This is a genomic window from Actinosynnema sp. CA-299493, assembly GCF_050946825.1.
Classification (GTDB): domain Bacteria; phylum Actinomycetota; class Actinomycetes; order Mycobacteriales; family Pseudonocardiaceae; genus Actinosynnema.
The window spans coordinates 5,270,568-5,385,910 of the sequence record NZ_CP191993.1; the positions used below are offsets into that span (position 1 = coordinate 5,270,568).

Below are 115,343 nucleotides of genomic sequence, written 5' to 3' on the forward strand. Positions count from 1 at the left end.
GCAGCAGGCCTTCGGCCAACCAGGTGGTGGGTTCGTCCGGTCGGAACCCGGGAAGGAGCCCGGCCCAGTCGTCGCGGAGGTCGGCGGTGATCGGGTGGCGGGTGACGCGCGGGTGTGCGCCGAGGCTGTCCAGGACTTGTTGCTTGAAGGCCAGCACGGGGGCCTGGTCGAACTCGAAGACGACGGAGCCGGCTGGCCAGTCGAGGCGGAAGGCCCTGGTGTCCAGGCCGGCGCCGAGCAGCACGGCCTGGCGGTTGCCCGCGTCGAGCACGACGTCGTCCAGCATCCTGGTGCGCAGCCCGAAGTAGCGGGCGAGCCTGCCCCACAGGGGGTTCGCGTCGCCGTCCGGGACGTCGCGGGGGTGCACGGGCCAGTTCGCGGAGGCGGGCGAGGCTCGCACGAAGTGCTCGGCGTAGTCGTCGCGGGCCAGGGAGTCCGGGCGGTGGGTTTCGATCGCGCGGGCCGCGGCGACCATGAGGGCGGTCAGTGCGACGCCGTCACCGAGCACCGCTCGTCCTCCCGTCCGAGGGGGTCGCACCAGGTGTCGGGGTGGTCGTGGGTGGTGGTGCGGGCCCCGTACAGCTCGGCCATGAACCGCACGGTGTCCTCGTCGCGCTGCAGCAGGCTGGTGGTGCAGTCGACCAGCAGCGTGATGTGCAGGCCCTTCTGGAAGGCGGTGCGGGCGGTCGAGTCCACGCACACGTCCGCGTACACGCCGGCGAACACCAGGTGCCCGATGCCCCGCCGCAGCAGGTGTTGCTCGAAGCCGGCGGTCAGGAACGCGTCGAAGCACGCGTGCTTGGTGACCACGAGCTCGCCCGGCGCCGGGGTGACCTTGTGGAACTCCGCGCCCCAGGTGCCTTCGACGCAGGTCGGCGCCCGGCCGTTGCGCTCGTTGCGGCGGCGCCAGCTCGGGCCCTGGTGCCCGACGTCGCCGACGAAGCGGACGAACACCACCTCGGTGCCGCGGTCGCGCGCCAGGTCGACCGCGCGGGCGGCGTTGGTCGTCACCGCGTCCAGGCGTGCGGGGTCCTTGCGGTACCTGGCTGTCGCGACCGGTCCGGTGCAGAAGTCGTTCTGCAGGTCCACGACGACCAACGCCGTCCGGCTCACGAACCGGCCTCCAGCCTCACCGGTCGCCCGGCACCGCGGTGGGACAGCTCGGTGAGCAGCGCGTCGACCACGGCGGTGGTCGAGTGCTGCCCGCCGAGGTCCGGCGTGCGCACGCCGCGGGCGGTCACGGCGGCGAGCGCGCGTTCGGTCGACTCGATCGCGCCCGTGCCGCCGCAGTGCCGTTCGACGATGACCGCCGCGGCGCGCGCGGTGGCCACCGGGTTGACGGTGTCGCGGCCGGTCAGGTCGTCGGCGGAGCCGTGCACGGTCTGGTACTCCACCAGCCCGGCCAGGTCGGGGTGCAGGTGGACGTTCTCGGTGCAGCGGTTCTCCTGCCTGTCCGCGCCGTAGCGGTCCAGCAGGACGACGTGCATGATGTCGCCCCACTCGTTGCCGGCCACCACGACCGTCCGCCTGGGTAACCCGTGCTGGATCAGGTTCCGGTTCACGGTGTCGGGTTGGCTCAGCTCGATCCGCACGCCGTGCCGTTCGGCCGCGGCGCGCACCCAGTCCTCCAGGGCGCCGTCGAGCAGGTGGAACTTGTAGGCCATGACGATCCGGTCGGCGCCGCCGTCCGGCCACTGCCGCCGCCCTCGTGCCACGGCGTGGGCGATGACGGCGTCGGTGATCTCCTGGCTGAACTGCATCGTGCGGGTGACCACGCCGGGTGTGTGCCGGTTCTCGCCGGTGTAGAAGCCCTGCGCCTCGTCCCGGACGAGCAGCAGCGCCTCGTCGGGCGAGGACCCCGGCGCCGAGATCACGTCGACCTTCACCGCCCGCAGGCGCTGCCTGACCAGGTACAGCGACTGCGCGTTGACGGCCGTGCGGAACACCGCGGTGACGCCCCGCCGGGCCAAGGCCCGACAGAAACGCTCGTAGTGCCAGGCGTCGTCCCCCGTGAGCCGGCGCATGTCCGCGATCCCGCCGGTTTCGGCGCGTAACGAGTGGTAGGAGTGGTAGACCCGGGGCGAGCGGGTGATGACCGGCGTGACGCCGTGCAGCTGCCCCAGCCGGTCCACCACCCGCTCGAAGACCGCCGCGAGTTCGGGGCCCGTGCCCCGGCCCACGGCGAGTCCGACGTCCGTCGTCACCCGGCGACGCTCGACGCCAACCGGTCACCCGGGATGCCGGCCGCGTCCGGCCGGTAGAAGTCCTGGATGCTGCTCACCCAGGCCGACACGGAGATCTGATCGTCCCGGTCGGGCTCCAGGGCGTCGAACAGCGCGTCGATGCTCTGCCGTTCGAACCCGATCGCGGTCATCAGCGCGGTGAACACCCGCCGCTCGATCAGGCCGTCACCGTCCGGGTCACCCAACCGGGCCAACGACCGGGCGAACTCGTCGATCGTGGACTCGAACCGCTCGGGCGACAGCACGCTGTCCTCGAACTCCTCGCGGTTGATGCTGCCGTTGCGGTCGTCGTCCAGCTCCTCCGCCAGGGTCTTCCAGTAGCGGTGGAACGCCGCGGTCATCGCGCTCTTCGCCGCCGCGTCGGACTGCGGCGCCGCCTCGACCACCCGGCGGGCCATGACCTCGAAGTCGTGCGCCTCGATCTCGCCGGAACCGTTGGCGTCGAACAAGCTGAAGACGAGATCGACCCGGCTCAACGCCGCTTGAGGATGGTTCACGTTTCCTTCTCCTGTCGAAAATGACGACACGACACCGGATGGAATCGCGCCGTCGTCCCATCGCCTTGTCCGGCAACGGTGTTTTCCATGATGTCCGAGGAAGTGCCTGTCCGGTCGACGGATTCGTGTGTTCACTGGAAAGTGTGAACCAAGGTCACGCCGAATGGCGGTTGCCCGAACACCGGCAGCCGACGGGGACGACGGTGGCCCGGCGACCGCTCCCCGCCATCCACGGAATCGATACCTGGGGTCAGCACAAGTGATTTCCGCATTCCGACGGGGGTGCCGAGACTGTGAGACCAGTGATGCCGGTCACCGGGGACCGGCAACCAGATCCATCGGAGAGCCCAGTGTCGGACCCAGCCGCGCGTCCCGGGCAAGCCGTCGACAGACCCGTTGACGATCCCGCCGCCGTCCCCCTCGTCGGCGCGACCGCCGCCGATTCCGCGGCGGGCCGACCGGCGGGACGTCTCCAAGCGCTCGTCCTGTTGCTGTCGAGTTGCCTGTCGGTGCTCGGTGCGGTGCTGCTCGCGCCGGTGCTGCCGGCCATCCAGGTGGCGTTCGCGGGCACCGCGGGGGTCGCGGCGCTCGCGCCGATCGTGCTCACCGCGCCGGCGTTGATGATCGGTCTGACGGCGCCGGTAGCGGGTCGTCTCCTGGAGCGCGCGGGGCGCAAGCGCCTGTTGGTCGTGGCGCTGGTCGCGTACGGGTTCTTCGGCACCGCGCCGCTGTGGTTGCCGTCGCTGGAGTCGATCGTGGTCAGCCGGGTCCTGGTCGGCGTCACCGAGGCCGCGATCATGACGTGCTGCACCACCCTGCTGGCCGACTACTTCCACGGTCCGGAGCGGGAGCGCTACTTCGGGCTGCAAACCGTCTGCACGACCGTCGCGGCCACCGTGTTCTTCGCCTTGGGCGGCCTGTTGGGCGCGCAGGGGTGGCGGACCCCGTTCTGGCTGTACGCCGCGAGCCTGCCCTTGGCCGTGTTGGCGGCTCGACACCTGTGGGAACCCGCCGAGCGCCGGGCTTCACCGGGGACGGAGGTCGTGCTGCCGTGGCGGCGGCTGGCCGTCCCGATCGGGGTGACGCTGGCAGGCGGACTGGTCTTCTACACCCTGATCGTCGAGCTGTCCTACGTGCTGGACGGCATCGGTGTCGACTCCACCGCCGCCATCGGCCTGATCAGCGCGCTGGCTTCGCTGGCGACCGCGGCGGGCGCCTTCGTGTTCCCCCGGTTGGCTCCGCGCGGTCCGGCGACCACGGTCCCCCTGGCCTTCGCGCTGTCGGGGATCGGGCTGGGTGTCCTGGCCTTCGCGCCGAGCACGACCTGGGTCGTCGTGGGCGCCGTCGTGGCGGGTCTGGGCAACGGTCTGCTGCTGCCGGCGCTGGTCACCTGGGCGTTGGGACCGTTGACCTTCGCCCAGCGCGGTCGCGGCACCGGTGTGTGGACCGCAGCCCTGTTCATCGGCCAGTTCGCCTGCCCGCTCGTGGTCCTGGCGCTGTCGGGTGCTCTCGACGGGCTGTCCTCGGCCCTGGTGGTGATCGGTGTCGTCGCGGTGGTCCTCGGCGGCGTGACCAGGCTTCTGCGCACGGGCGTCCCAGCCGGCACTCCCTGACCGAACGACAACGCCGGAACGCGGGAGGAGAGCGGACGTGGTGGACGACGGCAGTCCCGCACCGCAGTCGGTGACCGGGAGGGCGTTGGCGCTGCTGGGCGCGTTCGACCCGACGCACCGGAGGCTGCGCATCACCGAACTGGCCCGACGGGCGCGGCTGCCGCCGTCGACCGCCCACCGGCTCGCCGCCGAGCTGGTGGCCTGGGGAGCGCTGCACCGCGACGACAGCCTGGGGTCGTGCTCGGTGGCCGTCGCCGTGCGCGGTGACGGCGGTGTCCCGGTCGGCGCGCTCGGCGTCGTCGTGCGCTCGGTGCGCGCCGATCCGTCGAGGGTGGTGCCGGGCTTGCGACCGACCAGGCGGCACCACAACAACGCGCTGCGCACGTGGGACTCCCTTCCCGTGCGCGTGCACCGGGCATGACATCGCAGTGCGGCTCGGACGGTTCGTGGCGTTGTCGTGCGGGACAAGGGCGCTCCGGTCGACGGGTGGAGCCGGGCCCGACGGCGTGGGCCCGGCTCGCACCGGCTACAGGGTGATCGTCCGGCGGACAGGCAGGTCGCGGGACGAGGTGCCCGCCGACAGGGTGTGGAGACCAGGGGGCAGGACCCACCGGTCGGCGGAGGCGTCCCACACCGACAACGCCCTCGCGGGTACCGCGATGCCCACGGTGCTCCGCTGACCGGCGGCGAGGTGCACCTTGCGGAAGCCGACGAGTCGGCGCACCTCGGCTCCGGCGGAGGACGGCAGGGCCGCGTAGAGCTGCACGGTCTGCCAGCCGGACCGGGTGCCGGTGTTGGTCAGGGTCACGCTGGTCGACAGCGTGCCGCCGGCCCAGGACGCGGTCAGCTCGCCCAGGGCGAAGGTCGTGTAGGACAGGCCGTGGCCGAACGGGAACAGCGGTTCCTGACCGGCGCGGTCGTAGTAGCGGTAGCCGACGTGGACGCCCTCGTCGAAGCGCACCACCCCGTTCACGCCGGGGTAGGTCGCCGGGGTCGTCGCCGGTCCCTGCGCCTCGGACGCGGGAAAGGTGACCGGCAACCGACCGGCGGGGTCGGTGTCGCCGAACAGCACGGCGGCCAGGGCGGTGCCCATGCCCCGTCCGCCGTACCAGGCCTGCACGACGGCGCGCACCGAGTCCAGCCACGGCATGGCGACCGGGCCGTCGGTGTTGAGCACGACCACCGTGTTCGGGTTGGCCGCGGCCACGGCGGCGATCAGCTCGTCCTGGTCGCCGGGCAGGGACAGCGTGTGGTGGTCCATGTCCTCGCCGGCGACGCGGTTGACCACGACGACGGCGGCGTCGGACCCCTTGGCCGCGGTGACGGCGGCGGGGATGAGCGAGTTCGGCTGCCACCCGAGCGTGAGGGCGCTCTGGCCGTGCTCGGCGGTGGCGTTGGTGTACTCGATGGTGATGCTCACCCGGCGACCGGCGGTGAGCCGCACGGCGCCCTGGAGCGGGTAGTCGAACGGGCCGAGGAAGAAGCGGCGCATGTGCCGCGTGCCGGAGACGACGGTCCTGCCGTCGATGACCAGCTTGGCGGTGCCGGAGGCGAGCAGGGAGAAGCGGTGCAGGCCGGTGGTGGTGGGGTTGAGGGTGCCGGTCCACCGCGCCGACCACACCGCGGGCAGCCCGGTCACGGGCGCCTGGCCGAAGTCGAGCGTGGGGGTGGTCCGGGTGGCGACCGGGGTGCCGGTCGGGGTGGCTCCGGCGTAGAAGGCGCCGGTCAGGCCGCCGGGCAGGGCGGTGGCGGGCACGACGGGCAGCGGTACGTCGCCGAGGCTTCCGGGTGAGGTGGTGACGGTGACTGCGGACCCGGCGCGGGCCCGGATGGCCTGCAACGGGGTGGTCCACGTGCCGGGGTCGACGTAGGTCGAGCCTGAGACACCGGTGATGGCTCCCGTGTCGGCCACGCCGATGACCGCCAGGGACTTCACCGATGGCGCCAGGGGCAGCACGCCCCGGTTGGCGAGCAGCACGGTGGAGTGCACGGCGAGGTCGTGGGCCAGTGCCTGGTGCGCGGGCGTGCTCACGACCGGCGCGGGCTGTGGCAGCGGGTTGTCGAACAGGCCGCAGGCGTACATCGTGGCCAGGATGCGGCGCGCGGCGTCGTCGATGCGCGCCGCGGGGACGGTGCGGGCCAGTTCGTCGGCGGTGACCTTGACGCCGCCGGGCCCGAGGCCGGCCAGGTCCGTGCCGGCCTTGGCGGCGGCGACCTGGTCGTCACCGGCCCAGAAGTCGGGCACGGTGTAGCCCTGCAAACCGATGAGCCGCTTGAGGTCGTCGAACAGCACCGGGTTCTGCGTCGCGTAGACGCCGTCGACCTTCGGGTAGGCGATCATGACCGAGGTCAGGGGGTTGGCCTCGATCGCGGTGCGGAACGGGGCGTGGTACACCTCGTGCAAGGCCCGTTCGGAGACCTTGACGTCCACCGTGAAGCGGTCGAGTTCCTGGGTGTAGGCGCCGAAGTGCTTCAGGGTGGCCACGACCTTGCCCTGTTGCAGCGCGGTGGTGGCCGCGGTGGCGAGTGCGCCCGACAGGTGCGGGTCTTCGCCGAAGCCCTCGGCTTGGCGGCCGAAGTGCCAGCTGCGGGTGATGTCGGCCGTGGGCGCGAACAGGTTGTTGAAACCCTTGCCGCGTCCTTCGGTGGCGATCGAGCTCGCCATGCGGCCGACGAGGGCGGGGTCGAAGGTGGCGGCTTGGGCGAGCGGTACGGGGAAGGCGGTGACCCCGGTCTCGCCGCGCAGGCCGGCCGAGGCGTCGGCCATGCTGAGCGCCGGGATGCCGAGGCCGGCCAAGGCGGCGAAGTCGCACCGGATCAGCGCGACCTTCTGCGCTGGGGTCATGCGCGCCAGCATCTGCTCGGCACGCGGGTCGGCGGCGGCACGGGCGCCGCGCCCGGGAGGCGCGGCGGTCGACGTGCCGGCGGTGACGGCGGTGGTGAGGGCGGTGAGGACAGTGGCTGATATGAAGCTACGGCGATCCATCTCAACCTTTCAGCGCGAGGAGGCGGTTACTTGGCGGCGTAGACCTTGTCGAGGGTGGTGAGGACGTCGTCGACGGACGTGCTGCCCGAGAACAGCTTCTGGATCTGGGTGAAGTGCTCCTGCTGGACCTTCGGGGTGGGCCAGTACTGGTCCATGAACGCCACCGTGGTGCCGTTGCGCAGGTGTTGGTCGAGCAGCGTCAGGGCCGGGTCGGCCTTGAACGAGGCGTTCGGGATGGCCGGCAGCGTGCCGCCCTTCTCGTTGTAGAGGTTCTGGCCCTTCTCCGAACCGAGCAGCTCGACGAACTTCCGGGCCAGGTCGGCGTTGCCGCTCTTGGCGTTGACGCCGTAGGCGGCGGACACCGCGCCGGGCATGCGGGTCTTGGCGGGGTCGTTGTCGGCGGGCAGGGGGAACATGCGGACGTCGGCGTCCGGCGCCTCCTTGCGCACCGAGGACAGGCTGCTGGCGACCTGGACGACACCGACGGCCTTGCCCTGGGCGACGTCCTTGAGCGAAGTCTCGTAGCTGGTGCCCAGCGGCTTGTCGCTGAAGCACCCGCGCTCGTTCATCTCCAGGTACTTCTCCAGCGCGGTCTTCCAGCCGGAGCCGGCGAACTTCTCCTTGCCCGCGGCCATGTCCTGGCCGAACGTCGGCTTGTCGGCGAACACTGTGGTGGCGGCCAGGGCGTAGGTGACCAGCTGGGTGACCCACGGGGTCTGGATGCCGAGGGCGAGCAGCACCTTGCCGCCGTCACGGGCCTTGCCGCACAGCGCGAGCAGCTCGTCCCAGGTCTTCGGCTCCTGCCCACCGATCTCGTCGAGCGCCTTCCGGGTGTAGATGACGCCGATGCCGCTGTAGTTGGCGGGCACGACGTAGGTCTTGCCGTCGACCTGCGTGACCGGCTTGGACGCCTCGGGGATGGCGGCGACGAAGGACGCGCCGCTGAGGTCGGCGAGGTAGCCGGCGGGCTGGAGGACCTGGAGGGCGCCGGGGTTGCCGTTGCCGGGCCAGACGGTGAACACGTCCGGGCCGGTGCCGGAGGACAACTGGGTGCGCAGCGTGCTCTGCAACTGGTCGGTGTCGGCGTAGGTGACGGTCACCTCGACACCGGGGTTCTCCTGCTCGAACGCCGCCACGACGGCGTCCACGGAGGCGCGGTCGGTGGCGTTGGCGGCGACCTTGAGCGAGTCGGGGTCGGATGCCGACGAGCCTGATCCGCAGGCGGACAGCAGCAGCGCGGTGGCGGTGATCGCGGCGCCCACGAGGGCGCGCTTGGACGAGGACATCGTTGTGCTCCGGGTGTGACGGTGGTTGGCGGTGTGCGGGGTGGTGGTGAAAGAGGCGGTCAGCCCTTCAGGCCACCGGCGAACCCCTGGATGACGCGTTTCTGCATCGCGAGGTAGACGAGCAGCACCGGGGCGATCCCGATGACGAGCCCGGCGAAGACCATCGGCCACTGGGAGACGTACTGGCCCACGAAGCCGAAGAGGGCGACCGGGACGGTCTGCTGCTCGGTGCCGCTGAGGTACAGCAGCGGGGTGAGGAAGTCGTTCCAGACGAAGATGGCGTTGAGGATGACGACCGTGCCGGTGATGGGTCGCATCAGCGGCAGCACCACGGAGAAGAAGGCCCGCAGCGGGCCGCAGCCGTCGATCAGCGCCGCTTCCTCGTAACCGGGGTCCAGGGCGCGCAGGAAACCGGTGTAGAGGAAGACCGAGAAGGGCATCTGCAGCCCGGTGTAGAACACGACCAGCGCCACCGGGTTGCCCAGCAGGCCGAGGTCGCGCATGGTCTGGTACAGCGGGATCAGGGCGAGCTGGAACGGCAGCAGCAGGCCCAGCATGAACAGCAGGAACACCGCCTTCGACCACGCGCGGGTGCCGCGGGCCAGCGGGTAGGCGGCCATCGCGGACAGGACCACGACCAGCACCACGCTGGACACCGTGATGAAGGTGCTGGTCAGCAGCGCGGCGCCGAGACCGGCCTGCTGCCAGGCGTCACCGTAGTTGGCCAGGGTCGGCGCCGACAGCGCCAGCGGGGAGCTCTGGTCGCCGGGCTGCCGCAGCGACAACGACACCAGCACGTAGATCGGGAAGGCGAACACCAGCGCGGCGGCGACCATCACGGCCTCCAGGCCGGCGGTGCGCCAGGTGTAGCGGTTCACAGGTTGCCCTCCTGCCGGTTGAGCCCGCGGTACTGCACCGCGCTGATCACCGCGACCAGCACGGTGAGCACGAGGGCGAGCGCGATGCTGTAGGCGAAGTCGTTGAACGCGAACGCTTGCCGGTAGATGACCGTCGACAGGGTGTCGGTCGCCCCGCCGGGCCCGCCCTGGGTCATCACCCACACCTGGTCGAACAGCTTCAGCCCGCCGATCACCGACAGCATCAGGTTGATCGTGGTGGCCGGTGCGAGCATCGGCCTGGTCACGTGCCAGAACCGCGTGAGCGGTCCGGCCCCGTCCAACGACGCGGCCTCGTTCACCTCCTGCGGGATGGACTGCAACCCGGCCAGGAAGATGACCATCGAGTAACCCGCGAACTGCCAGATGACGACCGCGACCACCGACCACAGCGCCAGGCCCTCGTCGCCCAGCCAGTCCTGCTGCCAGGACTTCAGGCCGACCGCGCCGAACAGGGCGTTGATCGCGCCTTCCGGTGCGTACAGGTACTTCCACAGGTACGCGGTGACCACCGGCGTGATGACCGCCGGGGCGAAGAAGAACACGCGCAGCACGTTGCGGCTCTTGATCCGCGCGTGCACCCCCAGCGCCAGCAGCAGACCGATCACGTTCTGCACCACGGTGATGCCCGCGGCGACCAGCAGGGTGTTCACCAGCGCCGAACGCGCCGCCTCGTCGCCCAGCAGGGCGCGGAAGTTGTCCAGGCCCACGAACTCCAGCGCCGGGCTGATCCCGTCCCAGTCGGTGAAGGCGTACCCGGCGCCTTGGACGCTGGGCGCCACGACCACGAAGGCGAAGAACGCCAGGCCGGGCGCGATGAACCACCAGGGAGCCGTCCTGACGCGACGGCGGGTGCGCCGTGCCGTCGCGGGGGCGGCGGGTGGTGGTCCGGTGCGCCGCCGCGGGCTGACCGCTGTTGCCATGACGGAAGTCCGTTCTCGTCCCCACGGAGTCGGGGATCATGATTGAAACGTTTTACAGAAGTCGCCGAACCGTAGGTGACTCAACGCACTACCGTCAAGCACTGGATCGATTGAAGCGTTACACATATTGTCGCGCCAGATGCTGCCGGACCTCAGGAGATCCCCACCGTGCGCGACCAGAGTCACGACGCCCCCGTCCGGGTGTCACCACCGACCGCCGAGCACCACCGCGAAGCGCTGGGCATCGGCGAGTCGACCCCGCGTCTGTCGTGGACGGTGGACGACCCGGCGGGAGGGTGGCGGCAGGCTTCCTACGAGATCGAGGTTTCCGGTCCCGACGGGGTGGTGCGCCGCACCGGCCGGGTCGGTTCCGCGCAGTCGCACCTGGTGCCGTGGCCGGTCGCGCCGTTGCGGTCCCGCGACCGCCGGACCGTCCGCGTGCGCGTGTGGGCCGAGGACGGGCGGAGCACGGCGTGGAGCGGGCCGACCGCGGTCGAGGCAGGTTTGCTGCGACCGCGGGACTGGTCGGCGCGCATGGTCTCCCCCGCCACCACGGCCTCCCGGCCACCGCTGCTGCGGACGGAGTTCACCGTGGCCGGGCCGGTGGCGCGAGCCCGCGCGTACGTCACCGCGCACGGCGTGCACGAGCTGCTGCTCAACGGCGAGCCGGTGGGTGACGACGTGCTGGCGCCGGGGTGGACCAGCTACCACTCCCGGCTGCGCTACCGGACCCACGACGTGACGGCGTCGGTGCGACCGGGGCGCAACGCGGTGGGCGTCGCGGTGGCCGACGGCTGGTACCGGGGCCGGTTGGGGTTCAACGGCGGCACCCGCGCGATCTACGGTGACCGGCTCGGCGCGCTGGTGCAGCTGGAGATCACCTGCGCCGACGGTTCCCGGCAGGTCGTGGGCAGCGACGACTCGTGGCGCGCGGGCACCGGCGGGCTGGTGTCCGCCGGGCTGTACGAGGGTGAGCACTTCGACGCCCGCGACGAGCCGGACGGGTGGTCGCGGGCGGGGTTCGACGACTCGGCGTGGGGTCGGGTCGAGGTGGTGGAGCGCGACCCGGCCACGCTCGTGGCGCCCACCGGTCCCCCGGTGCGGCGGACGGAGCTGGTGCCGCCCGTGTCGGTCGCGGCGAAGGGCGGCGGGCGCTTCCTGCTGGACTTCGGGCAGAACCTCGTCGGCCGGCTCCGGGTGCGGGTGCGCGGTGCGGCGGGGCGGGAGGTGGTGCTGCGGCACGCCGAGGTCCTGGAGGACGGCGAGCTGTGCGTCCGGCCGCTGCGTGCCGCCGTGTCCACCGACCGGTACGTGCCGCGCGGTGGCGGCGTCGAGGAGTGGGAGCCCCGGTTCACCTACCACGGCTTCCGCTACGCCGAGGTGTCCGGCTGGACCGGTGGGCTGGACCCGGCGGACGTGACCGCGGTGGTGTGCCACACCGACATGCGCCGCACCGGCTGGTTCGCCTGCTCGGACCCGGCGCTGGAGCGGCTGCACGAGAACGTGGTGTGGAGCATGCGCGGCAACTTCCTCGACGTGCCCACCGACTGCCCGCAGCGCGACGAGCGCCTGGGCTGGACCGGCGACCTCCAGGTGTTCGCGCCCACCGCGTCCTTCCTGCACGACTGCGCGGGCCTGCTGGTGTCCTGGCTGGCCGACCTCGCCGCCGACCAGCTGCCCGACGGCACGGTGCCGTTCTTCGTGCCCGCCATCCCGACGCTGCCGACCGGTGAGTGGACCCCGGCGTGGCCGGGCGCGGTCTGGGGGGACGCCGCCGTGCTCACCCCGTGGGTGCTGCACGAGCGGTTCGGCGACCGCGACGTGCTGCGGGCCCGGTACCCCGGCGCGCGAGCCTGGGTGGACCTGGTCGAGTCGCTGCTGGACGCCGACGGCGTCTGGCGCCGGGGTCGCCAGCTGGGCGACTGGTTGGACCCCGCCGCACCGCCGGAGGACCCCTGGGCCGCGCGCACCGACGCCCACCTGGTGGCGACCGCCTACGCGGCGCGGTCGGCACGGGTGCTGGCCGACACCGCCGCCGTGCTGGGCGAGACCACCGACGCCACCCGCTACCGCGCACTGCACGAGCGGGTGAGATCCGGGTTCGCCGACACCTACCTGGCCGCCGACGCGCCCGGAGCCGACACACCCACCGCGCTCGCGCTGGCCCTGCGCTTCGACCTCGTGCCCGACGACCTGCGCGAGCGGGTCGGGCGGCGGCTGGCCGAGCTGGTCCGAGCGGACGGGCACCACATCGGCACCGGCTTCGCGGGCACGCCGGTGGTCCTCGACGCGCTGGCCGGCTCCGATCACCTGGACGACGCCTACCTGCTGCTCGGGCAGCGGGAGTGCCCGTCCTGGCTGTACGCGGTGGAGATGGGCGCGACGACGATCTGGGAGCGCTGGGACAGCATGCTGCCCGACGGCGCCGTCAACCCCGGCGAGATGACCTCGTTCAACCACTACGCCCTGGGCTCGGTCGCCGACTGGCTGCACCGCACCGTCGCCGGGCTGTCGCCGGCCGCCCCCGGTTACGCGCGCATCCGCGTCGCGCCCAGGCCCGGGGGTGGGCTGACCACCGCCTCCGCCGAGCACGACACGCCCTACGGCCGGGCCCGGGTGGCCTGGTGGCGCGAGGGCGCCGAGCTGACCGTGGAGGCGGTGGTCCCGGCCAACACCACGGCCGTGATCGACCTGCCCGGGCGCGAGCCGACGCACGTCGGGCCGGGCACGCACCGCGTCACCGCGCCGTGCCGCCCGGCTCAAGAGGACCCCGGCGCGGGTACGATCCCGGTTCGCACAACCGCGGTGGAGGTCTGACGGTGTCGACGGTGGGCATCAAGCAGGTGGCCGAGACCGCCGGGGTCTCCACGGCCACCGTCTCCAACGTGCTCAACCGCCCCGACCGGGTCGCCGCCAGCACCCGCGCCCGCGTACTGAAGGTCATCGAGCAGCTCGGGTACCTGCCCAACGCCGCCGCCCGCACGATGGTCAGCGGCCGGACCAAGGCGGTCGGCCTGGTCGTGTTCGACGTGCGCAACCCGTTCCTCACCGACGTGGCGCGCGGCTGCGAGGACACCATGCTCGGCTTCGACAACGCCGTCATGCTGTGCAACAGCGACGTCTCGCCGGACAAGGAGCGCCGCTACCTCGACCTGATCACCGAGCAGCGGATGCAGGGCGTGCTGATCAACCCCGTGGCGCCCACCGCCGAGTGGCTGGCCGGGCTGCGGGCGCGCGGACTGCGCGTCGTGCTGCTGGACAACGTCGCCGACCTGCCCGACACGTGCTGCGTCGCGGTGGACGACGTCGTGGGAGCCGAGCAGGCCGTGACCCACCTGCTCGGGCGCGGGCACGCCGACATCGCGTTCGTCACCGGCCCGCTGACCATGCGCCAGTCCGCCGACCGGCGCGCGGGCTGCCTGCGCGCCCTGGACCGCGCCGGGAGGACCCACGACACCCTGCGCACCCTGGAGATGGCCGCGTTCACCGTCGAGCAGGGTCGGCGGGCCGCCGAGCGGCTGCTCGCGTCCCGGGACCGGCCCACCGCCGTGTTCTGCGCCAACGACCTGCTCGCGCTCGGCGTCATGCAGGTGGCGCTGCGCCGGGGGCTGGCCGTCCCCGACGACCTGGCCATCGTCGGCTACGACGACATCGACGCCGCCGAGACCGCCGCCGTGCCGCTGACGTCGGTGCACGTCGACGGCTACGAGCTGGGGCAGGCCGCGGCGCGGCTGCTGGCCGACGAGATCGCGCTCGGGGCCGAACACCGCCACGAACGCCGGGTGTTCGAGCCCAAGCTGGTGGAACGCGCGTCGTCCTGACGCGGTCACGGCCTGGTGCGGGGTCGGCGGCGGGCGCGCGGCAGCGGCCGGACCTCGGCTCCCGGGACCACGGTGGTGCTGATCCGGCCGATGCCCTCGACGGTGAGGGTGACGGTGTCACCGGGGCTCAGCGGGCGCTGCTCCGCTCCTCGGCCCCAGAGCTCGGCCAGGCAACCACCGTTGCCGCAGGTGCCGGACCCGAGCACGTCGCCGGGTCGCACCGCGGCGCCGCGTGAGGCGTAGGCGACCATTTCCTCGAACGTCCAGCTCATGTTCGACAGCAGGTCGGAGCCGACGACCTCGCCGTTGACCGCCGCGGTCAGCGCCAGCCGCAGCAGGCCGTCCTCGCGGTACGGCTCCAGCTCGTCCGGGGTGACCAGCCAGGGTCCGAGGGTGGTGGCGGTGTCCTTGCCCTTGCACGGGCCGAGACCGACGGCCATCTCGGCGGTCTGGAGGTCGCGGGCGGACCAGTCGTTGAAGATGGTGTAGCCGGCGATGTGGTCGCGGGCGTGCTCCGGGGTGAGGTCGCGGCCCCCGCGTCCGATGACGGCGGCGACCTCCAGCTCGAAGTCCAGGACCGCCGAGCCGGGTGGCACGGGCACGTCGTCGTGCGGGCCGATGACCGCGTAGGGGTTGCCGAAGTAGAACGTGGGCGCGGCGTACCACTGCTCGGGCACCCCGGCTCCCGCGCGCATGCCCTCGACGTGCTCCTCGAAGGTGACGAAGTCGCGCACGGTCGGCGGCTGGAGCGGGGCCAGCAGCCGCACGGCCGAGACGTGCGGCCCGGGCGGGAGGTCGAGCGCGGCGGCCCCGGCGGCGGGCAGCTCGTCGAGGACGTCGACCAGCGTGGCCGCGTCGACCGGGTGCAGCAGGTCGTCGTCGGCCAGGACGCCGACCCGCTGCCGTCCGTCGTGGTGGTAGGTGGCGAACCTCATGTCACACCGGCGGGGCGACGAAGCAGCCGCGGTCGGGGTCGTTGAACGACTCCTTGGCCACCAGCTCGTTCATCGGGTTGGCGGTGCCCCACTGGTCGCTGACCTCGGGTTGGGAGAGGTCGTAGACGTGCGGGTGCCAGGCGTCCTCGTCCAGCAGCTCCAGCTCGGTGGTGTACTCGACGGTGTTGCCGTGCGGGTCGAGGAAGTAGGAGAACGTGTTGTCGCCGGCGAGGTGGCGGCCCGGTCCCCAGACCTTGCGGACACCCGCGCGCAGCAGCCTGCCGGTGCCGCGCATGTACTCGTCCACGCCGCGCATCTCGAAGGAGATGTGGTGCAGCGCGGTGTGCGGGCCCTTGGCCAGGGCGAGGCTGTGGTGCTGGGGGTTGACGCGCATGAAGTGCATCAGCTCGCCCATGTGCGGTGAGGTGAGGGTGTCCGACAGGGCGAACGACAGGTGCCGCTCGTACCAGGCCCTGGTCCGGTTGAGGTCGGGCGAGTTGAGCACCACGTGCGAGAGCCGGACCGGGATGGCCTCCTTCTCCTCGATGCGGCGGTGCTGCCTGGTCTCGACGTCGGCGGAGACCTCGACGGTGCGGCCGTCGACGTCGAAGAACCGGAAGCCGTAGCCGCCGCCGAGCGTGCCCAGCTCGTCCGGGGTGCTGATGAGCGTGACGCCCGCGGCGATGAGCTGCTCGGCCAGCGCGTCCACGTCGGCCGGGGTGGCCGCGCCGAACGCGATGAGGTCCAAGCGCTTCTCCTCGGCCTTGCGCAGCCGCACCACGTACTGCTCGGGCGAGCCCTCGGCGGCCAGGAAGCTCAGGCCCGAGTCGTTCGCGACCTCGGTCAGGCCCCAGACGCCCGAGTAGAACTCGTGCTGCTTGTCGTAGTCGGGCACGGCGAGGTCGACGTGCCGCAGGTGGGTGAGCAATCGCCTGGTCACCGGGTCTCCTCCGAGTTGAGCAGGGCGGCGGCGTTGCCGCCGCGGACGGCGTGGAAGTCGGGGCCGGGCAGATCGGCGGCGCGCAGGGCGGCCACCGGGTCCTCGGCGCCCATGTCGAACGGGAAGTCGGAGCCCAGGAGCACGCGGTCCGGGCCCGCGACCCGGACCAGCTCGCGCAGCACGTGCGGGTCGTGGACCAGGGAGTCGAACCACAGCCGCCGCAGGTAGTGGCTCGGCGGGTGGGCACAGCCCCGTGCGTCGGGGCGCACGCGCCAGGCGTGGTCGGCGCGGCCGAGGTGGGTCGGCAGGTAGCCGCCGCCGTGCGCGGCGACGACCCGCAGGCCGGGGTGGCGGTCGAGCACGCCGGAGAAGATCAGGTGTGACAGGGCGACCGCGTTCTCGGTCGGCTGGCCGACGCTGTTGGACAGGTACCAGCGGTCCAAGCGCTCGTCCAGGGTGCAGCCGAAGGGGTGCAGGAACACGATCGCGCCGGTCTCGGCGGCCAACTCCCAGAACGGTTCGTAGGCCGGGTCGGACAGCTCGCGGCCGGGCGCGTGGCTGCCGACCTCCACCCCGGCCAGCCCTTCGCCCAACGCGTGGTCGAGGGCCTGCACCGCCAGGTCGGGGTGCTGGAGGGGCGCCAGGCCCAGGCCGCGCAGCCTGTCGGGTGCGTGGGCGCAGTGCTCGGCGGTCGCGGCGTTGGCCGTCTCCCACACCGCGCGGGCGAGGTCGGGACCTGCCCAGTAGTGGTAGTGCGACGGCGACGGGCTCACCAGTTGCACGTCCACGCCCGCGCCGTCCATCGCGGCCAGCCGCCGGGTCACGTCGGTCAGCAACCCCAGCCGGTCGCGGACCATCGCGCCGCTGACGGCCAGCGCGTCCGGCCCGTTGCGGCGGGCGTCCAGCTCGCGTGCGGCGACCAGACCGGGCTCGTCGGCGACGAGCCGGTCCACCTCGGGCAGCAGGACGTGCGCGTGCACGTCCACGGTCGGGGCGGTCACGGGCGTCGCGCCAGCATCGCCATCGTGCGGCCCATGAGGCCGGGCACGTCGGCGTCGCGCACGCCGTCGAGCAGCCACTGCCCGAGTTGGACGGAGGCGTCCACGACCTCGCGCACGCGCGGGTGGCGGCGGTCGCGGTACCCGGTGAGCAGCGCGTCGTCCCAGCTGTCCCCGGTGGACAGCAGCTCCGCGAGGACCAGGGCGTCCTCCAACGACATCGCCGCGCCCTGCGCCAGGGTGGGCGGGCACGCGTGGGCGGCGTCACCGACGAGCACCACCCGGCCCCGGTGCCACGGACCCTCGACCAGCAGCCGGTCGAACCAGGTGTAGTTGACCACCGCCGGGTCGGTCAGCGCCGCCTGGATCTCCGGCCACGGCCCGCCGTAGCCCTGGGCCAGGCGCCGCATCTCCTCGGCGAAGGTCGACGGGTCGATGGCGGTGCGGTCGCGGTTGCGCTCCACCAGGTAGGCGTAGGCGGTGTCCGGGCCGGTCGGGCAGCAGCCCGCGATGAAGCACGACCCGCCGTAGATCATCCGGGTGTGCGCCAGGCCGGTCGGGCGCGGCACGGGAGCCCGCCAGATCGCCATGCCGGTCGGGACCGGCCGGTCCTCGACGCCGATCAGCCGGCGGGTGGCGGAGTTGAGGCCGTCCGCGCCGACGACCAGGTCGTACCGCCCCGTCGTGCCGTCCGAGAAGGAGACCTTCCCGCTGTCCGGGTCCAGGGCGGTGGCGGTGACGCCGAGCCGGACCGACGCGCCGGACGCGCGCACCGCGTCGATGAGGACCTGCTGGAGCCGCGGCCGTTGCATGCCCACGGTGGCGGGCAGGTCGTCGCCACCGATCCGGGCGCCTCGGTGCACGGCCAGCACCTCGCCGGTCGGGGTGAGCAGGCCCAGCTCGTCGAACGGGAACCCCTCGCGCAGCACCTGGTCGATGACGCCGACCTCGCGCAGCACGTGCAAGGCGTTGCCCTGCAAGGTGATGCCGGATCCCGCGGCGGCGTTCCAGTCGGGCTTGGCCTCCACCAGGTCGACGGCGTGACCGGCGCGGCGCAGCAGGACGGTCAGGGCGTTGCCGGCGGTGCCACCGCCGAGGACGAGCACGGTCCGGGTCATCAAGGCTCCTCGGGTCACTTCACGGCGAACGGGTCACTTCACGGCTACCGGGTTCACCGGCGAGCCGACGGCCCCGGTGATCGGCAGCGGTGCGGCGGTCAGCCAGAACTCGTGCACGCCGTCGGCGGCGCAGTCCTCCGCCAGCGCCTCCAGGTCCCACATCTCCCCCACCAGCAGCCCGATGTGCGGGATGACGACCTGGTGCAGGGGCTGGAAGGCGTGCTCGAACTCGTTGGGCCGCACCTCGAAGCCCCACGTGTCGGTGGCGATGGCGGCGATCTCGGTGCGGTGCAGCCACCCGGCCGTGGTGAACGACAGGCCCGGCGCCGGTCCGCCCGCGTACTCGCCCCAGCCGTCGCGCTTCGCGCGGGCCAACTGCCCGGTGCGGACCAGGACGACGTCCCCGCGGCCCACGTCCACGCCGTGGACCTCGGCCGTGGTGGTGAGGTGGGTTTCGGTGATGGCGAAGCCGTCGGGCAGTTCGCCACCACCGATGACTCGCCCGACGTCGAGCAGCACGCCGCGACCGGCCACCCGGGCGGCCATGTGCTCGATGCCGGTGACCAGGTCGCCCTCGGACGTGACGGTGGTGGCGGCGTCACGTCCGTTCCACGCCTTGCCGTGGTCGAAGATGTGCCCGAGCCCGTCCCACTGGGTCGAGCACTGCAACGGCATCGCGATCACGTCGTCCGCGCCGCCGATGCCGTGCGGGAAGCCTTGGAGCCCCGCCGCCGCGTCGGTGCCGGTGTCGAGCATGGTGTGCACCGGGTTGGTGCGCCTGCGCCACCCCTTCTGCGGACCGTTCACGTCGAACCGCTGGGACAGCGAGAAGCTCACGCCCCGGCGGACCAGCGCGGCGCCTTCGCGGCGCTTGTCCTCGGTGAGGAAGTTCAGCGTGCCCAGCACGTCGTCATCGCCCCAACGGCCCCAGTTGGAGCACTTCTCGGCGGCTGCGGCGATGGCGCTCTCGGGATCGGCGCGGTTCACGCCCGTTCCTCCGCGACGCACCGGGTGCGCTGGACGCCCAAGCCGGTGATGGCGCTTTCCATGACGTCGCCGTCGCGCAGCAAGCGGCCGTGGTGCGCGCCGTTGCCCGCCGGGGAGCCGGTGAGCACGAGGTCGCCGGGCAGCAGGGTGGTGGTCTGGGACGCGTAGGACACCACCCGGGCGACGTCGAAGATCATGTCCTCGGTCGACTCGTCCTGCATCGTCTCGCCGTTGAGCTTGAGCGTCAGGCGCAGGTCCGACGGGTCGGCGACGAACTCGGCGGGCACCAGGTACGGGCCCAGCGGGGTGAAGCCGGGCGCGTTCTTCGCGCGCAGCCAGTCCGTGCCGATCTCCCGCATGTCCGGGCGGAACACCAGGTCGCGGGCGGTGAGGTCGTTGGCGATGGTGTAGCCGGCGACGTGCCGCAACGCCTCCTGCGGCGACACCCGGTGCGCGGCCGTGCCGATGACGGCGGTCAGCTCCAACTCCCAGTCCGGCTGCTCGCACCACGACGGCAGCACCACGTCGTCGTACGGGCCCGTGATCGCCGACGGCAGGCCGATGAACACGTACGGCTGGTCCTCGCGCGCGCGGCGGTCCATCAGCTCGGCGGCCCGCGCCCGCGCCTGCTCCTCGCTCTCGGCGGAGTCCGCCGGGCGGTGGGCGACGACGAGGTCGATCACGTGCTGCCGGTAGTTCGCACCGGACTGGAACACCTGGCGCGGCGCGACCGGGGCGTGCACCCGCAACCCGTCCAGCGCTCGCCACTCCAGCGCGCCGTCGCGTGCCACGCCGTGCAACGCGGGCAGCGCGTCGGCCCACCGGTCCAGCACGTCCAGCGTGGACCTCGGCCGCCACTCCAGGACCTGACCCAGGTCGACCACGCGACCGTCCACCACGAGGCCGGGGAACGACGGGCTCCCCGGTTCCGAGAAGGTGCCGAGCGCGAACCGGACCGGTTGCGGCGGTGTTGCCATGAGGTGTCCTCCCGTGTCGTGAGGACTACTGTGACCCGCGTCAAAGAATCACGGAAATGAATGTTCGTGATGCTTTGCATCCACACCGTGGATAGTGGAGGCGTCGGTGAACCTGTCCAACCTCGACCTGAACCTGGTGGTCGCGCTCCGGGCCCTGCTGGAGGAGCGCAACGTCACCAAGGCGGGACAGCGCATCGGCGTGACCCAGCCCGCGATGAGCGCGGCCCTGGCCCGCCTGCGCCGCCACTTCGACGACCCGCTGCTGTCCCGCACCGGGTCGCAGTACGAACTGACCCCGCTGGGCACGGTGCTGCGCGACCGCGCCGCGACCGCCTGCGACGTGCTGGAGCGGGTGTTCAGCAGCCAGGCCGACTTCGACCCGCGCACCGACGACCGCGAGTTCACGCTCATCACGTCCGACTACGGCGCGGCGGTGTTCGGCGTCGCCCTGGCCCGCGAGCTGCACGACGTCGCGCCCGACGTGCGCCTGACGTTCCGGCAGACCTCGCCGGCGCTCCTGGACAACCCGGGCACCCTGCTCAGCACCGTGGACGGGCTGCTGCTGCCGCACGGCGTCATCGACGGCTTCCCCGCCGTCGAGCTGTTCACCGACCGCTGGGTGTGCCTGGTCGCCGACGACAACCCCGACCTCGGCGGCGAGCTCACCCTCGACCACCTCGCCCGCCTGCCCTGGGCGGTGTACCAGCGCGCCTACGACGCCCCGGTCACCCGACAGCTCAGCATGCTCGGCATCAGCCCCCGCGTCGACGTGTCCGTGCCCTCGTTCCACCTGCTGCCCCCGCTGGTCGCCGGCACCCGGCGGGTGGCGCTGGCACAGCAACGCCTGGTCGAGCGCTTCCCCGCGCCGGGGGTGCGCGCCCTGCCCTGCCCCTTCCCCGCCGTGCCGGTGCAGGAAGCGCTGTGGTGGCACCCGGTGCACACCCAGGACGCCGGGCACATCTGGCTGCGCGAGGTGGCGGCGAAGGTGGGTCGACGCATCGCCGCCTTGTGACCCGTCACCCGACGGATCGCCCGAACAGGTGCCGCGCACGGTCTGCGACCAAGGGGTTGTTGCCCGGGGGACTTCGACTTGCCCGACCCGCGGATCATCCGCCCGGTCACCGCCACGGGCAGGGCCGCAGGTGTACCGCCGGCGGGACGTCCGCCGACTTCGGCACCACGCCAAGGCACTCGCGACCAGCGGTGGAACGGCGGCATCGGGCGGATCGCCACGAGCTGAGCCGCGTCGCGTTGGGTGTCGGTTGGGCGCGCGTTCCCTCTCCCGGAGGTCGGTGAGGGCCTTCGGGAGAGGGACTGGCGCGTCCGGTCAGCTGCCGTGGGTCCGCCGGCGTCCGGTGAGGAGCAGCACGGCGGCGCCGGCCGTGGTCAGCAGGACGGCGAGCAGCACGGCCGTGCCCACGCCGCCGACGCCGGTGGAGGCCAGACCCGTCGGTCTGGGTGCGGACGCCGCCGGCGAGGTGGTCGGGACCGGGCCGGTGGAGGTCGTGCCGGTGGAGGTCGTCGGGGTGGTGGTCGGGGGTGCGCAGGCGCCGTTGGCGGTGGGGTCGGTGTCGCCGACGGCAACGGTGAAGACGTCGCTGTCGGTGGCGGTGCGGCCGTCGGCGAGGGTGGCGACGACCTCGACGGTGATCCGGTAGGTGCCCTCCGCGCCGAAGCCCCAGTTGGCGTGGGCGTGGGTGCCGAGCGGGACGGTGGTGGTGTCGGGCAGGCCGTCGCCGGAGTCGACCAGCACGACGGGGGTGATTCCGGTGAGGAAGATGCCGAGGCGGCCGGGGCCGTCGACGGCGGTCACGCGGAGGTCGACGCCGCCGGCGACGTCCTGGGGGCTGAGGGACTCGGTGTTCCACCCGGCCCACACGATGCCGGGGATCTGGGTCTGCGGGATGAGCCAGACCGGTGCGCCCGGTGCGCCGAGGAACGAGTAGGCGGGGTCGGCGGGCACGGTGTTCCGGGCGGTGGGGACCAGGTGCAGCACCACGTCGGCCGGGTCGCGCCACACGGCCCGGTCGGGCCCGGCGGCGCCGTCCTTGACCTGGGTGGTCAAGGTGCCGTCGAGGATGCGCGGGGCGATGAGGTCCACGTGACCATCGTTGAGGACCACGCACGACGTGGGCGGCGCAGTGGTGGTCGTTGTGGCCGTCGTGGTGGCGGCGCTCGTGGTGGTCGTAGTCGTAGTCGTGGTGGTGGTCGTGGTGGTGGTCGTGGTGGTGGTCGTCGGGTCCGCTCCCGTGCCGGGCTTCACGGTCGTGGGGTCGACCGCGCCGACGGCGATGGCGTAGGCCGTGGTGTCGCGCAGCGCCCTCCCGTCGGAGGCGGTGGCCGTGACGGTGAAGGTCAGCCGGTAGACGCCCTCCGCGGTGAACGTCCAGTTGGCGTGGGCGTGGGTGCCCAGCACCAGCGGGTGCTGCTGCGGCAGCGGCAGGGCGGTGTCGAAGACGCGCGGCAGCGGCTCGCCGACCGGTCCGCTCTGGAACACGGTCAGCTTGCCGGGTGCGGCGCTGCCGGGCAGGTCGCCGCCGATCGCGTCCAGGGTCCAGCGCACCGAGTCCGGGTCGACCTGGTCGGCGGTCAGGGACTCGGTGTTCCACCCGGCCCACACCACGTCGGGGTCCTGGATCTCGGGGATGAGCCACAGGTCGCTGCCCACCGGGCCGAGGAAGGCGTACTCCGGGATGTCGGGCACCTGGATGCGCGACTCCGGCTTGACGTGGGTGACGACCTGTTCGGGGTCGCGGACCGTCGGCGGCGCGGTGTTGCCGTCGTTGAAGCGGATGTCCAGCTCACCGTCCACGACGACCGGCGCGAGCAGGTCCACGTGCCCCACGTCGACGACGGTCGCGGACTCCTGGGCGGAGGCCGGGACGAGGGGCAGCACGGCGAGGGCCGCGACCGCGAAGGCGGCGACCGCGGCTCTCGCGCGGGTCGGGGTGGTCACGGCTTCTCCTTGGCGGGACGGCGGCGGGCGAGCACGAGCGCGGCTGCGCCGGTCACGACCAGAACGAGCGCGAGGCCGGCGGTGGCGGGCAGGTCGGCAGGACCGGTGGAGGCCAGGCGGTTCGGCGGGCCGGTCCGCCGGTCGGCGTTCCCCGGCTGCTGGTGCTGCTGCGCCGGGGCGTTCCCGCCGTCACCGACGACGAAGGTGTAGGACTCGGTGTCGGTCAGGGCTCCGCCGTCGGCACGGGAGGCCGTGACGGTGAAGGTCAGGCGGTAGCGGCCGGGCTCGGCGAACGCCCAGTTGGCGTGCGCGTGGGTGCCCAGCGGGACGGAGAGGGTGTCCGGCAGGCCGTCGGCGCTGTTGAAGACGATCTCCGGCGCGCCGAACGAGCCGGTGGTGAACAGCCCGAAGGCGCCTGGGCCGTCGACCGCGGTCAACGCCCACGTCACCGGGCCCGACACCTCGGCCGGGCGCAGTTCCTCGGTGTTCCAGCCCGTCCACAACAGGTCCGCGCGCTGGGTCTGGGGCAGCAGGAAGACCTGCTCCCCGGCCCCGCCGAGGAACGACAGCGCCGGTTGCGCCGGGAGTTCGGCGCGCGCGGCGGCCGTGACCCGGAACTCGACGTCCGCGGGTTCGCGCCAGGTCGTGACACCGGTGGCCGTGCCGTCCTTGACCTGGACGTGCAGGCCGTCGGGCAGCAGGCGGAGGGCGACCGCGTCGACGTGGCCGCGGTCCAGGGCCACCCGACCGGTGGCCGTCGGCGGCTGCTGCGCGGCGGCCTCCACCCGCGGCTGCGGCGGTGCGGCGGCCATGGCGGGCGCCTGCGGGAGCACCTTCGGCTCGACGGCGACCTCCGGTCGGGTGATCTCCGGCCGGGTCGCCTCGGTGACGACCAGCCGGTAGTCGCGCTCGACGGCCAGCGGCCGGCCGTCGAGCGCGTGGGCCGCGGCTTCGAGGCGGAGCAGGTACTCGCCGGGAGCCGGCGCGTCGACGCTCAGCGTTCCGCTCGCGGCGACCGGGACCACGACCGGCTCGCCGTGCGGCACCTCCTCCGCGGAGGCGTCCACCGCAGGTCCCCCCGTGAAGGAGGTGCGCAGTTCGACCCGGTCCCCGAACACCGAGCCGGGTTCGATGGCGGTGGTGTCCCAGCGCAGTTCCACCCGTTCGGCCTCGGCGGTGACCGCCGGCGCGTCGGGTGGTCCGTCAAGCGCCAGTCGGTCGGCTTCCACGTCCAGCACGGCGTCCGCGACGGGCGCGTCGGGTTGGCTGGTCGGTCCGGGCTCGGCGATCGCGGCGGGTGCGGTCATCAGCAGTGCGGCGGCCACGCCGAGCAGCGCACCGGTCCTGGTGGGGGTCACGACTTCTCCTCGGCGAGAGCGGCGGGGACGGCGGTCCGACGGGTCCTGGTGAGCAGGCCGTGGCGCGGCGCGAACAGCCAGCACAGCAGGAAGATCGCGGTGAGGGTCAGCACGATCAGACCACCGGCGGCCAGGTCGAGCGCGTAGGACAGGTACAGGCCGAGCACGCTCCCGCCCGCGCCGATCAACGGCGCCAGCAGCATCATCACGCCGAGTCGGTCGGTGAGCAGGCGTGCCGCCGCGGCGGGCGTGACGAGCAGGGCGAGCACCAGGATGTTGCCCACCGCCTGCAACGAGATCACGATGGCCAGGGTCACCATCACGTGCAGCGCCACGTCCAGCCAGAACACCGGCAGGCCGACCGCGCGGGCCTGTTCCCGGTCCAGCGTCGCGGCCACGAAACGGCTGTTGAGCACCGCCGTGCACAGCAGCACCGCCGCGCCGATCACCGCGACCGACGCCACGTCGGAGTCGCTGATGCCCAGGATCGAGCCGAACAGGAACGACTCCAGCGAGCCGCCGTAACCGGGCGCGGTGCTGAGGATGACGATCCCCAGGCCGAAGGACGCGGCAAAGAAGATCCCGATGACCGAGTCCTCCTTGAGCCTGCGGTTCTGCGAGAAGACCGCGATCAGCAACGCGGTGATCACGCCCGCGACCGCACCGCCGAGCACCAGGTTGGCGCCCAGCACGAAGGCGACCGCGATGCCGGGGAAGACCGCGTGCGAGACGGCGTCGCCGATGAACGCCATGCCGCGCAGCACGACGTGACTGCCGATCACCCCGCAGACCAGGCCCGACATCAGCGCCACCAGCAGCGCGCGGCGCCAGAAGTCGTACTCCCACGGCGCGGTCAGGAACTCCGCGAACGCGGTCACCCGGTCACCCCCAGCGCCTTGAGCAGCTGCTCGGCCCGGTCCAGGCCGAAGGTGCGCAGCCAGATGTCGGTGTCGGCCAGCGCGGCCGGCTCGTCGTCGGCGACGACCGTGCGGTTGAGCAGGCACAGCCGCCCGCACAGCGTGGTCGCGGCGGCGAGGTCGTGGGTGGTCATGAGCACGGCGACGCCTTCGTCGCGCAGTTCGGTCAGCAACGTGCTCAGCAGCTCCTGGGTGGGCGCGTCGATGCCGGTGAACGGCTCGTCCAGCAGCAGCACCTGGGGCCGCAGGGCCAGCGCGCGGGCGACCAGGACGCGTTGCCGCTGGCCGCCGGACAGCTCGCCGACCGGCCTGGTCCTCAACCCCGCCATGCCGACGCGGCTCAAGGCGTCCGCGACGGCTTCGCGGTCCTGGGCGGTGCGGCGGCGCAGCAGGCCGGTCAGGTGCGTGCGACCGGTGGCGACCGTGCCCTCGACCGTGACGGGGAAGTCCCAGGCGAACTCGTGTCGCTGCGGCACGTACCCCAGCGAGCCCTGTGCCTGGCGCGGTGCGCGACCACCGACCACGACGGAGCCCTTGTGGACCGGGACCAGGCCGAGCGCGGTGCGCAGCAACGTGGTCTTGCCCGCGCCGTTCGGCCCGATCAGGCCGACCAGCTCCCCGCTGCGCAACCGGAAGTCCACGTCGGACAGCACTTCCCGGCCGCCCAGGTACACGGTCGCGCCGGTGATGTCCAGCACCGGGTCAGTCATCGGTCCCCCTCCTCGCACGGCGGGAGCGGACGACCAGCGCTGCCGCCGTCCCGACCACCAGCACGCCGCCCACCGCGATCCACGCCCAAGGAGGACCCCCGACAGGGGTATCAGCGGGGTGAGCCTCGGCTGTGCCGGACGGCGGGGCGCTCTGCCCGGTCGTGGCGAACGCCGTCGCCGGGTCGCCCGGACCGACGTGCACCCGCAACGTCGCGCGGTCCGCGCGGCCGTCTGCGGCGGCCATCTCGACGTCCAGCGCGTAGGCCCCGGGTGCGGTGAACACCCAGTTGCCGTGCACGTGGGTGCCGGTTTCGACGCCGGTCTCCTGCGGGTAGGGGCGATCACTGCCGAAGATGGTCTCCGGCGTGCCGAAGTTGCCGGTGAGGAACAGCTCGAAGCGGCCGGGGCCCTCGACGCCGTGCAGGCGCCAGTCCACCTCGCGGCCGGCGACCTCGGCGATGCCGGGGTCCTGGGTGTTCCACCCGGGCCACACCACTTCCTGGTCCTGGACCTGCGGCAGCACCCAGATGTCGGCGCCGGGGGCGCCGAGGAAGGCGTAGGCCGGGTCGTCGGGGACGGTGGTCCTGGCCGCGTCCGCGACCTGGAGCACCACGTCGGCGGGGTCGCGCCACACCGGCCCGTCAGCCGTGTCGTCACGGATCTGGAGGGTCCACTCGCCCTCGACCATGCGCGGACCGAGGTCGATGTGGCCGTCGGCGATGACGAGCGGAGGTTCGGCGTTCGCGGCCGGTTGGACGAGCAGGAGTGCCGCGGTGGTCGCGAGCAGGACCCGGATCAGGCGAGGCACCGGGCGATCTCCTCCGCGTTGTGGCGCATCATGTCCGCGTAGCTGCGGGCGTTGTCGTCGAAGGAGTCGCCGTAGAGCAGGCACACCTGGACGCCTTGGTCACGGGCGACCTGGGTGAGCACCGAGCCGCGCTGCGCCAGGTTGGGTTCCATGAACACGGCGGGCACTCCCAGGTTGCGGATGGTCTCGGTCAGCTTGCGCACGTCCTCGACGCTCGGTTCCTGCGCGGGGTTGGGCACCACGAACCCGGCCACGGTCATCTCGTAGGCGCTGGCGAAGTAGCCGAACCCGTCGTGCGTGGTGACGAGGTGGCGGCGGTTGCGGGGCACGGCCGCCACGGTGTCGCGGACCTGCTCGTCGAGCTCGTCGAGCCGGGTGAGGTAGTCGCGGGTGTTGCGGTCGTACTCCGCCGCGCCGTCCGGGTCCGCGGTGCGCAGCGTGTCGCGGATCAGCTCGGCGTAGGCGCGGCCGTTGCGCACGTCCTGCCACAGGTGCGGGTCGATCTCGCCGTGCACGTGCTTGCCCAGCACCGCCTGCGGCAACTGGTGCACCGAGGAGCCACCGGCGCCCAGGAACGCGAACCGCGCGTCGTCGGGGATCGTGGTGATCGCCTTGTTGGGCACCTCGATGACGGCCTCGGAAGCCGGCACGACCTCCTGGGTGGCGCCGCCGGCCCGGTCGTTGAACGTGTACAGCTCGCCGGTGTCCAGGTCCACGGTCACGTCCGTGTGCCCCTCGTTCAGCACGGTCTTCGCGATGCCGGTCGGGTCGACGCCCACCGCGAAGGTGAAGGTGCTCTCTCCCAGCGGCACCTCGTCACCTCCGTTGAGCAACGACGCGCGCATCGTCAGCCGGTAGGTGCCCGGTGCGGTGAACGCCCAGTTGAGGTGCGTGTGCGCGGCGGGCGGCAGCGTGGTCGAGTCCACATCGGACAAGCCGTCGCCGGAGTCGAAGTACACCACCGGCTTGCCCAGCGACTCGGTCAGGTACGCCACGAGCTCGCCCGGACCCTCCACCGCCGTCGCGGTCAGCCGCACCTCCGACGTGCGCGTGGCGCCGCGCTGCTTGCCGTCACCGCGCACGCGCAGCCCGAGCCAGAGCACGTCCAGGCCGACGTTCTCCACCAGCGGGATCACGTGCGCGCCGTAGGTCTCCGACGCTTCGGCCAGCGAGACGTTCGGCGTGCCCTCCCGGGCGTTGGCGTCGATGGCCTTGATGAGCCGCTGTTCCTCCAGCAGCAGGTGGTTGGTGAACGTCACGTCCGCCGCGGCGACCTTCTTCGCGTCGGCGGGTGTGGGCTCGTAGGAGTGCGGGTCACCGCCGGGTGGCACCAGCGAGTCCACTCGAACCCTGTCTCCCCCGACGTTGCGCACCAGGTCGGCGAGGATCTCGGTGGTGGCGACCACGGACAGGCCATCGCCGTCGTCTTGTCCCCCCGCCGAGGTGCACGCGGTCACGGTGAGCAGGACCGCGCACAAGGACGCGGCGGCCCGTGAGGGCGCACGCACTCGCATGTGTTCTCGAACCTCCAGACGCCCGTCACCCGACCGGTGGGGGCACCCGCGAACTTAATACCAACGACAACCGTTTTCAATACGCCATCCGGCCCTGTCGACAACGATTGCCATTTGCCACACTGGCCGCCCCGGCGCACCGACCCCGAAGTCGGACTCCCACACTCCGGGAAGCGCTCCGTGTGGCCGTATTGAAAACGATAATCGTGTGCAACACTCCGGGCACGGTCCTCCCGGGCCGGAACACCTGCACGATTGGAGTGCAACGACCTTGCGCACGACTGCACGCATCGCCCTGCTCGTGGCGGCGGTGACCGGCCTGTCCGGCCTCGTCGCCGCTCCCGCGACGGCCACCCCGGTCGCCACCGTCGACTCGGGCCACGTCGACGTCTTCGGCGTCGCCTTCGAGGACGGCACGTTCGACCTGCACGTCCACGACGAGACCAACGACGTCGAGTACGCGCCCTCCGAGGTCCTGCTGGTCGCCAAGTCCGCGGCGAAGACCACCGTGCCCGCCGATCCCGCCTACGCCTTCCTCGGCGCACCCGGCGCACCGGTCTGGGTGCTGCCCGAGATCGAGGACCCGAACCTGATCTGGCCCGGCATCGCCACGGAGGAGGTGGAACCCGGCGTCTTCGTCGACGGTTCACTGCGCCTGAAGGTGACGCGCGCCTACGGTCCCGGCGACTTCAGCATCTTCACCACCGACGCCGTCGGCGCGCCGAACGTGCTGGTCGACAGCGGCAACGGCCTGCCCGACCGCATCGACCTCTCGGCCGCCAACCACGTGCACGCCAACTGGGCGTTCGAGGCGGCCGGCTACTACCGCATCACCGTCCGCGCCGTCGGCACCCTCACCGCGACCAACGAGCGCGTCGTGTCCGCACCCACCACCTACACCTTCAAGGTGAACAAATGATCGCCCGCCTCTCCGCCGCCGCATTCGCCGCCGGACTCGCCCTGCTCACCACGGGAACCGCGCACGCGGCCGTGACCATCTCCGCCGGCCACGTCGACGTCATCGACGTCGACTGGACCGGCAGCGCGCTCACGCTCGACCTCCGCGACAGCACCGTGTCGCCCGCCGTCGACCGCGACCCGTCGACCGCGACGCTCAACGCCGTTCCGGCGAGCAAGTCCACCGTCCCCTCCGGCAGCGCCTACTCGTTCCTCGGCGCACCCGGATCGGCGTTCTGGGTCCTGCCGCAGAACTCGGTCAACGGGATCCTGTGGCCGGGCTTCGACACCAGTGGCGTCCCCACCGGCGTGCTGCTGAACAACTCGCTGACCGTGAAGCTCGTCTCGGTCACCGGGCCCGCCGACTTCAGCGTCTACACCACCGGCTTCGGCGGGGCCGTGACCGTGTGGTTCGACAGCGGCAACGGCCTGCCCGACAACCGCACCCTGGCGATCAACAGCCACGGCCACGCCAACTGGGCCTTCGAGGCGGCCGGCACCTACACCGCCGTCTTCGAGGTCACCGCCACCAAGGCGGCGGGCGGCGCGGTCACCACCGGGCAGAAGAGCTACACCTTCACCGTGCAGCCCTGACCTCCGCGGAGGTCTGATCCACCGGTCCGCGACCCTCACCGCCCAGTGGGGGTCGCGGGCCTCTTCAACGGCACGGTCCTCGTTCGCCTCCGCCGCCGGCGACCCGGCCGGCAGCCGGCCGGTGCCGGGCACGTCCCGGAACTCGCGGAGCACCGCGGTTGATCTTAAGTATCCCTAGTTTGACCCACCCGGATTGTTTACGGCGGGGTGGCGCTCGATGGTGGGCGTCGAGCGGCCGTCAACGATCGTCCCTGCCCGACGGGCGCTCCTCCGGCTGGTGTTCCCGCCGGTGACGCACAGTGGAGAAGCCCTTATGCGACAACGGAACACGAAGTCCGCCCCCCTGCGCGCGGCGATCAGAGCGGTCGTGCTGCTCGGGGTCGCCGCCACCGGCATCGTCACGGTGTCCGCCCCGGCGTCCGCCGAGAACGCGATCCTCGGCGCGGACGCGCCGGGCGCGGTCAAGGACCGCTACATCGTCAAGCTCAAGGACGTCCCCGCCGCCCTTCAGACGGCCTCGGCCGACAAGGCCCGCCGCTACGGCGGCGAGCTGCGCCACCGCCTCGACCTCGTCAACGGGTTCTCGGTCACCATGACCGAGCAGCGGGCGCGCAGGCTGGCCGCCGACCCCGAGGTCGCCTACGTCCAGCAGGCGCACCTGATGACGATCGCCGACACCCAGACCAACCCGCCGAACTGGGGCGACGACCGCATCGACCAACGCGACCTGCCGTTGAACAACGCCTACACCTACCCGACCAACGCGGGCCAGGGCGCGCACGTGTACGTGCTCGACACGGGCATCAACGCCGGTCACACCGACTTCACCGGCCGCACCTCGACCGGTTACGACTTCGTCGACGGCGACGCCAACCCCGGTGACTGCCACGGCCACGGCACCCACGTCGCCGGCACCGCCGCCGGCACCCGCTACGGCGTGGCCAAGAAGGCGACGGTCCACGCGGTGCGCGTGCTGGACTGCCAGGGCTCGGGCGCCAACGACGACATCATCGCGGGCATCAACTGGGTTCGCGACAACGCGGTCAAGCCCGCCGTGGTCAACTACAGCATCGGCTGCCGCCAGCGCTGCTCGGACCCGACGCTGGACAACGCGGTGAAGGCGCTGATCAACGGCGGCGTGCAGTTCGTCATGGCCGCGGGCAACTCCACCGACGACGCGTGCGGCTACAGCCCGCAGTACGTGACCGCGGGCGTGACGGTCGGCAACAGCACCAACTCCGACGCCCGGTCCAGCTCCAGCAACTACGGCTCCTGCCTCGACCTCTGGGCCCCCGGCACGAACATCGTCTCGGCGTCGCACACCAGCACCACCGGGACCGCGACGATGACCGGCACCTCGATGGCGTCCCCGCACGTGGCCGGCGCGATGGCGGTCTACCTGTCGCAGAACCCCTCCGCCACCCCGGCGCAGGCCCGCGACGCGCTGGTCACCAACGCCACCCCCGACAAGCTGACCGGCATCGGCTCGGGCTCCCCGAACCGCCTGCTCTACACCGGGTTCCTGACCGGCGACCCCGGTCCCGGCCCGGATCCGACGGACTGCGCGAACACCAACGCCGGCAACGTCACGATCAGCGACCTCACCACCGTCGAGAGCCCGATCAGCCTGTCCTGCTCCGGCGCCGCGTCGGCTGCGAGCACCGTCCAGCTCGACATCAAGCACACCTTCCGCGGTGACCTGGTGATCGACCTGATCGCCCCGGACGGCAGCGCGTACCGGCTCAAGAACTCCAGCAGCACCGACAGCGCCGACAACGTCACCGGCACCGCCACGGTGAACCTGTCCGGCGAATCCCGCAGCGGCACCTGGAAGCTGCGGGTGCGCGACGTCGCCGCCAACGATGTCGGCTACATCGATTCGTGGACACTGACCATCTGACCTCTGACCCTCAGAGACCCGCTGACCCGCTGACCCGCTGACCCGCGCCGGCGTCCCGGAACCCATCCGGGGCGCCGCGCGGCGGCGCGGGTGAGCGAGCGCCGAGTGGCGCGGCCGAGGTCCCACCGGGTCGTCAGGTGGCGGTCTCGACGTCCGGGCCGCCCTCGACGTAGATGCCCTCGGGTCCGGTCGGCGCCGTGCGGAAGGCATCGTGGGAACCGGGTCCCCAGATCCTCTCTTCCCAGGCCCTCAACGGGATTCCCACGAGTTCGCGAGGATCACCGTCGGGGACGTCGTCCTGAGCCAGCAGGACGTACGGCGCGCACGCCAGCGCGCACCCCACCTCGTCCTCGGCCGCGTAGACGGCTTTCGCGGCGATGTAGGCGAATCGCGTGGTCGACACGTGAGGTCGTCATGATCCTGCCCTTGTCGTCTCGACGGGGGGTTACTCCTCGGTGCGCCGGGTGGCCGCGATCGTGCTGGTGAACGCGGTGAGCCCGGTGGCGGTCGCCTGGGCGTGCGCGTCGAGCACGGCCAGGCCGTGGTCGAGGAACGGGAGGGCTTGCCGCGTCCAGTCCGCGTCCACCGCCTGGGCCATCGCGTCGTCGGTCAGCTCGCGGTAGGTCGCCGCGACGCCGTAGACCATCGCCCCGAGCAGGGTTTCCAGCACCAACTCCGGTGACAGGGGGTCGGGGCCGGTGTCGGTGCTCGGGAGCCACGGGTCGATCCGCGACCCCAGCGCCTCCCAGAACCCGGGGACGAGCCCGCCGATGCCCTCCCGGCCCGCCCACAGGCGGAACATCGCGTCCGGGTACGCCATCAGCGCCGAGTGGCCGATCATCCGCAGGTGCTCCGGCGACGGCCCGCTCGGGTCGTCGTAGAACTCGGTGCGCAGGCCCATGCCGACCTGGTGGTGCCAGCGGACCGCCCACAACGCCCGCCACCACAGCTCCCCCTGCTTGGCGGGTGGCGCGATCCACGTGGCGATGTTGCGGTAGTAGACCTTGATCCTCTCGTAGGCCCACCGGCCTTCCGCGGAGGCGGAGAAGCCCTTGCGCTTCTCCGGGTTCTTGTTGACCCGGTCGCCGAGCAGGTTGATGTCGAAGAAGTGGTGCCAGGTGGCGTCGACCGCGACCCGGCCGACCTCCTGCTGGTGGCCGTCGTAGGCGCCGACCGCGCCGAACGTCGTGGCGTCCAGGACGCCCTTCTCGTCGCGTTCGGCGGGACGGCTCCCGCTGCTCGACCAGGCGACGACCTCCGGCACCGTCCGCGGGCCGCTGCCGGCCGGGTACTCGTCGTGTTCGACGTTCCCGATCCGGAACTTCCGGCCGAGGTTCTTCGGGACGTAGCACTCGCCCTCGTGCGGGTGGTCCGGGAACGCCGTGATGATCCCGCTGCCGATGGACAGCAGCGGGTGCACCACGGACCCGCCCTCGAACGGGTAGTAGTGCGGCGAGATCACCTGCGGTATGTCGTCGGACTGGTCGTCGAGGGCGAACCTGATGCCGTCCTCGTGCCTGCGCTGCATCGTGTCGTGGCGGTCGCGTTCCTTCTCCGGCGGGCCGTACGGGTCGTCCGGGTCTTCCTCCGGGCGGTCCGGGCCGCGGTCGGCCCAGTTCCACTTGCGCATGCTCCGCACCCTGGGCAGCCGACCGCACAGCGCCCAGCCCATGTTCTCGTGATCTCCGGTGGCGAAGACCCCTCCGCCCGCCTCCATGAACTCCGAGATGGCGTGCACTTCGGGTTCGGGCAGCTCGGACGCGGTGCGGTCGACGCCGAACAGCCAGAGCTCGTCGTAGTCCGCGACGAGGTCCACGTCCTCGCGGTCGAACCTGAACCGCTCGACGTCGGCGCCGTTGGCGTACTTGCCGGTGCCGCGATGGGCCTTCGTCACCCTGAACTCGGCCTCGTCCGTGCCCTCCCGCAGCACCCGGACCAGCTCGTTGAGCGAGAACGGGAACCGGGGGTCGTAGCTGCCGCGGTCGTCGGTGACCATCAGGATCCGGATGACGACCCGGTCCAGCAGGACCGGGTTCGCGGCAACGGGTGCGAGCTCGTCGTCGGGCATCGCGTCGACCACCTCCAGTGCGCCTGCGGCACCACACCGCATCCACCCCGGCAGGGTGGCACGACCGGTCACCGCTCGCCGTTCCCGTTGCGCGGCAACGAGGTCGTCACACCTGGTCGTGTGACGGGCCGTGCACACCATCGGGTCGACCAGTGCCGCCGGACGCGCCGGACACCGGTCCGCGTGGCACGCTCGACCCACCACCGAAACCTCGTCGAGGAGCGTGCTTGCCATGACGACGGTCACCGATCCGGACCGCAGGACGGTCGTCGAGCTGATGTCCGCGGCCGACGACCAGGTCGACCTCGGCTGGCTCAAGTGCGCGTTGCAGAACGCGCTGATGGTGGAGCTGGCGACGATCCCGCCGTACTCGTGCGGCCTGTGGTCCATCATCACCCCGCCGCGCTACCGCGTCGTGCACCGGACCATCCGGGAGATCATCTTCGACGAGATGTCGCACCTGGGCCTGGTCGGCAACATGCTCTCGGCCATCGGCGGCGCCCCGGTGCTCACCTCGCCGCCGACCTACCCCGGTGGCCTGCCCGGTGGCGTGCGGCCGGAGCTGACCGTGGCGCTGTCGGGGTTGACCGAGGAGACCCTGGGCATGTACGCCGACATCGAGGCGCCCGAGCACCTCCAGATCCCGACCCAGGTGGAACCGGCGAAGGCCGAGCAGTACCCCTCGATCGGCGCGTTCTACCGCCGGATCAGCCTGACCTTCGAGCGGCTCTCCCCCGAACTGGGCCTCGGGCCGCAGATCGAGTTCGGCCTGTCGGCGAGGCACGGCACCGGCAACGACATCGTGGCGATGAAGAACCTCGACACCGTGCTGGACAGCCTGGACATCGTGATGGAGCAGGGCGAGGGCACCAACGCCACGCCCGGCAACCCCTACCCCGGCCACGAGGGCGAACTGGCCCACTACTACTCGTTCCGCGAGTTGCAGGTGGGTCGCAAGCTGATCCGCCGGGACGGCAAGTGGGTGTTCGAGGGGGACCCGATCGCGAGGCCGGAGGCCTACCCGGCGGCCGAGGTGCCCGCCGGCGGTTGGGCGCAGGACCCCGTGAACGACCCGACCGGGACGACGGTCGGCCAGTACCTCCAGTGGTTCAACGAGGCGTACAGCACGATGTTGGACCGGTTGCAGCGGGCGTGGGCCGAGCCGGACGCCGAGCAGCGGACCGCGCTGGTCGGGCGGGCGATCGTGGCCATGGGCGACCTGCGCGAGTACGCCCGCCTGATCATGCCGATCCCGTTGAAGAGCGGGGACGGCAACTACTGCCCCGAGTTCCGCTACACCACCCCCGAACGGGTCTCCGCCGACCGCGGTGCGTGAGGGTGACCACGGAAGGACGTGCACGGATGTCAGCCCAACGTGTCATCACGCGAGCCGTCGCGATGGCGGTCGCCGCGATCGCCGCGGTGTCGACGCTCCTCGTCCCGGCGGCGAGCGCCCGACCCGCCGACCGGCCGACGGCCCGCCAGGAGGTGGTCCCCCACGGCCTGTACCTGATCGGGGACCTGACCTCAGACCAGTTCCTCGCCGTCTGGTCGGACGCACCACGTGAGCGGGTCACCGTCCGGGAGCCCTCCGACTCGACCTTCGACCCCTTCGTGCTGTGGCGGGTCGAGTGCGAAGAACTCCTCGGCTGCACCTTCCGCAACGAGCGCACCGGCACCTACCTGGCGCTCACCGGCGTCCCGGTGGACGGCAAACCGGTCATCACCAAGGCCACCCCCTACCGGTGGCTGCTCACCGGAGCCAGGCGGCCGGACACGTTCTTCATCTCCCGCTTCGCGGGCAGCGATGAGTTCCGCGTCACCAGGTCCCCGGAGTTCATCGACCCGCCGATGGTGGACGTGACGCCGCCCGGCGGCCCGGAGCAGGAGTGGGAACTGACGCCCTGGTTGCCCGACGCGCGGTAGCACCGGAGCGGCGCGGACTGGCTCGCCGGCACTCGGCCGGGCAGGAGGTGCCCGTGCCGGTCAGGGTGGTGCGGGCGTGGCTGACGACAAGTGCCGGTGCGCACGCGGACGCGCGGTCGTCCGCGGCTGATCCGGGACCGGCGGCGGCGACTCCGGCGGCCCGGCGCCGACGTACGACGCGACCGCGTCCAGGGCTCCGGCCGGGGTGGGAACCCCGGCCGGAGCGGTCGCTCAGGACGTTCGGCGCGCGGTGAGCAGGAGCCGTCCGCTCCCGATTCCGCAGGGTTCGCCGCCCGGACCCCCGAACAGGCCGATGTCGGTGAAACCGCTGCCGGACAGCAGGTCGACGATCTGCGCCACCGTGTGCACGTGGTGGATCGCGGTCACGTCGAGCTGCTCCTCGCCGCGGGTGAACCGGTAGTGGCTGAACGCCCTGCTGCCGGCGACGTCGTACTCGCTGGTCGCGTGGACGGTGATGTCGCCGGTCCGCATGGTCCGCGGCTCGGTCCGGTAGCCGGGCAGGATGGACTCGGCCGCCGAGGCGAGGTCGACGACCAGGCCGCCACCGGGCCGGACGGCTCCGCCCAGCGCGGCGGCGAACTCCCGCAGGCCGTCGAGCTCCAGGTAGCCGAAGCTGTTGCCGAGGCAGACCACGGCGTCGAACCCGTTGCCCTGCGGGATCTCCCGCATGTCGGCCTGGACGAACTCGGCGTCGAGGCCGACCGCGGCGCGCCGGGCGTGCCCGATCGCTTCGGCGGACAAGTCGACACCGGTCACCCGGTGCCCGCGCCGGGCGAGCTCGACGCTGTGCCGCCCGCTGCCGCACGGCACGTCCAAGACCCGTGAGCGCGGCGCGAGGTCGAGGTGCCGCTCGACGAAGTCGATCTCTTCGACGGTGACTCCCGGGGGCACGGCGCGCCGCCAGAACTCGTTGGGCAGTTCGGTGAAGAAGTCCACGTACCAGGTGGACGAAGGTGTTCCGGACATGGGAAAGCTCCTCGCGGTGCATCGGCTTGATGAGGCGATGTCACCGGGCGACCCGGGCCGTCAGACGGCCTCGGTGCGGTGGCCCGGCGTGAGGCTCCGGGCGGCCATGGCTTCCTCCACGGTCAACGGTCCCCCCGACGCTAACAGCGCCGGACCGGATCGGCGAACGATTTCCCGGTGGTGGTCGCCTAGCGCGTCGCGCGATAGGTGCGGGCGAGGTGTTCTTGCAGCCGTGCGTGGCGGAACTGGTAGGCGGCGCCGGATTGGCGCAGCACGCCTCGCCGGTGGGCGTCGTCGAGGAAGGCCGCCACAGCCCAGGGCAGCCGGCCGGTCAACGGCAGCCACACCCGCGACAGGACGACCCACTGGCCCCAGGCGGTGGCGCTGAACGCGTAGCCGACACCGCACCCGAGACCGGCGACGAGGCCGATCATGACCCTGGCGGTGGTGTCCCACCGGACGTAGAGCCCGGTCCCGGCCAGGAGTGCCCCGGTGAGGTCGAAGGCAAGTCCGCTGCCGACGCCGATGACGAGCCCGAACACGGGCACGACCACGAGCACCCGGAAGACCGCGTTCGCCCGGCTCCGCGCCAGCAGGTCCGCAGGGCTGACCGCAGACCTGGTGTCGAGGGGTGTTTCGAGCCAGGCGGTGAGCGCCATCGCGATCCCGCCCCCGAGCGCGAACAGCGGTCCGAAGACAACCGCGTCCAACAGCACCAGGAACACCCAGTTGGCGAATCCGTGCTCCAAGCCGACCGAGCCGAGCGGGACCTTCCGCACCGCCGCGAACACGAGCCCGAACCCCAGCCCCAGCCCCAGCCCCAGCACGAGTCCCCGCCACAGCCTCGGCTTGATCCTGGCGTGGCCCGCTCCCGCGACCGGCGGTATCCGCACCCGCACCCGCGACGGCTCCAGCGCCGCGGGGAAGAACCTGCCCACCGCCCAGTTCACGAAGCCGAAGGTGCTTCCGACGAGGAGCCCGACCAGCGGGCCGGCGACGAGCGCGAGGACGATCCCCCGCATGGGCCCGCCCAGCACCTCGACCGCGATTCCGGCCGTGATCGCCTCGACGAGCCCGATGACCAGGCCGGACACGAGCGCGACCGCCAGCACCCTGCTTCGGCGGCGCACCGTCTCGCCCAGTTTCCACCACTCGAGGTCGGGTGTCCTGAGTTCGGTCAGGTGCCGGGCGAGGTAGCCCAACCACCGCTCGGCGTCCTCGGGCTCCCAGCGCCGGCGGCGCCCGTCGTGCGCCGGGCGCCGGTAGACGGCGAGGGTGTAGTCGGCCAGCAGGTGCGCCTCGACGGCCCCGGCGGAACCGAACCGGCTGGTGTCCAGCAGTTCGGACGGGTCACGGCCGGGCGAGGCGCCGAACGTGGCGCGGGCGAGGGAGGCCATCAGCGGCGTCACCAGCACCGCGGCGAGCGCGTCGCCCGCCTCGGTCCGGGGATCTGCTCGGAGTTCGTCCAGGACCGGGGCCCACCGGATCGAGTCCTCGCGCGTGGCGCGTGGCAGGTAGTCGACCAGGTCGCCGAGCGTCAGGTCGACCAGCTCGATCCCGAGCGCGCCGGACAGCGGCCCGGTCTTCCCCGACGCGGCGGCGTACTGCCCGGTGCGACTGGTGAGCACCAACGGCATGGCGGTCGCGTCGAGCTCTTCGAGCGCGGCGCGGTGCAGGCCGTCGGCGATCTCGTCGAACCCGTCCAGCACGGGCAGCACACGGCCCGTCTCGACCAGTGAGGCGGCGAGAGACTTCCCGTCAGGGCCGGTCGCGTCCAGGCCGGTGTAGTCGCGCGCCAGCCGATCGACCAGCCAGTCCTCCAGTTCGACCTCGGTCGGGTCCCACGACCCGAGGCTGAAGACGACGGGCACCGGATCGGTGTCGGCGCGCGCGCCCAGCAGGTCCAGCACGAACCGGAGCGCCAGCGCCGTCTTGCCCGATCCGGGACGGCCCAGCATCACCAACCTCCCGTAGCGGAGCCGGCGGTAGGCCTCGGCGACGTCGTCCTGCACGCCTGCCGTCGCCACCGGGTCGCCGGCCGTGCCCGGCTCGACGCCGCGGACATCGGCCGCGTGGTCCGTCAAGCCTTCCGGCGCCGAACGCCACCGGACCCGCAGCGCGGACGGGTCCCGCACCCGACGCCGCCCCTCCTCGCGCCGCCACTGGGCGCCGACCGCCTGGGCGAGCCGGTCGGCGGCCTCGGCCGGCAGGGCGGCCCGACCTCGTCGACCCGGCGCTTCCCGCGCCGCAGGCAGGTGGACGTGCAGGCCGTCGTGCACCACACCCACTTGGACCACCTGGTCCACCGTTGTCGCGGACAGCCTGTTGTGGAAGTCCTGCCCGCCACCGTCGGCGGCGTGCCCGGTCTCGCCCGGTCGGTCCGGGGCGGACATCGACACCGGCCGCACCTCCCTCACTCCCGGTCCGGGGAAACCTGGCTCCAGGGTCCGGCACGAACCGCCGGGCAGCCGGTCGATGACGGGGTGTTCACCCGGTCGCCGGACCGCTACCGGCGTTTCGAGGAGAGCCGAGCGGCCCCGGGCACTTCAGACGTGCCCGACCAGGCGGTCGCCCGCCCGGCGGCCTGCGGCGCGCACGAGTTCGACTGGTCCAACGGCCGGGCTCCTGCCGGGCACCTCGACCGGTGGTGCGACGACTCCGGGCACTTGGGGGTAGCTCACCGCCACCGGTTCGTCAGCGCTGGCTCACCACCTGGAGGTAGCTCACCAACCGCTCGGCCAGTTCCACCGGGTGGCTGGTCGCGACGCAGTGCGCGCCCGCCATCTCGTCCGCTTCCAGGCCGAGCCGCTCACGCGCCACGCGGCGCTGGAAGTCCGGCGGGAAGAACCGGTCGTCACGGCACAGCAGCACGCGGGTCGGCACGTCCGGCAGCGCGTCGAGCGGCCACGGTTCGTCGGACTCGGCGCTGACCTGCGGACGACCGCAGGCCAGGGCGAGGGCCGCCACGTCGGCCGGGACGCCGGTGTAGAACGTCTCGGCGTCGTCGAGGCCCTCGGGCGCCTCGAAGCCGGTGTTGGTCCACCAGTCGCCCGGCTTCTCCCCCGGCGCCGGGATCATCCCGGCGAGGAACACCAGCAGGCGCGCCGGCAGCCGCGCGCACACCAGGGGCGCGGTGAAGCCGCCGTAGGAGTGGCCGACCACCACCAGGTCCCGCCGGTCGCCCACGGCGTCGACCACCGTCCGGGTGAACTCGGCGAACCCGGCGGCCGGGTCCTCGATCGGCAGGTCCGGCGCGACCACGTCGTGGCCGCGCCGGCGCAGTTCCAGTTCGAGGAGCTCGAAGTCCCGATGGCTGCCGCCACCGCCGTGGACCAGTACGAAGGTGCTCATGCGGCACAGCGTGCCAAACGGGTACGACATCGATCAGGTGCAGGTGCGACCGCCCGGGTAGGTGTTGCCGCTCGCCTCGACCGAGTCGCCCACCGGCGCGAAGTGGTGCAGGCCCGCGTCTTCGCTGATCTTGCGCAGCGCGGCGAGCGGCAGCTTGGGCGCGGCGGCGCAGACCGAGGTGCAACTGCCGCCGCTGACCGGGTGGGCCTGGTGGTTGAAGTAGGACCAGTCACCGTTGCCCACCGGGATGCTCTGCGAGTTCAACGCCAGGAAGAACGGGGTGGTGGTGTAACGGTCGGTCCTGTTCCCACGAAGGGCTCCGTGCCACCAGGCACTACCGAGGGGAACCGCATGAAGATCCAAACCGGTTGGCCGCTGTACGCCCAGGAGCAGGACCGGCCGCAGCTGCTGGCCCTGATCACCACCGGGCACCAGGAGGTCGAGAAGGACACCAACCGGATGATCGAGCAGTACAAGATGTGGTCGACCGACCTGACCGACGAGGAGTTGGACAAGGTCATCACCGTGCTCGCGCGCGGCAACGTCTTCGCCCGGGACATCGCCAAGAACCTGCAGGTGGAACTCGACGGGCGGCCCGAGCTGGCCGAGCAGCGCCGGGTGGAGGCGCAGCTGCGCCGCGACGAGTTGGCCCGGACCGAGGCGCGCCTGCTCCAGCAGGGGCTGGACCACCTCGGCGGCGACGGCGACACCTGGGACGGTCGCCGGGACCGGATCACCGCCTGGTGGCACGAGGTGAAGGTCGCCGAGCGGGCCGAGACCTGGGCGTCGGCGTTCGCCGAGAACCGGATGACCGCCCGGCAGGTCAACAACGAGAGCGTCCTGGGCGGCGACTTCGAGATCCGCAACAACCACCACCGCCTCGACCGCGCCTGGGACCGGAAGATCACCCTCGACCGCACGTTGGAGGGGGTGCGCAAGCGGATCAACCCGGCGCACTTCAACCAGCCCGAGACGGGGCGCAACCGCAAGAACGAGCTGGGCCTGCACGACCTGAGCGCGTCGCTGTTGCACGGCACCCGCGACCCGCTGTCGATCTACGCCCAGCTCAAGCCGTACGCGAACGCCACCGTGGTGTTCATGCCGGCGCCCACCGAGCGCGACGCGCAGGTCTTCAACGCCATCCAGTCGCTCAGGACGGTGACCGAGGCCGATGCGCGGCTGATGCGGAAGATCCGCAACGAGTTCACCCGGCTGCGGCTGGCGCAGGCCACCGACATGCACACCTACCTGCTCAACGTCAACGACGTCCGCGACGATGAGCCGATGGTCCGCTACGGGCACTCCGGCCTCATCCGGCGGGCGGGCAAGAAGAACGAGGTGAGCGTGGACGCCATCGACATCGCCACCCGGCGGACGAACGCGCTGGAGCACCACGTCGTCCTCGCCCAGGACGGTGGCCAGGTGGTGAACGAGGTCGTGGTGGTCTACCGGAAGCACGAGTCGGCGCTGTTCCCGGTGTTCGCCGAGTGGAACAGGGCGATGTCCCGGTTCACCGTGCTGAACCGGGAGACCGGCGCGCCCACCAAGGCCTACATCACCAACGACGGCAAGTGGGTCGGCTGACCCTCGCCCCGGTCCCCTCCCGGTGATCCGACCGGCGGGCCGGACGGTCTGCGACCGAACTCCCACCTGATCCGGGGTTCGGCGGCTACGATGCGCACGAATGCAAGATCGTGACGGAGGGTGAGCATGGCGTCGGACGGGCACGAGGACGACTGGTTGGACCTGGCGGACGCCATCGACGTCTTGCGGGACCAGCTCTCCCAGGCGCAGCGCCGCGGCAAGGACTCCCCGTTGCGCTTCGTGCTCGGTGAGATCACCGCGGAGTTCGAGATCGAGCTCGTTCGGACCAAGGGCGGCGGCGGTGGCCTGAAGTTCGGGGTCGTGGAGGCCAACGCCCGCGGGGAGCGCACGAACCGGTCCACCCAGCGGCTGACCCTGCGCCTGAACCCGCAGCACCGCGACGGCGGGGACGTGGCAGTGGGCGACGACCAGGAGTAGTCCGCCCCGATGGAGCAGGACCAGGTCGTCAAGGTTCACGGCGCCCGCTTCGGCAGTGGTTACCTCATCGCGCCCAGGCTCGTGCTGACCTCGTCGCACCTGTTGGCGCCGGGCGCGGACGTCGCCGTCTCCGCACCGGCGTCGGCTGGTGGGCGTTTCGCCGCCGCGGTGCGGTGGGACGGCGGCGCCGCCCTGGACGCCGCTCTGGTGGAGATCACGGACGCGGGCTGGTCGCCGCCCAAGACCCTCCGCGGGCACCTCAGCCGCCGCGTGCAGCGGTGGGGCCGGTGCGTCACGGCCGGGAGCCCGGTGCCGGTCGCCGCCATGGGGTTCCCCCGACAGCAGCGGCAGGACGACGGCCGGGCCCCGGAGGAGCTGGCGGGGACGGTCAGGCCGCGCGGCTACGGCGTCCTGGAGGTCCTGGACGCGCACAGTCCCTTCGGGCAGGACGGGGGAACCGGCACGCCGTGGTCCGGGATGTCGGGTTCGGCCGTTTTCCTGGACGGCGCGGACCTGCTCCTCGGCGTGGTGAAGGAAGACCGCCGACCCCGCCACGGCGCCCGGCTGACGGCCGTTCCCGCCGAAGACCTGCTGGCCCGCGACGACTTCCGGGCGGTGGTCCGGGCGGCGACCGGCGTCGACCCCCGGCTCGAACCGGCGGAGCTCGCCGACCTGCTGGAACCGGCGCCGCCCACAGAGGTGCACTCGCCGGCCATGCTGCTGCGCGCGGACGCCGAGGTGGTGCCGTTCCACGGCAGGGACGAGCTGCTCGACGACCTGGAGCGGTGGTGCCTGGCGGACGGCCCACCGTCCGCCAGGGTCCTCACCGGCCCGGGTGGGCAGGGCAAGACCAGGCTGGCCCGGCAGCTGATGGCGCGGCTCCGCGAGCGCGGCTGGGTGACCGGCGCGGTGCGCGGCGAGCCGGGTGACGTGCGGGCGCTGCGCGCGGTCCAGCACCCGCTGCTCCTGGTCGTCGACTACGCCGAGTCCCGGCCCGAGCTGGTCAGGACGCTGTGGGGACAGACCAAGCGGGCCTCGCACCCCGTGCGCCTGCTGCCGTTGGCCCGCTCGCTCGGCACTTGGACGGCCAAGGCGACGGGCGACCTGCCCGAGGTCAAGCTGCACTCGCTCAGTCCCGAGCCCGAGGACCGCGACCGCGTGTTCCGGGCCGCGGCCCGGGGTTTCGCCCGCCGACTGGCGGACGGCGTCGGACGGCCCGACGTCGACTGGCCCGGTCTCGCCGACGCGCTCGCGGTCACCCGCCCCGCCGCGGCGGCGGAGACGGCGCTGACCGTCCAGATGGCGGCTCTGGTCGCCCTGCTGCGCCAGGCGCCGGGCGAGGATCGCCGGCCGCTGGAGGCCGAGCTCCTGGAGGAGCACGAGCGCGTCTACTGGTTGGACACCGCCGAGCGGCGGCGCATCGGCGAGATGGATCCGGGGCTGCTGGAACAAGCGGTGGCGACGGCCGTGCTGTGCCCCGCCGCCGACGAGGACGAGGCCTTCCGGACCATCGCGCGGGTGATGCCCCACGAGCCGACGTGGCTGGTCTGGGAGGTCGCCGGCTGGCTGCGCGACCTGTACCCGCCTGCCGAGGGCCACTACTGGGGCGGGCTCCAACCCGACCGCCTCGGGGAGTACCACGCCTCCCGCCAGGTCCTCCGCCACTCGGGGCTGCTGACGAGGCACTTCGCCGAGGCGCCGGACCACCAGCGGTCGCAGACGCTGACCGTGCTCGCCCGCGCGGCGGTGGCCCACGCCAACGAGCGGCGCGCGGACGACGCGCGCGAGGTCATCGGGCAGCTGCGCGCCGTGCTCCGCGCGGTTCCCGACCACGCCCCGCTGACCGCCGCCGTGCTGCGTGCGCACTCGGACACCTTGCCAGCTCAGTCCCACGTGCTGCGCGACTACGCGCTCGACGTGGCCCGTGAGCTGAGCGGGCTCTGCCGCGCGACCGGCGACGACCCGCCGGCGCTGCGCGACCGCGCCCGGGCGTCGCACAACCTGGCCGAGCGGCACCTCGCGGTCGGCGGCTGGACGGACGCGGTGACGGCGGCCGGCGAAGCGGCGGCGATCCGCGAACGGCTCTCGGGTGACGGCGACTCCCCGGCCTACCGCACGGAGTGGGCCGAGTCGCTGCTCGTGCTGTCGCGGGCGTTGCGCGCCACCGGGCGGTTGACCGAGTCGTACCGGACCGGCGAACGGGCCCTCGGCCTGTTCCGCGAGTTGGCGGCGGAGGGAGCGGAGGAGGCGGGGAAGCGCGAGCGCGGCCTGGTGCGCGCGCTCATCGGCCAGGCGGGGGTGGTCTGGCAGCTCGATCCCGGGACGATCGGCTTCGACCAGGTCGCCAGGTCCGACGAGTACACCGACGAGGCCGTCCGGCGGGCGCGCGACCTCGTGGAGCGCGATCCCGACCTGGACCCGTTGCTGCTCACCGACGCGTTGGAGCAGCGAGGCTCGAACTTCTGGCGCTTCCGGCAGCTCCCGACGGGTCTGTCGCCGAGCGAGGAGGCCGTGGCGACCGCTCGCCGGTTGGCGGGCGAGAACCAGGACGCCTACTCCGGTGACCTCGCGAACGCCCTGCTCGGCCTGGCGGTCGAGATCAGCACGGCCTCGCCCGGCGAGGGGATGGCGTTGGAGCAGGAGGCGATCGACCTGGTGCGCCCGCTGGCCGCCGACCTCCCCGAGGTCCACCTGGCGGTGCTGGGCACGCTCCTGCACAACCTGGCCTGGGACCGCTTCGACCGAGGTGAGCACGAGGCCGCGCGGGACGCCGTCGAAGAGGCCATCGAGCACCGGCGGAGGCTCTCGACCGACCCGAACGGGCTGGAAGTGCCCAGGCTGGCCAGTTCGACGTACACGCTCGCCTTCTTCGAGGCGGACGCGGGTGATCACCAGGCGGCGGTGGAGCACTTCACGGAGACCCTGGCCCTCTACTCGCGCGCGGAGGTCCCGCTCAGCGCGACCTACCTGAGGAGCCAGTCCGCCACCGCCCTCGCGCTCGCGCAGTCCTACGCGGCCCTGGGCCGCACGGCGGAGGCGCTCAAGGCCGTATCCCTGGGTGGCACCATCCGGCGCCGCCTCCACGAGTACGCCCCGAGCCTGTACTCGGAGGGGTACGCCGACGCGCTGCGCGATCTCGCCGACCTCTACCGCAGGCAGGGCCGGCGGATCCCGGAGCGCATCGTGCTGCGCCACGCCCTGCCGATCTACCGCCGGCTGGCCCGCGCCGACGCGGCGGGACGCGTGAAGTTGGCTTACTGCCTGCACGACCTCGGCATCAGCTACGCCGCGGCGTGGTCGACCGCGGACCGGGCGGTCACCGCGCTGAGGGAGGCCCACGACCTGCTCGACGGACTGCCGGACCGTGACGCGGCGGATGACGAGTACCTGGCCGCGATCTGCGCGGACCTGGCCCAGGCGTTGTTGAAGACCAGCCGCTTCGCCGACGCCGTGCGCGTCGCCGAACAGCGGGTGCGGCTCCTGCGCCACCTGTCCGCCACGACGTCGGACGGCCGGGAGTCGTCCCTCTACTTCGCACTCCTGCAGCTGGCCAGGGGGTTGACGATGGCGGGCGATCCGGACGCCGCCTGGCGCACCGCGCTCGACGCGGAGGAGATCGGCCTGGCGCTGGTCGACCGTCCCGACCGGACACCGGCCGAGGTCGCGCTCCTGCTCGGCTGGCTGGCGCGGACCTTGAGCCTGTGCGGCCGGCACGACGTGCGCCGGGCCGCGCGCGCCGTCGAGCCGGCGCGCAGGGCCGCCCGCCTCTACCGGCGCCTGGTGGATCAGGACCCCCGCGAGCACCAGCCGGACCTGCGGTGGGCCGTCGACACGCTCGTCACGGCCCTGACCCGGATCGGCCGGCACGCCGAGGCCGCGGACGTGCGGTTGAGAAGAGGAGCATGAGGCCATGACGCCAGCGCACCCCGACCAAGAGCGGGACGAGTCGGCCGAGGACATCCGGCGGGACGAGGAGAACGTGGGCCGCCCGGCGGAGCTGTTCTACCCGAACGTCGGTGAGTTCGTCACCGACCGGCTCGTCCACTTCATCCCCCGCCCGACGCCGGAGTCGGGGTTGGTGTGGTGCTCCAGCTGGTTCAGGCACGCCCAGGCGCTCTCCCGGCTGGACTCCGTGTGGCGGGCGTGGGAGAACCTGCGCTTCGACCCCGCGCTGGGCATGGCGAACTGGTGGACCCACTACGCGGATCCCAACATGCGTGCCCTGATGGACCCGGTGGCCGGGCCGTTCGCCCGCTGCGCCGACGGCCACCGGCCGCACGAGACGCTGCCGGTCGACCCGATCCCGGACCAGCTCTTCGACGACCAGCGGGACAAGTCGACCTGGCCGATCGCCGACGACCCGCTCGCCCTCGACTGACGGTGGGGCCGCGTCACGTTCGGACGCGGTGCGCGCGCCGGTGGGGTCACGACGTCGCCGGCGTGGCCCTTCGCGCGACGTCGTTGTACCCGTGGTTGGCACGGGCGACCCGAAGCGGGACGCCCGCCCGTACGTCGGCGAGCACCTCGGCCTCCACGTCCGCCACCCGCCTCACCGCGTCGACCACACCTGCCACGAGGTCGGCCGGCACGACGACGACACCGCTGCCGTCGGCCGTGACGAGGTCGCCGGGGTGCACGGTGATCCGGTCGTCCCCGGCGCCGATGGTCACCGGCTGCTGGGTGGCCACCATGCGCACGCGGTTCTTGCCGGATCGCATGAACGCGCCGCGCGCCCACACCGGGTAGCCGAGCGCGCGGATGCCGTCGACGTCGCGGCAGTAGCCGTCGATCACGGTGCCGACGACGCCCCTGGCCACCGCGACCTCGGCGAGGATGTCGCCCCACACCGTGCAGTGCGGGCCGCCGTTGGCGAGCACGACGATCGAACCCGGCGGCACGTCGTCGATGTAGTCCGCGGCGGCGGCGCGCTCGCCCTCCGCCACCGGCTCGAAGGCGACGGTGAACGCGGGACCGACGACCACGCCGGAGCCGGATTGCCGTACCGGGCCCCACAGCGCGCCCGACACGCCCACGACGTCCAGCGCGTCGCTGACCGCCGACGTGCCGAACGCCGCGAGCTCACCTCCGATGGCCGTCACGAGCCGCCGCCGATCACGTGGACAGCCAACTTCCGGCCCCCTTGGAAAATGTTGATCTTGGCGTGGCGGCTGGCCTTGGACCCGAAGCCCGCCACCCGACCGCCGAACAGGTACGTGTCCAAGCTGATCGGCATGACGTGCACCCGGTCCGAGCCGGCCTCCACCACGGGGTAGGTGGTGGGCGCCACCCGCCGCTGCACGAGGTGCCCCGCGCGCAGCCCGGCGGCGACGGCGTCGCGCCACACGTCCGGAGCGCAGTCGTGGCCGATGGTGACGCCGTCGCCCCGGATGTCGTAGGGCTGCTTGAGCACGTACTCGCGCGGGTCGGCGAGCAGCCGGTCGGCCAGCGGGTCGCCGCCGTCGTCGACGGCGACCGGGGTGAGCTTGCGCGACCACGGCAGCAGCTCGGCGACCAGTGCCCGTTCCCCGGCGGTGAGCAGATCGGCGAACCCGGGTTGCTGCACGAACGCCAGCGTCAGCTTGTTCTCCGCGACGTACCGCGCGCCGAACGGGTTCACGTGCACCATCGCGGTGTCCCGCACGGCGCGTTCCCAGCGGTCGACGAACGACGGGTCGGCGCGGTGCGCCAGCCAGGACACCGTGTTGACCTTGTTCCAGCACAGGTCGGCGGGCCGGCCGGCGAACCGCACCCGGTCGCCGGCCACCTCGATCGTGCGCGGGTCGGCGAGGAACGCGTCCACGCCGGCGGCGCGCAGGCACTGCACCAGCTCGACGCTCTCCACGTTCGGGGCGCCCGCGGGCTGGATGATCGCGATGTGCGACGGGTCGGCGCAGCGGCCCGCGTCCCGTCCGGCGGCGGCACGGGCAGCGGCCCGCAGCGCGTCGAGGAAGCGGTGCTCGCCGGTGTACGTCATCGCGGCCGGCGAACTCGACCGGATGCGCGCGACCACGTCGTTGATCCGCGCGGTGAACAGGGTGCCCGCCGGCGAGTCGGCGTTGTTCTCCAACACCCGCAGCCGTTCCGAACCCGCCTCCAGGTAGCCGTCGAGCCGGCACACCCACGGCGCGTCGCCCAGGGCGCGATCGGCGTCGACCAAGCGGTCGGCGGCCGGCCCGAGCCCGTAGAAGTCGCGCACGTCCTGCCGCGCCCGGTACAGGGCGACGACCTTGCCCAGCAGGGCGACGTAGCGGGTCAGCAGCGGCGCGAGCCGTTCGGCCCGCTCGGCGCGGACCAGCACGGGAACCGGTGAGAGCGGGAACTCCTTGTTCCGGAACACCGGTCCGGCGGCCACCGCGCGCTCGGTGGCCTCGCGGGTGTCCGCCGGTCGCGCCACGGCGGCGTGGGTGGCGAGCAGGGCGGCCGGCCAGTCGATCAGGCCGGTGACGCTCACGGCTGCTCGCCCGGCAGGCCGAGGTCGACCCCGGTCGGCACGACGGCGCCACGCGCCTGCGCGAAGTACGCGTCCACCAACGCCTTCGTGACCGGACTCGACGGCCAACCGGCCAGGGGAACGCCCGCGACCTCGCGCACCGGGCCGAACTCGATGCCCGTCCCGCACAGGAAGACCTCGTCGGCGGCGGTGAGCCGCTCCTCGCCGACCGCGTCCTCGACCGCGTCGAGGCCGAGCGAGGACGCGGTCGCCAGCACCCACGCCCGCGTGACACCGGGCAGGACGTGGTCGGAAAGTCGTGGTGTGACCACGCGTCCGCCCTCCACGAGGAACACCGTGGCCGTCGGCGCCTCGCTGATCAACCCGTCGGCGGTGCGCAGCACGCACGAGTCGTAACCGGCGCGCTTGGCCTGCGCGAGCGCGAGGCGCGGACCAGCGTACGCCGAGATGTTCTTGGCGGCGCTGGGGAACACCGCGTCCGAGGGGCGCTGCCAGGTGCTGATCCCCAGCCGGATGCCCTCGCCGTCGGCCAGCCAGCGCTTGCGGCCCGAGGGCGTGATCGTGACCGTCAACGCGGTCACGGCGGCCTCGTGGATGTCACCGCCGTTGACCGCGCTCGCCGCCACCCGGACGTAGCCGTCCGCGTCGATGCCCTGCGCGGTGACGAGTTCGTCGATGATCGCGGGCACGTCGGCCGCACACCCCTCGTCCAAGCCCATGAGGCGGCACGAGTTGCGCAGCCGGTCGAGGTGCGGTCGCGGCAGCCACGGCGCGACGCCACCGGAACCCTGCCGGTACAGCCGGATCCCTTCGAACACCGAAATGCCGTAGCGCATCGCGATGCTGCCCACCGGCAGGGTCGCCTCGTCGCGCGGCACGAGCCTGCCCCGGTGGTGGGCCAGCGGCCAGACCGCGGCGCCGTGGCCGTTGGCGGGCGCGGCCGTCACGCGGTGTGGCGGAACACCGGCTCCGCCGGGTCGTACGCCGTCCGCAGGATCATGTCGAAGTGGCGGTGCCGCAGTTCGAGCGCGTCGGCGAGCGCGGTGATCGCGCCCTGACGCAGCTCGGGGGTGTCGCAGTAGCGGCGAAGCAGCTCGCGCGCGGCGGCCGCGTGCTCGTCCTCCAGCTCGCTGACCGCGCCGTCGCCCGCGTCGGCCGAGGCGTGGTGCACGAAGAACTCGTACCCCTTCGCCGGCAGGCCGTAGACGTCGCGCATCACCGAGAGCATGCTCCTGCCGCTCTTGTCCACGATCGGGGGCTGGCCCTCCATCAGCAGCAGCACCGACGCGACGCCCCGGGTGAAGTGGGCCTCGGTGTTGCAGACCCGCACGTTGTGCTCGACCACCGCCGCGGTCTCCGGCACGACCGGCGCGTCGGCGAGTTCGCCGGCCGTGACGCCGACGGCCTCGCCGAAGTCGGCGAACGTGTCCAGGTGGCGGCCCGAGCCCGACAACTTCCCGGTCTCCTCCTCGTAGATGTTCTCCACCAGCAGGACCCGCAGCCGGTGGTCCTCGACCCGGGAGGCGATGCCCAGGATGTTGCGCGTCCAGAAGCTCTTGATCGGCCAGCGGTGCAGCACGAAGTCGTGCAGCAACCTCCGGGTCGCCTTGCCGGCGAGGATCGTCTGGTAGAGCTCGCTGGTCGTCTTCCTGCGCTCGCCGATCATCCGGTCGAGCTCGGCGACGAAGTCACTCATCGGCACCTCCGTTGTCGTCGAGGGGTTCGGCGGAGGGCAGCCCCCGGCCGGTCAGCGCCAGGATCGTCGCGTCGAGCCCGTCGGCCGCGACCATGTCGGAGAAGTGGGCCGCGCCGTCCAGGTTCACGTCGAGCAGGCCGCTGACCACGGTCCGCGAGCCGCCATCGGCGATCATCCGCAGCTGGGTGGCCAACGTGGTGCGGTCGGCGGCGATCGGGTCGAGCCGCAGCTCCGCGCCGTGCCGCACGATCAGGTGCGCGACGATGACCTCCAGCCGCAGGTTGCCGCCGCCCTTGCCGATGCCGGCGATCGAGGCGTCCACCGCGGTCGCGCCCGCCGCCATCGCGGTCGTCGTGTTGATGAACGCCAGCCCAAGGTTGTCGTGCGCGTGGAAGCCCACCGGGACGGGGCTCGCGTCGACCGCCGCGCCCACCCGTTCGGACACCGAGCCGGGATCGAGGCTGCCGTTGGAGTCGGCGAGGTAGACGATCCGCGCGCCGGCGTTCGCGCACGCCTTGACCGCCACGGCGATCCCCTCGGGATCGCGCTCGCTGATCCGCGTCAGGTTCATCGCCACGTCCAAGCCCACCGCGCGCGCCGCCGTCACGTACGGCTCGGCCGCCTCGACCGACCCGCCCGTGACGAGCACCCGCACCATGGAGACGCCCCGGTCGGGCAACTCGGCGAGGCGTTCGACCGGCACCTCGCCGGGGCGCACCATCACGGCGAGCTCCGGCCGCCCGGTCACGGTCGCGAGCGCGTCGAGGTAGGCGGGTGGACAACTGGCCGTCGGCCGCCCCGGATCGTGCCCGTGCCGCAGATAACCGATTTCCGCGTACGGAACACCGGCGGCCCCGACGGCGCGCACGATCGACGCGGCTTCGTGCGTGGTCCAGCCATGGCCGTTGAAATAGCCGCCATCACGCAAGGTCACATCGAGGAGAATGGGCGTTGAATTCACGTTCACCGCACCGCGCGGCTGCGCGAAAGAGCTTCCGCCAGGCAGAGCAAACCAACCGCCCCCTCGCGCCATTGCCCCGGTGGCCGACTTCAGCCTAACCGGGCGCACCGCACGTGGCAACCTTCGGTCCAGCACCCCGAAGGACTGACCCGATTGCCGTACCGGCCATTGCGCCGACGCATTGTCGCGAAATTCGGTGATTCCCTCTCCGGCCGCCGAAAACCCGCTGACCGGCGAATACCGGAGAGTCGACCACGCGGCGGTTCCGGTGTCCCGCGACCGTGATCGTGACCGGCGATTCCGACGAATGACTCCTGACCGGCGGTGGTCCGCTGTGCCAAGGTGGCGCGACACCTGTGATCCGATCAGAGGAGACACCTTGAGACCCAGCCGATTAACCCGGCGCGCACTCGCCGTGGCCGGTGCAGTCGCGATGATCGCGGCCATGACCCAACCGGCGATGGCCCAGCCGCAGGACACCGACTACACCGTGCTCGTGGAGGCAGGCGCGTCGACCCAGGCGGCACGGGCCGCCGTCCGCGCCGCCGGCGGGCGGGTCACCGCCGAGAACACCGCGGTCGGCACGCTGACCGTGACGGCGCCTGCCACGGGGTTCGTCCAGCGCGTCGCCGCCGCCGACGCGGTGTTCGGCGCGGCCCCGGTGCGGCCGATCGGGCAGGTTCCCGAGATCGCCCAGCGCCGGACCCGCGAGTGGCACGACGTCGAGAACGAGCACGTCGGCGCGACCACCACGAAGGCCGCGCCCCGTGCCACGGCGACCGGCCTCGACCCGCTCGACGACGCCCTGTGGGGCCTGCGCCTCGTGCGCTCCGACATCGCCCGCGTCCGGCAGGACGGTGACCAGCGGGTCTACGTCGGCGTGCTGGACACCGGCGTGGACGGCACGCACCCCGACATCGCGCCCAACTTCAACCGCGCGCTGTCCCGCAACTTCACCATCGACATCCCGAACGACTCCAACGGCGGCCTGCTGGACGGGCCGTGCGAGTTCCGCGGCTGCGTCGACCCCGCCGACCACGACGACGGCGGCCACGGCACGCACGTCGCGGGCACCATCGGCGCGGCGGCCAACGGCTTCGGCGTGTCCGGTGTCGCGCCGGACGTGTCGCTGGTCAACATCCGCGCCGGCCAGGACTCCGGCTTCTTCTTCCTCCAGCCGGTGGTGGACGCGCTGACCTACGGCGCCGACGTCGGCCTCGACGTGATCAACATGTCGTTCTTCATCGACCCCTGGTACATGAACTGCGCGGCCAACCCGGCCGACAGCCCCGAGGCGCAGATCGCCCAGCGGACCACGATCGCCGCCGTCCAGCGCGCGCTGAACTACGCGCACCGCAAGGGCGTGACGCTGATCGGCGCGGGCGGCAACAACCACGAGGACCTCGGCGCCCCCCGGACCGACGTGACCAGCCCGAACTACCCGCCGGGCACCACCTACCCGCGCCCGATCGACAACAGCACGTGCCTCAACCTGCCGACCGAGGGTGACCACGTCATCTCCGTGTCCGCGCTCGGGCCGTCGACGGTGAAGGCCGACTACTCCAACTACGGCACCGAGCAGACCGCCCTGTCCGCACCGGGCGGGTACCTCCGCGACGGCCTCGGCACCGACTGGTACCGCACGAACGAGAACCTGATCCGCTCGGCCTACCCGCGCAACGTGGGGCTGGCCGCGGGCACCATCGACGCCGACGGCAACATCACCCCGCAGGGCCTGGCGGCCGGTGTCGCCAAGTACTGCGACGCCACCGCGTGCGGCTTCTACCGCTACGCGCAGGGCACGTCGATGGCCGCACCGCACGCCTCGGGCGTGGCCGCACTGGTGGTCAGCCAGTTCGGCAAGCAGGACCGGACGCGCCCCGGCACGCTGACCATGTCGCCGGACAAGGTCGAGGCGGTGCTCTACGGCACCGCGACGCCGCGCGCGTGCCCCGAGCCGCGGACGGTGTCCTACGAGAACGTGGGCAGGCCGGCCGAGTTCACCGCGACCTGCGTGGGTGACACCGCGTTCAACGGCTTCTACGGCCACGGCATCGTGGACGCCTACGGCGCCGTGACGCGCGGCGGCGACTTCCTCTGACGTCGCCCCGACCACGGGCACGGGACAACCGGGCCCGTGGTCGCACCGCACGGCGCTTGACCCGCCTTGGCGCCGGTGGTGGCTTCAGCCAGCGAGGACCTGTGGTGACAAGGTCTTGAGCATGGCGTTGGCCCAGCGCATCTGCCGCAGCGTCTGCGGGTGGCACCGTTGGGCCAGGGTGAGCAGCTCGGTGTCCCGGACGGCCTGGGCGCCCTGCGCGAGCAGTTCCCAGTCCAGGGAGACCCCGGCGGCGGTCACGCGTTCGGAGGTGACTGGTGGGCGGTGTGCCGGGACCGGTGGCGGAAAGGCGGTTGCGGGACCTCGACCTGTCCTCGTCGGGCTCGGACGCCGCGCTGCGCGCCGCGCCCGTCGGAGGTGGCGACGAGACCGGGCGTGCGGACCCGTGGTGGGCCGGGATAGGTTCATCCCGGCGCTTCGAACGAGGGCCAAGGCGCGTCCGCGACGTACCGCGTTCGCGCACCGGGGTTCGCCGAGGGCGAGGACCGCGCCCCGCGTGGTCCGGCTGGATCGGGACCTCACCTGCGGCGACGAGGACGGGTGTTGGACGGGCAGCGGCGGGACCGGCTCGCGCGGATGGTCGCGGAGCACGTGGCCGCGCCGGGCATGCCCGGATTGGCCCGGGCGCTGTGCGCGGTCTGCGTCCGAACCCTGACCGGCGTCGAGGCCGCCGCGATGACGTTGCGCAGCGGTGGTCGTGCCCAGGAGTTGCTCGCGGCGAGCACCCCGTGGGCCGCCGCGCTGGAGGAGTTCCAGTACACCGTCGGCGAGGGTCCGGGTGTGGAGGCGTTCGACACCGGCGGACCGGTGCTCGTGGCGGACCTGAGCGCGCACCGCGGCAGGTGGCCGGGGTTCGCCGACCTCGGGGAGGTGCGCGGGCTGGCGGCGGTGTTCGCCTTCCCCTTGCAGATCGGCGGCATGCGGCTCGGCACGCTGACCCTCTACCGCCGCCGCCCGGGCGGTCTGCCGCCCGACGTGGTCACCGACGCCGCGCTGCTGGCCGACCTGGCGGTCCTGGGGCTGCTCGACCACAGCGGGACCACCGGTGGCGACGGGTTGCGCGTCGAGGTCTCCTACCAGGACGTCAACATCGCCACCGGAATGCTCTCCGCCCAGCTGCGCATCAGCCTGGAGGACGCGTTCGCCCGGCTGAGGGCGCACGCGTTCGCCACCGGCCGGTCGCTGTCCGAGGTCTCGCGTGACGTGCTGGCGCGTCGCCTGCCGCTGGACCAGCTCGCGGACTGACCCTCCACCGCGCGGACCGCGATCGGCGGGACGTATGCTGCCGGTGTGCCGGGCGTCCAGGACCAGATCGCCTCCGTGTTGAGCGAGATCACGGCGGAACTGGTCGACAGCCATGACGCCGACGCGGTCCTGCGCATGGTCACCGCCGCGTGCACCCGGCTGCTCGGAGCCGCCGCGACCGGTGTGATGCTGGTCGACCCGCGCGGCGGGATCAAGGTCGTGTCGGCCTCCGACGAGCACGCCCGGTTCGTCGAGCTGCTGCAGTCCCAGATCGACGAGGGCCCGTGCGTGGACTGCATCCGCGAGGGCGTCGTGGTCAACGCCGTCGACTTCGCCGACGAACCCGACCGCTGGCCCACGTTCATCCCCGCCGCGACGGCCGCCGGCTACCGGGCGCTGCACGCGATCCCCATGCGGCTGCACGGCCGCACCGTCGGCGGGCTGAACGTGCTCTACACCAGGATCGCGCCCTGGGAGCGGTGGCAGGGACAACTCGCCCGCACCCTCGCCGACCTGACCGTCCTCGGGCTGTCCCAGGAAGGCGACGCGCGACGCGTCGACCGGCTGGTCGAGCAGACGTTGACCGCCATGAACGACCGCGTGCGGCTCGCACACGCCATCGGCGTGGTCGCCGGAACCCTCGACCTCGACGCCGAACAGGCCGGCGCGCTGATCCACCGGCACGCCGCCGAGCGCGGCACACCGCTGCGCGACGTCACCAAGGCCCTGATCGAAGGCTCCCTCGCTCCGGCCGCCCTCGCTCCCCCGGCCTCCGAACGCCGGCAACCGAACCTTCCCGGCTGACGACCCCCGCACCTCCCGGGTCGACACGCCGCCCGATGCCGGAGGCCGCGCCGGTGACCAGCGCGACCTCGCCGGTGAACTCCGCCGGCGCGCCGCCGTGCAGCACCAGGTCCGGGTGAACCGACAGAAATCTCCCCCCAGGAGCATACGATGTTGCCCATGACGCGAGACGACGACGCGTTGGACAGCCTCGTGCGCAAGCGCATCCGCGCTCTGCGGGTCGCACAAGGCTTGTCGCTGGAGGATCTGGCCGCCCGCTCCCACCTGAGCCAGTCCTCGCTGAGCCGCATCGAGAGTGGTCAGCGCCGGCTGGCGCTGGACCAGCTCGTGACGCTGGCCCGAGCCCTGGACACGACCCTCGACCAGCTCGTCGAGAACGCCGCCGACGACGTCGTCATCAGCCCGATGGTCCACGGCGCGCACGGCCTGAGCTGGCCGATGAAGAGCGACCCGACGATGAGCGTCATGCGCAGGCGGCTGACCGAGCCGCCACCGGACAACCCCGCCCGGATGCGTGCCCACCCGGGCCGGGAATGGCTCGTCGTGCTGTCCGGCGCCGCGATCCTGGTGCTGGGCCACCGCCGCTTCCGCGTCGAGACCAACCAGGCCGCCGAGTTCCCGACGATGATGCCGCACGCGATCGGCGCCGAGGGCGGCCCCTGCGACATCATGTTCATCTTCGACCGCGACGCCCGGCGCGGGCATCGCGAGACCGACGGTCAGCCCGGGAACGGCGACGCGGAAGCCGGCTCATAGCCCCTCACGGTGCGGTGCGCGTTGCGCGCCCGGCAGCACACCGAGCCGTTGTCTTGCGCAATGCGCAAGAAGTTGTGCCAACCGCGCATTGTCCGCTTAACGTGACGGTATGCCGCAAACACACACCCACCACGAACACGACCACCACCAGAGCGGCGCCGAGGGCGGGCAGGCGGAAATCCTCGACCTGGACGCGGAGGTCCTCGCCGAGCACATCGCCGCCATCGTCGAGTGGCTGCCCCTGGAGAGCGACCCGCGTCGGATCGTGGACCTGGCCGCCGGCACGGGAGCGGGCACCTTCGCGCTCCTCGACCGCTTCCCCGAGGCGCACGTCATCGCCGTCGACGCCTCGCCCGAACACCTGCGACGCCTGCGGGAGAAGGCGCACGCCCGCGGTGTGGACGAGCACGTGCACGCGGTGTCGGCCGACCTCGACGACACCACCTGGCCCGACCTCGGCACGCCCGACCTCGTGTGGGCGTCGGCGTCCCTGCACCACCTGGCCGACCCCGACCACGCCCTGCGAGCCGTCCGCGACCTGCTCGCGCCCAACGGCCTGTTCGCCGTGGTCGAACTGGCCGGCCTCCCCCGCTTCCTGCCCGAGCACGCCCCCGCCGACCGGCCCGGCCTGGAGGACCGCCTCCACGCCGCGGCCGACCGCCTCCACGCCGAGCACCTGCCCCACCGCGGGGCCGACTGGGGAGCCCTGCTGACCGCCGCCGGGTTCGCCATCGCGGGCGAACTCGCCGTCGCCGTCGACATCGGGGGAGCCCGCGACCCGGCGATCGGCCGCTACGCCCTGGGCGTGTTGCAGCGCGTCCGCCGTGCCGTCGCCGGGGAGCTCTCAGCGGAAGACCTCATCGCGCTCGACCGGCTGCTCGACGCCGACAGCCCGCACGGCGTCCTGCGCCGTGACGACCTCGCGCTGCGCACCGAGCGCACCGCCTGGGCCGCCCGCCTACGTCCCTGAGGTGAAGGCGGCGATCACGCCGGGGACGAGCACGGCGTTCGCACTCGCCAACGCCGCCCGGGCGGCGGGCTCCGACGTTCCCGCCCGGTGGATCGAGACCCGGTTGTCGGCGATCCGCACGTCGCTGATCGCGCTCCACGGCAGGGCGCCCCCCGGCAGGTCGATGCCGCCCCGGGACACCGACAAGCCACCGATGTCGACCGTCTCACCCCGGCGGATCCGGTCGACCAGCCGGGCCACCAACCGCGGTTCGAGGTGGCGCTGCGACAGGCTCACCAGGAACGCCCACGCCTCGGGTGGTGGGGCGTCCTTGCCGTCGGTGACGAACTCCAGGTCGATCTTGTTCGCGAACGTCGCCGGGTACGCGCCGACCGAGAAGTACCAGGTGGTCTGCCGCGAGCCCAAGCCGAGGAAGCGCTTCGTCGAGACCTGGGAGGTGAGGTACCGGATCCACTCGACCCGGTCGAGCGCGATCGACCGGTCGCCGTAGGAGATCGCCCGGGCGTCGGCGTGCAACCGCCTCGACTCGATCTCGGTCTCGAAGCCCTCCCCCGGACCGTCCGCGGTGGCGAGGTAGTCGGTGAGCCAGGCGGGCACCCGGTCGCGCGGGTAGGCGGCCAGGTCGTTGCGGTAGTGCTCGGGGGCCAGCAGGTCTTCCGGCGGGAACGGCTGGTCGCCGTAGTCGTACTCCACGGTCGTCTCGCCGAGGTGCGTGACGCCCAGCAGCAGGCGCCACCACGGCCCGGCCGGCATCCGCGCCGCGACCTCGCGCTGCGCGCGTGCCAATGCCACCACGGCTTCCGGCGCCGCGACCACGTCTCCGGGCCGGTCGGTCCAGAACCGCACCCGGCCCACCTCGGCGGACGCGGTGACCGCGAACACCGCGCCCAACCGCCGCCACCCCGGCGGACCGGACAGCGCCAACTGCCGGACGATCGGCTCGATCGACCTCGACGCCTGCTCGGCGATCGCCTCCTCCGGCGGGGTGTCGACGATCGTGAAGCTCTGGATCTCGCCTTCCGCCTGGAGCCGCACGGCCGCCCACTCGACGTCGACCAGGTCGTTCGCGGCGCGCTCCTCGGCGGTGAACTCGTCCTCCGCCTGCCCCGGCGGGACCGAGCTCGACGTCTCCTCGATCCTCCCCGAGTCGCCCACCAGGAAGACCGACCGGCCCACCGGCAGGTCCAGGAACGCCATCGGGTCGCTCTCGTCCACCTCGACCGGCGCGTACACGCTCCACCCGGCCTCGAAGCGATCCGCGACCAACCCCTCGGTCGGGTAGTCCAGGCGGCGGGACCTGATCCACTCCACCGCCAACGCGATGGCGGCCCTCGCGTCCACGACGGCCGTGCCGCCGTCACCACGGTCGTCGCCGTCACGGTCGTCGCCGTCACGGTCGTCGTCGGCCACATCGGCGCGGTCGTGGAACGGGTGCTCCTCCGGGTCCTGCCCGGCGAACACCGTGCCGAACCAGTCGTTCTCGAAGGCCATGCCGAGGCGGTCGAGCACGCGCCGGTACGCGGCCGTGGCCGCCGCGTCGAGGTCGGTGGAGGCCGAGCCGCGCCGTTCGGCGTCGAGAGCGAGGCGTAGCAGGGCCTGGGCGTCCCGGTCGTCGGGTGACGAAGTCGCCAGCATCGCGTCCAGGAAGTCCTCGGCGGCGTCCTCGGCCGCGAGTCGGCGCAGGACCGCCAGGTCGGCGTCACCCAGTTCGGCGCGGCGCACCGCGACGAGCCGCGGGTACACCTCGGCGACACCGCAGGCGCGCCACGGGGACGCCTGCTGGACGTGGGCGGCGAGGGTGTCGGCCAAGCGGGTCGCGGCGTCGGTGTCGAGTTCGTCGAGGTAGTCGCACAGCGCCTCGCCCGGGACGAGCAGCCACCCCGCGGTGTCCACGTCAGGAAGGTTCGCCGGGTCGACCGGCGGCCAGGTCCGCCACACCGCGGTCGGGGACGACTCCGTGCCGCCTTCGTCGTCGTCCGGCTCCAGGAACTCCATGAAACGCCGGGCGGACCAGGAGTCCGGGTGTCGGGCGACCAGGTGACCCGCGCCGCCCAGCAGGCCGCCCAGCTCGCGCAGGCGGCCGGTCAGCCAGGCGGGGAAGTCGCGCTCGTGCAGCAAGGCCCGGGCGAAGGCGTCGACGGCCTGCCGGTCGTAGGCGGCGGCACGGCGGGGTTGGCGTGGCCGGGCGAACCGGCTGAAGTCCGGGCTGCTCTGCCCGGTGTAACCGCTTTCCCCGGTCGGCCGGCCCGCGCCGAACCAGAGGCAGGCCTCCTCGAACCGCGAGCGCGCGTCCTCCGCCGGTCCGCTCGCCGACACCTCCTCGACCTGCCCGCACCCGCCGACCAGGAACACCGACCGCCGCACCGGGCCGGGCGAGTCGTCCGCCGGGTCGGGGTCGGCGACCATCACCGGCGCGAAGACGCACCAACCACCCCGGAACTGCTCGGCCCGCAGGTCCTGCGTCGGGTAGTCCGATCCTTCGGACCGGATCCGCTCCGCCACCAGGGAGATCGCCCGCGCCGCGTCCATCGCCCGTCCTTCCGCGCTGCCGGCGGTTCCGTGGCAAACCGCACCGGAGTCGACCGTCGCCAACCTAGCGGATCGGAAAGTGCGCGTGCGCCGTGATGAAGCGGCAGTGGATGAGCCTTGCGGCACAGCGGATGCGCGCCGCATGCCGGCACGATGTCCGAACCGGCGCACGTCCTGGCACGTCCGGTCAGGTGGCGGCGCACGGACGCCCGCCCGTCCGCCCTCGCCGCCCGGGTGGACGGCACGTGGTGGGTGCTGCGGCTCGGCTCGGCTGACACCGAGGCCGACGATGCCGTCGACTTACCGGCCGGGAGCACGTCGGAGGCACTTCGCGCGTGTTGTCGAGTCGTTGCACGTACGTGTGCCGGTTCGGATTACACCACTCGTTCGGGGCGAAAGGGCGGCTACTGGGTGCCGTCGCGCGGGCACGGCCGATGGACGCGACTCTCCGAATCGGTGAACCAGCACGTGCGACCTGGTGGTGAAGGGCTGCACACGTCGATGGTGGTGGCGTCGTGATGTCCACGCTGACGAGTCACCGACCAGTGTCGCGTAACGCTGTCTCCTTCCCCGTGCCGGAGGTTGTCGATGGTCAAGGGTCGAAAGCTCAAGGTCATGCAGTTCAACATCTGGCTCGGCGGCAGCGAGGTCAAGGGCGGCCGGGCGGGTATCGCCGACACCGTCGCCGCCGTCGAGCCGGACGTGGTCACGCTCAGCGAGTCGAACCGCAAACGGGTGGCCGCTCTCCTGGGTGATCTCGCCGAGCGCGGGCTGACCTACTTCGACGACGAGAATCGGAAGGATCCAGCGGTGATCTCGCGATACCCGATCATCGAGCACACGTCGTTCCCGTTCTGGTCGAAGGCGGTCGTCTCGGTCGGTGGCACCGAGATCGCGACCTACTCCGGGCACTTGGAGTACCAGTACTACGTCACCTACCTGCCGCGCGGCTACGGCGGCGGCACACCGCCACCGCTGGAGACCTCCGAGTACGGTTGGAAGCAGATCCCGACCGGTCCCATCACCGATGCCGCCCTGATCATGCGGCTCAACAGGGCCTCGGGACGCACGAAGGTGACGAAGACCGTGCTCGCGGACGCCGCGAAGGAGCGGTCCAAGGGGCGGCTGACGCTGCTGGCCGGTGACTTCAACGAGCCCTCCCACCGGGACTGGGACGACCGGACCCGCTACCTGTTCGACCACAACGGCGCCAAAGTCGTCTGGTCGACGACCAAGGCGATCGAGGACGCCGGTTTCCGCGACAGCTACCGCGAGATCAACCCGGACCCCGTCCTCACGCCGGGCTTCACCTGGCCGAGCGACAACCCCGGTGCCCGCGTCAAGAAACTCACCTGGGCGCGGAAGTCCGACGAGCGCGACCGGATCGACTTCGTCTTCTACTACCCGGACAAGCGGCTCCGGCTCCTCGACAGCATCCTCGTCGGACCGCCCGGCGCCATCGTCCGCAACAAGCGCGTCCAAGAGTCGGGCAACGACAGGTTCTGCCGTCCCACCTGGACCTGGCCCACCGACCACAAAGTCGTCCTCAGCACCTTCCGGATCACCGCGCGCTGAGCGCCCGTACGGTTTCCTGGACTTCCGCGACGGGCTCGTCCTCCAAGGCCGGGACGTGTTCACCCGCGCGGTGGATGATCCCGACACGCTCGCCGACCTGCCCCTGTCCCGCCCGGACGAACCGGCGGGGCCGGGTTGGCACTGGTCCGACGACGACGCGTTCCGCGAGCACCTGCCCCGGCTGTCCTCGATGTTCCTGCCCTGAACCCCGACCCCGGCCGGGAGGAGCTAGTTCGCCTCCCCCGTCAACGCGAACGACCGCAGCCGCCGGGTGGCGCCGACCGTGCCCACCACGACGAACACCGACGCCATGACCACCGCGGTCGGCACCGACATCGTGGAGGAGATCAGCGGGGTGTCGCCGATCGCGTCCGCGATGGCCGTCGCGTGCTGGCGGATGCTGAACACGCGGGCGCCGTCGACGAACGACACCAGCAGGTTCTCCCACAGCACGATGTAGACGAGGCCGACCGCGACCGGCCGCTTGGTCATCACGCTCAGGGCGAGGAACAGGGCGCTGTAGGCCAACGCGCCCAGGGCCGTGCCGACGACCAGGCCGACCGCCAGCGGACCGGAGCCCGCGATCAGGGCCGCGACGGCCAGCGGCACGGCGGTGGCCACGGTGGTCACCAGCCAGGCCACCAGGAGCTTGGACAGGATGATCTCCGAGCGCGGCAGCGGCTTGGTGATCAGGTGGGTGATGGTGCCGTCGTCGATCTCCAGGCCGAGCGCGCTGCTGCCGATGATCAGCGCCGTCAGCGGCAGGAGGACCGCGAGCCCGAGGTTGGCGAAGACCAGCGGGCCCCAGTCGGACGGGGTCTCGCGCTCCTCGCTGGTGACGGCCAGCAGGGTCAGCCCGATCAGGATGATCGGCATGGGGAGCAGCAGCAGCACGCGCCTGCGGCCCAGGAGCGCCCTCGCGGTGAGGCGGATGATCGTCGGGTTCATGTGGTCACCAGGTAGGAGAAGACCTTCTCGAGGGACTCGTCCGAAGGCAGGATCGTGGTCAGCCGGACGTCCCGCGCCTTGGCGATCTTGGCCAGGGCCCGGGTGAAGGCGCCGTAGTCGCTGGTGTGCACCTGGAGACCCGCCTCGGCGATGCTCACCCCGGAGACCGACGGTTCGGCCATCAGCGCGGTCGCGAGGAGGCGGTCGTCGGAGGAGGCGATGGTGAACACGTGCGGGCGGGTGGTCATCAGCCGCCGGATGTGCCGGTAGTCCCCGGAGGCGGCGAGCCGGCCCGCGACGATCACCTGCACGGTGCCGGAGAGCTGCTCGACCTCCTCCAGGATGTGGGAGCTGAACACGATGGTCCGCCCGGCCCGGGCCATGCCGTCGAGCAGCTCCATCATGTGCATCCGCTGCCGGGGGTCCATGCCGTTGAACGGCTCGTCCAGCAGCAGCACGTCCGGGTCGTGCACCAGCGCCGCGGCGACCCGGCTCCGCTGGCGCATCCCCTTGGAGTAGCCGGAGATCCGGCGGTCCTGCGCGTCGCGCAGGTCCACGGTGTCCAGCGCGGCGCGGGCGGCGGCCTCCGGATCGGGGAGCTTGTGCAGCTTGGCGCTCGCCAGGACGAACTCCCAGGCGGTCAGGAAGCCGGGCACGCTCTCGCGCTCGGTCACCAGGCCGAGCTTGCGGTACAGGGCGGGGTTGGCCCACGCGGGCTCACCGCCGACCACGACCCGGCCCTGCGACGGCGCCAGCAGGCCCGCCATCAGGTGCAGCACGGTGGTCTTGCCCGCGCCGTTGGGTCCGAGGAGACCGGTCAGGCCGGGTCCGATCGACAAGGTCACGTCGTTGACCGCGACCACGTTGCCGTACCAGCGGGAGACGCCCGCGAGTTCGACGGTGTTCATGACTTCACCCCTCTGTACCGCCACACCGCGACCGTCGTGCCCAGTGCCGCCAGCGCGACCGCGACCAGGCCGTACACCGGCCCGAACGAACCGATCGAGACGAAGTCGACGTCCACTCCGAACAGCCACTGGTCCACGCCGTTGAGCAGGCTCGTCGGGTCGAGCAGCCCGGCGAGCGAGCCGGTCGGACCGGAGCCCAGCTCGCTCAGGACGGCCGAGATCGGGGCGGTGAGCAGGAAGACGCCGATGATCATGCCGCTGGCGAACACCCGGCGACCCGACAGCGACGCGATCGGCAGTCCGAGCGCCGACAGCAGCACGGCGTGGATGGCCGCGGCGAGGAGACCCACGAGCAGCCCGCCGAACTCCTCCAGCACCCCCGCGACACCGTCGTCGGTGCTGAAGGCCATGCCGATGAACATGATCAGCATGGGCGCGGCGAGCAGCAGGAACGTCGCGGTGGCCAGCGCGGCGACCTTGGTCAGCGCGTAGCCGGACCGGCTCAGCGGGCGGGACAGGTACAGCTGGAGCAGGTTCGTGCGCAGGTCCACCGACACCAGCTCGGGCGCGACCACGGCGACGAACACCGTCGCGGCGAAGGTGAAGGTGGAGGCGATGCCGACGTAGTCGAGCACCGGCTCGGGCAGCTGGCTGTTGATGATCACGATGATCAGGGAGGCGATGCCGGCCAGGCCGACGAGCCCGATCGGCAGCACCTTCGCCCACGGGCTGCGGCCGAGGCCGTAGGCGCTGCGGACGCTGTGGACGTACAGCGCGCGGGCCGAGTAGCCGGGGCCGAGCCTCGGTCCGGTGTAGCGCTGGTAGCCGATGTCGTGGATGACGCCTGGCTCAGACATGGGACACCTCCTCGGCCGGGCGGTCGCGGAACAGGTCGGCGACCTGGTGCCGCTGGCGTTCCAGCCGGTGCAGGCTGAGGTCGAGGTCCGCGACGGCGTCCCGGATGAGGTCGTACACCGCGCCGTCGTCCTCGCCGAGGCGGACGGTCAGCACGCGGTTGTCCCGGCGCACGTCCACGCCGCCGGTGCTGAGCGCGGCGGCCAGCCGCTCGGCGCCCTCGTCCACCTCGACGACGAGCAGGTCGTTGTGCTCCGTCATCGACGACAGCGTCGCCGAGCGCAGCAGGGTGCCCGCGTCGATGGCCACCAGCGACGTGCAGATCCGCTCGATCTCGCCGAGCAGGTGGGAGCAGACCACCACCGAGATGCCGAACTCGGTGCCGATGCGGTGCACCAGGTCGAGCATCGCCCGCCTGCCCGCCGGGTCGAGCCCGTTGGTGGGTTCGTCGAGCAGCAGCAGTTCGGGGTCGTGGACCAGCGCCTGGGCGAGCTTGACCCGCTGCTTCATGCCGGTCGAGTACCCGCCGATCCGGCGGTAGCGCTCCTCGTAGAGCCCCACGTGCCGCAACGTCTCCGACGCCCGCTCCCGTGCCGCCGCGGCGGGCAGGCCGCTGACCCGCGCCATGTGCGTGACGAACTCGGCGGCCACCATGTCCGGCGGCAGGCAGTCGTGCTCGGGCATGTAGCCGACCTTCGCCCGGACCTGCTCCCCGTCGGCGATCGGGTCGAGGCCGAGCACGCGGATCCGCCCGCTGGTGGGCGTGAGCAGCCCCAGCGCGAGCTTGATCAGCGTGGTCTTCCCCGCGCCGTTGACCCCGACCAGGCCGACGACACCCGCCTCGATGGCCAACGTCAGGTCCGCCAGGGCGGTCACCTTGCCGTCGTAGCGCATTCCCAGCGCGGTGGTCTCTATGAGTGGCACACGAGGACCTTACGGGCGTCGGCCACCCGCTACATCCGGCCGACCCCTGAGCCGGCGGCCTCCCGACCCTTAGGGGTGATCGGCGTGGTGCAGGTCCCGGAAGTCGAGGACCCGGTGGGCCACCGCGTCGAGGAGCGGGCGGTCGTGCGAGATGGCCAGCACGCCGATCCCCCGGGAGTCGACGGCGGCGCGCACCAGCTCCCAGACCTCGACCTGGCTGATCGGGTCGAGGCTGGCGGTGATCTCGTCGGCCACGAGGAAGCACGGGTTCGCCAGGAGCGCCCGCCCGAGGTTGACGCGCTGGGCCTCGCCGCCGCTGATCTCGTGGGGGAAGCGGTCCAGGAGCGCCGGCGGCGCCAACGCCGGGTCCAGCCCGTCGAGGACGTCGTCCGCGACGCCCGTTTCCGCCAGGCTCCGCCGGATCTTCCAGAGCGGGTCCAGCGCCGACGACGCGTGCTGCGAGACGAGTTGCACGGGATTCGCCGTTCCCGGTCCGGGACGCGGCGCCCGTCCGTCGGCGGAGACCTCGCCGCGGTGCGGGCGCAGGACCCCGGACAGCAGCCGGCCGAGGGTGCTCTTGCCCGCGCCGCTGGGGCCGTGGAGGCCGACGACCTCGCCCGGTCCGACCGACAGCGACACCCCTGCCACCACCCAGCGGGACTTCTTGGAGTAGCGGAACCACACGTCGTCGGCGCGCAGGGTCATGAGCCCTCCAGGAGGCGGAACCCGTTGCCGGGCAAGGCGTGCCACAGGGCCCGGGTGTAGGGGTGGGTCAGGTCGTCCGCGCGGAAGTCGGCGGGGCGCGCCTCGTCGACGGTGCGGCCGTGGCGGCAGATGACGACCCGGTCGGCCACTTCCAGGGCGGCGGCGAGGTCGTGGGTGATGAGGACGACGGCGCGGTCCTGGTCGGCGATGCGCCGCAGGTCCGCGAGGGCCGCGCGGACCGCCTCGGGCGGCAGGCCGGGGGTCGGTTCGTCGGCGATGACCAGCGCGGGATCACCCATCAGCGCCATGGCGGTCAGGACGCGCCTGACCTGGCCGCCGGACAACTGGTGCGGGTGCTGCCGGCGGACTTCCGGGCCCAGCCCGCGGGCGTCGAGCGCCGTGCGGGCGACGACGTCCGGGGACGAGCGCCCGGCGAGCTCCGCGGAGCGGCGGACCTGGCGGCCAACGGGGGTGACGGGGTCGAGGAACGTCACCGACTGGGGCAGCAGCGCGATGTCGCGGCCCGCCCGGTCGCGGCGCGCCGCCGGGTCGAGGACGGCGCCGTCGAAGCGCACCGTGCCGCTCTCGACGGCGTTGGGCGGCAACATGCCCAGCACGGCGTGGGCGAGCAGGCTCTTGCCCGCGCCGCTGGCGCCGACCAGGGCGACGAGCTCGCCCCGGTCGGTCGTGAGGTCCATGCCGGACAGCGCGGTGACGGTGCGGCGGCGCAGTCCCCGGTCGTACTGGGTGAACGAGACGGCCAGCGAGCGGATCTCCAGCAGCGGGGTCGCCGGTGCGGTGGTCACAGGTGGTGGCTCCTCGGGTTGACCAGTGACCGCAGGTTGTCGCCGATGCCGTCGACGACCTTGACCACCAGCAGCAGGCACAGGCCGGGCAGCACGGCGAGCCACCACGCGCCCGCGGAGAGGAAGCGCATGGACTCGGCCAGCAGGATGCCGGTCGAGGGCTCGGCGGGGTCGACGCCCAGGCCCAGGAACGACAGCGCCGCCTCGTGCAGGATGGCGTGCGGGAAAAGCAGGACCAGGCCGACCAGGAAGTGCCCCGTCAGGTGCCCGGCGACGTGCCTGCGGGCGACCCACCACCGGCCGCGCCCCAACTGGACCGCGACGGTCGCGTACTCGGAATTGACCACCTGCTTGGCCTGTCCCCGCAGCACCCGGGTCAGGTGCGGCCAGTGCGTCACCGCCACCGCGATGACCACCGCGTCCGTGCCGCCGCCGAGCGCGAAGGCGAGCAGGAGCAGCAGCACCAGGTGCGGCAACGCCGTGAACAGGTCCACCAGCCGGCCCACGACGGCGTCGACCTTCGGCCCGCCGACCGTGGCGGCGCAGGCCAGGACGAGGGCGATCACCGCGGAGATCGCGGCGGCGGTCGTGCCGACGACCAGGCTCATCCGCAGGCCGGACAGCACGCGGGCGAGCACGTCGCGGCCCAGCCAGTCGGTGCCGAACCAGTGCCCGGCCGAGGGTGCGCGGTTGCGCTCCCCCAATGAAGTCGTCCGCGCGGCGTCCTGAGCCCACGAACCGGCGACGAGAACGCCGAGCACCACCACCGCGGACACGCCCAGCAGGGCCAGGGTGCGGGTGCGGCGGTCGATCCTCGTCAACGCCGGCCGCACGACCGGGGTCATCGCTTCCTCCGCACGTCGACGAGCCGTGACCTCGGGTCGAGGACGGCGTGCACGCGGTCGCCGACGAGGTTGCCGGTGAACACCAGCACCGTGGTGAACAGCGCGATCCCCAGCAGCAGCGGCACGTCCTGCCCCAGCGCCGCCGTCGTGGTCGCCGCGCCCAGCCCCGGGTAGGAGAACACCTGCTCGGCCAGCACCGAGCCGCCGAACAGCTCCCCGATCGAGCCGAACTGGAGCAGCAGCGCGGGCGCGGCGGCGTTGCGCACCACCCGGTGCAGCACGAGCCCCGGGCCGCGTTCGCCCTGCGCCCGCGCGAAGGCCACGTGGTCCGACGCCAGCGCCTCCACCACGGCCTGCCGCGTGTGCAGCACCACGGGCGCGATCCCCACGACGCTCAACGTGAGCGCGGGCAGTGCCAGGTGCGCCAGCCGGTCGCCCAGCCCCACCTCGTCGGCGGGCACGCCGATCGGCACCGCGCAGCACACCGGCGCCCAGTTCAACGACACCGCGAACACGTACAGCAGCAGCAGACCGACCCAGAACGTCGGCGCGGACGCCAGCGCGTACGAGAACCAGGTGATCGCCCGATCGGCGAACCGCCCCCGGCGCGCGCCCGCGACGAGTCCCAGCACGAAGCCGACCAGGCCGGACAACAGCCACGCCAGCGCCATCAGCGCCAGGCTGGTCCGGAACTTGTCGCCGATCACCTCCAGCACCGGCCGGTTGAACGTCAGCGAGAACCCGAAGTCCCCGCCCAGCAGGTTGCCGAACCAGCTCAGGAACCGCTCGTGCGCCGGGGCGTCCAACCCCCACCGCTCGGCGATCAGCGCGCGCTGCTCCGCGCCCAGCGACGCGATGTCCGCGCCCACGTAGGCCGCCACCGGGTCCACCGGCGAGTTCACCACCAGGACGAACGACCCGACCGCGACGGCCGTCAGCAGGAGGATCAGGCGCGAGGCGTGTGCCGCGACCGCGACCACCACCGGACGTGACGTGCGTTCGGCGGTCAGCACGTCCACCTCCACCCCGTGATGCCCTGCGTGATCGGCCAGCCGTGCCCGTGCGGCTCGACCTGGAGCGGCCCGAGGTCCAGGCAGGCGTCGACGTAGTAGGTGTGGTCGAGGTTGACCAACCACGCCCACACCGCGTCGGCCCCCGGACCGAACTGCCTCTGCGCCGCCTTCCAGTGCGCGGTGGCCTGGTCGGGGTCGATCGCCGCCAGCGCCGCGTCCAGCTCGCCGTCCACCACCGGGCTCCGGTACAGGGCGGGGTTCCACAGCTCCACCCCCGCCCGCGCCGACGAGTACAGGTTGACCATCTCGGTCGCGTCGTGGCTGCCCCAGCCGAACAGCACCGGGTCCGCGTGCATGCGGGTGCGGATGACGTCCCAGCTCTCGCCCTTGGCGGTGACCTCGATGCCGACCGGCTCCAGCATGTCCGCCACGGCCAGCGCCAAGCCCTGCCGCACCGAGTCCCCCGCGGGGTACAGCAGCGGGAACTCCGCCCGGACGCCCCCGCGTTCGCGGACGCCGTCACCGTCGGCGTCGACCCAGCCCGCGGCCTCCAGCGCCCTCTTCGCCCCTTCCGGGTCGTTGTCCGTCACCGCGGCGGACGGCTCGTGCCAGGGCAGTCCGTCGACCGGGCCGGTGGCCGGGCGGCCGAAGCCGTTGAGCACACCGTCCACCAGCGCCCGCCGGTCCAGCGCCACGTTGACCGCCCGCCGCACCGCCTGGTCCGACGTCACGTCGTTCCCGATCGGCCGTCCCCCGGCGGTCCTGCGGCCCTCGTCGGGGAGGAAGGGGAACACGATGCCCCGGTTGTCGACGGACTCCACCCTCGTCAGCCTCGTGCCGGGGATCTCGCCGGTGGCCGGCGACGACGGCAGCGCGGCCAGGTCGACCTGCCCCGACCTCGCCGCGGCCAGGCTCGCGTCCTCGCCCGTGAAGACGAACACCACCCGCTCGAACGCGGGCTTCACGCCGTAGTAGGCGTCGTTGCGCCGCACGATCAGCTGCTGGCCCTCGTCCCACTGCTCGAGGACGAACGGCCCGGAGCCCACCGGCTTGCGCGCGTAGTCCGGCCCGTGCGCGTGCTCCGGCACGATCCCGAGCGACACCAACCGGTTCACGAACGTGCTCTGCGGCTTCGTCAGCCGCAGCTCCACGGTGTCCTCGTCCACGGCGACCGCCTCCCGCAGCACCGTCACGTCGGTCAACCCGCCACTCCTGGACGCCGCCGTGAACGTGTAGGCCACGTCGCGCGCGGTGACCGGGCTGCCGTCGCTGAACCTCGCGTCGGCCCGCACGTCGACCGTCCACACCAGACGGTCCGGGCTCACCTCGTACCGCGTGGCCAGGTCGTTGACGAGGTCCAGGTCCGCGTCGCGGGCCAGCAGCGTCGAGTGGAACAGCGGCGAGCCGTACCGGCCCCAGCCCAACGTCGGGTCGTAGCCCTCCGCGGACTCGCCGCCGATCGCCAGCCGCAGCTCGGTGGGCGTGCCACCGGACCCGCGGTGCGCTTCGGTCGAACACGACGCCAAGGCGATCCCCGCGACGACCGCAGCCGCCGCGCGGAACCGGGCAGACCTGCGCACGGCACTCCCCTCGATCATTATTGCCCAAGGTAGGCAACAAGCAGTAGCTGGCATTAAGTCACACCATGATCGGGACCGCCATCGGATGTGATCTCCACATCACCGCTCGCCCGGCGCCGCCGGCCGCGAAGCCACCGCCCGCGAAACCTGTTGGCGGACCACGACGACCGCTGCTAGGTTTCCGACGGCCGTGCGAGAGACCGAGGAGGTGGTACCCGTGGACGTTTCGACATGGGTGCTCCCCTCAGGGGTCACGGTCGGGCGGTAGGTCGCCCGGGAGCGCCGTTCGCGAGCACTCCCGAAAGGCACGACCATGCGATTCACCTCTGAACAGCGCTTCGACGACGGCGTCCTCGAACGCGAGTTCGTCCTCGACGGGATCCCCGGCATCCTGTGGACGCCGGTGTCCACGTCGGCGACCGCGTCCGCACCGGCGCCGCTGATCCTCGTCGGCCACCCCGGCGGACTGCCCGGGATGCGCCCCCGACTGACGGCCCGGGCCCGGCACGCCGCGACGGAGGGCTTCGCCGCGGCCACCATCGAGCTCCCCTGGGCCGGTGACCGGCCGCGTGACGCCGCCGCCGACCAGGCCCGCGCCGACCTGCGCCGGGCGTTGCGGGCCGGTGAGCCGGTCGACGACGACATCGTCGACCGGCTCGTCCTCCCGCTGGTCGACCAGGCCGTCCCGGAATGGCGGGCCGCCCTGGACGCCCTCCTCCCCCTGCCCGGGCTCGGCGGCCCGGTCGGGTACTCGGGAGGGGTGATCTCCATCGGCGTCCGGCTGGCGGTGGTCGAGCCGCGCGTCTCGGCCGCCCTCCTGTTCGCGGGCAGCTTCGTGCCCCGCGCCATCGTCGAGGAGGCCCGGCGGGTCACCATCCCGTTGCAGGTCCTGCTTCAGTGGGACGACGAGGGCAACGACCGGCAGGCGGCCCTGGACCTGTTCGACGCCTTCGGCTCCGCGGAGAAGACGCTGCACGCCAACATGGGCGGGCACACCGGTGTCCCGCGGTTCGAGGGTGACGACGCGAACCGGTTCTTCGCCCGGCACCTGAGGTGAGCGTGGTCCGGGTCACCTGACCGCGCCGGTGCGCGGACACCTGTCCTCCCTGCTCCCGTGCACGACCGATAACATCCGACTTTCGTCGAATCCCGGATGGAGTGGCCCGTGTCGGAGGAACTTCGGCGTGCGCTGGAGGCGGAGCTGGCCGGGCAGAAGGCGGCGGCGCTCGCACCCGTCGTCGAACGGCTGTCCGCCCGCTACCGCGAAGGTGGCGCGGCGAACGAGCCGATCCTGCGCACCCGCGCCGACGCGAGCGCGTACGCCGCGTACCGCATGCCGGCGACGTACGCCGTGCTGCGCCACGTCCTCGGCGAAGCCGCCGCCCAGCGCCCGGACCTCGCGCCGCGCACGCTGCTCGACGTGGGCGGCGGCACGGGCGCGGCGCTGTGGGCGGCGGTCGAGACCTGGCCGGGACTGACCTCGTTGACGGTGTTCGAGCAGGCCGAGGAGGCTTCGCGGCTCGGGTCCAGGCTCGTCGCGGGCGCGACGAGCCCCGCGCTGCGGTCCGCGCGGTGGGTCCGGGGCGTGCTGGGACCGACGACCGCCCTGCCCGGAGCGGAGGTCGCCACCCTGTCCTACGTGCTCGGCGAGCTGCCGGAAGCGCTGCGCGACGAGGTGGTCGACGCGATGGTCGAAGCCGCGGACACCGTGGTCGTCGTGGAGCCGGGCACGCCGGCCGGGTACCGGCGGGTCCTCGCGGCGCGGGACCGGCTGATCGACGCGGGCCGGTCGGTCGCGGCGCCGTGCCCGCACGAGGCCGCGTGCCCGATCGCCGGGTCCGACTGGTGCCACTTCTCCGCCCGGGTGGCGCGGACGTCGTTGCACCGGCAGGTCAAGGCGGCGACCCTGGGCCACGAGGACGAGAAGTTCGCCTACGTCGTCGCCACCCGCGTGCCGGGTCCGCACGCCGGGAACCGGGTCCTGCGCCACCCGTTGCGCCGCAAGGGGATGGTCCAACTGCGGCTGTGCGCGGGGGACGGCACGATCCAGGACCGCGTGGTGAGCAAGCGCGACCCCGACGCCTACCGCGCCGCGCGCGACGTCGAGTGGGGCGATCCCTGGCTGTGACGGCGGGGTCGGCCCTACGAGGTCGCCCGCCGCGAGGCCAACGGCTCCCGCGGCGGGCGACCATCCACATGCGACACCGAGGCCTAGCGACCGGACAGGCGCCAGGTCTGGTTGCGCGGGGTGCTCTGGCCGGTGGGGTTGCAGGTCCACTGGTGCACCACCGCGCCGGGCGTCGTGGAGATGCTGTTGACGTCGACGCACTTGCCGCTGTGCCGGGCCGCGAGCTGGTAGTCGTCGGGATCGCTGCCGGAGTAGGTGACCTTGCGCAGGGTGAACTGCTGGTTGGCACCGCTGTTGCACGCCCACTGGATGACCGCGGCGCCGTCCGCGGTGGACGCGCCGTTGACGTCCAGGCACTTGCCCGACTGCTGGTTGGCGACCGTGTAGGTGTCGGCGAGCCCCGCCACCGGGCTGAAGTTCCACCGCTGCTCGTCACCGGCGCCGCAGGCGAGCTGCTGCTGCTGGGTGCCGTCGGCCGTGCTGCGGTTGGGGTTGGTCAGGCACTGCTGCGAGTGCTGGGCGACCGCGGTGGACTGGAAGGAGCCGCCGCCGGTGTCCGAGGGCGGCAGGAGCGTGATGGTGAACGACTCGTCGACGTTGGAGTGCGGCAGGTTCACGGTGGTCGCGTTGGCGGACAGGGTCACGACCGTGTTCAGGACGGTCACCGGACCTTGGACCGCTCCACCGTTGTTGTACGGGATGCGTTCGGCGAGCACCCGGACCTGGTTGTTCACCACGAGGCCCTCGGTGGCGTCGAGGCGTTGCAGCCGGACCCCGATGTTGCCCGTCGTGCGACCGCCACCGACCAGGACCTTGGCCTCGGCCGACGTCTTCGTGGCGAACGCGTCGTAGGACTGGCTGGGCGTGACGTTGACGACCTGCCCGGTCTGCGAGCCGTAGAAGCGGTAGACCCACCACTCGCCCTTGGGCTGGTGCACGCCCGCCGAGTTGCGGACCAGCAGGTTGCCGAGGTCGTTGTGCAGGTTCCCCGCGCTCGCCCAGTTGGCGCGCAGGCCGTCCGCGCCCGCCCGTTCCAGCCTGGCGATGTACCAGGAGCCGTCGCCGGGGTTCTGCTCGTTCGACGCGCCGTACTCGTTGATCTGGTACGGCCGCGGGTGCGGGATGCCCCGCGCGTCGAGGGTGGCGTTGGCCGTCGCCACGTTCGCGACCGGGTCGCCCGGCAGGGAGTGCCAGCTGACGATGTCGGGCACGGCGTTGTTGGCCCGCGCGAAGTCCAGGTACTGCGTCCACCACCCCGATGACGACGGGACGCACGCGCAGCTCGGGCCGACGATCGGCTGCGTCGGGAACTCGGCCCGGATGCGCTGGTAGGTGCGCCGCCACAACTCGAAGTACTGCGACTGCGGGCGGTTCCAGAACAGGGTGATGTTGGGTTCGTTCCACAGGTCCCACTGCACCGGCGCGCCCGTCGCCCGGACGTCGTTCACCAATCGGGTGAGGAAGGCGTCGTAGTCGCTCCAGTTGCCGTTGTCGCCGGGGAACCTGGAGATCGGGTAGCCGTCGGCGCCCCACAGGTCGTGGACCAGCAGCACGAACTCCCCACCCAGCGACCGGGTGCGCAGGAGCTGGGCGCGGGTGGCGTTCCACCGGCGGTCGTACTTGCCCGAAACCCAGCCGCCCGGACCGTCGAGCTGGGCGCCGCCGGCACGCATGTAGCGGAACTTCACGTCGCGGTAGAAGTTGTCCGCGGGGCCGGACGCGTTCTCGGTCATGCCGTAGATCCAGCCCGACGCCCGGTAGGTCGGCGAGGCGCCCGCCACGGAGAAGTCGACCGAGATGGACTCGTCCGCCGCCTGCGCCGGTGCGGTGAACGCGACGGCCGACGCGGCGACGGACGTGGCGACGCTGACGAGCGTGATCAGTCTCCTGAGGCTGACGCCCCTGGTTGTGGTGTTCACACCTGACTCCTCGGGCAGGGGAAGGGATCCCGGCACGACACCGGGTTGGTCGAGCGGCGCGGCGCCGGCCGGTCGCGCGGCGGATCGGCTCCGGGTGCGGCCCTACGGGACGTGCCACGCCTCGACCGGCGGAACACCGGGGCGGAGGAGCGGTGGGCGCGGCGCGGTCCGGCACGCGGACCGTGCGCCAGGCGCGACGGGGACAGTTCGCCGTTGAACCATGATGACTCCGAACGGGTCGGGCAACGCTGGTCGAACCGGTTCGATCGAGTCGTCAGCGTAGGCGCTGGAAGTGCTTCAAGGCAACAACTGTGCCTGTCGAATTGATTCGACTGCATCCCCTGCACTGTCCGGTTGGACCCGTGGCGCGGGTCGACTCGCCGGTCGTGTGGTCGGGTGCGCGCCACTGGGCTGACGTGCCGCGTCGGGCAGGCCGAATCCCGGACCGATGAAGGCGCCGGTGGTCGACGATGTCGCGCATGAACTCGTTGCAGGTGAGTCGTGCGGTGCCGGGACCTCCGCGGACGTCGCGTGTGCGGCGGTGGTCGGCGGTGGTCCTGCTGGTCGCCGCCATCGGACGGTGACGATGGCGCTCGGGCGTCGACGCGGTGAAGGTCGTACCGGCGGTCGTGGGCGGTGTCGGGGCGGCGGTGGCGTTGGCCGTCGCCTACCGGCGGCAACGCCTCAACGAGGTGGAGGCCTACCGCGAGGACGCCAAGGTGCTGCTCGACCGCTTCGGCAAGGCCGGCGGGCGCCCCGACCCCGCCGGTCTGCGATTACCGCCGCCGCAGGCCGCAGGGCAGGAGGGATGAAGGCGAGCACGGAGCCGGGGACGGCCGCCCGGAAGCGGCCGTCCCCGGAGGTCTTGCGTGGTGCGACCCCGAGGGTCAGCGGTTCGCCACCCGGCTGCCAGGGGTCGGCTGGACCCGCTCGAACCGCACTCGGTTCAGGTAGCCGGGCAGGTCGCTGAGCGCGTACAGCTCACCGCGCGCGTCGGTGGCGATCGCGGACGGTTGGGTGGGGAGGTTGCCGATCACGGCGGACTCGTAGCCGCCGTCGAGCTTGGGGCGCACGGCGAACACCCGGGTCGAGCAGTAGTCGGCCGCGACGTAGGTGCCCCACGCCTCCGGGGTCCGGGACCCCCGGTACACCACGCCGCCGGTCACCGAGCAGTTGTCGTTGTAGTGGTCGTACTCGTAGACCGGGTCGGTGTACCGCCCGCCCGACCGGCACTGCTGCGGGTCGAACACCGGGGTGCCCTCCCGGCAGGACCAGCCGAGGTTCGCGCCGCCCTGCCACGGGCGGATGTGGTTGATCTCCTCGACCAGGCCCTGGCCGACGTCGCCGATCCACAGCGAGCCGTCGACCGGGTCGATGGAGAACCGCCACGGGTTGCGCAGCCCGTAGAGCCAGATCTCCGGACGCGCGCCCGCCACGCGGACGAACGGGTTGTTGGAGGGCACGCAGTAGGGCTTGGGCCCGCAGGCGCGGTTGACGTCGATCCGCACGATCTTGCCGAGCAGGGTGCCGAGGTCCTGACCGGACTTGAACGGGTCGTACGCGCCGCCGCCGTCGCCAAGGGACCAGTAGAGGTAGCCGTCGCGACCGAACGCCACCTGTCCGCCGTTGTGGTTGCCGTACTCGGCGTGCTCCTGGGTGAGCAGCACCTGCAACCGCCCGGGAGCGCCGATGGGCACCCGCGCCAGGGTCAGCGCGCCGGCGGGCAGGCTCGTGTACGCCACGTAGAGCATCCCGGTCCGGGCGAAGTTCGGCGCGGGCGTGATGCCGAGCAGGCCGCGCTCGTTGTCCGACGGGTCGATCCGGTCGGTCAGGTCGAGGACCGGCTCGGCGGCCAGGCCGGTGTCGGGGTGGTAGGCACGGACGGTGCCCTCCTTCTCCGCGATCAGCATCCGGCCGTCCGGCAGCCCGGTGATCGCGATCGGACGCCGCAGACCGGTCGCCACCTGTTCGGACGCCACGGTCAGCTCGGCGACCGGCACCGCGCGGGTGTGGGGTGCGTCGGCCGAGGCGACGCCGCCCGCCGACAACGGGGGCAGCAGGAACGCGGACAGGGCCAGGATGAGCAAGCCGGCCAGCAGGGTGACCGGGCGACAACGCCGTCGCAACATGGTTCGGCTCCTCTAGCAGGGTGAGAGACGCATTCTGGGAGCGCTCCCAACCTACCGCGACTTCGCGATGGCGGCCACCCCCGATCCGGCCGGGGAGACGATCACCGGCAGCCTTCCGGCGAAAGCGCGCCACAATAACCGCGGCTGAATTGCGCGAATTTTCGGGACGACCCGGTTCCGGCCCGTTCGGAATCCCGCACCCCGACCAAGAACTCCCGGTCCCACCGAGCGGCGACGGATGGCGCACGCCACGAATCCGCCACTCGGACCACGGCGTCGACGCCCGACCGCGACCGAATCGCGTGGTGTGCAAACTACACCCGCTCCCGAGCACTTCGCCGCGAGTACCGCGCGATTAACCCGAAAACACCTGTCAAACCCTCGGACAGGGCCCTCCGTTCGAACCGCCCGCACTCACCCGAATGACCGCGCCAACACCTTTCCCGAATCGTTTGGAATAGCTTCGACGGGTCTTGTCGGTGTCCGAACAACCTGCTTAGGGTCGCACTGCCGAGCCCCACTCCGAACCGAATGAGGAGGAAGCCATGGACTTGACTTTCGACGTCGAGGACCTGGTCCTGGATGAATTGGCCGTGACCACCATCGCCGACGCGAGGTACCAGGACGGCGACCCCGCGGTCGCGACCGTGTCCTGCTCGTGCTGCGCCGAGACGAGCCCGTACATCGCCAAGAAGTAGTCCCGGTCCGGTGAGCCGACGTGGTCGCCACAACGGACCGCGCGTGGCGGCACGTCGGTGTTCCACGTCGGGGGCGTCGGTTCCGACGCCCCCGATCCCCCACCCGCGGAGGAAGCGCGCATGGCCGGTGTGATCACCACCGAGTTGGCGCCGTACGCGTTGGTCCGCGTGGCGGCGTTGCCCCACCCCGGGCCACCGTCCGGCGCGGCGGGTTTCCGGGCGGCGATGGCCGCCGCGGTCGCGGCGCGGTCCCGCATCCGGGAGCTCGCGCCGAACGTGGCCGACGCGTTGCACGACAGCGCCGGCGACCACCCGGCCGAGTTCCACCGCCGGGTCGTGCTGCCCCTGCGGCGCGACGTGCACAACGACCGCTCGCCCCGGCCCGCGCTGCTGGCCGAGCTGGGCACGCTGCCCGAGCGCGTCCCGCTCGTGAGGGGTTGGCTCGACGAACGCGCCGCGCTCGACGCCGCCACCGAGGCGGTGCTGGACGCGTGGCCGCACGCGCTGGCCGCCGAACGCGCCGTGCTGGCCGAGGTGTGCCGGGCCGAGCCGGTGCGGCTGGCCGGGGTGTCGACCGGCGCGGACCTGCTGCACGGCTTGACCCGCACGGCGGCAGGTGGCGGCACGCCCGACCGCAAGACCCGCAAGGCCGAGGCGACGGTGCTGCGGTACGCGTTGCGCGCCACGTCCAAGACCAGTCCCCTGTCCTGGTACACCCACGTCGGCTGGGGCACCTGGGGTGACGGGCCTTGGCCGGCGGCACGACCGGTGGCGCACACCGAGGTGAACCGGATGCTGCTGACCCGGCTGCTCGCCGCGTTCCGCGACCGGCCGCACCGACTCGCGCCCGGCCTGCGCGAGCACGACGGCCACGTGGTGTTCCGCCGCGACACCCCGGTCGTCCCGGGGCCCGACGCCCCGCCGTCACGGGTCGACTTCACGCGCGAGGAGGAGGTGGACGTGGCGGCCACGGGGCCGCTGCGGTTCCTGGTGGCGGCGGTGCGGGACGCCGGGCCTGACGGCGTCGTGCCCGCCGACCTGGCCGGGGCACTGGCCGCCAGGCTGTCCACGCCCGACGCGGGCGCCGCCGCCCGTGCCTACGTCGAGCGGATGCTCGACATCGCCCTGCTGGTGCCCGTGGAGCCGGTGCACCCGCAGGACCCGGACGCGCCGGCGGCGGTCGCCGCGTGGCTGCGCGAGCGGGGCGCGCACGAGGTGGCCGATCGACTGACGCGGCTGGTGACGGCCACCGCCGCGTTCGCCACCGCGGACCCACCCGCGCGGGCCGTCGCCACCGCGGCACTCGACGCGGGCTGGCGCGAACTCGGCGAACGGGTCGGCGTCGACCTGTCCGGGATCGCGCCGGTGAGGGAGGACGTCCTCCTGCCGGAGCCGGTCCCGGTGCCCGCCACCGGGACCGGCGCGCTGACCCTGCTCACCCCGCTGCTGGTCCTGTTCGACCAGTACGTGCTGTTGCGCAGGCTGGTGCGCAACCGGTTCGTCGCGGCGGTCGGCCCCGGCGGCACCGCCTCCCTGGCGGAGTGCGCGGTCTTCCTGTCGGGCGTCTCGCCGGACGACGTGAACAGCGCCGAGTCCGGGCACGATCCCGAGGTCGTCGCGCTGATGGAGTCCCGCGCGAAGATCGCGGCGGCGGCGCGTGCGGACGGCGTGCTGACGGACGACCTGGTGCACGAGGCCGCCGCCCACGTGCCGGAGTGGTTGCGCCGCCCCGGTTCGTACGCGTTCTTCGGCCAGCCGACGCGGGACGGGCGGCTGGTGGTCAACCACGTCTACCCCGGCTTCGGCAAGTTCACGAGCCGGTTCCTGCGGCGGTTGCCCGGCGCGGCGGACGCGGTGGCCGCGCGGTTGCGGCGAGCCCTCGGGGAGCGGTTCACCCAGTTCCGGCCGCTGCGCGGGTTCAACGCCAACCTGCACCCGCTGCTGGCCGCCCGCGAGATCGGCGAGGACGCCCGGTGGGCCGACCTGCCCGCCGACGAGCTCCAGGTCCGGCACGACCCGCGGACCGACGAGGTCAGGGTGGTGCACCGGGGCGAGCCGCTGGACGTGGTGTACCTCGGGTTCCTGTTGCCGTTGGTGCTGCCCGACCGGTACATCCCGCTGCACGCTGACCTGGCGTGCGGCTGGATCGCCCTGGAGGCGCTGCGGTCGAGGGAGGTCGACGGCGACGTCGTGCTGCGCGGAGGGCTGCGCTACCGCGACGTGGTGCTCGCCCGCCGCACGTGGGACTTCCCCGTGCTCCCGGAGTTGGGCGCGGACGAGGCGGTCGCGCCCGCGGTGGCACGGTTGCGCGCCCGGCACGGGCTGCCGGAGCACGTGTTCGTGGACGCCCACGCCACGTCCCGGTCCGCCGACCACCTGGCACGCGGACTCATCCGGGCCAAGCCGCAGTACGTCGACTTCGGCAACGCCCTGCACCTGCGCTGCCTGCCCCGGCTGCTGTCCCGGTTCCCCGGCGGTGTCGAGCTGACCGAGGCGTTGCCCGTGCCGGGTGCGCAGTCCCCCGGCGGTCGGGTGCTCGAAGTGGTCGCGGAGACGTACTGGGGTGTCTCGTGACGGACGAGCGGGTGGACGGGGAACTGCTGCGGCTGCGCCCACTCGTCCACGCCGGCCCGACGGACGACGGCCTGCACGTGCGGGGACGGGCGACCGCCTTCACCGTCGGTGGCGGCAAGGGCCTGTGGACGATCTGGCAGAAGCTGGTCGGACCGTTGACCACGGGCGTGCCGCCGGAGCGGTTGACCGTGCCGGAGCAGGCGCCGCCGGCCGTGGCGGCGGCCCTGGGGATGATCATCGATCAGCTGCGCGAGCACGACCTGCTGGTCCGGGTGCCCGCCTCCTGGGACGTCGACGGTCCGCCCGAGCACGTCGCGCGGTGGCTGGAATCGGTGGCGGAACGGCCCGCGCGGGCGTGGGACTCGTTGCGCGAGAGCACGGTGACCGTCATCGGGTCCGGCGCCGTGGCGGAGGCCGCGCGCCGGGCATTGGCCGCCATCCTGCCGGCGGTCGCGCCGGTCGAGCCGGGGCCGGGACTGCTGCTGGTGTGCGGCGCGCACGCGGTCGCCGCCGGGTGTGCCGCGGACGTGGGGTTCGTGGTCGCGCCCGGTGCGCGCGGTGACGTGCCGGCCGACGCCGAGGCCGTCGCCCACCGCCTCGACGGGGCGGCGGGTGAGCCGCCGGCGGTGCTGGCGGCGCTGGTCGGCTCGGCCGCCGCGCACCGGTTGGTGTGCGCGGTCGCGGGGCTGCCCGATCCCGCGCAGGTGTCCGACGCGCCCGCACCGCGTCCGGTGCACCACCCGGTGTTCGTCGCCCGGGTGGACCCGCTGCGGGCGGACTACCACCCGTGGTTGTCGGCGGTGCGCCCCGCGCCGCCCGCCGGGCAGACCGTCGACGTGCTGGGTGACGCCGAACTCGGGCCGGTGCCCGCACCGGAGACCGGTGACCTGCCCCAGGTCCCGGTGAAGCTGGCCGCCTCGGGCGGTGTCGTCGGGTACGGCGTCACCGAGCAGTCCGCCCGGCTGGACGCCGTCCTCCGCGCCGCGCGTCGGCTGGCGCCCGGCAACGCCGTGGTGGGCGCGGATGCCGTCCACGCGCTCGGTCTCGCGCTGCGCACCGCCGCCCGGGCCCTGCCGGGCACCCCGGTCGACCCGGACGAGTGGCAGACCGACCCGACCGCGCGGCGGTGGTGGAAGGCGGTGGTGGTGCGGTTCGCGCTGTCCGCCGAGCTGGCGGTGGACCGGCTCGGCGACGGCGTGGTGCGCGCGGTCGTGCGCTCGGGTGACGCGGTCGTGCGCTCGGGTGACGCGGGTGGCGAGGAATTGTCCTGGGCGATCGAAGCGACCGCCGCCGACGCCGTGGCGTTCGCCGCGATGGCCGCAGCGGGCCGCGCTCAGGTAGGCCGGTGGGAGCACGCGGTGCGTTCCGGTGGTTCGAAGCCGGTCGTGCAAACCGGCGGGTCGGAGCCGGTCGTGCTCTCCGGCGCGTTCCCGGTGGAGGAGCCGTACGCGGCAGGTGTGCCCTGGACCGGTCGGGGTTGGCACTGGCCGCACGGGTTGCGCGAGGTGGAAGGCGCGTTGCAGCGTCGGTTGGCGGAGTTGTCGGGCGGCGTGGAGGTCGAGCCGGTGGTATTGGGTCCGGTCCTGCGCTCGGCCGGTGTGGTGGCGTTCGCGGTGCCGGGGGTGGGCCGGTGAACGTGGTGTCGTTGACCGCCTACACGATCGGCGACGTGCGGCGCGTCGGCGCGGACGGCACGGCGGTGTTGCCGATCCGGTACGACGGCACGGTGACGTTGCTGGGTCCGGTCGTCGGAGGTGGGCCTGGGGTGTGCCTCGGCTGCGCGGAGGACATCCGGCTGGCCGCGCAGAGCGCCACCGTGCCGCGCCGTGACGAGGGAATGCGGTTGGGTGGCGTGCCCTCCCCCGTGCACGGCCCGTTGGTGGACGCGTTGACCGATCTCGTGCTGGCCGATCCGGACGCCTACCGGGACCGCGTGCTGGCCGTCCGCACGGATGTGGGCGCGGTGACCGAGCACCTGGTGCGGCCCCGCCCCGGGGGCTGCCCGGTGTGCGGGCCGCTGCCCGAGGACACCGCCGCGACCGCGGTCGTGGCCCGCGGACCGGCGCCCGTGTCGCCGGGCGCGCTGCGCGGCGCGAACCCGCTCACCGGCGGCGACGCGGTGCGCGCCGCGGTGGTCGACCGGCGGCACGGGCCGGTGGACCAGGTGACCCGCGTCGGCGACCTGCCACTGCCGGCGGTGAGCGCGCGGATCGTGAGCGACGACGGGCGGCAGACGGGGCTCGGTCGGACGGCCACGTTCGGCGAGTCCGAGCGGGTGGCGTTGTTCGAGGCGGTGGAACGGCTCGCCGGGATGCGTCCCCGGCGCACCTCGACCGTGCTGGAGGCGTCGTTCGCCGACCTGGGTCCGGCACGGGCGGTCGACCCGACCCGCCTCGGCCTGCCGGACTTCCCGTCGCCGCGGTGCACGCCCTACACCCCGGAGGTCCGCACGCGCTGGGTGCACGGGTGGTCGTACTCGCGCGGCGCCACCGTGGCGGTGCCCGAGCACGTCGTCTACTGGGGCGGCACACCCGGACCGCGGTTCGTCAACGAGACGTCCAACGGGTGCGGCACCGGCAACAGCCTCACCGAGGCGGTGCTGTACGGGCTGTTCGAGGTCGCCGAGCGGGACGCGTTCCTGATGGCCTGGTACCAGCGGACGCCGTTGCGCGAAGTGGTGGTGCGCGACGAACTCGCGCTGCACCTGTCCGACCGGCTCGACCAGCTGGACTACCGGCTGGAGTGCTACGACGCGACCAACGACCTGGCCGTGCCCGCCGTGCTGGCGCTGGCCCGCTACGTCGGTGACGGACCGGCGCCGCGGGCGTTCTTCGCGGCGGGCGCCGGTGTGGACCCGGACGTCGCGGTGCGGTCCGCGGTGGTGGAGGTGGCGGTGGACGTCGAGTCGGCCGCCAGGCGCGCGCGTGCCGAACCGGAGGAGCACGACCGGGAACGGCTGCTGCGGCTGCTGCGCGAGCCGGAGCTGATCCGCACGATGGAGGACCACGTGGCGGTCAACGGCCTGCCCGAGGCCGCCGACCGCCACGACTTCCTCCGACCGGGCGACCCGGTGGCGCCGCCCGCGCCCGACGTGCCCCGGCACGACCTGGACGCGTTGCTGGAGCACTACGTGACCGCGTGGGCCGCGCTGGACCTGGAGGTGATCGCGGTGGACCTGACCGATCCGGTGGTGCGGGACCGCCTCGGCCTGCACACGGCGAAGGTTGTCGTGCCGGGCACCCTGCCGATGACGTTCGGCGAGCGCGACCGCAGGACCCACGGCATACCGCGACTGCGCGCGACCGGCCCCCTGCTGCCCCACCCGTTCCCGTGACGGCCGCCGACGCGCACCGGCACGGGCCCGGCCGCGCGATCACGTCGGGCCCGGAGCCCGCGCCACAGCCGCCCCCGGCGGGACCGCGGATCGCGTTGACCGACCTGCCGGGCCGGTTCGGAGCGGCGTTGGGCCACCGGCTTCACCTACGACCTCACCCCGCTGGAGGACCGACCGTGACGTGGACCGGTCGGGACGTCCGGAGACCGCTCGGGTGCGAGGGTGAAGAACCGGCGCTGCCACAGCGCCATGAGCTCGGCGCGCACCTCGTCGGTCAACTCCCCCGCCAGCGCCGCGATCGTGGACTTGCCGTCCACGGCGGCCAACAGGCCGAACACGGCCGGTGACACGGTCGCCGAAGGACCGAACGAGTAGCCCAGGTAGACCTCGCCGCTCACCTCGTCGCCGGGCTGCCAGTCCTGGCGCAGCCGGGTGTCCGGGCGGAACGCCGGCACCAGGTCGTCCAGCGCCCGGATCACCGGTTCCCGTCGTCGGACCAGGAAGTCCTCGACCACCAGGACGTCGATCTCGGTGGTGAGGTAGCTGGTGATGGCGTCGTGGATCGTTTGCACGATGGGTTCGGCGTTGTTGTTGAACGAGGTGTTGAGCAGCACGGGGGTGCCGGTGAGTTCGCCGAATCGGGTGATCAGGTCGTGGAACCGCGCGTTGGCCCCGGGGGTGACGACCTGGACTCGCGCGGTGCCGTCGACGTGCGTCACGGCGCCCAGTTCGGTTCGCCGGTCTTCCCGGACGTGCACCACGAAGGACATGAAGCCGTGGTCGGCTTCGGTGTCGGTGAGGTCGAAGTAGGTGGCGGCGGCTTCCGGTGTGACGGCGGGGGCGAAGGGGCGGAAACCTTCCCGTTTCTTGACCATGGCGTTGATGCGGTCCCGGTTGTCGACCGGGCGTGCGTCGGCGAGGATGCTGCGGTTGCCCAGGGCGCGTGGTCCGAACTCCGAGCGTCCGTGTGCCCAGCCGACCACCGCGCCGTCCGCGAGCAGCCGGGCCGTCGCGCCGACGACATCCGCGGGCCGCTCGATGTCCACTACCCCGCTCCACCGCGCCAACTGCCGCTCCACCTCGTCCGGTGTGCCCAGGTCCGGGCCGAGGCTCGCGCTGGTCAACCGCGCGACGCGGGTGTGGGGTGTGCCGAGGCGCTGGGCGGCCACGATCGCCGCGCCTTCCGCCGCGCCCGCGTCGTGCGAGGAGGGGTGGACGAAGACCTCGTCGAACAGGCCCGACCGCAGGATCACGCCGTTGAGGCTGCTGTTGTGCGCGACACCGCCGGTGAAGCACAACCTGGTCGCGCCGGTCTGCCGAGCCCAGTGCGCGAGCACGTGCATGGCCAGGATTTCCAGCGTCTCCTGGAGCCCGGCCGCGAAGTCCTTGTGCTCCTGCGTCACCGGTTCACCGGCGATCCGGGTGAGGAACCCGATCGCGTGGAACGGCGCCACGGTCGGGTTGATGTCCGGCAGACCGGGGGTGAGTTCGTAGTCGCCGTCGGGGAGCAGGGTGTAGAGGCTGCGGAACTGCTCGCGGTAGGTCGCCGGATCGCCGTACGGCGCCAGCCCCATCACCTTGTACTCGTCGCCGAAACCGTAGCCGACGTGCCCGATCGCGTTCTGGTAGAGCAGGCCCAGCGAGGGCGGGACCGGGTAGGACCGGAGTTCGCGCATCCCACCGGCCCCGGCGGCGAAGATCGTGGTGGAGACGTCCTCGCCGCGGCCGTCCATGACGACCACCAGCGCGTCCGCCATGCCCGACCGGGCGAACGACGACCACGCGTGCGCGAGGTGGTGCCGCGCGAACACCACCCGGTCCGGGGCGATGTCCCAGTCGAACCGGGTGCGCAGCCGTTCCCGGAGGAGGTCGAGGCCGGTGGTGCCCGGCACCACGGGCGCCGCCACCTGGAAGGTCCGCAGGCCCAGGTCCAGGAGGTCCTGGTCGAAGTAGTAGCCGACGCCGTCGATGTCCCCCGGTCGGACGCCGGCCAGTTCGAGGCAGGCGCGCACGGCCTCGGTCGGGAACCTGTTCGTCTTCTTGATCCGGTTGAACCGCTCCTCCTCGACCGCCGCGACGAGCTCGCCATCGGCCACCAGGCAGGCGGCGGCGTCGTGCATGAAGCTCTGGTACAGCGCCGGTGACAGGTCGAAGTGTCCACTGATGCCCAACGTCAGCATGGCTGTTGCTCCACTCGTGAGGTCCGGCGCTGCCCGTCGTGAGGTCCGGTGCCACCCGCTCGGCGACTACCTCGACGAGCCAACGGTTCCAGCTCCGCCGGCGGCACGGCCAGCCGAAGGTTCGGGACCGCCCGGACGGCGCGCCGGCGCTCGCGGTCGGGCGGGGCATCCTCCGATCGGAGGATGGGGTGGGTCTACCGGGGCCGCGGTGATCCCGGTCCTCGTGGTCGATCCCGCGGACGGCGGGACCATTCGCGTCTGCGGCCTCGACCCGGGACGCGACACCGGCGGGCTGCGGCAGTTGCTCGGCGCGCAGCTCCAGGAGAGCGAACTGCCCGACAAGCTGGAGGTCCGCGAGGCGCTGGAGCTCTACAGCTCCTTCTACCGCGCGGCTACCCGACCCCGCCGGGCTGACGGCCCGCCGGACCCCGAAGCGTTCTGCCGATCGGTGGTGCTGGGGTCTCCGGTCCTGCTGCCATCCTTCAGGCAGTCCCGCACCGCGCACTCGGGCGTGGTCCCCGAGCGAGGAGGTCCACCGTGATCCGTCGTCTGCTGGTCGCCGTCGTGGTGGCACTCGGCGTCGTCGCCCTGGCGCCTGCCTCGGCCCAGGCCATCCCGGTGTGCAAGAGCGGCTACGCGTGCCTGTACCAGTGGTACGCCGACCCGGAGCACACCGAGTTCAACGGCTTCCGGTCCATCGACTGCGACGGCAGCGTCGTGACCTCCGGTGTGCAGCGCGGTTACCTGGTGTTCGGCCAGGCTCGCTGCAACCCCCTCGACTGAGTCCGTCCGAGGTCCGGTCGGCACTTCGCAGTCAGTGGCGACGGCATCGACGCCGCCGCGGTGCGGCTCAGTCCCGAGGGCCGAGCGCCTGTCCCGTGCAGTCGATCTCCGCCCACACGGTCTTGCCGTTCTCGCGGTGGTCGACGGCCCACCGCGCGCTGCAGTGCTCCACGAGCACCATCCCCCGTCCTCGGTCCGAGCCCAGTCGCGACCGACCTGGAGCCACGTCGCCGCTCCCGGCGTCGTCGACCTCGATCCGCACGACAGCGGGCTCCGACAACCTCCGCAGTCGCACCCGGCGAGGAGCCTCGCCGTGGTCGTAGGCGTTGGACACCAACTCGGTGACGACCAGCAGGCAGTCCTCGATCTCGTCACCGGTCAGACCGGACAGCACCTCACCCGTCCACCGGCGGATCCCGGCCAACGGCGGAACCTCGCCGGTGAGGTCCAGAGCCGATGGTCCGGCACCAGTCTCGCTCTCGTAGAGCATCACCACCCGCTCCACCCTCCTGCCGAATACGCCGAACCACATGAGGTGTACCCGCACGTCGCCGAACGAATCACCTCCACCGCCGACCCACCGCCGCCGAGCCTGATCAGGTGACCCAGGCCACGCACACCAACAGGGACCGCGGCCACGGGACGTGGCCGCGGTCCCTCTCGGCGCGGAACCGGTGTGGTGCGGGGTCAGGAGGCGGGCATCAGGACCTTGTCGATGACGAACACCGTGGCGTTGGCGGTCGGGATGTTGCCGCACAGCACCTTGGCGCCGTTGACCGTGACGTTGTCGCCGGAGCCTTCGACCTTGAGCGCACCGCCCTGCACGGTGGGCAGGTCCGCCGAGGACAGGATGCCGTCCTTGTCCATGCGCTGCGGCACGACGTGGTAGGTCAGGATGCCGGTCAGCTTGGCCTTGTCGGCGAGCACGGCGTTGAGCGTGTCCGCGCCGAGGGCGTCGAAGGCGGGGTCGTAGGGCGCGAAGACGGTGTACTTGGCGTCGGTCTTGTTGAGGGTGTCGACGAGGTCGGCGGCCTTCACGGCGGCCACGAGCTTGGTGAGCAGCGGGTTGTTGCTCGCGGCGGTGGCCACCGGGTCGTCGACCATGCCGTCGAGCGAGCCCTCGGTGTCCTTGGGCAGGTTGGCGCAGGCGGCGCCGAACACGTCACCGGTCTTCGTGACGCCGTCGCTCATCGCCTTGGCGGCGGTCGTGGTGGTCGTGGTCGTGGCGGCGGCCGGGGTGGTGGTGTCGGAGGCCGCTTGGTCGCCGCTGCCGCAGGCGGTCAGGGCGAGCAGGGCCGCGGTGACGACGCCGACCGCGGACGCGATCCGGGTGCTGCGCATGAGAGGTCACTCCTTTGAGGACGGTTGCCGGGACGGTTCTTCCCGGCTTGTCACGGGTGGTTCGGCGCCGGTGGGGCGTCGGATTGGTCGGTCCGGGAAAAAGATCGGGAGTTCTCCCGCCGCGCGGTGTTCGGGCTGGTCACGGTCGGGCGGTGAACACGATCGTGTGCCAGCCCGCGGCGCCGTCCGGGATCGGTTCGGCCCGTTCGCGGGTCTGGGTGTAGCCGGTGCGGTCGGTGGCCCGGACTTCCAGCGTGTGGGAACCGGCGGGGAGGTCCAGCTCGGCGCGCCACATCCGCCAGGTGTCCACGTTGACCTCCCGGCTCAGGGTCGCGGTCTGCCAGGGGCCGCCGTCGACGCGGACCTCGACCCCGTCGACACCCCGGTGCTGCGCCCAGGCCACCCCGGCGGCGGTGAACTTCCCGGCGGGCACCTGCTCGAAGGCCTTGGGCCGGTCCACGCGGGACATGGTCTTGATCGGGGCACGTCGCGCCCAGTCGCGCTTGACCCAGTACGCGTCGAAGTCGGCGAAGGTGGTGAGTTCGGCGTCGACCAGCCACTTGGTCGCCGAGACGAACCCGTACAGCCCGGGCACGACCATCCGCACGGGGAAGCCGTGCTCGGCGGGGAGCGGTTCGCCGTTCATGCCGATGGCCAGCAGCGCGCCGCTGTCGGGTGCCATGATGTCCTCGACGGGTGTGCCGCAGGTCCAGCCGTCGACGCTGCGGGTCGCGAGCTGGTCCGAGCCGGGCCGGACCCCCGCCTCGACGAGGATGTCGCGCAGGGACACGCCGATGAAGTCGGTGGTGGAGATGTACGGCCCGCCGACTTCGTTGGACACGCAGCAGAGGCTGATCGTCCGCTCCACCAGCGGCCTGTCCAGCAGGTCGTCGTAGGTGAGCACGAGTTCGCGGTCGACCATGCCGTGCACGCGCATCCGCCAGTCCTGCGCCCGCATCCTCGGCACCGACAACGCGGTGTCCACCCGGTAGAAGTCGGCGTTGGGGGTGATGAAGGAGGGTGTCCCGGATGCGGCGAAGTCCGCACCCTCCGGGATCGGCGGCGCTGCCACGTCGGGGGTGAGCCGGATGGCGCGACGGGAGGCCTCCACGTCGACGCGACCGCCGATGAACTGGCCGGCGGCGGCGGTCGCGCCCGCCGCGGCGGCGACGGCCGTGGAGGTGATCAGGAAGCGGCGGCGTCCCAGGCCGGGAACCGACCAGTCCAGCGCACGCGTGCCGGTGCCGGTGCCGTTCACAGTGTCCTCGACGGTCGACGGCACGTCCGACGGGGCACGGCGGGCGAGCCGGTGCAGCCACCGGAAGACCAGGACGCCGACGACCAGGCTGGTCACCGGCGCGAGCACGGCGGCCGGCCCCAGCGTGGGGCGGGCTAGCACCGCCGCGATGCCCACGACGCCGAGCGCGGCGGCCAGGACCGTTCCCGGTAGCGGGCTGCGGCGGGACAGCAGCCCGGCGACGACCGCCGCGGCAGCGATGGCCAAGGCCATGCCCGTCAGCAGGACGAGCTTGTCGTCCTCGCCGAACGTGCGGATCGCGAAGTCCTTCACCGGGTGCGGGGTCAGGTCGATGGCGGTGTTGCCCACGGCCAGGAACGGTGACGCGAACGGGTCGACGAGCGCGGCGACGAGGTGCCCGGCGGCCAGCGCCGCGCCCACCGCGACGACGCCCGCCGCGGCCGCCGCCCACAGCGGCAGCCGCGGTGCCCCGGGATCGGTCCTCTGCCTGCGTGTGGTTGCGTTCACACCAGTTGTTCGCAGCGGACGGCCCGGCGGATTGCCCTTCGCGACCGGTATTTCAGACCAGCGGCAGGACCACCACGGTCGGGGTGGTGGGGTGAGCCGACCCACCACGCGGTTCCACGGTCAAGCCCACTGCCTCCCGGCCGGTGAAGCCACCCGCCAGCAGGGGTTCGGTCTGTCCGGCCGAGGACGCCAGCAGCCCGGCGGGACGCGGTCCGTCGGCGCCGATCAGCCACAGCTGGTACGTGCGGTCCTCGGGCAGTCGCGCCAAGCCCTGGCCGAGGAACAGCACCTGGCCCTTGGCGGACGACGCCACGACGGTGCCGGTGCCGCCGCCGGTCGCCTCACCTCGGACGAGCTTGGCGTCCGGTGCGGCCAGCAGGTCGGCCACCCGGCTGTTGTCGGCGTTGACCTGCGCCAAGGCCTGGAGGTCCTGCTCCAGGCGACGATTGGTGTCCGCTCCCTGGATGCCCAGCGTCACGGCGACCGCGATACCCGCGGCGGCGGCCAGCGTGGCAGTCCTGCGCAACCACACGACCCCGCTTGAGGCTCCGCGCGTCGGTTTCCCTCGGCGGAGCGGCTCCGTTCCGGTCCGGACGGTCCCGTCCACGTCGGTTTCCGGTGGCAGTTGGCGGGTGTCGGCGATGGCGCTCAACACCCGGTCGCGCAAGTGGCCCGGAGGCTCGACCGTGGCCACTCCCGCCAACAACGCGGTCGTCTCGAACAACTCCGCGGTCTCCTGCGCACAACCCGGACAACCCGCGACGTGCTCCTCGAAAGCACGCCGCTCGGCGTCGGAGACCGCGTCGAGCACATAGGCCCCGATCAACGTGTGCGCGTCCACGCGCGCGGTGCCACCGGTCACCGGGTCACCCCCAGACAGTCCCGCAGCCTGATCAGACCGTCACGCATCCTCGTCTTCACCGTGCCCAGCGGGATGCCGAGCACCGACGCCGTCTCGGGGTAGGTGTAGCCCCGGAAGTAACCCAACAGGATCGACTCCCGCTGCAACTCCGTCAACGACGACAGGCACCGCCGCACCTGCCGCTGCTCGACACGCGCCGCCACCTGCTCGCTCACCGCGTCGAACGGCGTCTCCACGTCACGCCGCGCCGCCAGGTCCTCCCGCCGCGACGCCGCCTGCGCCGACCGCACCCGATCCACCGCACGACGGTGCGCCACCGTCATCACCCACGCCAACGCACTACCCCGTTGCGGGTCGAACCGGGCGGCCGTGCGCCACACCTCCACCAACACCTCCTGCGCGACCTCCTCCGACTGCGCGTGATCACGCAACACCCGCACCACCAGACTCAGCACCCTGCCCGCCACCACGTCGTACAACCGCTCGAACGCCCGCTCGTCACCCCGCGCCACCAGGCACAACAACTCCTCCGCCGAAACACCGCCCGCCTCACCCACACCACCCACGTCACCGGCGGCGGCGGATACGGCCTGGAGCTTGCGCTCACGCCCTGCCATCGTGTCCCTTCCGTCGGATCGCCCTTCGATCCCCGGTGGTTCGCAGCCGACCGGCTCACGGGTCGACCAAGACCAGAAAAAGTGACGCACATCACATGGGTGCCCGCTCGGTCCCCGGAAACGCACGCGGGACCACTGCGAAGGCAGTGGTCCCGCGTCGGATCCACAGCCCTGCCGGCAGCTGCCGTCGGACTCCCGGAAGCCGGTGTCGGGGCCTGCCGTGCGGTTGACGACGGTCGGCACGCAGTTGGCCTGGTCGAGCCGGAAGCTGTAGGACAGCGTCCAATTCCCGGAGGGGAAAACACCGGCGGCGGAACCGCCGGCGTCGCGCTCAGGTCGCGGGGAGGATCTCGACGTGCCCGTCGGTTCCGTTCACCCGGATCCGCTGCCCGTCCTGGATCACGCGCGTGGCGCGCTCCACCCCGACCACGGCCGGCAGGCCGTACTCCCGGGCGATCACCGCGCCGTGCGTCATCAGGCCGCCGACTTCCGTCACCAGGCCCGCGATCGCGACGAACAGGGGCGACCAACTGGGATCCGTGTGCGCCGTGACCAGGATGTCGCCCGGTTCGACGTCGGCCTCCGCCATGTCCAGGATGACCCGGGCCCGGCCCTCCACGGTCCCGGCGGAGACGGCCAGGCCGACCAGCGCGCCGGCGGGCAGGTCCTCGCGCCGGTACGCGCCGTTGAGGGTCTCGCCGTCCGAGGTGAGCACCCGTGGCGGCGTGAGCGCTTCGTACGACCGGAACGCGTCCTTGCGCCGGCTGACGAGCCCGTCGTCGACCCGGTTCGCGCGCACGACTTCGCGGAGCTCCTCGAACCTCAGGAAGAAGATGTCTTCCTTCTCCCGCAGCACGCCGGCCAGCACCAGGCGCTCGGCCTCGGCCAGCAGCGCCCGCTTGTACACGAAGTAGCGGCTGATCATGCCGTACTTCGGGTACTCCCGGTACCCGGCGAACGTGCGGACGAGATCGATCTTCCGCTTGGTCTCCTCGGCCTTGCGCTCGCCGTCCGGCAGCGCCCGCAAGCGCTCCAGCACCTCCTGCTCCTTCTGCCACGTCTCCTGCCGCCCCTGTTCGAAGCGCCGCCCGCCGGCGCCCGGTTCGAGGTTCTTCACGGTGGACAGGAGCAGGGGCAGGAGCATGACGGGCCGTTCGCTCCAGCGCGGCCTGGTGATGTCGATCTCGCCGACGCAGCGCATGCCGTACTTGTCCAGGTAGGCCACGATCGCGTCGCGCGCTGCCCGACCGCCGTCGAGCTCGACCAGCCGGTCGAGGAAGTCCTCGTCCGCCGCGTCCACCGCGTCGCGCAGGAAGGCGACGACCTCCGGGTGCGGGCGGATCGCGTCCGCGACGTCGAGGAGCGCCAGCCCCATCTCCGAGGTGACGTTGTGGGGGACGGACTGCGAGAGCGCGTCGGCCGCGTCCTTCTCGCCCAACCACTCGTGCAGCCGCTCGTTGAGCCACCACGTCGCCTGCATCGCCGCCATGATCGGCTGGATGCCGCGCGGGTCGAACAGGAGCCGCCTCAGCTCCTGGACGTCCGCCTGGATGAAGTCGAGCAGCTCCGCGCCGGACTTGCCCCGGATGTCGCGCGCCACCGCGGCGACGGACGCCTCACCGCGCTCGACCAGCTCGGTGACGAGAGCCGGATCGGCCTCGATCATGACCGGCTCGGCGCCGGGGATCGACTGGGCGGGACCACCGCCGTCCGGGAGCGACGGGATGAAGCCGTCCCGGTCGAGGACGGTCCGCAGCGCGTCGTCGATCAGCGGGTCGGACTTGCCGATGACCGTCAGCAGGCCGACGCGGCCGGTCGGCGACGCCAGCACCGGGGTGACGTCGACGAACAACCTCCCACCGGCTTCGGCCATGGGCCGCGGGGTCGTCATCTGCCACACGGAGAGCCCGAGGGGTTTCATGGCGTCGGTCATCATCTGCTGGTGGCCGACGGACACGTAGACGTGGTTCTCGTCGTCACCGGTCTCGGGGACGGGGAACAGCGTCGTGATCGGCCGGCTCTGGACGACCTGGAAGCCGTCGTCGACCAGGCACCACTCGATGTCCTGGGGACGGCCGAAGTGCGCTTCGATCCGCCTGCCGAGCCGCACGAGGCGCACGACCTGCTCGTCCGTCAGCGCCGGCCGCTCCTGCTCCTCGGGTTCGATCGCCTCTTCCCGCGTCCCGCCGTCCGGCGAGGCGTGGATCGCGAGTTTCTTGGCGGCGACCGCCTTGGCCACGACCTCGTCGTCCCGCACCTGGTAGGAGTCCGCGTTCACCAGGCCGGAGACCAGGGCCTCGCCGAGGCCGAAGGTGGCCTCCACGGCGGCGACCTCGCGGTTGGACGTGATGGGATCGGCTGTGAACAGCACCCCGGACGCGTGCGGGAAGACCATCCGCTGCACGACCACGGCCATGCGGACCTCGCGGTGGTCGAAGCCGTTGCGCAGCCGGTAGGTCACGGCCCGCTCGGTGAAGAGCGAGGCCCAGCACCGGCTGACGTGCCGGAGGACCGCCGCCGGTCCCACGACGTTCAGGTACGTGTCCTGCTGGCCCGCGAAGGAGGCGCCCGGCAGGTCCTCCGCCGTCGCGCTCGACCGGACGGCGCAGGCGACTCCCTCACCGAGCCGGGCCAGCGCGTCGGTGATCGCCGCCGCCACGTCGTCGGGGACGGCGATCCCTTCGAGGATCCGCCGGACCTCCGCGCTCCGGGCGCGGATCGCCTCCCGGTCCTCCGGGTCGAGCCGCGACAGCCGGTCCAGCGGATCCCCGATCGACGGCGCGTCCGCCACGATCCGCCGGAAGGCGTCCGTCGTCACGCAGAACCCGGGCGGCACGCGGATGCCCTCGATCCGCGAGAGCTCACCCAGGTGCGCGCCCTTGCCGCCCACGAGGGCGACCTGCTCCTGGTCGGCCTCTGCCAGGTCGAGCACGTAGCCGCCCGTCCGCGAACCTTCCGCCATACCCGTCAAGCTTTGCTCGCTCCTCGTTCGCGCCGGCAGTTCCCGGTCTTGCCCACCTGTTGTCACAGCGTTCTACCGAAACCTTGTTTTCGCAGGTTGTGGGGGTTCGGCCGGAGATTCTGCGGCATGACCGGGGTCTTGCCGCAAGCCCCCCGATGCGCTATATGTTGAAGTGGGAGGAAGTGCGCGATTCATTCCATCGCCTTTTCCCGGGATAACGAGCCCGGTCCCGCCGATCCCGTTATCCGCCGGCGCCGCCCGTCGCGGCCGGCGCGGTCAACGGCAGGTGGACGCGGAAGCGGGTGTCGCCCGGCTCGGACTCCACCCGGATGTCGCCGTGGTGGCGGTCGACCACGATCCGCCACGAGATGTCCAGGCCCAGCCCCGTGCCCTCACCCACCGCCTTGGTGGTGAAGAACGGCTCGAAGATGCGCCTCTTCACCCCGTCCGGGATGCCCGAGCCGGTGTCTCCGACCTCCACCACCACGTCCTCGCCGGCGCGGTACGTGCGCACGGTCAGCGTGCCGTCGCCCGCCATGGCGGCCACCGCGTTGTCGACCAGGTTCGTCCACACCTGGTTGAGCTCGGCCGGGTACGCGGGCAGCGGCGGCAGGGAGCGGTCGTAGTCCTTGACCACGCGCACGCCGTCGCCGAGCTTGCCGCCGAGCATCACGAGCGTGGAGTCGAGCAGCTCGTGCACGTCGACCACCTGGAACGGCGCCCGGTCGACCTGCGAGTACTGCTTGGCCGCGCCCACCAGCGCGGACACCCTGGTGGTGGCGTCCTCGATCTCGTTCATCAACGTCTCGGTCTCCACCGTGTAGGCCAGCCAGCGCACGGCGGCCTCGGTGGCGGTCTGCGGGCACAGCGCCGCCGCCCGGTCCAGCCACTCGACGTCCAGCCCGCCCGCGACCAGCACCGGCGCCAGGTCCCAGCCACCCGACACGCCGTGCGCGTCCAGCCAGTCGGCGACCTCGTCCTCCAGGTCGGCTGCCTCCATCGGACCGAGCTTCGGCGCCTTCGCCACCTGCTCGACCGCGCTCTCCTGCAGCTCCACCAGCACCGGCAGGGTGGCCGGGTCGATCGAGCCGCTCGCCAGCAGCGCCAGCTTGTGCCGCATCCCGGCGACCCGTTCGCGCAACGCGCCGGTGGCCCGCACCGCGGCCGCGGCCGGGTTGTTCAGCTCGTGCGTCAGCCCGGCCGACAGCGAACCGAGCGCGAGCAGCCGTTCCCGCTGGCTGACGATCCGCTCGGTGTTGCGCATGCCGAAGAACAAGCCCTCCAGCAGGTGCATGGCCATCGGGAACCACGAGCGGAACATCGCGCCGAAGTCGTGCGCGGGCAGCTGGTAGAGCCGCAGGTCGGTCACCGCGTCGGCGGTCATCTGGTAGACCGTCTTCGCCTCCACGTCGGAGCCCAGGTACGCCTGGGTGGCCCCGAAGTACGCGCCGCGGTGGTCGGTGCGGTTGGTCTCCACGCGGTGGCCGCCGATGACGCGGCTGAGCGCCACCGTGCCGTCCAGCAGCACGAAGAAGCACGTCGCCGCCTGTCCCTCGCGCAGCACCTGGGAGCCCGCCGGGTGCGTCTCCACCTGGCCGTGCGCGACGAGCCACGCCAGCTGCTCCTCCGACAGGTGCTCGAACAGGAACAGGCCGCGCAGGTCGTCGACCGTCAGGTTCTCCATCACGACCTCTCCAGGTAGCGGTGGACCAGCGACACGGCCATCGCGCCGTCGCCGACCGCCGACGCGACCCGCTTCACCGAGTCCGCGCGCACGTCGCCGGCGACGAACACGCCCGGCAGGCTGGTCTCCAGGTGGTAGGGCGGCCGGTCCAGGTCCCAGCCCGCGGGCGGGCGGCCGGCGGTGACCAGGTCCGGTCCGGCGAGCACGAACCCGCGCTCGTCACGGGCCAGTGTGCCCGCGAGCCAGTCGGTGTGCGGCGCGGCGCCGATGAACGCGAACAGCCACGACGCGGGCACGGTCGTCGCCTCGCCGGTCTTGGTGTGCCGCAGCGTCACCGTCTCCAGGTGCTTCTCCCCCGTGCCGCCGACCACCTCGGTGCACGTGCGCACCTCGACGTTGTCGATCCGGGCGAGCTGTTCGACCAGGTAGTGCGACATGGACCGGGCCAACGAGTCGCCGCGCACGACCAGCACCACGCGGCGGGCGTGCGCGGCGAAGTAGAGCGCCGCCTGGCCCGCCGAGTTCGCGCCGCCGACGAGGTAGACGTCCTGGCCCGCGCAGCTCGGCCCCTCGGTGGTGGCCGCGCCGTAGAACACGCCCCGGCCGGTCAGCGCGCCGAGCCCGGGCGCGTCCAGCACCCGGTAGGACACGCCGGTGGCGAGGATGACGGTGTGCGCGGCCAGCTCGGTGCCGTCGTCCAGCCGGACCACGCGGGCCGCGCCGCGCGCCTCCAGACCGACCACGTCGCACGCGGTCAGCACCTCGACGTCGAACTTCAGCGCCTGCCGGCGGGCGCGGTCGGTGAGCTGCTCGCCGGACACGCCGTCGGGGAAGCCGAGGTAGTTCTCGATCCGGCTGCTGGTGCCCGCTTGACCGCCGGTGGCGCGCCGCTCGACCAGCACCGTGCGCAGCCCTTCCGAGCCGCCGTAGACGGCCGCGCCCAACCCGGCGGGACCGCCGCCGACCACGATCAGGTCGTAGAAGCCGGTGGACGGCCGCGTGGACAGGCCGACCCGGGCGGCCAGTTCGGCGTCCGACGGCTCGACCAGCGTCCCCCCGTCCGCGGTGATCACCACGGGCAGCCGCGCGCCGTCCTCGCCGCACGCGGTGAGCAGCCGCCCGGCTTCGGTGTCGCCGTCGTCGAGCGCGTGCCAGCGGAACGGGACGGAGTTGCGGGCCAGGAAGTCGCGCACCTCGTAGGACCGCGACGACCACCGGTGCCCGATCACCCGGACCTGCCCGGCCGGGCGCCGGTCGGCCGCCCGCCACGCGCCGAGCAGGTCGTCCAGCACCGGGTACAGCTTCTCCTCCGGCGGGTCCCACGGTTTGAGCAGGTAGTGGTCGAGGTCGACGACGTTGATCGCGCGGATCGCCGCGTCGGTGTCGGCGTACGCGGTCAGCAGCACCCGCTTGGCGGCGGGGAAGAGGTCCATCGCGGCTTCCAGGAACTCGATGCCGCTCATCCCGGGCATCCGGTAGTCGGCCAGCAGCACGGCCACCTCCTCCCCGCGCAGCTTGATCTCGCGCACCGCGTCGAGCGCCTGCGCCCCGGACTCGGCCCGCACGATCCGGTAGTCCTGGCCGTACTTGCGGCGCAGGTCGCGCGCCACGGACCGGGACACGCCCGGGTCGTCGTCCACGGTGAGGATCGAGGGCCTCGCGACCTGAGGAGTCGTCATGTCCACATTGTCGTGCCCGCCGGAACGGCGGTCCCATCGCGGTTACCCTCTGCTGGTGCTCGGCACCGTGCGGTTCGGGGTCCTGGGGCCGTTGCGGGTGGAGCGGGCCGGCGAGCCGCCGGCGCTGGGCGGGCCGAGGCAGCGCGACCTGCTGACGCTGCTGGTGCTGCGCGCCAACCGGGTCGTCAGCGCCGAGTGGCTGGTCGACGCGCTGTGGGACGGTCGGCCGCCGTCCGGCGCGCAGGTCACCCTGCGCTCCTACGTGGCGGTGCTGCGCCGTGCGCTGGAACCGGAGCGGGGACGCCGCGCGCCCGCCGAGCTGTTACGCGGTCACACCGGCGGCTACGAGCTGAGCGTGCCACCGGACGCCGTGGACGCCGTCCGCTTCACCGCGCTCGTCGGGCACGGCGCGCACGCACTGGCCGGCGGCGAGTGGCAGGCCGCCGAGCACCACTACGCCGGCGCGCTCGCCCTCTGGCGCGGCGGGGTGGCCACCGACCTCGCCGCGGTCCGACCGGACGCGGCCCGCCTCGCGGAGGCGCACGCCGAGGCCGGCGAAGGCCGTTTCACCGCCGCCGTCGCCGCCGGCCGGCACCAGGCCGTGCTGCCCGACCTGCGCCAGTTCGTGGCCGCCCACCCGGAGCGGGAGAACGCCCGTGCGCAGCTGATGCTCGCGCTCTACCGGGCGGGCCGGCAGACCGACGCGCTGGCGGTCTACGACGAGGGCCGCCGGCTGCTGGCCGACGAGCACGGGGTGGAGCCGGGCGAAGCCCTGCGCGACCTGCACCGCCGGGTCCTGTCCCACGCCGTGCCACCGGTGGGCGGGAACACGGGGGCTCCTACCCGCACCCGCGACCCCGGCCGCCCCTCAGACACCCGTCCCCCTGGCCGCACCGCCGGCACACCCGAACCCGGCCACACGGGCGCACCGCACGCCGCCCTGGTCGGCCGCACGACCGGCACCCGCGACCCTGGCCGCACCGCCGGCGCGCCCGAACCCGGCCACACGGACTCCCCGCACACCACCCTCGTCGGCCGCACGGCCGAGCTCACCCTCCTCACCGACCTCCTGGCGGCGTCGGGTCGGGACGGGGGCCGGTTCGCGGCGATCGTCGGCGAGGCGGGCATCGGCAAGACCACCCTGGCCGACGCCCTCGCCCGCCGGGCCGCCGAGACCGGCATCCCGGTCGCCTGGGGACGCTGCCCCGACCTCGGTCAAGCACCGCCGTTCTGGCTCTGGACCCAGGTCGTGCGCACCCTCGTCCCGCTGGCGGGCGACGCGGGCGCGGACCCGGCCCTGGCGGGTTTCGGCGCCGGCCCGAGCACCGGCGCCGACATCGACCCCACCGCCCGTTTCCGCACGTACGACGCGGTCTCGGCACTCGTGCACGCCGCCGCCCTCGCCACCGGCCTCGTCCTCGTGCTGGACGACCTGCACGCCGCCGACGCCGACTCCCTGCTCCTGCTGCGCTACCTGGCCGGCACCGTGCGCACGTCCCGCGCGCTGGTCGTCGCGACCCTGCGCCCTTACGAGCACGACCCGGCCCTGGTCGCCGCGCTCGCCGACCTGGCCCGCAGCCCCGGCTGCCGACAGCTCAGACCGGCCGGCCTGGACGCCGACGCGGTCGCCGGCCTGGTCCGCGAGCACACCGGCGCGCCCGCGCCGGCCGACCTCGTGCTCGACCTCCTCACCCGCACCGGCGGCAACCCGTTCTTCATCACCGAGCTGCTCACCTCCGCCGAACCGACCGGCACACCGCCACCGAGCGTGCGCGACACCGTCCGCCGCCGGCTGCACGCCTTGGACGACCGCACCCGCGACTGGCTCGACGTGCTGAGCGTCGCCGGCCGGGACCTGGACGTCGACCTGCTCGAAGCCGCCACGGCGACCGAGGTCCGGCTCACCCCGCACGTCGCCCACCTGGTCACCGAGCCCGGCGCCGGCGTGGTGCGCTTCCGGCACCCGCTGTTCGCCGAGGCCGCCTACGCCGACCTCGCCCCGACCCGCCGGGCCGACCTGCACGCGCGGCTCGCGGACGCGGGATGGCACGCTCTCACCCCGGCCGAGCTGGCACACCACTACGGCCGGGCTCGCGGCCGGGAGGACGACCACCTGCGCTGGACCCTCGAAGCCGCCGACGACGCCACCCGCCGCCTCGCCTACGAGGACGCCCTGGCGCACCTCGACCGGGCCGCCGACCTGCTCACCGCGCCCGAACGGGAGCTGGCCGTGCACCTGCACCGCACGTCGTTGCTCCAGATCACCGTCGGCATCGGCAGCGACGCCGTCGACCTGGCCGCCGCCCGCGCCCGCGAACTGCTCGTCCGGGTCGATCCCGACACCGACGTGCGGCACGCCCTGTGGACGCTCGGCGAGCTGGCCTGCAACCGCGCCGAGTTCGCCATCGCCGCGGACCTCGCCGGCCGCCTCGCGTCCGACGAGGGCGTGATCGGCGCCGCGGGCCACTACCTGCTCGGCGTGGTCGGCTACTTCACCGGCCGCCTGGTGGAGGCCGACCGCCACCTCACCGCCGCCATCGACCGGTTGCGGGAGCTGGACCCCCGGGAGCTGGTCGGGCGGGCCGGTCGCACACCCACGCTCGCGACCTACGACTTCCGCGCCCTGGTGCGCTCCCTGCGCGGTGACGCGGAGGCGGCCCGGTCGGACCTCGCCGCCGCGCACGCCCTCGCCGAACGCGCCGACGACCCGTACGGGCGGGCCAACGCCACGCTGTTCGCCGCGTGGACCGCCGTGCAGGAGCACGACGCCGCCGCCGCGCTCGCCGCCGCCCGTCGCTGCCGCGAGATCGGCGCCCGTCAGCACATGCCGCACTTCGTCACGACCGGCGACTTCTACGCCGAGTGGGCCGCCGTGCGCGGCGGGGACGACAGCCGCCTCACCGCCATGCGTGCGGCCCGGGAGGGCGTCCACCGGCTCGGCCTGCGCGCGACCCGCACGATCAGCCTCGGCGCGATGGCGGACGCGTACCTGGTGACCGGGCGCCACGCCGACGCGGCGGCGTTGGCCGACGAGGGTCTCGCCATCGCCGAGGAGGTCGGCGAACGGGTCTTCGCCGCCGAGCTGCACCGCGTGCGCGGCCTGGCCACCGGCGACCGGGCCGACCTGGAGACCGGTGCGCGACTGGCCGAGGCGCAGGGCGCCGACCTGGTGCGAGCCCGCTTCCCACGCTGATCCAACAGAACTCCAACAGCTCTCCGGTGGCCTGTGATCCGACACCGGAGGAGGACACGTGGAGTTCGACGTCGTAGTGGTCGGTTGCGGACCGGTCGGGGCGGTCACCGCCAACCTGCTCGGAGCCAGGGGCGTGCGGACCCTGGTCGTCGAACGCGACACCGCGCCCCATGGGCAACCACGCGCCTTCTCCTGCGACGACGAGGCGTTGCGGGTCTACCAGCAGGCGGGTCTGCTGACCGAGGTCGCCGGCGACATGCACCAGCCGCGGCGGGCCGAGTACGTCAACGCCAAGGGCCGGGTGTTCGCCACCATCGCCCTGGACGAGGTCGACTTCGGCCTCGGCAGCCGTCCCCTGCACTTCTTCGACCAGCCGCGCCTCGAAGCGGCGCTGCGCGCGGGGCTGCGCCGGTTCCCGCACGTCACCCTGCGCACCGGTGTGGAGCTGACGCGGCTCACCCAGGACGACGAGGCCGCCACCGTCGTGCTGCGCGACCTCGACACCGACGAGGAGACCGAGGTGCGCGCGAAGTACGTGCTGGGGTGCGACGGCGCCCGCAGCACCACCCGGGTCGCGGCCGGGATCGCGCTCACCGGCACGTCCTACGCCGAACCGTGGCTGGCGGTCTCCGGCGACGTCGCTCCCGGCGGGGTGCGGGTCCCGGACACGACGTTCGTGTGCGACTGGCGGCGGCCCGCGTTCGTCTCGCCCGGCGCGTTCGACACCTACCGGCTGGAGTTCATGCTGCGCCCGGACGAGGCGCCGGCGGACATGACCAGCCCCGGGACGGTCGCCCGGCTCGCCGCGCCCTACGTCGACCCGGACCGCTTCACCGTCACGCGCGCGATCGTCTACACGTTCCACCACCTGGTCGCCGAGCGCTGGCGCGACCGGCGGGTGTTCCTGCTCGGCGACGCCGCCCACCAGATGCCGCCGTTCCTGGGCCAGGGCCTGTGCAGCGGGCTGCGTGACGCGGCCAACCTCACCTGGAAGCTCGCCCTGGCCCTGGGATCGGACACCTCCCGGTGGCCGCTGGACGGCTACGAGCCGCTGCTGGACAGCTACGAGGCCGAACGCCGCCCGCACACCGAGGCGATGGCCCGCACCAGCGTCCGGCTCGGCCGGGTGTTCCTGGTGCGCAACAGGGTCGCCGCCTTCCTGCGGGACGTGGTGCTGCGCGCCGTGCAGACCGTGCCGCGCGTGCGCCGCCTGGTGCGCCACTTCGAGTTCAAGCCGTTGCCCGCGCTGCCGGACGGGCGCGTCATGTTCCCCCAGCCCGAGGTCGTCGTCGGCGGGGTGCGGCGGCTGCTCGACGACGTGCTCGGCCCCGACTTCGCGGTCATCGGGCCGGGGGTGGACGGGCGCACGGCCCGGAACTGGTCAGGCCCACGCGCGCGGTTCCTCCGCGTGGTCGCCGAGGGCGAGGCCCGCACCGAGGACGACCTGGTGGACGTCACCGGCGAGCTGACCGCCTGGTTCGCCCGTCACCGCACCGACGTCGTCGTGCTGCGCCCGGACCGCTTCGTGCACGCCGATCAGGTCAGGAAGACCCAGTAGAAGTCCCAGGCGCCCTTGCTCGGCCAACAGGCGTAGTAGTCGACGCCCTCGGGGATCCGCGCGCCCTCGGCTTCGCACTCCTCCTCGGTCGCGAAGGTGGCCGTGTACTGCCAGTAGTCCATCGCCTCCGCGGGTGCGGCTCGAACGGGTGCGGGTGCGAGCGCGGGTGCGGCTTGGGCGGCACCCGCGCCGGCGCCGAGGAGCAGGAGGGTCGCCAGGAGCAGTGCGCGCATCGGTTCTCCCCTTCGCGGAAAACGCTTTCCACCGGCGGCACACCGATCACAGCACAGCTACCGCCCCCTGGCAACGCCCGCCTTGGGCGCGCCACCCCGGTTCACCCCAGGTCGGACCTAGTGGTCATCCGTCTCGTCCGCGAGGTCGACGTCGGCGAGGTCGTCCACACCGACCACGTCACCGCCGTTGAACACCACCACCAGACCCAGCTCGGTGAAGCCGGGCACGCGGCACTCGGCGAACCGGACCAGCCAGTCCCGGCCGGGGTGGAAGGTGAACTCCGGGTCGGCCACGGCGTCCGGCTCGTAGCCCGGGTGGTCGCGCAGGTGGTCGGCCACGGCCTCCCGGGCGGCGGCGAGCAGCCGTTCCCGGTCACCCAGGACCGAGCCGATGAACGGCAGGTCGAGGTCGTCGGTGGCGGCGGGTTCCTCCACCAGCACGCTCACCGACGTCCCGGCGGCGGTCGTGTTCCAGCACGCCACACCTTCGGGGGTGTGGTCCACCGGGGTCAGTTCGCCGAAACCGGGAATCGTGATCGTCACCGGGCGATCCTATGCGCCGCTCCCGGGTCCGACCGGAACCGGGCCACCGGGTGCGGCAGAACCGGTCGCCAGGTCCCTTGACTGCGGCACGGCGGTGAAGTTCTCTGTGGGAGAGCGCTCTCCGAGAGTTTGTCGACGATCCGCGGCCGGCGGCACACCGGCCGCGGGTCACCCCTGCCTGGAGTCGCCATGCCCGAAGCTCCCGCCCGGCGCCGCCGCCGGGTCCTGCCCCTGCTCGCCGTCCTCACCGCCCTCATCGCCGGGCAGCTCGTCGCCTCGGTCGAGGCGAGAGCCGCCGGAGTCCTGCTCTCCCAGGGCAAACCGACCACCGCCTCGTCCGCCGAGAACGCGGGCACCGCCGCCTCCGCCGCCACCGACGGCAACGCGGGCACCCGCTGGTCGAGCGCGTTCGCCGACCCGCAGTGGTTGAGCGTCGACCTGGGCGCGTCCGCGACGCTGGACCGCGTGGTGCTGACCTGGGAGGCCGCCTACGCGACCGCGTTCCAGCTCCAGACCTCGGCCGACGGCGTCACGTGGACCACGGTCCACACCGCCGTGAACGCCGCCGGTGGCACGCAGAGCATCCCGGTCACCGGCGCCGGCCGGCACGTGCGGCTGTTCGGCACGGCCCGCGCCACCGGCTACGGCTACTCGTTGTGGGAGTTCCAGGTCTACGGCACCACCGGTGGCACCACCACCGGTCGGCCGATCTCCGAGTACAAGCAGGTCGCGGCCTCGACGTGGGAGGGCGGCAACGCGCCCGCCGCCGCGCTGGACGGCCGCGCGAACACCCGGTGGTCCAGCCAGTTCGCCGACAACCAGTGGCTGCGGGTCGACTTCGGCGGCGTCGCCGCGGTCAACCAGGTGGTGCTGAACTGGGAGGGCGCGTACGCGAAGGGGTACCGGCTCGAACTGTCGAACGACGCGGTGAACTGGACGCAGGTCTACGCGACCACCACCGGCGCGGGCGGCACGGAACGGCTCACCGTCGGCGGCACGGGCCGTTACCTGCGGTTGTTCGCCACCACGCGCGCCACCGGCTACGGCGTCTCGCTCTGGGAGTTCCAGGTCTTCGGCACCGTGGACACCTCGGCGGCCACCCCGACGCTGCTGTCGCCGCCGACCAAGGCGCCGGCGGTGACGGGCCGGTTCGCGCTGTCCGCGCCCGCCGACCAGGCGATGATCACGTCCACCCGGCGTCCGGCGTTCTCCTGGGCCGCCGTGCCGGGCGCGGTGCGCTACCAGGTCTGGCTCAACGTCAGCCGCACGGACTACGACTTCACCGCATCGGGCAACCTGATCGACCTCTACACCAAGGTCGCCGAACCCACGGGTACCAGTTACACACCGTCGTGGGACATCGCGGACCGGTGGACGTACAAGTGGTTCGTGGTCGCGGTGGACGGCTCGGGCTCCACCAGCGCGTCGAACATCCGCACGTTCAGCGTGTACGTGCCGACGGTGACCTCGGTGGACGACGGCGTGCGGGTGGTGAACGGCAGCCGTGACCTGAACAAGAACGGCGCGATCGAGCCGTACGAGGACTGGCGGCAGCCCGTGGAGACGCGGGTGAACGACCTGCTCGGTCGGATGACGATCGAGGAGAAGGCGTACCAGCTGTTCTACAACGCGCAGCAGTTCCCCCGTTCGGGGTGGCACTTCGGTCCGGCGGAGGCGCAGGACCTGCACGCCGCGTTGCTGGGGTCGAGCGGCACGCGGCTCGGCATCCCGTTCGTGTCGGCGGGCGACACCATCGCCGGGTACAAGACGACGTACCCGTTGCAGAGCGCGTTGGCGGCGGCGCGGAACTACCCGTTGGACTACAAGCTCGGCGACATGCAGCGGCGCGAGCAGCTGGAGGTCGGCGCGCGCGGTGTGCTGGGGCCGTTGGCCGAGGTGGGCACGAAGGTGCTGTACCCGCGCATCCAGGAGGGCAACGGTGAGAGTTCCGAGGTCGCGGCGGCGCAGGTCCGGGCGCTGGTGGCCGGGTTGCAGGGCGGGCCGGAGCTGAACCCGGCATCCGTGCTGGCGACCGTGAAGCACTGGCCGGGCGAGGGCGCGGGCGGCGAGGCGTTGATCGTGTACGACGCCGTGACGATCAAGTACCACGTGGCGCCGTTCCGGGCGGCGATGGAGGCGGGCGCGGTCAACATCATGCCGGGTTACGCCGGCAGTTCCCTGCTCGACCCCGGCGGTCCGGGCGCGGGCGACAGCGCGAAGATCCTCGCGTACCTGCGGCAGAACCTCGGGTACACCGGGCTGATCACGACCGACTGGCTGCCGTCGGGCTCGTGGGTGGGCGCGGCGAACGCCGGTTCCGACGTGATGGGCGGCGCGGACCCGGGTGCGGCCGGGTTCACCATCGGCGGGTTCACCTCGGCGGTGCCGGCGGCGCGGATCGACGACGCGGTGCGGCGGGTGCTGCGGCTGAAGTTCAAGCTCGGGATCTTCGAGAACCCGTACGGCGACCCGGTGAACGGGCCGTACCGGTTCCACAAGCCGGAGTACGCGGCGTTGGCGAACCAGGCGTCGCGCGAGGCGATGACGTTGTTGAAGAACACCAACGGCGTGCTGCCGGTGCGGCTGAACCGGGGTGACAACATCGTGGTGGCCGGTCCGCGTGCCGACGACACGGCCGCGTGCTGCATCTGGACCAGCTACTTCCACCAGGAGTACGGCTCGCAGACCATGCTGGAGGCGATCCGCGCGCGTGCCGCGCAGGCGGGGGTGAACGTCCACAAGGACACCGGGCCGTCACCGAAGCTGGCGATCGTCGCGGTGGGCGAGACCTCGTACACCCACGCGACGAGCTGGCCGAAGGAGCAGCCCTACCTGCCGCCGGACCAGTTGGCGCTGATCCAGGACTTCCAGCGCCAGGGCATCCCCGTCGTGGTCGCCCTGGTCCTCCCCCGGCCCTACGTGATCACCGAGTGGCACAACCTGGCGAGCGCGATCGTCGTGACCTACCGCGGCGGTGAGGAGATGGGTCCGGCCCTGGCCTCCCTCCTCTTCGGCGACTACACGCCGACCGGCAAGCTCCCGTGGCAGCTCCCCCGTGCCCTGACCGACGTCCTCCGCCCCGGCGGCACCGACACCCCGGCCGACGCCACCGAGCACTGGGACCTCCCGTACGACCTGGGCGCCACGGCCGCCGAACGTGCCGACATCCGCGCCCGCATCGACTCGGGCGCCCCGCTCCCCTCCACCTACGGCAACCCCCTCTACCCCTTCGCCTCCGGCCAATCCACCTTCTGACCCCCGCGAGAGTCCTACGTCCAGGTCGCGAGAGTCCTACGTTCGGAACACCCGAGTTCAACGCTCAGCACAAGATCAACCGTGCTGAGCGTTGAACTCGGGGTGCCTGAACGTAGGACACGCGCGTTCTGAACGTAGGACTCTCGCGTTGTGAACGTAGGACTCTCGGGGTGGGAGGCGGTCAACGGTCAAGACGGTCGCCCGGCCGGCGGCGGCGGACTGCTGCCCGGCACGACCAACCCGCTCTGGTACGCCGCCGCGATGGCCTGGGCGCGGTCGCGCAGCCCGAGCTTCATCAGGATGCGCCCCAGGTGGGTCTTCACCGTCGCCTCCCCCACCACGAGGTGCGCGGCGATCTCCGGGTTCGACAACCCGTGCGCCACGAGCACCATCACCTCCCGCTCCCGCACCGTCAGCTCGCGCATCTCCGCCGACGTCGGCAGCTGGTGGCGCGGCCGGGCGGCGAACTCCCGGATCAGTCCTTTCGCGACGGTCGGGTCCAGCCACGCCTCGCCGGACGCCACCGTGCGCACCGCGTCGACCAGCTCGCGCGGCACCGCGTCCTTGAGCAGGAACCCGGTCGCACCGGCCCGCAACGCCGCGTACACCGCCTCGTCCACGTGGTACGTCGTCAAGATGATGATCTTGGTGGCGTGGTCGCCGCCCGCCGGGTCCGCCGCGATGATCCGCCGCGTGGCCTCGACCCCGTCCACGCCGGGCATCCGCACGTCCATCAGCACCACGTCCGGGTGCAGCTCCGCGACCCGCGCCACCGCGCCCGCGCCCTCGTCCGCCTCGGCCACCACCTCGATGTCCGGCTCGGCGTCGAGCAGCATCGCCAACCCCGCCCGCACCAACGGCTGGTCGTCCACCAGCATCACCCGGATCACCGGCGTTCCCGCACGGGCTCGCTCGCCACCGGACCGGCGACCGGCAGCACGGCCGTCACCCGGAACCCGCCGGCCCACACCGGCTCGGCCGTCAACCGCCCGCCCACGATCGCCAGCCGCTCCACCAGCCCGGCCAGGCCGTGGTTCGTGGACAGCGCCCGCTCCGGCCGCCTGCCCCGACCGTCGTCGGTGACCTCCACGGTCAGCTCGTCCGCATCCCACCTCAGCCGCACGTCCACCTCCGCGCCGGGCCCGACGTGCTTGGTCACGTTGGTCAACGCCTCCTGCACCACCCGGTACGCGGCGAGGTCGACGCTGGCCGCCAACCGGCGCGGCTCGCCGTCCACCCTCGTGTGCACCCGCACCCCGGCCGCCGCGATGGTGCCGACCAGGTGCTCGACGTCGGCCAGCCCCGGCTGCGGCCGGCCGGTCACCCCGTCGCCCGACCCGTCGTCGTCGCTCAGCCGCAACGCCGTCAGCATCCGCCGCAGCTCGCCCATCGCCTGCTCGCCCGCCTCCTCGATGTGGCCGAGCGCGTGCCCGACCCGCACCGGGTCGCTGTCGAGCACCCGCCGCGCGCCCGCCGCCTGCAACACCATCACGGTCACCGAGTGCGCCACGATGTCGTGCAGTTCGCGCGCGATGCGGGTGCGCTCGCCCAGCACCGCCTCGTGCGCCTCCACCCGGCGGCGGAACTCCAGGTCCTCGGCGTGCTGCCGGCTCAGCCGCGCCGACCGCCCGCCGGTCCACACGCAGCCGTACACGAGCAGGTAGAACACCAGCGTGGCGTAGGTGGCGACCAGCCGCGCCTCGGGTGGTCGGGACGCGGCCTGCCACAGCCCGGCCAGCACGGCGAGCACCGAGCACGCGAGCAGCGCGCCGGCCGACACCTTCAGCTGCCCGTGCAGCGCGACGGCGAACAGCGCCAGGGCGGGGATCGCGGTGGGCTGGAACTCCAGCTCGCTCATCGGCGTGACGAGCACCGCCCACACCCAGACGACCGCGAACGCCGACACCGGGTGCCTGCGCCGCGCCAGCAGCGCCGTGAAGGCGACCGCGACCAGGGCGACGAACAACCACAGCCCCGCGCCCTCGGGCGTGCCGCTGCTGACGTCCGAGAACAGGAAGACGTCGACCAGGGTGGCCGAGGCCGCCAGGGCGACGTCGACCGCCGTGGCGCGGGACAACCGCGGTGGCCGTCCCCCGCGGTCCATCAGACGGATTCCGTCGGACGCGTCGGGAGGTCGCTGCCCGCCGCGGGCGCCACGCCCGGTGCGGCCGGGCGCACGTTGGAACCGGACACTGTTCCTCCCCTTGGCGCGTTGTCCCGTGTTCGGCGCGCACGCATTTCCACGCGCCGAGAACAATGAGACCACCCCCTCTCCGACATATCGTCCACCCTGCGTCTGAGCTTGACGATCCCCCTCCGGGCTTACCTCGATCGGGCGACGCAGCACGGGAAAGCGGACATCGCGAATCCACCCGGGGACCGACGTGAAAGCGCACCCCGTTTCCGCATGATTGCCGGTGAAACCAGCAGCCGAACCGGATCAACGGAGTCGCGAGTGTCCACGGAGCCAGTTCCCCGCAGCCACACCAGGGCGTTGTCCGAATGGGAGACGGCGCACTGGAAATCACTGCCCGCCGCCCAGCAGCCGTCGTGGTCGGACCGCCGCGCCCGGTCGTCCCGGGCGAGGCTGGCGCGGATGGCCGGCCTGGTGACGCCCACCGAGGTGGCGGCGCTGCGCGCCGAGCTGGCCGAGGTGGCGGCCGGTCGGCGGCTCGTCGTGCAGGCCGGCGACTGCGCCGAGCCGTTCGCCGAGTGCGGTCCGCGCCACGTGACGCCCAAGGCGTCGCTGGTGGACCGGCTGGCCAGGGCCCTCGGCGGCGACGGGCGGCCCGCGGTGCGGGTCGGCCGGATGGCCGGGCAGTTCGCCAAGCCGCGCTCGCGGCCGACCGAGGTGGTCGACGGGGTGGAGCTGCCGGTGTACCGGGGCGACCTGGTCAACGCGCCGCAGGCGAACGGGTGGGCCCGGCGGGCGGACCCGGCCAGGCTCGTCGCCGGCTACCACGCGGCGCGGTCGGCGACGGAGCTGCTGCGGTGGCACCACCCGGCGCTGTGGACGAGCCACGAGGCGCTGGTGCTCGACTACGAGCTGCCGTTGGTGCGCCGGGACGACCGGGGCGTGCCGCTGCTCACCTCGACGCACTGGCCGTGGATCGGCGACCGCACCCGCGACGTCGACGGCGCGCACGTGCGGCTGCTGGCGTCGGTGGCGAACCCGGTGGCCTGCAAGGTCGGTCCCGGCATGCGGCCCGACGAGCTGCGGGCGCTGTGCGAGCGGCTCGACCCGGAGCGCGAACCGGGTCGGCTGACGCTGATCGCCCGCATGGGCGCGGACGCCGCACCCGGGCTGCTGCCGCCGCTGGTGCGCGCGGTCCGCGCGGCCGGCCACCCGGTGATCTGGCTGTGCGACCCGTTGCACGGCAACACGGTCACCGGTCCCGGTGGCCGCAAGGCACGACTGGTCGACACGGTCGTCCGCGAGGTCGCGGCGTTCCGGGCGATCACGCACGCCGCCGGCGGGGTGGCCGGCGGCCTGCACCTGGAGACCACGCCGGACCAGGTCGAGGAGTGCGGTTGGGACGACTTCCCGACCGGCTCGTACGAGAGCCTCTGCGACCCCCGGCTCAATCCCGGACAGGCGCTCGCCGTGGTCGCGGCGTGGCGTTCGGTCCGACTCTGAGGGGAGAAACCATTGCGTGGCAATGTCATCGTGACGACGCCGTGCACGTTCCGGTCGGCGGAGGGCTTCGCCGACCTGGCGGGCGACACCGTGTTGGGGGCCGTCCGGCACTCGACCGGTGGCGGCCCACCGCGGTGGGAGCACGGCCTGCCGGTCCTCCCGCTGCACATGGTGCGGCCGGGTGAGCCCGAGATCGTGGAGGTCTGGCACACCGGGGGTGGTGTGGTCCGGACCGGCGAGCACAAGGGGCTGATCTACGCGCACGACGGCGAGGTGTTGTTCTGCGCGGGGTGGATCGGGCCGTCGGCGGACTGCGAGGAGGCGACGCGGCAGGCGTACGTGGCCGCGTTCGAAGTGGTCGAGGAGCTGGGCTACCCGAACGTGTACCGCATGTGGAACATGCTCGACGGCATCACCGGGCGCAGCGCGCGCGGGACCGAGGTGTACCGGGACTTCTGCGTCGGCCGGGGCAAGGCGTTCGACCAGTTCGGCCACGCCATGCCGGCGTCGACCGGCATCGGCTCGCTGGGCGACGGCGTCGCGTTCTACTTCCTGGCGCACCGGTCGCACGCGGCCGTGCACCTGGAGAACCCGTTGCAGGTGCCCGCGCACGAGTACCCGGAGCAGTACGGGCCGAGGCCGCCGAGCTTCGCCCGGGCGACGTACCTCAAGCCGGAGCGGGGTCGGGGCTCGCTGTACGTGTCGGGCACCGCGAGCATCCTCGACCACGCCACCGTGTCGCCCGGCGACGTGGCGCGCCAGGTCCAGGTGACGCTGGCCAACATCGCCGCGCTCATCGGCGCGGACAACCTCACCGGGCACGGGATCGAGGGCGGTCACCGCCTCGATGACCTGCGCGCGATCAAGGTCTACGTCAAGCGCCCCGAGGACGTGCCGATCGTGACGCGGCTGTGCCGCGACGAATTCTCCCGGCGCGCGGACATCGCGGTGTTCACCGTCGACGTCTGCCGCCCGGACCTGCTGGTCGAGATCGAAGGGATGACACCGTGAGCCGAGAGGGAGCACCCATGCCGAACACGTCGGTCCTGGCCGAGCCGGAGGCCGTCCACGTCCTGGTGGTGACCGACGGGACGGCGAGCTTCGACCGGGCCGACTTCGGCCTGGCCACGCTCGTGGACGTGCTGTCGACACCGCCCGGGCCGTGGGTCCGGTTCGAGGTGACGCGGGCGCACCGCGAGGAGAACCTGCCCGCCCTGTCCGCGGACCTCCCGGGCTTCCGGTTCGACGGGCACGACCTGGGCCGCTACGACCAGATCTGGTTGTTCGGCGTGGCCCGCGCGCCCCGGCCGCCGCTGGAGCAGACCGAGCTGCGGGCGTTGGCCGAGTTCATGGACGGCGGCGGCGGCGTGTTCGCCACCGGCGACCACGAGGACCTGGGCGTGTCCCTGTGCGGCGACCTGCCGCGCGTGCGGAGCATGCGCAAGTGGCACTGGCCGGACCCCGGCCCCCGCGGCGAGCCGGTCGCGCCGTCGATCGACGGGCCCGACCGCAACGACACGCTGTCGGAGGGCCACGACCCGCTGTTCCAGCTCAACGACCAGTCCGACGACATCCCGCAGACCATCACGCCGCGGATGTACGCGACGTCGGACTCGCCGAAGTGGGCGCACCAGGGCTACCCGCACCCGCTGCTGTCCGGGCCGCGCGGCACGATCCGCGTGCTGCCGGACCACCCGCACGAGGGCGAGTGCTCCGTGCCGGACGACCTCACCAGGTCGTTCACCTTCGACGGGTACGAGACGACCGAGTACCCGGCCGGGCTCGCGCCGGAGGTCGTGGCGTGGTCCACGCTCAAGGCGCGGGCCGCGGACCGCGACCCGCGCAAGGGACGGCTGGACGCGAGCACGTTCGGCGCGATCGGCGCCTACGACGGGCACCGGGTCGGCGTGGGCCGGGTGGCGGTCGACGCCACGTGGCACCACTTCTTCAACGTCAACCTGGTCGGCGATCCGACCGTGCCGAACGACCCGGTCAAGAGCGTCGGGTTCGCCGCCTCGGCGGCGGGTCGGGCCGCGTACGAGGAGATCAAGGCCTACTTCCGCAACATCGCGGTGTGGCTGTCCCGCCCGGCCACCCAGGAAGCCATGTGGTGGCGCGCGGTGTGGGCGACGCGCTGGCACCACCAGGTGGCGATGGACCTGCGGCCGGCGCTGATGGGCACACCGGAGGCCCTGGACCTGGCGGAGCTGCTGCGGATCGGCGTGGACGCCCGCCAGGTGCTCACGGCCACCGTCACCCGGGCGGACGCGTTGCAGTGGGCCGGCCGGTACGGGGTGGGCGCGGTCGACGCGGGCCTGTGGGAGGCGGTCCGGCCGCAGCTGGACCCGTGGCAGCCGCGATCGGGTGACGAGGAGGCGGGGCACCTGCCGAACCTGGTGATGTCGCTGCTGCCGGAGCTGGTGCTGGACGCGGTGCTCGGCGCGGTCGTGTACGCGGTGGCCGCGGCGTTCCCGGAACCGACCGGGGAAGCCCGCGACCGGGCGGCGGGCGTCGAGTGGGCGCTGACGGTGCGCCCGTACCTGGACCGGGCGCTGGACGTGGTCGCCGAGCAGGTCCAGCGGACGGACACGCGGTTGCGGTCGCTGGGCGACACGCTCACGACCGCCCGCCGGTCCGGCGACTGATCCGAACCACCGGTCCGGCGACTGATCCGAACACTGGTCCGGACCACGACGAGGGGGGAATGACGGATGACCGAGGAGCTGACCGGTGCGCCGAAGACCGACCACGCGCCGCCCGCGCGCACGACGTTGCTCGACACGGCGTCACGGGCGGTGGACGGCCTGCTCGACCGGAGCGTTCCGCTGCTGCGGATCGCCTTGGGCGTGGTGTTCGTGTGGTTCGGGGCGCTGAAGGTCGCGGGCGCCTCGCCGGTGCGCGACCTGGTCGCCGACACCGTGCCGTTCCTGCCCGCGTCCTGGTTCGTGCCGGTCGTCGGCGTGGTCGAGGTGCTGGCCGGGCTGGCGCTGGTCGTGGCGGTCCAGGTGCGGCTGGTCGCGGCGCTGATCTCGCTGCACCTGCTCGGCACGTTCCTCGTGCTGGTGGTGCAGCCGGCGCTGGCGTTCCGCGACGGCAACCCGCTGCTGCTCAGCGTCACCGGTGAGTTCGTGCTGAAGAACCTGGTGCTGCTGGCCGCCGCGCTCGTGGTCGCACGGCACCACCGCCGACGGCGCTGAGACGCCGTCCCGCCCGCCGGTCGGTCAGCTCTGAGGGGTGCTGACCGGCCGGCGGCGGTCGTGCGCGGCCCTCAGGACACCGTCGGGCTCGCCGCGTCCGTCGCCCTGGTGTAGGTCAGGCAGTTGGCGGCGTGGTCGCCCTGTCCGGGCCCGACGCGCACGCCGGACGCGGTGCACTCCAGCTCGGCGTTGTGGACGCAGTCGGTGCGCGAGCACGCGCCGACCTGCGCGACGACCTTCGGCAGGCCGCCCTTCCGGGCCAAGGGGATGAACGTTCCGCAGTCGGCCGCGCCGTTCGCACCGCTCACGGTGATCGCGAAAGCGTGACAACCGTCGTGGTTGTACGAACAACCCGTGACGGTGCACGAGCTGACGGCCGGCATTTCCGTGGTGGTCATGACCGCTCCTTCGAGGCCGTACTTCTCCTGACCGAGGACGTTGCCACCAACCATCCCTCCCCGCAACACGAAATCATTGAGGGGAGCCTAACCTAAATGCTCGCGCACCTATTCGAAACGGCGTGGGGAAATGCGTTTCCGATAGTCCGCGTCACGGCGTGACCGCGATGTTCGTCAGGCCGTTCAGCGCCCGCGTCACGGTGTTCGACGCGTGCACCGCGTTCGGCGTGCCGGCGCACTTCGACGTGGAGGTGATCCGGATCGCGTACTGGCCGACGCCGCCGAGGTCGGAGCGGTTGTCCCGCCACGCGTTGCCGCACCCGTTGGGGAACGACGGCGTGGTCACCGGGTTGTGCGTCTCGTAGCCGTTGGCGAACACGCCCGGCGCGGCGAACGTGCCGGTGTTGCCCTCGATCGTGTAACCGATGCCCTTCACGTCGACCCACGAGTCGGCCGAGTTCTGGCCCGAGATCCCGGCGCCGTCGAACGCGTTGCCCCGGATCACGCCGTCGAACGTGCCTTCCTTGACGTCCACGTGCTCGGCCGTGACGCCCGGCCCGATGCGATTGCCCAGCACCCGCACCCGGTCGCTGCGGTCCACGCCGCCGGAATTGCCGTGGCAGGACCAGTTCGAATTGGCCGACCCGAGGTAAACCGCCTCGCCGTAACCCGGCTGCGCCAGTCCCGTGTGGCTGATCGCGGAATCCCGCAGCACGCCGTCCGCCGACGACCGCCGGAAGTGCACGCCTTCCTCGTCCACGTGGTGCACGTGCACGCGGTCGATCACGGTGTGGTGCGAGTTGTCGACGACGATGCCCTTCTTCGACTCCCGCACGGTGAACCCGGCCAGGTTCCAGTGCGGCGCGTCGTGCAGCCACAGCCCGTAGCCGGGATCCCAGCCCGGCGTCGGCGTCGGGCAGTCCGGCGCGGACCCCGACGGGCCGTCGTTGACCAGCACCGCGTCCGCCGGACCGGTGAGCGTGACCGGAGCGGCGGCCGTGCCCGGCCGGGTGATCGCGAACGAACCCCGGTACACGCCGGCGGCCATCCGGATGGTCTGCCCCGGCACGGCGGCGGCCAGCGCCGCCTGGAGCTGCGCCGCCGTGGACACCTCCACGGCGGACCCCGGACCGGCGCCGGTCGTGGCGACGACCTCGGCGCTCGCGCCGGACACGTTGCCCGCCGCGTCACGCGCCCGCACCGCGAACGCGTACGCGGTGCCCGGCAGCAGGCCGTCGACCGTCACCGCGGCGGACGTCGCCGACGCGACCACGGTCGTGCCGCGCAGCACCTCGTAGTCGACGACACCCACGTCGTCGCTCGACGCGCCCCACGCCAACGACACCGAACCCGCCGTCACACCCGTCACCCGCGGACTCCCGGGAACGGTGGGGGCAGACGTGTCCGGGGCCGGACCACCGCCGTCGCACGGCGCGCCGGCCACCGTGCAGCCGATCGGCAGGCCGAGGCCGGACACGGTGAACCCGAAGCTCGCCGTGCCGCCGGGAGGGACGCGGCCGTTGAACGCCGCGTTGGCGAACCGGTGGCGCTGCCCTTCCCGCGTGAGCACGGAGTTCCACGCGTTGGTCACCGACGACCCCGGCGGCAGGTCGAACTCCACCACCCAGCCGGAGCTCTCCACGTCGCCGGCGTTGGCCAGCACCACCTGCCCGCCGTACCCCGTGCTCCACACCGACGACCGGCTGAACGCGGCGGACAGCTCCGCCCCGACCGCCCGCGCCGGGCCGACGAGCACTCCGACCAGGCAGGCGAGCGCGACGCCCACCGCCATCAGGCGCTTACCCATGCGACAGCTCTCCTCGGTCTCCGGCGGCGGCCGTGAGTCGACCTCTGGCTACCACGTCGGCGGCGGGTAGTCGAGACCTCCACCCCACCGGCGCAGTCGGGACCGGTCACCTCTCACCGCGCCGGCTCGTCCACCGGGTAGACGACCGGGAGGGGACCGATGCGCGACGACCTGGCGGACCGATTCGAGGCGCACCGCGGGCACCTGCGCGCGGTCGCCCACCGGATGCTGGGCTCGCTGCCCGAAGCCGAGGACGCCGTCCAGGAGACCTGGTTGCGGCTGGGCCGGGTCGACGCCGACGGGATCGACAACCTCGCCGCCTGGCTGCGCACCGTCGTCTCCCGCGTGTGCCTGGACGTGCTCCGCCACCGCCGCTCCCGCCGCGAGGACGTCGTCGACCAGGTGCCCGACCTCCCCTCCGACGACGACCCCGAGACCGAGGCGGTGCTGGCCGACTCGATCGGCCGGGCGCTGCTCGTCGTCCTCGACGCGCTCGGGCCCGCCGAACGCGTCGCGTTCGTCCTGCACGACACGTTCGCCGTGCCGTTCGAGCGGATCGCGCCGATCGTCGGCCGCAGCACGGCCACCACCAAGAAGCTCGCCAGCCGCGCCCGGCACAAGGTCCGCGGCGCCACCGCGCTCCCCGGAGCCGAGATCACCCGCCACCGGCACGTCGTGGACGCCTTCCTCACCGCCGCGCGCGCCGGCGACTTCGACGCGCTGCTCGCCGTGCTCGACCCCGACGTCGTCCGCCGCGCCGACCCCGCCGTCCGGCCACCCGGCGCGGCGGCCGAGATCCGCGGCGCGCACGCCGTCGCCGCCGAGACCGTCGTCCTCACCGCCAACGCGCGCCACGCCGAACCGGCCCTCGTGGACGGACGCGTCGGCA

96 protein-coding genes and 1 pseudogene (2 of these 97 cut by a window edge) are annotated in these 115,343 nt (G+C 72.7%); 38 read left to right on the top strand and 59 right to left on the bottom strand.

Features of this window, described 5'->3' with window-relative positions; all coding sequences use genetic code 11:
- The 4 genes in view from ACQPYE_RS21940 to ACQPYE_RS21955 are tightly spaced (each overlapping or abutting the next) and all read right to left on the bottom strand, a layout consistent with a single transcriptional unit that may run on beyond the window.
- Window positions 1-508, bottom strand: the 5' portion of a protein-coding gene (locus tag ACQPYE_RS21940; RefSeq protein ID WP_498713989.1) for an SAM-dependent methyltransferase. It extends 341 nt beyond the left edge of the window; the window shows 508 of its 849 coding nt (coding positions 1-508); its start codon is at window positions 506-508; its stop codon lies beyond the left edge, outside the window.
- Entirely contained in the window at window positions 484-1,113 is a 630-nt protein-coding gene (locus ACQPYE_RS21945) for a cysteine hydrolase family protein (RefSeq protein ID WP_498713991.1), read from the bottom strand. The genes ACQPYE_RS21940 and ACQPYE_RS21945 overlap by 25 nt, the downstream gene beginning before the upstream one ends.
- Window positions 1,110-2,204, bottom strand: coding sequence for an isocitrate/isopropylmalate family dehydrogenase (locus ACQPYE_RS21950; RefSeq protein WP_498713993.1), 1,095 nt, complete (start codon window positions 2,202-2,204; stop codon window positions 1,110-1,112). The genes ACQPYE_RS21945 and ACQPYE_RS21950 overlap by 4 nt, the downstream gene beginning before the upstream one ends.
- Entirely contained in the window at window positions 2,201-2,740 is a 540-nt protein-coding gene (locus ACQPYE_RS21955; RefSeq protein ID WP_498713995.1) for an EF-hand domain-containing protein, read from the bottom strand. The genes ACQPYE_RS21950 and ACQPYE_RS21955 overlap by 4 nt, the downstream gene beginning before the upstream one ends.
- Window positions 2,741-3,090: 350 nt before the next feature.
- On the opposite strand from ACQPYE_RS21955, the gene ACQPYE_RS21960 reads away from it, so the two are divergent.
- Together ACQPYE_RS21960 and ACQPYE_RS21965 are read left to right on the top strand one after the other, a co-directional pair.
- Window positions 3,091-4,353, top strand: coding sequence for an MFS transporter (locus tag ACQPYE_RS21960; protein ID WP_498713999.1), 1,263 nt, complete (start codon window positions 3,091-3,093; stop codon window positions 4,351-4,353).
- A 40-nt stretch (window positions 4,354-4,393) separates the two neighbouring features.
- A complete protein-coding gene (locus ACQPYE_RS21965; RefSeq protein WP_498714002.1) occupies window positions 4,394-4,774 on the top strand; it encodes a helix-turn-helix domain-containing protein in 381 nt (126 codons plus the stop codon).
- A 105-nt stretch (window positions 4,775-4,879) separates the two neighbouring features.
- Here ACQPYE_RS21965 and ACQPYE_RS21970 read toward each other — a convergent pair whose 3' ends face one another.
- From ACQPYE_RS21970 to ACQPYE_RS21985, 4 genes are read right to left on the bottom strand one after another with little or no spacing between them, the layout of a single operon-like run.
- Complete coding sequence (locus ACQPYE_RS21970; RefSeq protein ID WP_498714004.1) at window positions 4,880-7,339, bottom strand: glycoside hydrolase family 3 protein; 2,460 nt, start codon at window positions 7,337-7,339, stop codon at window positions 4,880-4,882.
- A gap of 26 nt (window positions 7,340-7,365) precedes the next feature.
- Window positions 7,366-8,625 carry an ABC transporter substrate-binding protein gene (locus ACQPYE_RS21975; RefSeq protein ID WP_498714006.1) on the bottom strand — a complete coding sequence of 420 codons (1,260 nt, stop codon included), beginning with the start codon at window positions 8,623-8,625 and terminating at the stop codon, window positions 7,366-7,368.
- Between the two features lie 59 nt (window positions 8,626-8,684).
- Complete coding sequence (locus ACQPYE_RS21980; protein ID WP_498714009.1) at window positions 8,685-9,503, bottom strand: carbohydrate ABC transporter permease; 819 nt, start codon at window positions 9,501-9,503, stop codon at window positions 8,685-8,687.
- Window positions 9,500-10,444, bottom strand: a complete 945-nt coding sequence (locus tag ACQPYE_RS21985; RefSeq protein ID WP_498714011.1) for a carbohydrate ABC transporter permease — start codon at window positions 10,442-10,444, stop codon at window positions 9,500-9,502. Before ACQPYE_RS21985 ends, ACQPYE_RS21980 begins: the two co-directional genes overlap by 4 nt.
- Before the next feature lie 168 nt (window positions 10,445-10,612).
- Here ACQPYE_RS21985 and ACQPYE_RS21990 point away from each other — a divergent pair, with 168 nt between their 5' ends.
- Window positions 10,613-13,261, top strand: coding sequence for a family 78 glycoside hydrolase catalytic domain (locus ACQPYE_RS21990; protein WP_498714013.1), 2,649 nt, complete (start codon window positions 10,613-10,615; stop codon window positions 13,259-13,261).
- A gap of 2 nt (window positions 13,262-13,263) precedes the next feature.
- Window positions 13,264-14,265 carry a LacI family DNA-binding transcriptional regulator gene (locus tag ACQPYE_RS21995; RefSeq protein WP_498714015.1) on the top strand — a complete coding sequence of 334 codons (1,002 nt, stop codon included), beginning with the start codon at window positions 13,264-13,266 and terminating at the stop codon, window positions 14,263-14,265.
- 5 nt (window positions 14,266-14,270) lie between these two features.
- Here ACQPYE_RS21995 and ACQPYE_RS22000 read toward each other — a convergent pair whose 3' ends face one another.
- The 6 genes from ACQPYE_RS22000 to ACQPYE_RS22025 are packed head-to-tail and all read right to left on the bottom strand — an operon-like array spanning window position 14,271 to window position 20,220.
- Window positions 14,271-15,200 (bottom strand): fumarylacetoacetate hydrolase family protein, encoded by a 930-nt coding sequence (locus ACQPYE_RS22000; protein WP_498714017.1) that lies wholly within the window; start codon window positions 15,198-15,200, stop codon window positions 14,271-14,273.
- 1 nt (window position 15,201) lies between these two features.
- Window positions 15,202-16,140: a VOC family protein gene (locus ACQPYE_RS22005; protein WP_498714019.1), complete on the bottom strand. Its 939-nt coding sequence runs from the start codon at window positions 16,138-16,140 to the stop codon at window positions 15,202-15,204.
- Window positions 16,137-17,141 carry an amidohydrolase family protein gene (locus ACQPYE_RS22010; RefSeq protein ID WP_498714021.1) on the bottom strand — a complete coding sequence of 335 codons (1,005 nt, stop codon included), beginning with the start codon at window positions 17,139-17,141 and terminating at the stop codon, window positions 16,137-16,139. The genes ACQPYE_RS22005 and ACQPYE_RS22010 overlap by 4 nt, the downstream gene beginning before the upstream one ends.
- Entirely contained in the window at window positions 17,138-18,256 is a 1,119-nt protein-coding gene (locus ACQPYE_RS22015; RefSeq protein WP_498714023.1) for an FAD-dependent oxidoreductase, read from the bottom strand. Before ACQPYE_RS22015 ends, ACQPYE_RS22010 begins: the two co-directional genes overlap by 4 nt.
- 33 nt (window positions 18,257-18,289) lie before the next feature.
- Window positions 18,290-19,243, bottom strand: coding sequence for a cyclase family protein (locus ACQPYE_RS22020; protein WP_498714025.1), 954 nt, complete (start codon window positions 19,241-19,243; stop codon window positions 18,290-18,292).
- Window positions 19,240-20,220: a fumarylacetoacetate hydrolase family protein gene (locus tag ACQPYE_RS22025; protein WP_498714027.1), complete on the bottom strand. Its 981-nt coding sequence runs from the start codon at window positions 20,218-20,220 to the stop codon at window positions 19,240-19,242. Before ACQPYE_RS22025 ends, ACQPYE_RS22020 begins: the two co-directional genes overlap by 4 nt.
- A 106-nt stretch (window positions 20,221-20,326) precedes the next feature.
- Here ACQPYE_RS22025 and ACQPYE_RS22030 point away from each other — a divergent pair, with 106 nt between their 5' ends.
- The gene (locus ACQPYE_RS22030) at window positions 20,327-21,232 is read left to right on the top strand and encodes a LysR family transcriptional regulator (RefSeq protein ID WP_498714028.1); all 906 of its coding nucleotides are present in this window, start codon (window positions 20,327-20,329) and stop codon (window positions 21,230-21,232) included.
- A gap of 315 nt (window positions 21,233-21,547) precedes the next feature.
- On the opposite strand, the gene ACQPYE_RS22035 is transcribed toward ACQPYE_RS22030, so the two are convergent.
- The 6 genes from ACQPYE_RS22035 to ACQPYE_RS22060 are packed head-to-tail and all read right to left on the bottom strand — an operon-like array spanning window position 21,548 to window position 28,483.
- Window positions 21,548-23,176, bottom strand: coding sequence for a choice-of-anchor M domain-containing protein (locus ACQPYE_RS22035; protein ID WP_498714030.1), 1,629 nt, complete (start codon window positions 23,174-23,176; stop codon window positions 21,548-21,550).
- Window positions 23,173-24,534, bottom strand: coding sequence for a choice-of-anchor M domain-containing protein (locus tag ACQPYE_RS22040; RefSeq protein WP_498714031.1), 1,362 nt, complete (start codon window positions 24,532-24,534; stop codon window positions 23,173-23,175). The genes ACQPYE_RS22035 and ACQPYE_RS22040 overlap by 4 nt, the downstream gene beginning before the upstream one ends.
- The gene (locus ACQPYE_RS22045; protein WP_498714032.1) at window positions 24,531-25,412 is read right to left on the bottom strand and encodes an anchored repeat-type ABC transporter permease subunit; all 882 of its coding nucleotides are present in this window, start codon (window positions 25,410-25,412) and stop codon (window positions 24,531-24,533) included. The genes ACQPYE_RS22040 and ACQPYE_RS22045 overlap by 4 nt, the downstream gene beginning before the upstream one ends.
- Window positions 25,409-26,161 carry an anchored repeat-type ABC transporter ATP-binding subunit gene (locus tag ACQPYE_RS22050; RefSeq protein WP_498714034.1) on the bottom strand — a complete coding sequence of 251 codons (753 nt, stop codon included), beginning with the start codon at window positions 26,159-26,161 and terminating at the stop codon, window positions 25,409-25,411. Before ACQPYE_RS22050 ends, ACQPYE_RS22045 begins: the two co-directional genes overlap by 4 nt.
- Entirely contained in the window at window positions 26,154-26,969 is an 816-nt protein-coding gene (locus tag ACQPYE_RS22055) for a choice-of-anchor M domain-containing protein (RefSeq protein ID WP_498714036.1), read from the bottom strand. The genes ACQPYE_RS22050 and ACQPYE_RS22055 overlap by 8 nt, the downstream gene beginning before the upstream one ends.
- Entirely contained in the window at window positions 26,957-28,483 is a 1,527-nt protein-coding gene (locus ACQPYE_RS22060; RefSeq protein WP_498714038.1) for an anchored repeat ABC transporter, substrate-binding protein, read from the bottom strand. Before ACQPYE_RS22060 ends, ACQPYE_RS22055 begins: the two co-directional genes overlap by 13 nt.
- Before the next feature lie 271 nt (window positions 28,484-28,754).
- On the opposite strand from ACQPYE_RS22060, the gene ACQPYE_RS22065 reads away from it, so the two are divergent.
- The 3 genes from ACQPYE_RS22065 (at window position 28,755) to ACQPYE_RS22075 (ending at window position 31,934) form a co-directional block, all read left to right on the top strand.
- Window positions 28,755-29,402 carry a choice-of-anchor M domain-containing protein gene (locus tag ACQPYE_RS22065; protein ID WP_498714039.1) on the top strand — a complete coding sequence of 216 codons (648 nt, stop codon included), beginning with the start codon at window positions 28,755-28,757 and terminating at the stop codon, window positions 29,400-29,402.
- Window positions 29,399-30,034: a choice-of-anchor M domain-containing protein gene (locus tag ACQPYE_RS22070; RefSeq protein WP_498714041.1), complete on the top strand. Its 636-nt coding sequence runs from the start codon at window positions 29,399-29,401 to the stop codon at window positions 30,032-30,034. The genes ACQPYE_RS22065 and ACQPYE_RS22070 overlap by 4 nt, the downstream gene beginning before the upstream one ends.
- A 313-nt stretch (window positions 30,035-30,347) precedes the next feature.
- Window positions 30,348-31,934, top strand: coding sequence for a S8 family serine peptidase (locus ACQPYE_RS22075; RefSeq protein WP_498714043.1), 1,587 nt, complete (start codon window positions 30,348-30,350; stop codon window positions 31,932-31,934).
- A 133-nt stretch (window positions 31,935-32,067) separates the two neighbouring features.
- On the opposite strand, the gene ACQPYE_RS22080 is transcribed toward ACQPYE_RS22075, so the two are convergent.
- Entirely contained in the window at window positions 32,068-32,337 is a 270-nt protein-coding gene (locus tag ACQPYE_RS22080; protein WP_498714045.1) for a histidine decarboxylase, pyruvoyl type, read from the bottom strand.
- 42 nt (window positions 32,338-32,379) lie between these two features.
- Window positions 32,380-34,002 carry a hypothetical protein gene (locus ACQPYE_RS22085; RefSeq protein WP_498714047.1) on the bottom strand — a complete coding sequence of 541 codons (1,623 nt, stop codon included), beginning with the start codon at window positions 34,000-34,002 and terminating at the stop codon, window positions 32,380-32,382.
- A gap of 232 nt (window positions 34,003-34,234) precedes the next feature.
- On the opposite strand from ACQPYE_RS22085, the gene ACQPYE_RS22090 reads away from it, so the two are divergent.
- Together ACQPYE_RS22090 and ACQPYE_RS22095 are read left to right on the top strand one after the other, a co-directional pair.
- Window positions 34,235-35,338, top strand: coding sequence for a ferritin-like domain-containing protein (locus ACQPYE_RS22090; protein ID WP_498714049.1), 1,104 nt, complete (start codon window positions 34,235-34,237; stop codon window positions 35,336-35,338).
- 26 nt (window positions 35,339-35,364) lie between these two features.
- Window positions 35,365-35,928, top strand: a complete 564-nt coding sequence (locus ACQPYE_RS22095) for a ricin-type beta-trefoil lectin domain protein (protein WP_498714050.1) — start codon at window positions 35,365-35,367, stop codon at window positions 35,926-35,928.
- A 231-nt stretch (window positions 35,929-36,159) separates the two neighbouring features.
- Here ACQPYE_RS22095 and ACQPYE_RS22100 read toward each other — a convergent pair whose 3' ends face one another.
- The 4 genes from ACQPYE_RS22100 to ACQPYE_RS22115 form a co-directional block, all read right to left on the bottom strand.
- Window positions 36,160-36,915 (bottom strand): class I SAM-dependent methyltransferase, encoded by a 756-nt coding sequence (locus tag ACQPYE_RS22100; RefSeq protein WP_498714053.1) that lies wholly within the window; start codon window positions 36,913-36,915, stop codon window positions 36,160-36,162.
- Window positions 36,916-37,103: 188 nt separating this feature from the next.
- Window positions 37,104-39,308, bottom strand: coding sequence for an NACHT domain-containing protein (locus tag ACQPYE_RS22105; protein WP_498722962.1), 2,205 nt, complete (start codon window positions 39,306-39,308; stop codon window positions 37,104-37,106).
- A 301-nt stretch (window positions 39,309-39,609) separates the two neighbouring features.
- Window positions 39,610-40,266, bottom strand: a complete 657-nt coding sequence (locus tag ACQPYE_RS22110; protein WP_498714055.1) for an alpha/beta fold hydrolase — start codon at window positions 40,264-40,266, stop codon at window positions 39,610-39,612.
- A gap of 33 nt (window positions 40,267-40,299) precedes the next feature.
- Window positions 40,300-40,530 carry a hypothetical protein gene (locus ACQPYE_RS22115; protein WP_498714057.1) on the bottom strand — a complete coding sequence of 77 codons (231 nt, stop codon included), beginning with the start codon at window positions 40,528-40,530 and terminating at the stop codon, window positions 40,300-40,302.
- A gap of 87 nt (window positions 40,531-40,617) precedes the next feature.
- Here ACQPYE_RS22115 and ACQPYE_RS22120 point away from each other — a divergent pair, with 87 nt between their 5' ends.
- The 4 genes from ACQPYE_RS22120 (at window position 40,618) to ACQPYE_RS22135 (ending at window position 46,666) form a co-directional block, all read left to right on the top strand.
- On the top strand, window positions 40,618-41,850 hold the full coding sequence (locus ACQPYE_RS22120; protein WP_498714059.1) for a hypothetical protein: 1,233 nt from the start codon (window positions 40,618-40,620) through the stop codon (window positions 41,848-41,850).
- A 126-nt stretch (window positions 41,851-41,976) separates the two neighbouring features.
- Window positions 41,977-42,288, top strand: coding sequence for a trypco2 family protein (locus tag ACQPYE_RS22125; protein ID WP_498722963.1), 312 nt, complete (start codon window positions 41,977-41,979; stop codon window positions 42,286-42,288).
- 9 nt (window positions 42,289-42,297) lie between these two features.
- Window positions 42,298-46,194: a tetratricopeptide repeat protein gene (locus ACQPYE_RS22130; protein WP_498714061.1), complete on the top strand. Its 3,897-nt coding sequence runs from the start codon at window positions 42,298-42,300 to the stop codon at window positions 46,192-46,194.
- A 4-nt stretch (window positions 46,195-46,198) separates the two neighbouring features.
- Window positions 46,199-46,666 carry a DUF4913 domain-containing protein gene (locus ACQPYE_RS22135; protein WP_498714063.1) on the top strand — a complete coding sequence of 156 codons (468 nt, stop codon included), beginning with the start codon at window positions 46,199-46,201 and terminating at the stop codon, window positions 46,664-46,666.
- Window positions 46,667-46,712: 46 nt separating this feature from the next.
- Here the strand turns inward: ACQPYE_RS22135 and ACQPYE_RS22140 are convergent, their stop codons facing one another.
- Genes ACQPYE_RS22140 through ACQPYE_RS22160 form a run of 5 tightly spaced genes read right to left on the bottom strand, consistent with a single transcriptional unit; the run spans window position 46,713 to window position 51,369 of the window.
- Window positions 46,713-47,387, bottom strand: a complete 675-nt coding sequence (locus ACQPYE_RS22140; protein WP_498714065.1) for an RraA family protein — start codon at window positions 47,385-47,387, stop codon at window positions 46,713-46,715.
- Window positions 47,384-48,739: a hypothetical protein gene (locus tag ACQPYE_RS22145; RefSeq protein WP_498714067.1), complete on the bottom strand. Its 1,356-nt coding sequence runs from the start codon at window positions 48,737-48,739 to the stop codon at window positions 47,384-47,386. The genes ACQPYE_RS22140 and ACQPYE_RS22145 overlap by 4 nt, the downstream gene beginning before the upstream one ends.
- Entirely contained in the window at window positions 48,736-49,686 is a 951-nt protein-coding gene (locus ACQPYE_RS22150) for an aminotransferase class IV (RefSeq protein ID WP_498714069.1), read from the bottom strand. Before ACQPYE_RS22150 ends, ACQPYE_RS22145 begins: the two co-directional genes overlap by 4 nt.
- Window positions 49,683-50,435 (bottom strand): iron-containing redox enzyme family protein, encoded by a 753-nt coding sequence (locus tag ACQPYE_RS22155; RefSeq protein WP_498714071.1) that lies wholly within the window; start codon window positions 50,433-50,435, stop codon window positions 49,683-49,685. The genes ACQPYE_RS22150 and ACQPYE_RS22155 overlap by 4 nt, the downstream gene beginning before the upstream one ends.
- Window positions 50,428-51,369, bottom strand: coding sequence for a hydroxymethylglutaryl-CoA lyase-like TIM-barrel protein (locus ACQPYE_RS22160; RefSeq protein ID WP_498714073.1), 942 nt, complete (start codon window positions 51,367-51,369; stop codon window positions 50,428-50,430). Before ACQPYE_RS22160 ends, ACQPYE_RS22155 begins: the two co-directional genes overlap by 8 nt.
- Window positions 51,370-51,841: 472 nt before the next feature.
- Between ACQPYE_RS22160 and ACQPYE_RS22165 the strand changes: the two genes are divergently transcribed.
- Window positions 51,842-53,497 (top strand): S8 family serine peptidase, encoded by a 1,656-nt coding sequence (locus ACQPYE_RS22165; protein WP_498714075.1) that lies wholly within the window; start codon window positions 51,842-51,844, stop codon window positions 53,495-53,497.
- Between the two features lie 84 nt (window positions 53,498-53,581).
- On the opposite strand, the gene ACQPYE_RS22170 is transcribed toward ACQPYE_RS22165, so the two are convergent.
- Window positions 53,582-53,755 (bottom strand): hypothetical protein, encoded by a 174-nt coding sequence (locus ACQPYE_RS22170; protein WP_498714077.1) that lies wholly within the window; start codon window positions 53,753-53,755, stop codon window positions 53,582-53,584.
- A 300-nt stretch (window positions 53,756-54,055) separates the two neighbouring features.
- Here ACQPYE_RS22170 and ACQPYE_RS22175 point away from each other — a divergent pair, with 300 nt between their 5' ends.
- From ACQPYE_RS22175 to ACQPYE_RS22190, 4 genes are all read left to right on the top strand, one after another.
- Window positions 54,056-54,760: a GAF and ANTAR domain-containing protein gene (locus ACQPYE_RS22175; RefSeq protein ID WP_498714079.1), complete on the top strand. Its 705-nt coding sequence runs from the start codon at window positions 54,056-54,058 to the stop codon at window positions 54,758-54,760.
- A gap of 45 nt (window positions 54,761-54,805) precedes the next feature.
- Entirely contained in the window at window positions 54,806-55,564 is a 759-nt protein-coding gene (locus ACQPYE_RS22180; protein WP_498714081.1) for a GAF and ANTAR domain-containing protein, read from the top strand.
- A 159-nt stretch (window positions 55,565-55,723) separates the two neighbouring features.
- On the top strand, window positions 55,724-56,320 hold the full coding sequence (locus ACQPYE_RS22185) for a helix-turn-helix domain-containing protein (RefSeq protein WP_498714083.1): 597 nt from the start codon (window positions 55,724-55,726) through the stop codon (window positions 56,318-56,320).
- Between the two features lie 109 nt (window positions 56,321-56,429).
- Complete coding sequence (locus ACQPYE_RS22190) at window positions 56,430-57,290, top strand: class I SAM-dependent methyltransferase (RefSeq protein ID WP_498714085.1); 861 nt, start codon at window positions 56,430-56,432, stop codon at window positions 57,288-57,290.
- Here ACQPYE_RS22190 and ACQPYE_RS22195 read toward each other — a convergent pair.
- A complete protein-coding gene (locus tag ACQPYE_RS22195) occupies window positions 57,279-59,819 on the bottom strand; it encodes a hypothetical protein (RefSeq protein WP_498714087.1) in 2,541 nt (846 codons plus the stop codon). The genes ACQPYE_RS22190 and ACQPYE_RS22195 overlap by 12 nt on opposite strands.
- 588 nt (window positions 59,820-60,407) lie before the next feature.
- On the opposite strand from ACQPYE_RS22195, the gene ACQPYE_RS22200 reads away from it, so the two are divergent.
- Together ACQPYE_RS22200 and ACQPYE_RS22205 are read left to right on the top strand one after the other, a co-directional pair.
- Window positions 60,408-61,394, top strand: coding sequence for an endonuclease/exonuclease/phosphatase family protein (locus ACQPYE_RS22200; protein ID WP_498714089.1), 987 nt, complete (start codon window positions 60,408-60,410; stop codon window positions 61,392-61,394).
- Window positions 61,395-61,410: 16 nt separating this feature from the next.
- Window positions 61,411-61,599 carry a DUF4240 domain-containing protein gene (locus tag ACQPYE_RS22205; RefSeq protein ID WP_498722964.1) on the top strand — a complete coding sequence of 63 codons (189 nt, stop codon included), beginning with the start codon at window positions 61,411-61,413 and terminating at the stop codon, window positions 61,597-61,599.
- A 23-nt stretch (window positions 61,600-61,622) separates the two neighbouring features.
- Here ACQPYE_RS22205 and ACQPYE_RS22210 read toward each other — a convergent pair whose 3' ends face one another.
- From ACQPYE_RS22210 to ACQPYE_RS22250, 9 genes are all read right to left on the bottom strand, one after another.
- Window positions 61,623-62,342, bottom strand: a complete 720-nt coding sequence (locus ACQPYE_RS22210; protein ID WP_498714090.1) for an ABC transporter permease — start codon at window positions 62,340-62,342, stop codon at window positions 61,623-61,625.
- On the bottom strand, window positions 62,339-63,250 hold the full coding sequence (locus ACQPYE_RS22215) for an ABC transporter ATP-binding protein (RefSeq protein ID WP_498714092.1): 912 nt from the start codon (window positions 63,248-63,250) through the stop codon (window positions 62,339-62,341). The genes ACQPYE_RS22210 and ACQPYE_RS22215 overlap by 4 nt, the downstream gene beginning before the upstream one ends.
- Entirely contained in the window at window positions 63,247-64,107 is an 861-nt protein-coding gene (locus tag ACQPYE_RS22220) for an ABC transporter permease (RefSeq protein WP_498714094.1), read from the bottom strand. The genes ACQPYE_RS22215 and ACQPYE_RS22220 overlap by 4 nt, the downstream gene beginning before the upstream one ends.
- A complete protein-coding gene (locus tag ACQPYE_RS22225) occupies window positions 64,100-65,029 on the bottom strand; it encodes an ABC transporter ATP-binding protein (protein WP_498714095.1) in 930 nt (309 codons plus the stop codon). The genes ACQPYE_RS22220 and ACQPYE_RS22225 overlap by 8 nt, the downstream gene beginning before the upstream one ends.
- A gap of 69 nt (window positions 65,030-65,098) precedes the next feature.
- Window positions 65,099-65,734 (bottom strand): ABC transporter ATP-binding protein, encoded by a 636-nt coding sequence (locus ACQPYE_RS22230; RefSeq protein WP_498714097.1) that lies wholly within the window; start codon window positions 65,732-65,734, stop codon window positions 65,099-65,101.
- Window positions 65,731-66,540: an ATP-binding cassette domain-containing protein gene (locus ACQPYE_RS22235; RefSeq protein WP_498714100.1), complete on the bottom strand. Its 810-nt coding sequence runs from the start codon at window positions 66,538-66,540 to the stop codon at window positions 65,731-65,733. Before ACQPYE_RS22235 ends, ACQPYE_RS22230 begins: the two co-directional genes overlap by 4 nt.
- Entirely contained in the window at window positions 66,537-67,385 is an 849-nt protein-coding gene (locus tag ACQPYE_RS22240; RefSeq protein ID WP_498714102.1) for an ABC transporter permease, read from the bottom strand. The genes ACQPYE_RS22235 and ACQPYE_RS22240 overlap by 4 nt, the downstream gene beginning before the upstream one ends.
- Window positions 67,382-68,398 (bottom strand): ABC transporter permease, encoded by a 1,017-nt coding sequence (locus ACQPYE_RS22245; protein WP_498714104.1) that lies wholly within the window; start codon window positions 68,396-68,398, stop codon window positions 67,382-67,384. The genes ACQPYE_RS22240 and ACQPYE_RS22245 overlap by 4 nt, the downstream gene beginning before the upstream one ends.
- Window positions 68,392-69,996: an ABC transporter substrate-binding protein gene (locus tag ACQPYE_RS22250; protein WP_498714106.1), complete on the bottom strand. Its 1,605-nt coding sequence runs from the start codon at window positions 69,994-69,996 to the stop codon at window positions 68,392-68,394. Before ACQPYE_RS22250 ends, ACQPYE_RS22245 begins: the two co-directional genes overlap by 7 nt.
- A gap of 295 nt (window positions 69,997-70,291) precedes the next feature.
- Between ACQPYE_RS22250 and ACQPYE_RS22255 the strand changes: the two genes are divergently transcribed.
- The gene (locus ACQPYE_RS22255; RefSeq protein WP_498714108.1) at window positions 70,292-71,035 is read left to right on the top strand and encodes an alpha/beta hydrolase; all 744 of its coding nucleotides are present in this window, start codon (window positions 70,292-70,294) and stop codon (window positions 71,033-71,035) included.
- Window positions 71,036-71,143: 108 nt separating this feature from the next.
- Entirely contained in the window at window positions 71,144-72,106 is a 963-nt protein-coding gene (locus tag ACQPYE_RS22260) for a small ribosomal subunit Rsm22 family protein (protein ID WP_498714110.1), read from the top strand.
- An 83-nt stretch (window positions 72,107-72,189) separates the two neighbouring features.
- Here ACQPYE_RS22260 and ACQPYE_RS22265 read toward each other — a convergent pair whose 3' ends face one another.
- Complete coding sequence (locus ACQPYE_RS22265; protein WP_498714112.1) at window positions 72,190-74,025, bottom strand: RICIN domain-containing protein; 1,836 nt, start codon at window positions 74,023-74,025, stop codon at window positions 72,190-72,192.
- Window positions 74,026-74,633: 608 nt separating this feature from the next.
- Here ACQPYE_RS22265 and ACQPYE_RS22270 point away from each other — a divergent pair.
- Window positions 74,634-74,837, top strand: a complete 204-nt coding sequence (locus ACQPYE_RS22270) for a hypothetical protein (RefSeq protein WP_498714114.1) — start codon at window positions 74,634-74,636, stop codon at window positions 74,835-74,837.
- Between the two features lie 75 nt (window positions 74,838-74,912).
- Here the strand turns inward: ACQPYE_RS22270 and ACQPYE_RS22275 are convergent, their stop codons facing one another.
- Window positions 74,913-76,154, bottom strand: a complete 1,242-nt coding sequence (locus ACQPYE_RS22275) for a PQQ-dependent sugar dehydrogenase (protein ID WP_498714116.1) — start codon at window positions 76,152-76,154, stop codon at window positions 74,913-74,915.
- Between the two features lie 545 nt (window positions 76,155-76,699).
- Here ACQPYE_RS22275 and ACQPYE_RS22280 point away from each other — a divergent pair.
- The 4 genes from ACQPYE_RS22280 (at window position 76,700) to ACQPYE_RS22295 (ending at window position 82,760) form a co-directional block, all read left to right on the top strand.
- The gene (locus ACQPYE_RS22280; protein ID WP_498714118.1) at window positions 76,700-76,852 is read left to right on the top strand and encodes a hypothetical protein; all 153 of its coding nucleotides are present in this window, start codon (window positions 76,700-76,702) and stop codon (window positions 76,850-76,852) included.
- Between the two features lie 120 nt (window positions 76,853-76,972).
- Entirely contained in the window at window positions 76,973-79,426 is a 2,454-nt protein-coding gene (locus ACQPYE_RS22285) for a lantibiotic dehydratase (protein WP_498714120.1), read from the top strand.
- The gene (locus ACQPYE_RS22290; protein WP_498714122.1) at window positions 79,423-81,060 is read left to right on the top strand and encodes a hypothetical protein; all 1,638 of its coding nucleotides are present in this window, start codon (window positions 79,423-79,425) and stop codon (window positions 81,058-81,060) included. The genes ACQPYE_RS22285 and ACQPYE_RS22290 overlap by 4 nt, the downstream gene beginning before the upstream one ends.
- The gene (locus ACQPYE_RS22295; protein ID WP_498714124.1) at window positions 81,057-82,760 is read left to right on the top strand and encodes a TOMM precursor leader peptide-binding protein; all 1,704 of its coding nucleotides are present in this window, start codon (window positions 81,057-81,059) and stop codon (window positions 82,758-82,760) included. The genes ACQPYE_RS22290 and ACQPYE_RS22295 overlap by 4 nt, the downstream gene beginning before the upstream one ends.
- 146 nt (window positions 82,761-82,906) lie before the next feature.
- On the opposite strand, the gene ACQPYE_RS22300 is transcribed toward ACQPYE_RS22295, so the two are convergent.
- Entirely contained in the window at window positions 82,907-84,940 is a 2,034-nt protein-coding gene (locus ACQPYE_RS22300) for a carbamoyltransferase family protein (protein ID WP_498714126.1), read from the bottom strand.
- Window positions 84,941-85,178: 238 nt separating this feature from the next.
- Here ACQPYE_RS22300 and ACQPYE_RS22305 point away from each other — a divergent pair.
- Both ACQPYE_RS22305 and ACQPYE_RS22310 read left to right on the top strand, forming a co-directional pair.
- Window positions 85,179-85,328: pseudogene (locus ACQPYE_RS22305) on the top strand (ABC transporter ATP-binding protein); the annotation flags it as partial.
- A gap of 149 nt (window positions 85,329-85,477) precedes the next feature.
- A complete protein-coding gene (locus ACQPYE_RS22310; protein ID WP_498714128.1) occupies window positions 85,478-85,723 on the top strand; it encodes a hypothetical protein in 246 nt (81 codons plus the stop codon).
- Between the two features lie 67 nt (window positions 85,724-85,790).
- On the opposite strand, the gene ACQPYE_RS22315 is transcribed toward ACQPYE_RS22310, so the two are convergent.
- From ACQPYE_RS22315 to ACQPYE_RS22350, 8 genes are all read right to left on the bottom strand, one after another.
- Entirely contained in the window at window positions 85,791-86,270 is a 480-nt protein-coding gene (locus ACQPYE_RS22315) for an ATP-binding protein (RefSeq protein ID WP_498714130.1), read from the bottom strand.
- A gap of 140 nt (window positions 86,271-86,410) precedes the next feature.
- Window positions 86,411-87,064: a fasciclin domain-containing protein gene (locus ACQPYE_RS22320; protein ID WP_498714131.1), complete on the bottom strand. Its 654-nt coding sequence runs from the start codon at window positions 87,062-87,064 to the stop codon at window positions 86,411-86,413.
- Window positions 87,065-87,203: 139 nt separating this feature from the next.
- Window positions 87,204-88,829 (bottom strand): molybdopterin-dependent oxidoreductase, encoded by a 1,626-nt coding sequence (locus ACQPYE_RS22325; protein WP_498714133.1) that lies wholly within the window; start codon window positions 88,827-88,829, stop codon window positions 87,204-87,206.
- A 52-nt stretch (window positions 88,830-88,881) separates the two neighbouring features.
- On the bottom strand, window positions 88,882-89,691 hold the full coding sequence (locus ACQPYE_RS22330) for an anti-sigma factor (protein ID WP_498714135.1): 810 nt from the start codon (window positions 89,689-89,691) through the stop codon (window positions 88,882-88,884).
- On the bottom strand, window positions 89,688-90,308 hold the full coding sequence (gene sigK, locus ACQPYE_RS22335) for an ECF RNA polymerase sigma factor SigK (protein WP_498714137.1): 621 nt from the start codon (window positions 90,306-90,308) through the stop codon (window positions 89,688-89,690). The genes ACQPYE_RS22330 and sigK overlap by 4 nt, the downstream gene beginning before the upstream one ends.
- A 331-nt stretch (window positions 90,309-90,639) precedes the next feature.
- Window positions 90,640-93,270, bottom strand: coding sequence for a rifamycin-inactivating phosphotransferase (gene rph, locus ACQPYE_RS22340; protein ID WP_498714140.1), 2,631 nt, complete (start codon window positions 93,268-93,270; stop codon window positions 90,640-90,642).
- 241 nt (window positions 93,271-93,511) lie between these two features.
- Window positions 93,512-94,954 (bottom strand): ATP-binding protein, encoded by a 1,443-nt coding sequence (locus tag ACQPYE_RS22345; protein ID WP_498714142.1) that lies wholly within the window; start codon window positions 94,952-94,954, stop codon window positions 93,512-93,514.
- Entirely contained in the window at window positions 94,954-96,633 is a 1,680-nt protein-coding gene (locus ACQPYE_RS22350; protein WP_498714144.1) for an NAD(P)/FAD-dependent oxidoreductase, read from the bottom strand. The genes ACQPYE_RS22345 and ACQPYE_RS22350 overlap by 1 nt, the downstream gene beginning before the upstream one ends.
- Before the next feature lie 55 nt (window positions 96,634-96,688).
- Between ACQPYE_RS22350 and ACQPYE_RS22355 the strand changes: the two genes are divergently transcribed.
- Window positions 96,689-99,826: an ATP-binding protein gene (locus ACQPYE_RS22355; protein WP_498714146.1), complete on the top strand. Its 3,138-nt coding sequence runs from the start codon at window positions 96,689-96,691 to the stop codon at window positions 99,824-99,826.
- Between the two features lie 58 nt (window positions 99,827-99,884).
- Window positions 99,885-101,384, top strand: coding sequence for a bifunctional 3-(3-hydroxy-phenyl)propionate/3-hydroxycinnamic acid hydroxylase (locus ACQPYE_RS22360; protein ID WP_498714147.1), 1,500 nt, complete (start codon window positions 99,885-99,887; stop codon window positions 101,382-101,384).
- Here the strand turns inward: ACQPYE_RS22360 and ACQPYE_RS22365 are convergent.
- Window positions 101,363-101,617: a hypothetical protein gene (locus ACQPYE_RS22365; protein ID WP_498714149.1), complete on the bottom strand. Its 255-nt coding sequence runs from the start codon at window positions 101,615-101,617 to the stop codon at window positions 101,363-101,365. The genes ACQPYE_RS22360 and ACQPYE_RS22365 overlap by 22 nt on opposite strands.
- Before the next feature lie 117 nt (window positions 101,618-101,734).
- A complete protein-coding gene (locus tag ACQPYE_RS22370) occupies window positions 101,735-102,160 on the bottom strand; it encodes a hypothetical protein (protein WP_498714150.1) in 426 nt (141 codons plus the stop codon).
- Window positions 102,161-102,349: 189 nt separating this feature from the next.
- On the opposite strand from ACQPYE_RS22370, the gene ACQPYE_RS22375 reads away from it, so the two are divergent.
- Window positions 102,350-105,415 (top strand): discoidin domain-containing protein, encoded by a 3,066-nt coding sequence (locus ACQPYE_RS22375; protein WP_498714152.1) that lies wholly within the window; start codon window positions 102,350-102,352, stop codon window positions 105,413-105,415.
- Between the two features lie 188 nt (window positions 105,416-105,603).
- Here ACQPYE_RS22375 and ACQPYE_RS22380 read toward each other — a convergent pair whose 3' ends face one another.
- Together ACQPYE_RS22380 and ACQPYE_RS22385 are read right to left on the bottom strand one after the other, a co-directional pair.
- Window positions 105,604-106,305, bottom strand: a complete 702-nt coding sequence (locus ACQPYE_RS22380) for a response regulator (protein ID WP_498714153.1) — start codon at window positions 106,303-106,305, stop codon at window positions 105,604-105,606.
- Window positions 106,302-107,519, bottom strand: a complete 1,218-nt coding sequence (locus tag ACQPYE_RS22385) for a sensor histidine kinase (RefSeq protein ID WP_498714154.1) — start codon at window positions 107,517-107,519, stop codon at window positions 106,302-106,304. Before ACQPYE_RS22385 ends, ACQPYE_RS22380 begins: the two co-directional genes overlap by 4 nt.
- A gap of 351 nt (window positions 107,520-107,870) precedes the next feature.
- On the opposite strand from ACQPYE_RS22385, the gene ACQPYE_RS22390 reads away from it, so the two are divergent.
- The 4 genes from ACQPYE_RS22390 to ACQPYE_RS22405 all read left to right on the top strand — a co-directional run bounded on the left by ACQPYE_RS22390 (window position 107,871) and on the right by ACQPYE_RS22405 (window position 112,249).
- The gene (locus ACQPYE_RS22390) at window positions 107,871-109,052 is read left to right on the top strand and encodes a 3-deoxy-7-phosphoheptulonate synthase (RefSeq protein ID WP_498714155.1); all 1,182 of its coding nucleotides are present in this window, start codon (window positions 107,871-107,873) and stop codon (window positions 109,050-109,052) included.
- 12 nt (window positions 109,053-109,064) lie between these two features.
- A complete protein-coding gene (locus tag ACQPYE_RS22395) occupies window positions 109,065-110,063 on the top strand; it encodes an FkbO/Hyg5 family chorismatase (RefSeq protein WP_498714156.1) in 999 nt (332 codons plus the stop codon).
- A gap of 17 nt (window positions 110,064-110,080) precedes the next feature.
- Entirely contained in the window at window positions 110,081-111,697 is a 1,617-nt protein-coding gene (locus tag ACQPYE_RS22400; RefSeq protein ID WP_498714157.1) for a hypothetical protein, read from the top strand.
- A 66-nt stretch (window positions 111,698-111,763) separates the two neighbouring features.
- On the top strand, window positions 111,764-112,249 hold the full coding sequence (locus ACQPYE_RS22405; protein WP_498714158.1) for a DUF417 family protein: 486 nt from the start codon (window positions 111,764-111,766) through the stop codon (window positions 112,247-112,249).
- A gap of 71 nt (window positions 112,250-112,320) precedes the next feature.
- Here the strand turns inward: ACQPYE_RS22405 and ACQPYE_RS22410 are convergent, their stop codons facing one another.
- Together ACQPYE_RS22410 and ACQPYE_RS22415 are read right to left on the bottom strand one after the other, a co-directional pair.
- A complete protein-coding gene (locus ACQPYE_RS22410; RefSeq protein WP_498714159.1) occupies window positions 112,321-112,647 on the bottom strand; it encodes a DUF1540 domain-containing protein in 327 nt (108 codons plus the stop codon).
- A 151-nt stretch (window positions 112,648-112,798) separates the two neighbouring features.
- Entirely contained in the window at window positions 112,799-114,454 is a 1,656-nt protein-coding gene (locus ACQPYE_RS22415) for a cellulose binding domain-containing protein (RefSeq protein ID WP_498714160.1), read from the bottom strand.
- A gap of 159 nt (window positions 114,455-114,613) precedes the next feature.
- On the opposite strand from ACQPYE_RS22415, the gene ACQPYE_RS22420 reads away from it, so the two are divergent.
- Window positions 114,614-115,343 carry the 5' portion of a sigma-70 family RNA polymerase sigma factor gene (locus ACQPYE_RS22420; RefSeq protein WP_498714162.1) on the top strand. 161 nt of this gene lie beyond the right edge of the window, so only the first 730 of its 891 coding nucleotides appear in the window; it begins with the start codon at window positions 114,614-114,616; the stop codon falls past the right edge of the window.

Excerpts from the sequence above, each read along its gene's own strand:
- ACQPYE_RS21970 (WP_498714004.1), bottom strand. The coding sequence starts at position 7,339 with ATGGATCGCCGTAGCTTCATATCAGCCACTGTCCTCACCGCCCTCACC.
- ACQPYE_RS21975 (WP_498714006.1), bottom strand. The coding sequence starts at position 8,625 with ATGTCCTCGTCCAAGCGCGCCCTCGTGGGCGCCGCGATCACCGCCACC.
- ACQPYE_RS21985 (WP_498714011.1), bottom strand. The coding sequence starts at position 10,444 with ATGGCAACAGCGGTCAGCCCGCGGCGGCGCACCGGACCACCACCCGCC.
- ACQPYE_RS22000 (WP_498714017.1), bottom strand. The coding sequence starts at position 15,200 with ATGAGGTTCGCCACCTACCACCACGACGGACGGCAGCGGGTCGGCGTC.
- ACQPYE_RS22015 (WP_498714023.1), bottom strand. The coding sequence starts at position 18,256 with ATGACCCGGACCGTGCTCGTCCTCGGCGGTGGCACCGCCGGCAACGCC.
- ACQPYE_RS22025 (WP_498714027.1), bottom strand. The coding sequence starts at position 20,220 with ATGGCAACACCGCCGCAACCGGTCCGGTTCGCGCTCGGCACCTTCTCG.
- ACQPYE_RS22050 (WP_498714034.1), bottom strand. The coding sequence starts at position 26,161 with ATGACTGACCCGGTGCTGGACATCACCGGCGCGACCGTGTACCTGGGC.
- ACQPYE_RS22060 (WP_498714038.1), bottom strand. The coding sequence starts at position 28,483 with ATGCGAGTGCGTGCGCCCTCACGGGCCGCCGCGTCCTTGTGCGCGGTC.
- ACQPYE_RS22070 (WP_498714041.1), top strand. The coding sequence starts at position 29,399 with ATGATCGCCCGCCTCTCCGCCGCCGCATTCGCCGCCGGACTCGCCCTG.
- ACQPYE_RS22075 (WP_498714043.1), top strand. The coding sequence starts at position 30,348 with ATGCGACAACGGAACACGAAGTCCGCCCCCCTGCGCGCGGCGATCAGA.
- ACQPYE_RS22085 (WP_498714047.1), bottom strand. The coding sequence starts at position 34,002 with ATGCCCGACGACGAGCTCGCACCCGTTGCCGCGAACCCGGTCCTGCTG.
- ACQPYE_RS22090 (WP_498714049.1), top strand. The coding sequence starts at position 34,235 with ATGACGACGGTCACCGATCCGGACCGCAGGACGGTCGTCGAGCTGATG.
- ACQPYE_RS22095 (WP_498714050.1), top strand. The coding sequence starts at position 35,365 with ATGTCAGCCCAACGTGTCATCACGCGAGCCGTCGCGATGGCGGTCGCC.
- ACQPYE_RS22100 (WP_498714053.1), bottom strand. The coding sequence starts at position 36,915 with ATGTCCGGAACACCTTCGTCCACCTGGTACGTGGACTTCTTCACCGAA.
- ACQPYE_RS22105 (WP_498722962.1), bottom strand. The coding sequence starts at position 39,308 with ATGTCCGCCCCGGACCGACCGGGCGAGACCGGGCACGCCGCCGACGGT.
- ACQPYE_RS22110 (WP_498714055.1), bottom strand. The coding sequence starts at position 40,266 with ATGAGCACCTTCGTACTGGTCCACGGCGGTGGCGGCAGCCATCGGGAC.
- ACQPYE_RS22120 (WP_498714059.1), top strand. The coding sequence starts at position 40,618 with ATGAAGATCCAAACCGGTTGGCCGCTGTACGCCCAGGAGCAGGACCGG.
- ACQPYE_RS22125 (WP_498722963.1), top strand. The coding sequence starts at position 41,977 with ATGGCGTCGGACGGGCACGAGGACGACTGGTTGGACCTGGCGGACGCC.
- ACQPYE_RS22130 (WP_498714061.1), top strand. The coding sequence starts at position 42,298 with ATGGAGCAGGACCAGGTCGTCAAGGTTCACGGCGCCCGCTTCGGCAGT.
- ACQPYE_RS22135 (WP_498714063.1), top strand. The coding sequence starts at position 46,199 with ATGACGCCAGCGCACCCCGACCAAGAGCGGGACGAGTCGGCCGAGGAC.
- ACQPYE_RS22155 (WP_498714071.1), bottom strand. The coding sequence starts at position 50,435 with ATGAGTGACTTCGTCGCCGAGCTCGACCGGATGATCGGCGAGCGCAGG.
- ACQPYE_RS22165 (WP_498714075.1), top strand. The coding sequence starts at position 51,842 with ATGACCCAACCGGCGATGGCCCAGCCGCAGGACACCGACTACACCGTG.
- ACQPYE_RS22185 (WP_498714083.1), top strand. The coding sequence starts at position 55,724 with ATGACGCGAGACGACGACGCGTTGGACAGCCTCGTGCGCAAGCGCATC.
- ACQPYE_RS22190 (WP_498714085.1), top strand. The coding sequence starts at position 56,430 with ATGCCGCAAACACACACCCACCACGAACACGACCACCACCAGAGCGGC.
- ACQPYE_RS22195 (WP_498714087.1), bottom strand. The coding sequence starts at position 59,819 with ATGGACGCGGCGCGGGCGATCTCCCTGGTGGCGGAGCGGATCCGGTCC.
- ACQPYE_RS22200 (WP_498714089.1), top strand. The coding sequence starts at position 60,408 with ATGGTCAAGGGTCGAAAGCTCAAGGTCATGCAGTTCAACATCTGGCTC.
- ACQPYE_RS22210 (WP_498714090.1), bottom strand. The coding sequence starts at position 62,342 with ATGAACCCGACGATCATCCGCCTCACCGCGAGGGCGCTCCTGGGCCGC.
- ACQPYE_RS22215 (WP_498714092.1), bottom strand. The coding sequence starts at position 63,250 with ATGAACACCGTCGAACTCGCGGGCGTCTCCCGCTGGTACGGCAACGTG.
- ACQPYE_RS22220 (WP_498714094.1), bottom strand. The coding sequence starts at position 64,107 with ATGTCTGAGCCAGGCGTCATCCACGACATCGGCTACCAGCGCTACACC.
- ACQPYE_RS22230 (WP_498714097.1), bottom strand. The coding sequence starts at position 65,734 with ATGACCCTGCGCGCCGACGACGTGTGGTTCCGCTACTCCAAGAAGTCC.
- ACQPYE_RS22240 (WP_498714102.1), bottom strand. The coding sequence starts at position 67,385 with ATGACCCCGGTCGTGCGGCCGGCGTTGACGAGGATCGACCGCCGCACC.
- ACQPYE_RS22250 (WP_498714106.1), bottom strand. The coding sequence starts at position 69,996 with ATGATCGAGGGGAGTGCCGTGCGCAGGTCTGCCCGGTTCCGCGCGGCG.
- ACQPYE_RS22255 (WP_498714108.1), top strand. The coding sequence starts at position 70,292 with ATGCGATTCACCTCTGAACAGCGCTTCGACGACGGCGTCCTCGAACGC.
- ACQPYE_RS22275 (WP_498714116.1), bottom strand. The coding sequence starts at position 76,154 with ATGTTGCGACGGCGTTGTCGCCCGGTCACCCTGCTGGCCGGCTTGCTC.
- ACQPYE_RS22280 (WP_498714118.1), top strand. The coding sequence starts at position 76,700 with ATGGACTTGACTTTCGACGTCGAGGACCTGGTCCTGGATGAATTGGCC.
- ACQPYE_RS22285 (WP_498714120.1), top strand. The coding sequence starts at position 76,973 with ATGGCCGGTGTGATCACCACCGAGTTGGCGCCGTACGCGTTGGTCCGC.
- ACQPYE_RS22300 (WP_498714126.1), bottom strand. The coding sequence starts at position 84,940 with ATGCTGACGTTGGGCATCAGTGGACACTTCGACCTGTCACCGGCGCTG.
- ACQPYE_RS22320 (WP_498714131.1), bottom strand. The coding sequence starts at position 87,064 with ATGCGCAGCACCCGGATCGCGTCCGCGGTCGGCGTCGTCACCGCGGCC.
- sigK (WP_498714137.1), bottom strand. The coding sequence starts at position 90,308 with ATGGCAGGGCGTGAGCGCAAGCTCCAGGCCGTATCCGCCGCCGCCGGT.
- rph (WP_498714140.1), bottom strand. The coding sequence starts at position 93,270 with ATGGCGGAAGGTTCGCGGACGGGCGGCTACGTGCTCGACCTGGCAGAG.
- ACQPYE_RS22345 (WP_498714142.1), bottom strand. The coding sequence starts at position 94,954 with ATGGAGAACCTGACGGTCGACGACCTGCGCGGCCTGTTCCTGTTCGAG.
- ACQPYE_RS22350 (WP_498714144.1), bottom strand. The coding sequence starts at position 96,633 with ATGACGACTCCTCAGGTCGCGAGGCCCTCGATCCTCACCGTGGACGAC.
- ACQPYE_RS22365 (WP_498714149.1), bottom strand. The coding sequence starts at position 101,617 with ATGCGCGCACTGCTCCTGGCGACCCTCCTGCTCCTCGGCGCCGGCGCG.
- ACQPYE_RS22375 (WP_498714152.1), top strand. The coding sequence starts at position 102,350 with ATGCCCGAAGCTCCCGCCCGGCGCCGCCGCCGGGTCCTGCCCCTGCTC.
- ACQPYE_RS22385 (WP_498714154.1), bottom strand. The coding sequence starts at position 107,519 with ATGGACCGCGGGGGACGGCCACCGCGGTTGTCCCGCGCCACGGCGGTC.
- ACQPYE_RS22400 (WP_498714157.1), top strand. The coding sequence starts at position 110,081 with ATGCCGAACACGTCGGTCCTGGCCGAGCCGGAGGCCGTCCACGTCCTG.
- ACQPYE_RS22405 (WP_498714158.1), top strand. The coding sequence starts at position 111,764 with ATGACCGAGGAGCTGACCGGTGCGCCGAAGACCGACCACGCGCCGCCC.
- ACQPYE_RS22410 (WP_498714159.1), bottom strand. The coding sequence starts at position 112,647 with ATGACCACCACGGAAATGCCGGCCGTCAGCTCGTGCACCGTCACGGGT.
- ACQPYE_RS22415 (WP_498714160.1), bottom strand. The coding sequence starts at position 114,454 with ATGGGTAAGCGCCTGATGGCGGTGGGCGTCGCGCTCGCCTGCCTGGTC.